The organism is Nocardia sp. NPDC059236 (genome assembly GCF_042754085.1).
Taxonomy (GTDB): Bacteria; Actinomycetota; Actinomycetes; order Mycobacteriales; family Mycobacteriaceae; genus Nocardia.
In genome coordinates, this window is record NZ_JBHZAF010000001.1 from 449,139 (window position 1) to 563,745 (window position 114,607).

Here is a 114,607-nt window from a genome sequence, read left to right on the forward strand (position 1 = left end):
TCCTGCACCATGCCACCGACGCGCAGGGCCGGCCGCTCGAGATCGAAACCCTCGAAGCGCCTTCGGAATTGCGCTACCGGGGCGCGGGCGACGACTTCGCCGCGGGGTACATCAACTTCTATGTCTGCAACGGCGGCGTCATCGCCCCCGAATTCGGTGACCCCGAGGCCGATTCGGCGGCGCAGTCCACCCTGCAGCGCCTGTTCCCGGATCGGACCGTGGTGCAGATCAATATCGACGCCATCGCCGCCGGTGGTGGTGGCATCCACTGCACCACTCAGCAGGAACCCGTCGACTGAAGCATCCGAGCTCCCGGTGCAGCCTGTAATTCGCCGGGGCGCGGCCGGTTCGGGGACGCCGCCCATTCCGGACCGGCCGCGCAATCGTTCTAGAGTGAGGAATCGTGTCGGACCGTCAGAGCCAGATCCTGGAAGCCGCCGTTCGAGTCATCGCGCAGGACGGAGTCCGCGGACTGCGGGTCGAGAAACTGGCCGCCGCCGCGGGCGTGTCCACCGCGCTGATCTACTACCACTTCAAGGACCGCGCCGGCATCCTGCGCGCCGCCCTCGAGCACATCAATCACCGGGCGGAGTCCTACACCGACCAGGCCTTCGCCGACCTCGTGGACCCGCGCGCGCAGGTCGAGCGCATGCTGCTGCTGGAACTGCAGGACACCGACGAGGTCCGCGAGAACAGCGTCGCCTGGGGTGAACTGCGCGCCAGCGCGGCCTTCGATCCCACACTGCGCGAACCGCTGCGGGCCAGCACCGAATCCTGGAACTCCGATGTGGAGACGCTCATCCTGCACGGTCAGGAAACCGGTTCCATCCCACTGGATCTCGACACCGCGGCCGTCGCGGAACGCCTCACCGCCCTGGTCGAGGGTCTGAGCGAGCGCTGGCACAGCGGCTCGCTCACCCTCGACCGGGCCCGCACCCTGCTGGCCGGCGCGATTGCCGCCGAGCTCGGTGCGCCCTAGCGCTGTCCGGTTCCTTCTCCCGGGGGCGGGGCCGGAATCTGCTGGGGCTCAGGCGTGCCCGTCGGTGAGGAAGTCGATGATGGTGCGGTTGACCTCCTCGGGGCGTTCCAGATACCCGTAGTGGCCGCACTTCTCGATCTCGACGAAGCGCGCGCCCGGAATCGCCGCGGCCACCTCCCGGCCGAAAGCCGGTGGCAGCATGCGATCGTCGGCGAATCCGACGACCAGGCTGGGGATGGTGATCCGGGCGTATTCGGAGAGCCGATTGCCCGAGCGGTCCATGCGCATCTGGGCCAGCACCCCCGGCGCGGGCTCCGTCGCGCTCGCCGAGTACTCGAAGATGTCGAGCCACTGCTGGGCCTGGTCGTCGGCCTCGAGCGTGTGCGGGGAGAGGTTCAGCATCGCCTTGATGGCCGCCGCGTATTCCGGCGGCAGTTTCACGCCCTGCTCGTGCAGGGCCTGCTCGCCGCGGCTCAACGTGCTCGTCAGCGGATGCGGCCGCCCGGCGGTGGCCAGCATGACCGCCTTGCGCACCAGCTCCGGCCGCGCCAGCGCGAGCTCCTGCGTCACGCGCGCACCCAGGGACGTGCCCACCACATGTGCTGGGCCGCCGAGGTGTTCGATGAGGGCCGCGGTGTCGGCGACCAGATCCTCGATGCGCATGCCGTGCGCGCTCTCCTCCGAGGGCGCGATGCCGCGATTGTCGAAGGTGGCGACCCGGAAGCCCGACTTCACCAGTGCCGGAACCTGATACGTGCGCCACACCCGGCCCGGGCTGCCGGTGCCCATGACCAGCACGACCAGCGGCCCGCTGCCGGTGACGTCGTAGTTGAGTCGGATGCCGTTCAGGGTGGCGAGGGGCACGGTTGGTCTTTCTGGTAGGCGGTCCGGCGAACGACCGAACGTACCATGCACGCGGAATCTCATCCCTTGGCAAAACGGTTCATCCCTGGCTGACACGCGCGGCTGCCGCACGCCCGTGCCACGCCGGGGCGCATGGGCCTTGATTGGCCTGGTTGCTAAACTCTGCAATTGCCGGGTGGGTCGTGTGCAGGGATGATCCGCCGCCAGTGGAAGGAGTGGCTCGCAGGTGCCAGGAATGCAACGGCCGCTCTATCAGATGAAGGCGGACTTCTTCAAAACGCTGGGCCATCCCGTGCGCATCCGAGTGCTCGAACTGCTCAGTCAGCGGGAGCACGCGGTCTCGGAGATGCTCACCGAAATCGGGGTGGAGGCCGCGAATCTGTCCCAGCAGCTGTCCATTCTGCGGCGGGCCGGTCTGGTCACCGCCCGCCGGGAGGGACTCTCGGTCACCTACGCGCTGACCTCGCCGCAGGTCGCCGAACTGCTCGCGGTGGCCCGCGCGATTCTCACCGGCGTGGTCTCCGGACAGGCCGAGGCGCTCGAACAGCCCGCGTAGCGGGTGTCCCGGCACCCGTCCGGCGGCCCCGCCCGCCTTTCTGCTTGCGTGTTTTCTAAACTAAATACCTAGTTGTTTCCTTCAGAGAGGCTCGCCGTGCTTGAACGTCCCCTCGCCGCCGTCGCCACCACGCCGACCGACCATCCCGGCATCCTGGCCTGGGTCGCGGAGATCGCCGAGTTGACCACGCCCGAGCGCATCGTCTACTGCGACGGCTCTCGCGACGAATGGGATCGGCTCACCGCCGAGCTGGTGGCCAAGGGGACCTTCGTCCCGCTGTCGGCCAAACCCAACTCGTTCTGGTGCGTCTCGGACCCCGGCGACGTGGCACGGGTGGAGGACCGGACCTTCATCTGCTCGGAGCGCGAGAGCGACGCCGGGCCGACCAACAACTGGGTGGATCCGGTCGACATGCGCACCGTCATGACCGAGCACTACCGCGGGGCGATGGCCGGGCGCACCATGTACGTGATCGCCTTCTGCATGGGCCCGCTGGATGCCGCCGAGCCGAAATACGGTGTGGAGATCACCGATTCGGCCTACGTCGCGGTGTCGATGCAGATCATGACCCGCTCCGGCGCACCGGTCTGGGAAAAGCTCACCGGCGATACGGAATACGTGCAGTGCCTGCACTCGGTGGGCGCGCCGCTCGGCCCGGGACAGCCCGATGTGCCGTGGCCGTGCGACAAGACCAAGTACATCGCGCACTTCCCCGAGACCCGCACCATCTGGAGCTACGGCTCCGGCTACGGCGGCAACGCGCTGCTGGGCAAGAAGTGCTTCGCGCTGCGCATCGCCTCGGTCCTCGGCCGCGACGAGGGCTGGCTGGCCGAGCACATGCTCATCCTGAAACTGACCTCGCCGCAAGGGAAGACGCACTACATCGCCGCGGCCTTCCCGTCCTCGTGCGGCAAGACCAACCTCGCCATGCTCGAGCCCACCCTGCCCGGGTGGCAGGCCGAGACCGTCGGCGACGACATCGCCTGGATGCGGTTCGGGGCCGACGGGCGGCTCTACGCGGTGAACCCGGAGGCCGGATTCTTCGGCGTCGCACCGGGAACCAGCATGCGGACCAATCCGAACGCCATCGCCACCATCGACGCGGGCAATTCCATCTTCACCAATACCGCCCGCACCGACAACGGTGACGTGTGGTGGGAGGGCCTGACCGAGCAGGCCCCGGCCCACCTGCTCGACTGGCACGGCGAGGACTGGACACCCGGCTCGGAAACCCCGGCCGCGCACCCGAATTCGCGCTACTGCACCCCGATCGAGCAGTGCCCGTCGGTGGCCCCCGAATGGAACGACCCGCGCGGCGTGCCGATCTCGGCGATCTTCTTCGGTGGCCGGCGCGCCACCACCATCCCGCTCATCGCCGAGTCCTTCGACTGGGCACACGGGGTGTTCACCGCCTCGGTGCTGTCGTCGGAGACCACGGCCGCCGCGGCCGGCAAGGTCGGCGTGGTGCGCCGCGATCCGATGGCCATGCTGCCGTTCCTGGGCTACCACGTGGGCGACTACTTCGCGCACTGGCTGGCGATGGGGGAGCGCGTGGGCGCGCAGCTGCCGAAGATCTTCCAGGTCAACTGGTTCCGGCGCAGCGCCGACGGGAAGTTCCTGTGGCCCGGCTTCGGCGACAATGTGCGCGTGCTGAAGTGGGCGCTCGAACGGCTGGACGGCACCGCTCCGGCCGAGCGCACCCCGATCGGCTTCGTGCCCACCGCCGCCGCGCTCGATCTCGACGGACTCGGCGACGGCTACCGCGGCCTGATCGACGCCGCGCTCACCGTCGATCGCGGCGAATGGGTGCGCGAGCTCGAATCGATCGACGAGTGGTACGCCGGCATCGGCGGCAACCGCCTGCCCGATGCCCTGCGCGCCGAACTCGCCGCCCTGAAACTCCGCCTGGCCGAGGAAGTCTGACCGTGCGCGACCAGACCAGCCCGAATCCGCTGCAGCGCCTGCGCTACATCTGCGGCGGGACGCTGCCGCCGGCCATGTCGCAGTGGGTGATCGACGATCTGACCGGGCCGGGGGCGGCGCGGCGCTACATGCTGCGCATCCTCGTCCCGATCATCCCGCCGCTGTGCCTGTTCCTGCTCATTCCCGGCCCGCTGTGGATCGGGCTGGCCATGATGGCGTTGCTGTACCTGCCGCTGATCTACTTCACGGCCGCGCTGATGTACGTGTTCCGCCGTGCCCGCCTCACCAAGCACGGCCTGGATCCGGCCCTGGCCGACCAGCGCGAACGCGATCGCGCCGCCGCCGCGCGGGCCGCCTACGAGCGGGCGCACGGCCGCGGCTGAACCAGGGGCGGATCAGCTCAGGTAGCGCTGGGTGAATTCGGTCAGGATGCCGGTGCCGTTGCCCTTCACCTGATCCCAGGAGAAGGGCAGCTGCTTGACCTCGTCGTAGGAGCGGGTGCCGGGTGCGACCGGGACGTCGGTGCGGGCGGGAATCATCTTGTGCGCGGCGGTGATCTGCTGGGCCTCGGGGGTGAACATGTAGTCCACCAGGGCTTTCGCGGCCGCCGGGTTGCGGGTGGTGTTCAGGATGAAGACCGGGCGCGGGGTGATGACGGTGCCGGAGGACGGTGAGATGACCCGCAGCGGAACGCCTTTGGCGGCCGCGTCGTAGGCCGCGTAGTCGACGCCGCCGAGGACGACGGCGTAGGCGCCGGCGGTCACCTGGTCGAGGGCGGGGCCGTTGCCGCCGCGCACCACCATGCCATTGTCGAAGAGGGCGTCGAACATGGCCCAGGTGCGGTCCCTGCCCCACGCGCTGACCATGGCGGCCAGCAGGTCCCGGGCGGTGCCGGATTCGCGCGGGTCCGGCATGATCACCCGGCCGCGGAATTCGGGCGCGGCCAGATCGGCCCAGTCGTTGGGCAGGCGCGGGCTCACCTTGCTGTTGACCACCATGGTGAGCGCCGACCCGTCCCGGCCGATGAAGCCGTGATCCTTGCCGATCCAGCCTTCGTGCACCCGGTCCGCGCCGCGCGGGGTGTAGGGCAGGGTGCGGCCCTGCAGGTCGTACTCCGCCGCGGGCGTCCAGGACGCCAGGTACACCACATCGGCCCGCGGCTGCGGGCCCTCCTTGTCGAGTATGGCGGTGATCTTGCCGGTTTCGCCGTTGACGACGTTCACCTTCACCCCGGACGCCCGGGTGAACCCGGCCAGCAGGTCGTCGGTGAGGTCCTGCGGATTCGCCGAGTACAGGGTGAGCTGCCCGGACAGCCCGGGCGGCGGGGTCCACGAACTGGTCACGGCGGGAACGGATGCCGGTTCGGCGTGCGTGCCGCAACCGGTGGTCGTGAGCGCGGCGGCGGCGACGGCCGCGATGACAGCGCGGCGGGGGAGCGACATTTTGCGGAACCCTTTCCGAAGGACCCCGTCTCACTTCGGGTTCCACAGCAATCTGGCGCGAGAGATTAGGCAGCGTCTCTGACTCGGCAGGGTGCGGCGGGTGAACATCCGGTGACATCTCGGCCCGCGGCAGTCCTTGTGCGCGGTGTAGTGAGCTGTGTCACAGTTTGATAGCGGTTCGCCTCAACTGTCGCAAACGTTTTTCATTTCCTTTGCACTGTCTTTACGATTACCCGCGATCTGCCAAGCGTCGTGGTTCTCCAGCCTCGCCCGCCGCTGCCTCTCGATTCGATGCCAGTACATGTTGACCGAAGAACCGGGCGGGCTGCCGTGCCGGCGAAGGAGAGATATGTCCACCGACACCGATCAGCCTCCACGGACGTCGCTTCCCGGCTTCGCCGCCCTGGTGCGCCACGATCTACCCGCCTCGTTCGTCGTCTTCCTGGTCTCCCTGCCGCTGTCCATCGGCATCGCCGTCGCCGTGGGCGCGCCGGTCGCCGCCGGACTCATCGCCGCGGTGGTGGGCGGCGTGGTCGCCGGGCTCTTCGGCGGATCGACCCTCCAGGTGAGCGGGCCCACCGCCTCGCTGACCGTGGTGGTCGCCGAATCCATCACCCAATTCGGCTGGGCCGCCACCTGTTTCATCACCATCCTGGCCGGTGGCCTGCAGATTCTGTTCGGGCTCAGCCGGATCGCACGCGGGGGGCTGGCCATCGCGCCGGTGGTGGTGCACGCCATGCTCGCCGGAATCGGCATCGTCATCGCGCTCGAACAGGTGCACGTGCTCATGGGCGGCGATTCGCTGACCTCGTCCTGGGACGCCATCGTCGCGCTGCCGCACCAGCTGGCCTCGGTTCACCCCGGTGACCTGTGCATCGGACTGGTCGTCATCGCCATCCTGCTCGGCTGGCGGCGGCTGCCCGAACCGGCCCGCCGGGTGCCGGCGCCACTGGTGGCGGTGGTGGTCGCAACCCTGCTGGCGCGGGTGCTGCCGGTGCGGGTCGAGCGCATCACGCTCAGTGGCTCACTGCCGGCGGAACTGCACCTGCCCCAGGTGCCGCACGGCAGCTGGGCCACGGTGGCGCTGATGGCGGTGACCATCGCGCTCATCGCCAGCGTGGAGACCCTCCTATCGGCCGTGGCGGTGGACCGGATGCGCCAGAACTCCAGGCGCCGAACGGATCTGGACCGCGAGCTGCTCGGCCAGGGCGCGGCCAACATGGTCTCCGGACTGATCGGCGGCCTGCCGGTGGCAGCGGTCATCGTGCGCAGCATCACCAATGTCACAGCGGGAGCGCGCACCAAGGCCTCGACCATGCTGCACGGGCTGTGGATCCTGCTCTTCTCGGTGGCGCTGGTCGACGTGGTGCGCTCGATTCCCAAGGCGGCGCTGGCCGGACTGCTCATCGTGGTCGGCATCCAGCTGATCAAACTCGCCCACATCCGGCGTGCCCAGCGCACCGGCGACCTGGTGGTGTACGCCGCCACCGCCTTCGTGGTGGTGTTCTGGAATCTGTTGCTGGGCATGCTGGTCGGGCTCGCGCTGGCCTTCGGCCTGCTGCTGTGGCGGGTGGTGCGGGTGTCGGTGGCGGCCGAGGAGGTGGACGCGCGGCGCTGGCGGGTCACCGTCGACGGCAGCTTCACCTTCCTGGCGCTGCCCAAGCTCACCGCCGAACTCGCCAAGGTGCCCGGCAGCACCGAGGTGGTGGTCGAGATGACCGTCGACTTCATCGACCACGCCGCCTACGACGCGGTGCAGGACTGGGTGGACCAGCACCGGAGTGCAGGCGGCACAGTCGAATTCGTGGAGGTCGGCGCGGTGCGCATGGCCGATGTCGCCGACGGGCCGCCCGCCCGCGGGCACTCCCGGCACCTGCTGAACGAGGTCCTCGGACCCTGGCGGCGCACCGCCACCGACGTGGACCCGATCGTCGCCGGTGTGGCCGCCTATCACCGCAGCCACGCGCACGTCGTGCGGCCGCACCTCGGGGTGCTGCGCGACGGCCAGGAACCGGACTCGCTTTTCGTCACGTGTGCCGACTCCCGCATCGTGCCGAACGTGATCACCAACAGCGGTCCGGGCGACCTGTTCACGGTGCGCAATGTGGGCAACCTGATTCCGCGTGACGCTCAGGACTCGTCGATGGAGGCCGCGCTCATCTACGCCCTCGACAAGCTGGATGTCCGCTCGGTGGTGGTGTGCGGGCACTCCGGGTGCGGCGCCATGGGCGCGCTGCACAGCGAACTGGTCACCGGGTCCCAGCTCGACGACTGGCTCGCGCACGCCCGGCCCAGCCTCGAGCGCTTCCGGCTCGGGCATCCGGTCGCGGTGGCCGCGGCGGCGGCCGGTTTCGGGCCGGTCGATCAGCTCGGCATGGTGAATGTGGCGGTGCAGCTGGAAACGCTGTACGCGCATCCGGTGGTTCGCCGCGGCGTGCAGGAGCGCGGCGTGGTGCTCTCGGGCCTGTTCTTCGATATCGCCACCGCGCGCGTGGTGGAGGTCACCGTGGACGGGATCGCCGAGATCGATGACGTCGGGCGGGTGGCCCAACCCGCGTGACGGCCGGGGAAGAAGGGGTGTGGACCCGAGAGGGTTCACACCTCTTTCGTATTGGTGACCACCTTTCTCAGACTTTGGTAAGTCTTTACCTTTAATCTGGGCTCTGCTCGTCCGGTGAGTCTGCGGCCAGAGCCGTCCGCAGCCCTTATTCGATGCCCCCTGTACATGCTCGCTGAGGAGCGAAATGTCTCGCGACACCGATTCACCGCCAGGCAGAACCGACGGCCGGCTCGACAGCCTGCTGCGTCATGATCTTCCTGCATCCCTTGTCGTCTTTCTCGTCGCACTGCCGCTCTCGCTCGGCATTGCGGTCGCCTCCGGCGCGCCCATCGCCGCCGGACTCATCGCCGCCGTGGTCGGCGGCCTCGTGGTCGGCCTGCTCGGCGGTTCGCCGCTGCAGGTCAGCGGGCCCGCGGCCGGCCTGACCGTGGTGGTCGCCGCCACCATCAACGAATTCGGCTGGAAGACAGCCTGTTTCATCACCGTGCTGGCCGGTGTGCTGCAGATCCTGTTCGGGCTCAGCCGCATTGCCCGCGCCGCGCTGGCCATCGCGCCGGTCGTGGTGCACGCCATGCTCGCCGGTATCGGTGTCACCATCGCGCTGCAGCAGTTCCATGTGCTGCTCGGCGGCACCTCGCAGAGCTCCGCGTGGGAGAACCTGAAGGAACTGCCGAACCAGCTGCTCAACCTGCACGGCGACGACTTCGTCGTCGGCCTGGTGGTCATCGCCATCATGCTCAGCTGGAAGTACGTGCCGGGCAAACTGAAGGTGCTGCCCGGCCCCCTGATCGCCGTGGTCGCGGGTACCGTGCTGTCACTGGTGCTGCCCGGTGATCCGGAGCGAATCGTGTTGAGCGGCTCGCTGTTCGACGCCATCGGCCTGCCCGACCTGCCCTCCGGCGAGTGGGGTGAGGTGGTGCTCGCGGCACTGACCATCGCCCTGATCGCCAGCGTGGAGAGCCTGTTGTCGGCGGTCGCCGTGGACAAGATGCACACCGGCGCGCGCACCAACTTCGACCGCGAACTGGTCGGGCAGGGCGCGGCCAATGTGATCTCCGGCGGCCTCGGTGGCCTGCCCGTCACCGGCGTCATCGTGCGCAGTGCCACCAATGTGCAGGCCGGCGCCCGCTCGCGCGCCTCGGCATTCCTGCACGGCCTCTGGATCCTGGTGTTCTCGGTGGCGCTGGTCGGCCTGGTGCAGCAGATTCCCAAATCGGCCCTGGCCGGTCTGCTCATCGTGGTCGGCATGCAGCTGGTCAAGCTCGCCCACATCAAGCTGGCCCGGCGCACCGGCGACCTGCTGGTGTACCTGGTGACCGTGCTCGGCGTGGTGTTCTTGAACCTGCTCGAGGGCGTCATCATCGGCCTGGCGCTGGCCTTCGGCCTGCTGCTGTGGCGGGTCGTGCGCGTCTCGGTGACTGCCGGCGAGGTGGCCGGCACCGATCGCTGGCTGGTCAGCATCGACGGCACCTGCACGTTCCTGGCACTGCCGAGACTGTCCTCGGAACTGGCCAAGGTGCCCGGCGGGACCGACGTGCTGGTCGAGATGAGCGTCGACTTCCTCGACCACGCCGCCTACGAGGCCATCCACGACTGGGCCGGCCAGCACGAGAGCACCGGCGGCACAGTCGAATTCGTGGAACTCGGCACCGCCCGCATGGCGCACGCCCTGACCGGCCCGCCGGTGCGCGGGCGCGCCCGCACCCTGCTCGACGATGTGCTGCGCCCCTGGCGCGAGGACGACGGCAACCCGATCACCCAGGGCGTGGCCGCCTTCCATCAGCGCAACGCCCACCTGGTGCGCCCGCACCTGGACGAGCTACGCGACGGGCAGAACCCGCACTCGCTATTCCTGACCTGCGCGGATTCCCGGATCGTGCCCAACATGATCACCAACAGCGGGCCCGGTGACATGTTCACCATCCGCAATGTCGGCAACCTGGTGGTCCCCGGCGGCCGCGACAGTTCCATCGAGGCGGCGCTCGCCTTCGCCGTCGACGATCTGGTCGTGGACAACGTCGTGGTCTGCGGTCACTCCGCGTGCGGGGCGATGAAGGCACTGGTCGCGGGCGGGCCCACCGGGCCCGGCCTGGGCAACTGGCTGGTCCACGGCCGGGCCAGCCTGGACCGCTTCCGCTCCGGCGACCCGATTGCCGCCGCGGCGGCGCGTGCCGGATTCGGGGTGGCCGACCAGCTGTCCATCGTGAATGTGGCCGTCCAGCTGGACACGCTGCGCGCCCACCCGGTGGTCCGGCGGGCGATCCTGGACCGCGGCCTCGAGGTCTCCGGCCTGTTCTTCGACATCGGGACCGCCCGAGTCCTGGAGGTCACCGCAACGGGCATCCGGGAAATCGACGCACCCGAGCTATCGGCGTTGGCCCACACCCACTGATAGTGCCCACCCTGCGCTGGTGCGGGCTTCCCGTTCGGGAATGCCCGCACCATCGTGTTTTCCGGGGTGGCGATCCGGCCGGTGCTCGCCGCCGGGCGCGTCGGCGCGGTGGGGGAGCCCGCGCGGCATACGCTGAGCGCGCCTCGCGGCATCGCGAGTCGAACGGGTGCGCCGGGGGTCGCGGGGGAGCGGCCCACATCGGCGCGAAAACGTGACATCGTGGGTAGTAATCACCGTGGATCGGCCGGATCGGAGTCGAATGGAAATGGTTGCGCAGCCCCCCGTTTCACAGGCGCTGGTGCCGGGCACCGACCTACTGCGACCACAGTGGCTGGCCGAGCGGATCGCCGACATGGGGATCTCGTGGGGGACTGCCAACACGCGAGTGTCGGGGACGCTGTGGTGGTGCATGGCGGCCTCGTCGCTGGTGGATCCGATCGTCGCGGCCATCGCGAGCGGGCGGCCCGCCTTCGATCCCGCGCTCGAGCACATCGCCCTGGAGATGCGGCCCGACGGTGGCGTGGAGCGGGTGCTGCCGGAACCGCGCGGCTACCTCGTCGGTGCGGGTCCGCTGCCCATCGAATCCTGGTCTCCGATCGCGCCATCGCCGCGATCCGGGGAGGCCGCCGGCCCGGCGAGTGCCGGACCGGTGGCGCCCGCCGAGGACCCGGACGCCGAGTCCGGAGGCTGCTGTGCGACGGCGTCCGTCGGACATGCGTTGCGGCACACGCTGTCTCGCGTGATTCCGGTGGTGGCCGAGGTGTCCGGCGCGGGCGCGGCCTCGCTGTGGGCGATCGTGGCCGACGCCATCGGCAACCGCGCCCTGGACATCGGGGCCGAGGAGGCCGGTGCCCGCCTGGCCCGCGATGTCGCGGGCCGGCTGCCGGTGCCACGGTTCCAGGACGTCGGCGGCCGCACCTTCGTCCGCCGCATCTCCTGCTGCCTGGTCTTCGAGGTGCCGGGCTGCGAGATGTGCACCAGCTGCCCCAAACGCCCCGCCCCCGAACGCGAAGCCCTGCTCGCCGAGGTGGCTGCGCGGGGCTGATGGCCCGGTCGAGCGTGCCGGCGACTGTGCACGCCTCGAGCCGCCACCCCGGCTGCCCGAAACCTCCTGCGGCGCAGGACAAGCGCATACGTCCGAGGTCGCCGCACGCGGGTGGCGGCCTCGGCCCCGCGGTGAATTCGCTTGCCGTGGCGGTGCGGTCGCTCGGAGAATCATGCGGTCGACCTGCTCGGGAGCGCTGGACTCCACGGTTCGGGCCGATCTTGTTCCACAGGTGCCGCCGGATCCTCGATTCTTCGTGCTGATCGGGTGTTTCACCTGGTCACCGGGGCGGGGTCGGCCCGGGCCGGGACCTGCGCGGTGGCGGGCGACGCGGCGGGGCCGGTCCATCGGCGCGCGGTGACAACCGTGCCGATAGAGTGGTGCCGCCGGGGCTCTGCCCTTCACGAAGGGGGTGCCCGGTCATCCAGTCCAACCTGTACGGCGGATCGACCACCCGCCGTGAACCGCCAAGGAGTGTCCAGCCGTGACCACCTCACCCCAGCAGACCCCAGTCGCCCGCGTCCGGGTTACGGCTGGGACTACGGCCGGGGCCGCGGTGCGCGAGGCGGACCTGCCGAGCAAGGGCCCGGCCGCGGTCATCGTGGTGCGTGACGCCGAGGGCGCGCTCAAGGACCTGTCCTGGGTGCCCGAACTCGACACCGAGGTCGAGGTTGTCACCGCCGATTCCCCGGACGGCCGCAATGTGATCCGGCACTCGGCCGCGCACGTGCTGGCCCAGGCGGTGCAGCAGGAGTTCCCCGAGGCGAAGCTGGGCATCGGCCCGTTCATCAAGGACGGCTTCTACTACGACTTCCAGGTCGACCGCCCCTTCACCCCCGAGGATCTGGCCAAGCTGGAGTCCCGGATGAAGAAGATCATCAAAGGCGCGCAGCGGTTTTCGCGCCGGGTGGTCGAGGTCGACGAGGCCCGAGTCGAGCTGGCCAAGGAGCCGTTCAAGCTCGAGCTCATCTCCGACAAGTCGGGCATCGACGATCCGGAGGTCATGGAGGTCGGCGGCAAAGAGCTGACCATCTACGACAACCTGGACCCGCGCACCGGCGAGAAGCTGTGGGGCGATCTGTGCCGCGGCCCGCACCTCCCGACCACCAAGTACATTCCGGCCTTCAAGCTGACCCGCTCCTCGGCCGCCTACTGGCGTGGTGACCAGTCCCGCGAGGACCTGCAGCGCATCTACGGCACCGCCTGGGAATCCAGTGAGGCGCTGGACGAGCATCTGCGCTTGCTCGAGGAGGCCGAGAAGCGCGACCACCGCAAGCTCGGCCTGGAACTGGACCTGTTCTCCTTCCCCGACGAGCTCGGTTCCGGCCTGCCGGTGTTCCACCCCAAGGGCGGCATCATCCGCAAGGAGCTCGAGGACTACTCGCGCCGCCGCCACATCGCCGCCGGCTACGAGTTCGTCAACACCCCGCACATCACCAAGGGTCATCTCTTCGAGGTCTCCGGCCACCTGGACTGGTACCGCGACGGCATGTTCCCGGCCATGCACCTCGACGCCGAACTCAACGAGGACGGCTCGGTGCGCAAGCCGGGCCAGGACTACTACGTCAAGCCGATGAACTGCCCGATGCACAACCTGATCTTCCGGTCGCGCGGGCGCTCCTACCGCGAACTGCCGTTGCGCATGTTCGAATTCGGCTCGGTCTACCGCTACGAGAAGTCCGGCGTCGTGCACGGCCTCACCCGGGTGCGCGGCATGACCCAGGACGACGCGCACATCTACTGCACCAAGGAGCAGATGCACGCGGAGCTGACCAACACCCTGCAGTTCGTGCTCTCGCTGCTGCGCGACTACGGCCTCGACGACTTCTACCTGGAGCTGTCCACCAAGGACCCGGAGAAGTTCGTGGGCTCCGACGAGCTGTGGGAGGAGGCCACCGAGACCCTGCGCAAGGTGGCCACCGACTCCGGTCTGGACCTGGTGCCGGATCCGGGCGGGGCCGCCTTCTACGGCCCGAAGATCTCGGTCCAGGCCAAGGACGCGCTCGGCCGCACCTGGCAGATGTCCACCATCCAGCTGGACTTCAACCTGCCCGAGCGTTTCGAGCTGGAGTACACCGGCTCCGACGGCGGCAAGCACCGCCCGGTCATGATCCACCGCGCGCTCTTCGGCTCCATCGAACGCTTCTTCGGCGTGCTCACCGAGCACTACGCGGGCGCGTTCCCGGCCTGGCTGGCACCGGTGCAGGTGGTCGGCATCCCGGTCGCCGAGACTTTCGTCGAGCACCTGGACGGCGTGATCGAACGCCTGCGGGACAACGGCATTCGCGCCGAGGTCGACCGCAGCGACGACCGCATGCAGAAGAAGATCTTCAACCAGACCGCGCAGAAGGTGCCGTTCATGCTGCTGGCCGGCGCGCGCGATGTGGAGAGCGGCGCGGTCAGCTTCCGCTTCCGCGACGGCACCCAGGTCAACGGCGTGCCCGTGGCCGACGCGGTGGCCACCATCGTGGACTGGATCGGGCGCCGCGAGAACGAGTCGCCGACCGCGGAGGGCTTCGAGATCCGCAAGGCGGATCGATGAGTGAATGGATTGCCCCCGTGTCCGAGCAGATCGTGGATACCGGTGCCGGGGATCCGGACCGCCTGCAGCGGTTGTGGACCCCGTACCGGATGTCCTACATCACCGGCGAGGCCGAGGATCGGAAGATCGACGCGGCCAAGAAGACCGGGCACCCCTTCACCGACATTCCGGAGATGTCGGACGAGGACGGCCTGATCGTCGCGCGTGGTCAATGGGTATACGCGGTGCTGAACCTGTATCCGTACAACCCGGGCCACATGATGGTGGTGCCCTACCGCCGGGTCGCCAACCTGGAGGACCTGACCACCGAGGAGAGCGCCGAGCTGATGGCGTTCACCCAGCAGGCGATCCGGGTGATGAAGCAGGTGTCGCGGCCCGAGGGCTTCAATGTCGGCCTGAATCTCGGTGGCGTTGCCGGTGGTTCACTCGCCGATCACCTGCATCAACATATCGTGCCGCGCTGGAGTGGGGACGCGAACTTCATTACCGTCGTCGGCGGAGTGAAGGTGATGCCGCAGCTGCTCCGGGAAACCCGGGCGCTGCTGGCACAGGCGTGGAAGGAAGCCGACGCATGGAAGGACGCGGGATAGCGTGCTGAGCTTCTTCGGTCGCGAGACGTTCGCCAAAGCGACTGCGCCCCTGGGCAAAGCGCTGGTGAGCACGGGGCTCACGCCCGATGCGATGACGCTCATCGGCACCACCGCCTCGATCGTCGCGGCGGTGACCCTGTTCCCGACCGATCACCTGTTCTGGGGAACGATGGTGATCTGGCTGTTCGTCATGTTCGACATGCTGGACGGGGCCATGGCCCGCGCCCGGGGCGGCGGCACGAAATACGGTGCGGTGCTCGACGCCACGTGTGACCGTGTGGCCGACGGCGCCATCTTCGCGGGGCTGGCCTGGTGGTCGGTGTACCACGCGAACTCCAAGCATCTGTTCGTGGCGACCCTGGTGGTGCTGGTGACCTCGCAGGTAATCTCGTACGCGAAGGCGCGGGCGGAGGCCAGCGGGCTGTCGGCCGACGGCGGCCTGATCGAGCGGCCCGACCGGCTGGTCATCGTGCTGGTCGGCGCCGGATTAACCGGTATCGGCGGCTATTTCGGCATCACCTGGCTGTCGTACGCGGTGTACGCGGCCATGTACGCGCTGGCCGTGCTCAGCATCATCACCGTCTTCCAGCGGGTGCTGGCGGTGCGCAATTCCCCCGGCGCCCGCGACATCATCGCCCCGGCGGCGAAGGCTCCGGAGGAACCGCAGCGGTGACAACCGATTTCACGTCCGCGATGACCGACAAGGCGTACGCGGCCGGGTGGCGGCTTGTCCGCAGCCTGCCGGCGGGCATGGCGCGCAAGGGCTTCGACGCGGGCGCGAACGCCGCGGCCCGGCGATCGAACCGGAAGGCGCACCGCGGGCACCCGAACCAGCTGCGCCGCAACCTCGCCCGCGTGCTGGGCACGACTCCGGAGGCGGTTCCGGACAGCCTGATCGCGGCGAGTATGCGATCCTATGCCCGCTACTGGCGCGAGGCGTTCCGGCTGCCGTCGATGGACCACACCGCGCTCGGACAGCTGCACGTGGACGGTGCCGAACACCTGGACGCGGCGCTGGCCCGGGGCAAGGGCGTGCTGCTGGTGCTGCCGCACTCGGGCAACTGGGATATGGCCGGTGTCTGGCTGGTACAGAACTACGGCCGGCTCTCCACGGTCGCAGAGCGTTTGAAGCCGGAGTCGCTGTTCGAGCGGTTCATCGAGTACCGGGAGAGCCTGGGCTTCGAGGTGTTCCCGCTGACCGGCGGCGAGCAGCCGCCGTTCCCGCAGCTGGCCGATCGCCTGCGGGACAACAAGGTGGTCTGCCTGTTGGGGGAGCGCGACCTCACCGGCAAGGGGGTGCCGGTCACCATGTTCGGTGAACGCACCTGGCTGCCCGCCGGCGCGGCCAAACTGGCCGCCGACACCGGTGCGGCGCTGCTGCCCGTGCACTGCTGGTTCACCACCGAGGCCGACGGCCGCGAGGGCTGGGGCATGGAGGTCTTCGAGGCGCTGGATCTGTCCGGGGGCATCGCGCCCGCCACCCAGGCGCTGGCCGACGTGTTCGCCGCGAATATCGCCGCCCATCCGGCGGACTGGCACATGCTGCAACCCCTGTGGGAAAGCGACCTGTCGCAGGCCAGACTGGAACGTATCGCCGCTGCGCAACAGGCGCTGGGCTATGACGCGCAGGGGTCGCAGGGAACAGGGGCGCTATGAGAATCGGCATGGTCTGCCCGTATTCGTTCGATGTGCCGGGCGGGGTGCAAGCCCATGTCGTGGAGCTGGCGCAGGTGCTCATCGAGCGCGGCCACAAGGTGAGCGTGCTCGCGCCCGCCGCCGACGACACGCCGCTGCCCGATTTCGTGGTGTCCGCGGGCAAGGCCGTGGCCATCCCCTACAACGGCTCGGTGGCGCGACTGTCCTTCGGGCCCACCGCCTATACCCGGATCCGCCGCTGGATCGCCGAGAACGACTTCGACGTCCTGCACATCCACGAACCCAATGCACCCAGCCTGTCCATGCTGGCGCTGAAGATCGCGGAGGGGCCGATCGTGGCCACCTTCCACACCTCGACCACGAAGTCGCTGGTGCTGAGCACTTTTCAGGGTGTGCTGCGGCCGTACCACGAGAAGATCAGCGGCCGGATCGCGGTGAGCGAGCTGGCGCGGCGCTGGCAGGTGGAGGCGCTGGGCGGGGACGCGGTCGAGATCCCCAACGGCGTCGACGTACCCGCGTTCGCACACGCGCCGCTGCTGGCCGGGTATCCGCGCGCGGGGAAATCGGTGCTGTTCCTGGGCCGGTTCGACGAGCCGCGCAAGGGCATGGAGGTACTGCTCGGCGCGCTGCCCGAACTGGTGCGCCGGCATCCGGAGCTCGAGCTGCTGATCGTCGGCCGCGGTGACGAGGACCGGCTGCGCCGCGAGGCGGGGGAGAACGCGGGACACCTGCGCTTCCTCGGCCAGGTGTCGGATGCCGAGAAGGCCTCGGCCATGCGCAGTGCCGATGTCTATGTCGCGCCCAATCTCGGCGGTGAGAGCTTCGGCATCGTGCTGGTCGAGGCCATGGCCGCCGGGACCGCCGTGGTGGCCAGCGATCTGGACGCCTTCCGCCGGGTGCTGCGCGACGGCACCGCGGGCCAGCTGGTGCCGGTCGGGGACTCGGCGCGGCTGGGTGAGGCGATCAGCGGCATGCTCACCGACGACGCCCGGCGCGAGGAGTTCATCCGCACCGCCAATCAGGTTGTCGGCGAATACGATTGGCCGGTCGTCGCCGAGCAGATCCTGCGGGTGTACGAGACCGTGACCGTCGGCGATGTGCGTGTCAGGACCGCCGGATGATCACCTTCTCCGCAACGACCATCCTGGTCCTCGCCCTCGTCGCGGCCCTCATCGTCACCGCCGCGGTCTGGGCCTACACCACCGCCAACCGCCTCGACCGCCTGCACGTGCGCACCGACCAGGCCCGCCACGCGCTGGACGCGGCCCTGGCCCGGCGCGCGGTGGTGGGGCGCTCGGTGGCCACCACCCTCGCCGGGCTCTACGACCCGTCCCTGGTCGAGCAGGCCCGCCGGCTGACCGCCCTGGCCGACCGCGCCGAACGCTCCAACTGGCGCGACCGCGAAACCGTCGAGAACCAGCTCGCCGCCGCCCTGTCCGCGGTCGACATCGCGCTGCTGCCACCCCAGCTGGTGGCCGAACTCGCCGATGCCGAGGCCCGGGTCCTCATCGCCCGCCGCTTCCACAACGACGCGGTCCGCGACACCCTCGCCCTGCGCACCCGCCGCCTGGTCCGCTGGCTGCACCTCGGCGGCACCGCACCGCTGCCGACCTACTTCGAGATCGCCGAACGGGTCACCCCCGCCGCCTCCACCGGCCTCGACGTCGACACCGTCCGCACCTCGGCCCGCGTGGTCCTGGTCGACGAGAACGACCGCGTCCTGCTGCTGCAGGGCGTCGACCCCAAGGTCCCCGACGTCCCGTTCTGGTTCACCATCGGCGGCGGCGTCAACCCCGGGGAAACCCTGCGCGAGGCCGCGATCCGCGAGCTCTACGAGGAAACCGGCCACGCCGCCGACTCCTCGGCTCTGCGCGGCCCCCTCTGGCGCCGGGTGGCGGTGTTCCCCTTCAACGGCGAACTCATCCGCTCCGAGGAACTGTTCTTCGCTCTGCGCGCCAAGGCGTTCGACCCGGTCCCCACCAACCTCGACTACATCGAACGCCGCTCCATCACCGGCAGCAAATGGTGTACCCCCACCGACATCGCCCAGATCGACCACTCCGGCGAGACCGTCTACCCCTACCACCTCGACCAACTCCTCGCGGATGCCATCGCGGCCGCCGACTCCGACATCGACCCCGAAGTCCGCTCCATCCGCTGAGAACCGCCGGCCTCGGTCCGGTGGGTGGGATCGGCGGCTGAAAGCTCGCATTCCGGGCGGCGGGCGGGGCTACGGTGGGGCGATCAATGGTGATCTGTGGCAAGGACTTACGGCATGAAGTTGATGTATGTGTTGTGGGGCGCGGGGCTGGGGGAGCGGCTGCGGGGCGAGGAGCTGCGCAAAGAGCTGGCCGGGGTGGGGGTGACGGCCTATCAGGTGAATGTGCGGGATGCCGATGTCGAGGCCGCGCAGGTGAAGCACACCACCTATGACGCGCCGATCGACGCCATCGTGAGCGTGTGGACCGAGGGCGAGCACGCGGCGGTCACCGATGTGCTGTGGACGGTCGCGGACGACGTGAACGGGTGGGTCGTGGACGAGCGCCGGCCCATCGAGCCGCCGGTGGTCGAGGACGGGGTCCGGACCGACGCGCTGGCGAATATCGCGATTCTGCGGATTCCCGAGGACCTGACGCGCGAGGAGTGGCTGCATCGGTGGCACGTCCTGCACACGCCAGTGGCTATCGAGACCCAGGACACGTTCGGCTACGTCCAGAACACCGTCACCGAGGCGATCACCGACGGCAAGCGGGTCGACGCCCTCGTCGAGGAACTGTTCCCGATGGCGGCCATGACCAGCGCACATGCCTTCTACGGCAGCGGCGGCGATGATGCGGAACTGCAGCGGCGCGTGACGGCCATGATGGAGAGCGTCGTCCGCTTCGGCGCCCACCTGAATCTGGATCTGGTGCCCACGAGCCGCTACGTCTACACCCTGGGCTGACCGGCGGTCTCCCGGACCTTTCGTGATCTGTGACGCAATCTCCGCTAGGGTCCCTGGGAAGGTTTGCCGTGCAACGGAATCGGCGGACCGTGTGTGGAAGGTGGAAAATTCTTCGTGTCTTACCTGCTCTATGACTTCCTGGAGCCGTTGATGGGTCCGGCCGCGGCCGAGTACTGGGCGACGATTTTCGTCGTCGGACCGCTGTAGTAGCGACGCGGTAACCCTGGCGCTGTGACGCCCGTCATCCTTGCGGGGCGGGCAGTCCAGTCGTGTCGGACTGGCTATGAAGTGGCCTGAAAGCGCCGCCTAGAATCGACCTGTTCGATTCCGAGCGATCCGACCGATTGGCCCACATGACCCAGGAGTTTGCCGTGACCACGCCCGACACCACCCCCACCATCGGTACCGCCCGCGTCAAGCGCGGCATGGCCGAGATGCTGAAGGGCGGTGTGATCATGGACGTCGTCACGCCGGAGCAAGCCAAGATCGCCGAGGATGCCGGTGCCGTCGCGGTCATGGCGCTGGAGCGGGTCCCCGCCGACATTCGCGCCCAGGGTGGCGTGTCCCGGATGTCGGATCCGGACATGATCGACGGCATCATCAACGCCGTCTCCATCCCCGTCATGGCGAAGGCCCGCATCGGTCACTTCGTCGAGGCGCAGATCCTGCAGTCGCTGGGTGTCGACTACATCGACGAGTCCGAGGTGCTGACCCCGGCCGACTACGCCAACCACATCGACAAGTTCGCCTTCACCGTCCCGTTCGTGTGTGGCGCGACCAACCTGGGCGAGGCGCTGCGCCGAATCACCGAGGGCGCGGCCATGATCCGCTCCAAGGGTGAGGCCGGCACCGGCGACGTCTCCAACGCCACCACCCACATGCGCAAGATCCGCGACGAGATCCGCCGCCTGACCTCCCTGCCCAAGGACGAGCTCTACGTCGCCGCCAAGGAACTGCAGGCCCCCTACGAGCTGGTCGCCGAGGTCGCCGAGACCGGCAAGCTCCCCGTCGTGCTGTTCACCGCCGGCGGCATCGCCACCCCCGCCGACGCCGCCATGATGATGCAGCTCGGCGCCGAGGGCGTGTTCGTCGGCTCGGGCATCTTCAAGTCCGGTAACCCGGCCGAGCGCGCTGCCGCCATCGTCAAGGCCACCACCTTCCACGACGACCCCGATGTCCTGGCCAAGGTCTCGCGCGGCCTGGGTGAGGCCATGGTCGGCATCAATGTCGAGGAGATCCCCCAGCCCCACCGCCTCGCCGAGCGCGGCTGGTAATCGGCTCCGGCCGGTAAACGGCTCCGCGACAATCTGATTCGACATCGCCGGGTGGTCTTCGAACCACCCGGCGATTGTCGTTCACTTGCTTCCGGTGATATTGCTCAGATCCGTGGTGCAGGTGGCCGGGAGGGATAGGTCGTCGAATCGGTCGGGGAATCCGTTGGTATCGGGCGGAATTGGAGATTCTTGACGAAGTCGGCAGACCGAGCATCTCGGGTGATTTCGCGGTGGCATTGTGCACTGTTCCGCAATTGCATTGTGCACGAGTGACCTTCGGCCCTTGTCGGGTTGCCGAAAGGGTGCTAGGTGTCAAGGACCGCATACTTGGGACGCGCGGTGCTCCGGACTCGCCCATACCGGCGGCTACCTGCGTGCATACCGCCCAGCAAACCCCAGCTAATTATTTCGGACTGTGCTGCGGCAAATTACGACCTGGTACTTCCTCGCTAGTCTTCGGCTCAGTCACCGGTGAACCGTCATGAACGGCCATTCCGGCAAGGTGCCCGCATGCTGGTAATCGACCATTTCACCTATGGGTGGCTCACCCCTGTCCTGGCCTATGTCATGTCCGTCACCGGGTCGTTGCTGGCGCTGCGATGCATGGTGCGGGCACGCAATCAGAACACCGGTCGAGGACGAATACCCCACCGAAACCTTCGACGCTCGCCATCGCCGGTGGTGAGCTGATCGGGTTCGGCGAAGCCGGGCGCGGACACGCCGCCCGGGTGGTGGCCCGGCCGCCCGCTTGCTGGTGTCATGAACCAGCATCGCTGCCGAACACCCTCGAGGCGAAAGGACCGCCATGCCCGCCGCGTCCCGTACGGTGACCATCGCCCGCCCCATCGACGAAGTGTTCGCCTTCTTCGCCGACTCGGCCAACAGCGCCCGCTGGCGCACCGGCGTCAAGCAGATCACCGCCGAAGGCCCGCCCGCCGTGGGCACCATCTACCGTCAGACGGTCTCGGGTCCCGGCGGCCGCGGCATCCCCGCCGACGTCCAGATCACCGAGTACATCCCGAACGAGAAGGTCGTCCTGAACGGCATCGCGGGACCGCTGCGTCCCACGGTCACCTACGCCTTCGCGCCGGTGGCGGAGGGCACCGCGGTGACCTTCTCGCTGGCCGCGGAACTGTCGGGCCTCAAGAAGCTGCTCATGAACGGCCCGGTCCAGAAGACCATGACCGCAGAGGTTTCCGGCCTGGATCGCGCCAAGGCCCTGCTCGAGTCCGGCACGGCCTGACCGCGCCGGGACCGTCCGGTCACGCCCGGCGCGCGGTCCGGAACTGGGCCCGATAGGCGGACGGGGTGATGCCGAAGCGCCGGAAGAAGATGCGGCGCAAGGATTCCTCGCTGCCCAGACCGGATCGGTGGGCGGCGACGGTGACGGAGGCCCCGGCCTCCAGCATCGCCTGTGCGGCCTCGACGCGCGCCGATTCCACGAATACCGCCGGGGTGGTGTCGAGTTCGTCGCGGAACAGGCGCGTGAGCTGCCGGGTGCTCACGGCGGCGCGGGCCGCCATGGCGATGAGCGAATGGTCGGCGGCCGGGTCGGCGAACACCTCGTCGACGACGGCGCGCACATCGTCCCGGCGTGGCACCGCGGTGCGGGACGCCACCGAGAACTGCGATTGCCCGCCCGGCCGTCGCAGGAAGACGACCAGTTCCCGCGCCACCTCGCGGGCGAGGTCGGCGCCCTCGTCCTCCTCGACCAGCGCCAGGGTCAGGTCGAGGCCCGCGCTGACTCCGGCCGAGGTGAGGTATTTGCCGTCGCGGATGTAGATGGCATCCGGTTCGACCGTGATCGACGGGTAGGCGCGGGCCAGCCGGGCGGCATGCCGCCAATGCGTGGTCGCGCGGCGGCCGTCGAGAAAACCGGCCTGCGCCAGGACGAAAGCGCCCGTGCACACCGAAGCCGTGCGGCGCGTGGACGGCGACAGGGTGCGAACGGCGTCCAGAATCCCGCTGTCGACGGGGGAGTACGGAAACCGGTCGTCGCCCGGCACGATCAGCGTGTGCACGCGGCCCACCTCGGCCGCGGCCGCGTCGACGAGCAGGCGCGTACCCGCGGCTGTGGTGACCGGTGCGCCGTCCGGTGAGCACAGCGTCACGTCATAGCGCGCACCCGACCCGGCGGCGGTGCTCAGCACCTCCAGTACGGCGGTGACATCGAGCAGCCGGACGCCGTCGAAGGCCAGCACCGCCATTCGCTTCCTGCCCACCCACCCGAACCTAGCACTCCGGCATGTCCGGATCTGTGGGGTTCCTGTCCGGAAAGACACGGTGCCGGACCCGCCGGTTCGGCGAGTGTGGTTGCCATGGAACACATTGCCGATATCGCCATCCCCGACAGCGCTCTGGCCCGCGAGGCCACCGAACTGGTCCGCGACACCGCGGGCGAACTGCTCTTCGATCACTCCCGCCGGGTCTACCTGTTCGGTGCGCTGCAGGGTGCGCGCCGCGGCCTCGGCTACGACCCCGAACTGCTCTACGTGGCGGCCATGTTCCACGACCTGGGTCTGACACCCCGGCACCAGGATTCCCGGCAGCGGTTCGAGATCGACGGCGCGGACGACGCCCGGGCCTTCCTGCGCGCGCACGGCATCCCCGCCGAGCGGGCCGATATCGCCTGGACCGCAATCGCTCTGCACACCACCCCGGAGATCCCGGCCCACATGGCACCCGAGATCGCCCTGGTCACCGCCGGTGTCGAGCTCGATGTGCTCGGCATCGGCTACGACGATGTCACCGAGGAGCAGCGTGCCGCCGTGATCCGTGCCCACCCGCGCCCGGATTTCAAGCGCCGCATCCTGGCCGCCTTCACCGACGGGATCGCCCGTCGCCCGGACACCACCTTCGGGAATGTGAAAGCCGATGTCCTCGAGCACTTCTCGCCAGGATTCCGGCGCGGCGACTTCGTCGAGGTCATTCTCGATTCGCCCTGGGCGGCCTGATCTCGCCCCGGTGGTGACTGGCAGCCGAATACCCGCGGATCAGTGGCAGGTACACGGTGTCGACGATGTCCACCAGCACGTCGTCGGGCACCGTCGGCACGCCGCGCGTCACGAACTCGTTGCGCAGCAGGTCGATCGGCGTGGTGGCGACCCGGGCCACGCACGCCGCGGGCGGGGCCTCGCCGCGGTCGACCGCCCGCTCGAGGATGGTGAGCCACGGCCGGGTCCCCGCGTCCCCGGACTGCTCCCGCAATTGCGCGAGCAGTTCGGGCTCGTTCGCGAGCTGGGAGAGCAGGCTGCGCAGGATCTCGCCGAGCGGCGAGGACAGATGGGAGTTGGCGCGGCGCAACAACTCCAGCGCGTCCGTGCGCAGGGCGCCGGTGTCCGGCAGTTCGAGCGCGGCCGAGGTCAGTTGCCGATACGCCGCGACGCCCAGTGCGGCGCGGTTGGGCCAGCGCCGGTAGATGGCGTTCTTGTTGGTGCCCGCCCGGGCGGCGACGGCATCCATGGTCATCCCGGGGTATCCGGATTCGAGCAGTTCGTCCACGGCCGCACGCAGGATCGCCTGTTCCAGTGCCGGGCCGCGGCGGCGGGTCGGGCGCTCTGTCGATTCGCTCATAACGGTACTGAGCGTACCTTGCGAGACCGGTCCGAAGCGGGCTATGGTCGCAGCTAGGGTACGAACAGTACCGTAAATGGAGGAGGTAGCCGATGAGAGCGATCGGCGTTTGCTACGACACCGGCTTCGTGAACCTGGGCAGCAGCACCCACGAGCCGTTCGACATCGCACGGGTCCGCGAGGACATGCGGGTCATCCGCGCGGACCTGCACTGCGACGCGGTCCGCATCACCGGCGGGTACCCGGAACGGCTGAATCTGGCGGCCTCCGAGGCCGCGGCCGCCGGATTGGAAGTCTGGGTGTGCCCGTTCCTGAACGACGTCACCGAGGACGAGGTTCTCGCCGTCGTCGCCGACTGCGCCGAACACGCGGAACGCCTGCGTGCGAGCGGCGCGGAGATCGTGCTGGCGGTCGGGTCCGAGCTCGCCATGTTCGTGCTCGGCTATCTGCCCGGCGAAACCCTGGCCGAGCGGGCCGCCGCCCTGCGCACCCCGGCGGGCCAGGCCGCGCTCGCCGGAATCCCCGCTCGCGTCAACGATCTCCTGGCCCGCGCCGCCGCGATCGCCCGGGATCGGTTCCTCGGCAGGCTGACCTACTGCAGCCTGCCGTTCGAGCAGGTCGACTGGGAGCTCTTCGACATCCTCGCCACCGACGCCGGATACCGCGGCGCGGAGCTGGCGCCCGGCTATCGGGACACCATGCGCGCCTATGTCGCTCAGGGTGAGCAGCTCGGAAAGCCGGTGGCCATCACCGAATTCGGCTGCCCGTCCTTCCGCGGCGCGCCCGATGCGGGCCCGCACGGCTTCGACATCATCGAATGGGATCCGGACACCGCGAGGCCGCTGCGCCTCGATGGCCGCTACGAGCGCGACGAGCCCGCCCAGGCCGACCACCTCACCGACCTGCTCGGCATCCTCGATACCGCGGGCGTGGACGCCGCCTTCTATTACTGCTTCGCCCGCTACGATCTGCCACGCCACGACGACCCCGCGCTCGACCTGGACCTGGCGAGCCTGGGACTGGTGAAAGTCCTTCAGCCCGAAAGCGGTTCGCTGACCTGGGAGCCCAAGGCGGCGTTCGGGGCCCTGGCGAAGCGGACGGAATCGCGCTGAGTTCCGTGCCGCGGCTCGGCCGAGCAGGATTGTCGAGCGGGTTCAGCCGACCCGGATCGCCGGCCGGTCCGGATGGTCCCAGGCGACCTGGATATCGGGTTCTTCGGCGTGCTCGCGCTGGAACTCGAGCAGTCCGTCCACGGTGAACAGGCTCGCGGCGTCCGTCCGGCGGCGCAGCGCCCCCGCCGACATGCGCAGGCCGACAGTCAGATCGAAGTCCAGTCCGCGCCCGAGCAGCATGGGTCCGGCGATGAACAGCACCGTGGTGTCGTCGGCGGTGCGGATGCGAGCGCGGGCGGAGCGATCGGCGCGTTCGTCCCAGAGCGCCGGCAGGTAGCGCCCGGTGTCCCGGAGCGGTTTGAGGACTTCACGATTCAGCGCCGCGTAGTCGAACCACCCCGTGCGGTAGGTGAATTCGCTGTCGCGATCGTATTCCAGGCGCACGGAGGCGGGCCGGACGAAATCGTGCAGCGACACCACCGCGGCGGGACGGCCCCGGGTGCGCAGGAGTTCGGCGACCCCGTTCGCGACGGTGAGCGGATCTGCGGCATCCGCGCCGTCGACCGCGATCACCGCATACCCCGCCAGCGTCATGGCCCGCTCGGCGATAAGTGCGTACAGGGCGTCGGGGCTGATGGCGGTGAAATCGGGCACGAGACCATCTTGGCCGAGGTCTCGTGCCCGGTCACCTCCGGTCAGCGGTACTCGGCCAGGCGCGGGCGGACACCGAGCAGCACCAGCACCGCGACGACCACGGCCGCGCCGTACGGGAGCCAGGTGCTCCAGCCCGACAAATCGTTCTCGCCGTGGGTGATCGCGGTGTCGAAGGCGTGCTGGTTGATGTCGATGGTCGACACCAGGGCCTTGTCGTAGGCGGCGAAGTGGTCGTTGGAGGCGCCGGTGTCGAGGGCGATGGCCGCCCGCAGGTCCGAGCCCGCCAGTCCGCGCAGCGCGTGATCGTCGTGCTGGTAGGCCTGATAGGTGAGCAGGCTCTGCTCGGCGGCCTGGCGCTCGCCGGAGAAGGTGATGTTGCGCAGTTCCTCGCCGAGGAAGGAGTCGGCGCTGATGGCCTGCGCGAGATCGCCGCTGTGTGCGCCGATCGCCTGGTCGAGCGCGCCCGCGTAGTCGTCGACGCCGCGCGCCTGGACCCCGGCCAGTCGCTGCGCTTTCTCGAAGTAGCTCTGCTGGTATGTCGCCGCGTGTGCGGGGTCGAGCAGGTACCGGCTCTCGTCGGCATTGGCGTCGTAGCTCAGCGCCCGCGCCTGCCGCAGCGCCAGCAGCGAGTCGAAGGCGTCCTGCTTGGCGACGGTGAGCTGGTGTGCCGCCGAGGCATTCGCGAGGTAGCCGCCGGTCAGCACCCCCAGCATCAGCACGGTGGTCGCGGCCAGCGCCGGGTTGACCCGCCGGTGCAGCATCACCCGCAGCACGACCTGCAGTCCCGCCAGCACGCCGAGCAGCAGCAGGCCCAGCACAGCGATGCGTACGCGGGCCGCGACCGTGGTGTGCTCGCTGTCCTGGTACGCCTGACTCAGCACACCGCTGTTGGTGTCGGCCAGCTTCTGGGCGCGCGACAGCAGATCCGGCACCATCCCCGTCGCCGCCCGGTAGGCCTCCAGGGTGCGCGCCGAGGGCTGTCCCGCGGCACCACGGTCGAGATCGCCGAGCTGGAAGGTGTCCGCGGCCAGTGCCTCGTACTGCCCGAACTTGTCGAGCAGCTCCCGGATCTGGCGGGACGCATCATCATTGGTGGCGATGGTCATGGCCTGCTGCAGGTCGGCGTCGGCCTGCACCCGGCGTTGCTCGTAGCCGGTCAACGCGTTCTTGCGCACGCTCGCCAGCGTCGAATCGTTTCCGGCGAGCAGCACATTCGCCAGCTGCGCGTCCATGTCCGCCAGCGCGAAGTACAGATCCTCTGTGGCGGTCACCGTCGGTGCCGTGTGGTTGCCGATGACGTCGATACCGTGCCGGGTCGTTCGTGCGTCGACGGCCATCACCACCGCGGTCATCGCGGTGAGCACGACCGCGGCGATGGCCAGCAGCCGGATCCAGCCCGGGGTGTCCGACCGCCCGGGCAGCAGTCCGCGCAGCTGCGCGAGCGCGCCCGTGGCCGGATCGGCCTCGGCGCGTGGAGTCTGGGGACGGGTGAGCATCGTCGTCATGACGGGGTGTCCTGCTTCAGGGTGAGAGTGGTCCACGCGCCCAGGTGGATACGGTCACCGGATCGCACCGGCACCGCCTGCCCACGCGGAATGGGATCGGCGGCCGCATTCACGCGGGTGCCGTTGGTGGAGCCGAGATCGATGACGGCCCAGCCGTTTCCGGGCTGGGCGACGAACAGCACGTGCAGGTGCGAGACGCCCGGATCCTGCGGGGGACCGGTGAGATCGATCTCGGGATCGATGCCCTTGGAGGCGCTGTAGCGGCCCACCCGGACCTGCGCGCCCTGCAGCGCGAAGACGCGTTCGGGGCAGTACGCGGGGAATTCGACGTCGTCGTCCTCGCTGCGCATGGTGTCGAAGTACTCGCGGTCAGCGAAAACCGTTGCCGTCCAGGCGGTTATGAAAGTCTCGGAGTCGGGCGGCGGCGTGACCATCGCCGATGTGGGCGCGACCACGGTCGGTGCGGGCACGACCACCGTGGCGGCGGGCGCGGCCCTCGTCACCCCGGGCCCGCCCGCCACGAAGTCGTAACTGCACCCCTCGCAGAACCGTCCCGTCTGCGGCTCGCCGCACACCGGGCACGGCACACCCGTGGGTTCCGGTGCGGGCGTGGGTTTCTCGCCCGCCTCCATGAGCAGCCCGCACACATCGCAGTAGTCGCTGGCCGCCGATTCGTGTCCGGCCGGACAGGTCAGCATGGTCGTCCCCTTCACCGCTTGTGCACGCGGGAGGTCTTGGTCGACCGCGTGTCCAAGGTCATCTCGTCGGCCTTGCGCACCGCGGACTTCAGCCGTACGGTCCCGGTCCGCGCGTCGAGCACGTCGACCACGCCCTCCAGGAGTTTGGCGGTGTCCGCATTGCCGGATTCCGCGGCGATCTGCACCGCGCGCCCGAGCTTCCTGGTGGCCGTGTCGAGGTCGCCGTCGCGGCGTGCGGCGAGGCCCTCCTGGATGACCCCGGCCAGTTCGGCCTGCCCGGTGTAGTGGGCCACCTCCGAGCTGATCTTGCTGGACTGGGCGACGTCGTCGGTCCACACGGCCTTGATCAGTCCCTGCCCCAGCACCTCGGCCTGATCCCCGCTGCCGCGCACCAGCGCGACCCGCCCGGCGAGCATGACATCGCCGAGTCCGCCGGGCGCGACCTCGACCCAGATGTGGTAGTCGCGGCTCTCCGCGCCACCCCAGGACCCGGTCGGGTATTCGCCGGTCTGCGTGCCGGTTTCGGTGCGCCGCCCGGTCAGGTCGAGTAGCTCCGGCGCGACCTGCTTGACGAATTTCACGGTGGCCCCGCGCGGGGTCCACAGCCGCAGCGCGACATCGGCGACCGACTTGCCCATGGCGGCGGTGGTCATGGCCTGGAAGTCGGCCACCAGATCCCGGGGGTCGGCGACGATGTCGACGGTGCCGAGGAGCGCGCTCGAGAGCTTGCGCAGTTCCGCGATCTCCCAATCGGTGCCGACGCCGCGGCAGTCGCATACGTACACCCCGGTGCTGGCCTGGATTTCGGCGTCGAGCTGCTGCGGCGTCTCGTGCTCGTCACGGCCGTCGGTGAGCAGGATGGCGTGGCGCAGCCCGCCGCGCTCCCCGAACAGCTGCCGCGCCAGCCGCAGCCAGGTACCGATCGCGGTGCCGCCCCCGGCGCGCAGGTTCTGCACGGCCGCAATGGCATCGGCCTTGTTGCCGGGTGAGGCGGCGATCAGCGACGGCGTGACCGGGTACACCATGCGCGCCTGGTCCGTGCCCGCCACCACGGCGAAGTCCACGCCGTCGCGCACCGCCGAGATGGCGGCGGCGGTGGCGTTCTTGGCGGCGGCCAGTTTGCCGTAGGCGTGGTCCATGCTGCCCGAGCAGTCGACGATGATCACCTCGGCCGCCCCGCCGCCGGCCGGTATCGCGCCGCCGCCGGTCGCGGTCACGGTGACGATCGCGTCGACCCGCGTCGCACCGGCGGGCAGGTACTCGTTCTGGAAGGTGTCGATGCGGAAACCCAAGGGGTCGTTCATGATCGGTCATTCCTCGAGAGGGCGGGAAATGGTGCGACGGCGACGGTGATGTTGTCGCCGCCACCGGCGGCCAGCGCCAGATCGGCCAGCTGGTGGGCCGCGGCGCGGGGGTCGGTCAGGGCGGACGGCAGGGCGAGCGCGGTGAGCGCGGCGGCGTCGGGGTAGTAGTTCCACAGTCCGTCACTGCACAGCAGCACCGCGCCCGGCCCGTCCGGGACGAAGGTGCGCAGATGGGGTTCGACGGCGTCCGCGTCGGCCCCGAGCCAGGCGGTGAGGGTGTGCGCGTCGGGCATGGACATGGCGGTCACCTCGTCCACGCCCAGATCCACCAGCCCGGCCGCCACCGAATCGTCGATGCTCAACCGGCGCGGCGGGGTGGCCGCGGGGTCGGCGGTGAGCCAGTAGGCGCGGCTGTCGCCGATGGACCCGACGGTGACCGCGGTGGCCGTGACCGCCGCGGTCACGATGGTGCAGGACGGTGTCAGCTCGCCCCGATCACCCAGGGCCGCAACGGCTTCCGCCGCCGCGCCGATGGCCAGTAGGGTGGCCGCCTCCGCGCCGAGACCCGCGCCGAGCTCGGCCGCCAGCCGGTCCGCGGCGGTGGCGGCGGCCCGCTGGGCGGCGTCGGCGGCGTGCTCGGAGCTGGACACCCCGTCGCACACCACCAGGATCCGGGTGCCGTCGAGGATGCGCAGCGCCATCGCATCCTCGTTGTGCGCGTGCCGTTTCCCGCGATCGGTGACCGCGGCGAGCGTGCCGAGGTCGAGCTGCCACCGGTCGGGCACGGCCGCCGGCGTGATCTCACCGGTCAGCGATGCGCCGCAGTCCTCGCAGAATCGGTCGCCGTCGGCGCATCGCGCTCCACACGCCGGGCACACGTCGGTCGTCTCCTCGAGTGTCGTCGTCATGGCTCACACCCAGCTGACGGGGCGAATGGCATTGGCGCGGTTGACCAGATCCCGCCGCGCCAGCTTGTCGGGGGCCAGTCGCGCCAGCGTCCGGAACTGGGATTCCAGCGCGGTCCGCAGCTCGCGATCGGCGAATCGGCAGCCCAGCACGGTCGCGCCCGGTTCGACCGGCTGCGCGGCCGCCAGGGTCCGCGCGGCGTCGAGGACGGCGACGCTCCGCCACGCCTTGTGCTCCGGATCCAGCGGCAGGCCGCTGAGGCGATCGCCGGCGGCGACGAGATACCCGTGCCGGCCCGACCCGCCCGCGAGTTGCGCGGCGAAGGCGGCGAGCTGGGCGGCGGTGTGATGGCTGGAGCCGGCGGGCACCGATTCCGCGGCGGCGATGGCGCCGTCGATATCGCGCTCCTGCAGCCGGGTGCGGGCCAGACCGAAGGCGGCACTGGGGTATCCGTGGTCGGTCCGCCACACCTGCAGGTACAGCCGGGACGCGGCGTCGAACTCACCCGCGCACTCCCGGGCCGCCGCGAGCGCCAGCTTGGCCGCCGCCTCACCGGGCAGCATGCCGTAGACGGTGTCGAAGTGCTCGCGCGCGGCGGTGCAGTCGCGGCGGGCCAGGGCGGTCGTTCCGCGATACCAGGTGATCCGCCAGTCGGCGTCCTCCGACTCCTCGAGTGCGGCGAGTTCGGCTGTGGCCGTGTCGAAGTCGCCGCTCTCGATGCGGCCGCGGACCAGTGCGAGGGCCACCTCCGGCGAGGACACCGGTGCGGCCTCCAGCGCGGTCACCAGCTGCCGGGGATCACCGATCGAGGTGGTGGCCAGGAAGCCCGCCGCGGGATCGGACGGATCGACCATGGGCACCGGCAGTGCCGCCACGATGGCGAGCGGGTCCGGTGTTGCGGGCCACTGCTGCGGGTCGGCGCCGAAAGCCGCACGCTCGCCGCTGAACACGGTCGACAGCGCCGGCCGCGGCTGCCCGTCCTCGGCGGCCACCACCTCGCGCAGCACGCCCGTGACCTGCTCGGCCATCTCCGAGGCGGACCCGAACCGCTCGTTCGGGTCGGCGGCGGTGGCGCGCTCGAGCAGCCGCCGGAACGACGGGAACTGCGCCAGCAGCGGCACCTCCGTCGCGGGTGGCAGGGTGTACCGGTAGGCGTGCTGATAGTCAAAGTTGAAGGTCAGCACGGCCAGTGTCCGCGCCACGGTGAACAGATCCGACTCCACCGACGCGCCTTCGGTTTCCAGCTCCGGCGCACAGTAGCCGTCGGTCTTGAACCCCGCGCTGTCCTCGTCGTCCATGTGCCGGACCGCGCCGAGGTCGATGAGCTTGAGCTGCTCCTCGGTCTGAATCATATTGTCGGGCTTGAAATCGCAGTACAGCAGATTCATGCCGTGCAGGTAGCCGAGCGCGGGCAGGATCTCGAGAATGTAGGCCAGGCCCCGGGCCAGCGGCAACGGCTGCAGCCGTCCGGCCGGATCGTGCTGGGAGCGCAGCTCTTTCAGCGATGCCCCGCCGATGTACTCCATGACGATGTAGCCGACCGGCTCCCGCGTGCGAGGGTCGGGATGCCGCACGAAGTTGAAGATCTTGACGATGTTCGGGTGCTCGACCGACGCCAGGAACTGCCGCTCGGCCACCGCCGCCGCCAGGGCGTCGGCGTCACCGGTGTCGAGCAGGCCCTTGAGCACCACCCAGCGGTCGCTGACATTGCGGTCGCGGGCCAGATAGATCCAGCCCAGGCCGCCGTGGGCCAGGCAGCCCAGCACCTCGTATTGCCCGGCCACCAGATCTCCGGCCGTCAGCTTCGGAGTGAAGGAGTAGGCGGTGCCGCACTGGCGGCAGAACCCCTCGGTGCGGCCCGGCACCCCCTCGCGGCCGCGGCCCACCCGCTGATTGCAGTTGCTGCAGAAGCGTTCGTGCTCGGGCACCTGCGGATCGGCCATGACCGCCGTGGACGGATCCCGGTAGGGCACCTGCGGAATCGACACCAGGCCCGCGCCCAGGCGGCCCCGGCTGGACCGCGCGGTACGGGTCGAGCGGGAGGAGGAGCGGCTGGAGCCGCGGCGGCTGTGCCGGCCCGAGCGGGACGAACCCACCCCGGTCCGGGAAGCCGGATGCCCGTTGGGCGTCGGCGCGGCCCCGGTGAAGGTGGCCGCGAGGACCGGTGTCGAAACGTGCTGCGCCGGTGCGGCGGGCGCCAGCCCACATTCGTCGCAGAAGCCGTCCTGAATGGTGCCGCCGCAATCCGGCCGCAGGCAGTTGGTCATGGTCATGCCGTCTTCTCGGTGATAGCCCCTGATACTCGGCCATCGCGCTGCTGGCGGCGGCGAGATCGCAAGGGGCGGAATGGAGTAGCTCGTAGGCGCGGCGGTAGCGGGAGGGCATTGTCGCGGGCGGTCTCGAGTTCGCGGGTCAGCGCCATCGGATCGCCGCCGGCGGGCCGCCGCTCGGCCAGGCTCAGCGGATCCGACATGGCCAGTGCCCGTTCGGTATTCAAGCGGTCCTCGATGCCGTCGAGCCGCTTCAGCAGCGGATGGCCGATGGCGGTCACACCCGTCAGCGGCACCCTGTCCAGAAACCGGACGCCTGGATCGGCTTCCAGCTCCGCGAGATTCGCCGCGATTTCACCATGGTCGGCATCGAGCCGGGCCAAGGCCTGATCGACCTCGGCTATTGCCAACACTGGCACCCCCCGTTTCAGCGATGTCCCTCATCGAGCGTGAGCCCGTCAGCACATGCTGCCACCGCTGAGCGTAAGCAAACCGTAAGGATTTTCAGGGTTCCGGGTCACTGTCACGGCCGGGCCGGGGGATGATGTGCTGTCGGTCTAATCCCGGGCGCCGGTGGGGGCGGTGATCTCGGCGACCGCCTCCGCGTACCAGCGGAACAGCCGAATCGGCGGCAGGGGAGCGGCATTCAGCTCCGCCCAGCACTCCGCGACCGCGGCGCGCGCGGTCACCCCGATCCAGTGCTCGGGAAGCAGTTCCGGCGGCAGCAGCGGATCGGACACGACGGCACGATCGAACTCGCTCGCCAAAGTGATTGCCAGCGAGAGCTGTCGGGTCGGATCCGCGGTGCGCAGCGCCGGCAGGGTGCACTCGGCGGCCGCGAGCAGCCGCTCGTGCCCGGCGGCGAGCCGGTCCAACGGCCACAGTCGCGCCGCGAGCTCGACACCCCCGGTGATCCCCCCGACCGACAGCTCACCGGTCGACAGCGTGGTGAGCTGCCCGTCGATGCCGAGTTTACTTGCCAGGGAACGGATTCGATCCTCCCACGCGTGCGGCGACACGTACAGCCCGCCCTGGATCGGCGCGCCGCCGCGGTACACGATGTCCTCGCGCATGGCGTCACGCGCCTGCCGATTCGCCTCCGGCACCGCGAACGCCACCAGATGCCAGACGCCGTCCCACTGCACCTCCCCACGATCCTGGGCATAGGCGAAGCGCAAATACTCCAGATCGGGTTCGATGGTCCCGCGGGTGTCCTCGGTGGCGCGCAGCACCGCCTTGCGCCCGCGCCCCTCGTGCGTGAATCGCCCCTCGGCCACCAGCCGTTTGATGCACAGGCGCACCTGTTGATCGCTCATGCCGAGCACGGCCGCGACATCGTAGAGCTCACCGCCGTCGATCGTGGCGTCCTCCCGGATCATGCTCTCCACGAGCGTCCGGGTCGGAATCTCGGTGGCCGGAATCAGATCGTCCACGACGTACTCCTCACTCCACGATGCACGGCGCTACCCGACCGGTTCCCGCTCGATGACGACCGGTGAGCCGCCACCGAGTTCGCGGCCCAGATCCGCGAAGAACCGCGGCGCGTCGATGACCGCCTCCGGCGGATGCACCCCCGGCCGGCGGGCGCAGCCGTCGATGACCTGGGACATGCCCAGTGCCAAGGGAATCCCGGTCGCCCGCGCCATATCGCCTAACAGCTTATCGATGCCACCCGCCACCGACGGGTCCAGGTGTGCCAGCACCCGATATTCGCGCCCGGCTCGCCGGCCCGACAGAGCGGCGAAGAACGGCGGCAGATTCCCCGGCCCCCGGGTCCGCAGGGCCGTCGGCACCGAGCGGGCGATCCGCGCCAGCGTCGGCCGCGCCAGCTCCTCCGCGGCCGCCTCATTGGTGAGCCGGCCCGCGTCGATATCGCGGCGCAGCATCTCCAGATAGGCCAGCGTCGACGGCGTCACCACCATCAGGTTGGCCGCGTCGCCGACCGGTTTCAGGCTGCGCTGCAAGGTGATCGGCTCGGGGTGGCCGATGGTGTAGGCGGTGCCGCGCCGCCCGCCGGGCAGGGTGAGCTCGACCGGGCGCAGGGGACGTTGCGCGACCACCCGGCCCGCCGTCACCGCCGAGATACTGCCGCTGCTCTGCTGCATCCAGTGGACGGCCGCCGCGGTCGGCTGCTCGTCGCCGAGCAGCGACTCCGCGCCGCCGCCCGCGCCCGGAACATCCACCGGCCACGCGGTATACGCGTCCAGAACGGTGTCGAGCTCGGCCGCCGCCAGCGCCGCCAGCAGATTGCTGATCCCGGGACTGGCGCCCATTCCCACGATCGCGCACACCCCGGCAGCCCGCGCCCGGTCATCGAGCCCGAGTATGTCGACCGTCGGCTCCCAGTCGTCGCAGATATCGAGATAGTGCGTGCCGGTGTCGATCGCGGCGCTCAGCACGGTGCGGCCGAATCGGTAGTAGGGGCCGACGGTATTGAGCACCAGATCGACCTGCGTGAGCGCGTCGCGCAGCGCGGGGGCGTCGGTGACATCCAGCGGGCATGCGGACACCGGTACCCGGGCGCCGGCGAAGCGCCGGGCCACCGCCGCGGCGGCCTGCCCGTCCCGATCGGCGATCACGATCTGCTCGACGCCCAGCAGCCGGGCGGCGGTGTCGACGGCGGCGGCGCCCATCGCGCCCGCCGCGCCGAGGGCAAGGACCTTCATGGCGGTACTCCTGTGCAGCATCAGTGGTTCGGTGGCTGGGCGGCGTACTCGCGCAACGCGTCGAGATAGCCCGGGGCATAGAGGGATCGGGGCGCGAACAGCGCGACCAGGAACGACCGCAGGCCGTCGGGCTTGTCGAGATCGAACTTCACGATGTTGTGCGAGGCGTCCGGGAAGGTCCGGACGGTGAGCAGGTCCGCGGGCATCGATTCCCGGTACACCCGCGCCGTTTCGGCGACATCGACATTGAGATCGCGCTCACCGAGCAGCAGCAGCGTCGGAACCCGCAGTTGCGCAAGGGTTTCGGTGACATCGGAGCGGAAGTTCTTGCCCACGAACCGCCAGCGGTCCGCCGACATGGGCGGGGAATCCGCGGTGGCCGCGAGGTAACGGTCATAGCTCGCGCCCTCGCGCAGCAGTGACAGATCGTTCTCGCGCCGCCGCAGCTCGGCGGCGATCTCGTCGTCGGAGGCGTGCCGCTCGCGCAGTTCGGCGCGCAGGTTGTACTCGCCCTGCCGGATCCAGTTGACGGCCGTGCCGACCGCTATCATGAACCGCAGCTCCGGGTGCCGGACCGCCACCTCGGGCAGGACCCACCCGGCCTGGCTGATGCCCCACAGGCCGATGCGGCCCGCGTCGATGTCCGGACGCCCACGCGCCCACGCGATCGCGGCCTCGGTCTCGGCGGCCCGATCCTGCATGCTCTGGTCCAGCCATTTGCCCGGCGCGCCGTCGACACCCGGCTTGTCCCACGCCAGTGACGCGTACCCGGCCTGCGCGAAGGTCTCCCAGATCGGCCGGTAGAACTCGTCGCGATCGGCGGTGGCCGCGCCGTCGCCGTGCACGAAAACAACCAGCCCGAACGGTCCGTCCCCGTGTTTCGGCAAGGCCAGCGTGCCCTGCAGCGGCTGAGCGCCCCCGGTGATGGTGACCCGCTCTGCGCGAATGTCGAAGTCGTGCTGGACGATCACCCATCCGCTCGTCGACAGCGCCAGTGCGGCAACGCAACTCACGGCGATGAGGATCCGGCGCTTCCAGCTCATGAAACTATCGTAACAGAAACGATCGTGATGAAAGCGATAGATTTGTGCGGTTGTTAGCCTGAGCGCGACAAACGCGAAGGGACGGGTGCATGGCGACGATCGAAGAGGCGCTCGAAATAGAGCAACTCGAACGCGACATCTTCCGTGGCGCGTCCACCAAGACGCAGCTGCCACGCACATTCGGCGGGCAGGTGGCGGGGCAGGCGCTGGTGGCGGCGGTACGCACGGTGGATCCGCACTATCAGGTGCATTCACTGCACGGGTATTTCCTGCGGCCGGGCAATCCGGAGCGACCCACCGTCTACCTGGTGGACCGCGTCCGCGAAGGCCGCTCCTTCTGCACGCGCCGAGTCACCGGTGTGCAGAACGGCGAGGCCATCTTCACCATGTCGGCCTCCTTCCACGTCGGCGACGCGGGACCCGAGCATCAGGACCGGATGCCCTCGGTGCCGCCGCCGGCCGAGCTGCCCGACGCCAAGGAGTCGATGAGCCCGGAACGGCTGTGGGCCATGCGCGAATGGGAGCACTGGGACATTCGCAACATCCCGCAGGAGGAGGTGGACCGCCGCGACGGTCTCGTCGCCCAGCAGCAGGTGTGGTTCCGCTACCGGCACGCGCTGCCCGACGATCCACTGTTCCACGTCTGCACCCTGGCGTACATGAGCGATATGACCCTGCTCGGCTCGTCCAAGGTCATCCACCCCGACGAGCCCACCCAGAACGCCTCGCTCGACCACGCCATGTGGTTCCTGCGCCCGTTCCGCGCCGACGACTGGCTGCTCTACGACCAGCAGTCGCCCTCGGCGGGCGCGGGCCGCGCGCTGACCGGCGGGCGGATCTGGAACCAGGCCGGGGAACTGGTCGCGGTGGTCATGCAGGAGGGGCTGACCCGTACCTTCCGTGACGAGCAGGCCGAGTCGTACCCGGCCGGAACGGCCTGAGCCGCACCCGAAACCATCCGAGCCGCAAACAAATCGAGCGCGCCGCCGGTGAATTCCGGCGGCGCGCTCGGGTTTTCGGAGATCAGGCGGTCTGCACCCGCAGGTGACACACCACCGTGTCGTTCATCTTGCGCAGCACCCGCTCCAGCTCGTCACTGCGATGGCTGGGCAGCACGTGGTTCCACCCGGCGGGCGGCTCGATCTCGGCGATCACCACCACCTTGCGGCGGCCGGTGAAGTTATCGGCGACATAGCGCGCCACCGGGCCGCCGACGGTCGAATCACCGTCCTCGAGCAGCACCAGACGGACGTCCGGATGCCAGGCCTCCCACTCCTTGGTGAAGACGGTGATGTTCTCGCCCGGCAGGCACACATGCACCGCGGTGACGTCCCGGCCCAGCGACATGGCCGCCGAGAGCGCCTCCCGGCTCAGCTCCGACACCTCCGACACCGGCACCACGATCGCGGTCTCGGTGGCCTTCGGCTCGGCGGGCACGCAGCCCGCGCCGCGGCAGCCGTCGATGCGGGTGTAGATCGTGCGGATCCGCTCCATGGCCACCACCAGTAGCGGCAGCACCAGCACGATCAGCCACGCGCCCTCGGTGAATTTCATTGCGGTGGTGACGATCAGCGCTACGCAGGTGAGCACCGCGCCGAAGCCGTTCAGCGCCGCCCGCCACTGCCAGCCCCGCGTACGCACGTCCAGCCAGTGCCGGACCATGCCCACCTGGGCGATGGTGAAGCCCACGAACACGCCGATCGCGAACAGCGGCACCAGCGCGTTCATATCGCCCCGGGATGCGGCCAGCAGCACCGCCGAGGACACGCCCAGCGCCAGCACGCCGAAGCGGTACACCTGCCGTTGCGAGCTCACCGCGAACCGGTGCGGCAGCGAATTGTCGTCGGCGAGAATCTTGGTCAGCGTGGGCAGGCCGCCGTAGGAGGTGTTGGCTGCCAGCGCCAGCAGGATCACGGTCGCGAATTGCACGATGTAGTAGGCGATTCCGTGGCCCAGTGCCGACTCGGTCAGCTGCGACAGGATCGTGGTGCCCTCGATCGGGTGGATCGAGAACTTGCCGATCAGCGTGGCCAGCCCGAGGAGCATCACGCCCAGCAGCACACCCAGCGCCACCTCGGCCCGCTGTGCGCGCTTGACCTTGGGCTGCGCGAAGCTGGGCACCGCGTTGGCGATGGCCTCCACCCCGGTCAAGGCCGCGCAGCCACTGGAGAAGGCCTTGAGCAGCAACAGGATTCCGATGGTGCGCGCGTTCTCGGCGACGGCCGCGCCGGTGGCGACGGTGGCCGGTTCCGAACGCAGCAGGCCCGCTACTATCACCGTGAAGATGCCGAGCACGAACACCACAGTCGGGGCCATGAAAGCGCGGGCGCTCTCGCGGATGCCGTACAGATTGAGCACGGTGATCCCGGCCAGCACGGCCAGGCAGATCCACACCGTGTAAGGGAACAGCTGCGGGAACGCGGAGGTCAGTGCCGCCACGCCCGCGGCGATCGACACCGCGACATTCAGCACGTAGTCCACGATCAGCGAGGCCGCGGCCACCAGACTGGTCCGCCGGCCCAGCCGGGCCTTGGCCACCGCGTACGCGCCGCCGCCGTTCGGGAAGGCGGCGATGACCTGCCGGTAGGACGCGATGAGCACGGCCAGCAGCACCACGATCGCCAGGGTCACCGGCAGCGTGAAGCCGAGCCCGGCCGTCCCGGCGGCCGCCAGCACCAGCACGATCGCCTCCGGCCCGTAGGCCACCGAGGCCATGGCGTCCAGCGAGAGCCCGGCCAGCCCGGTCGCGACGGTCAGCCCGTGCCGGGGCGGCGGTGCGTCGACTCCGCCACGCGGCCCGGGCGAGGTTTGCGGTAGCAAATCAGTCACATGCCGCAGTGTTCACCCGAAACGCCTGTTGGACACCCGCCCTAACGGAACCCTGACACCGTAGGTGAGCAGGGCCACACACCCCCGCAAACGTATGCTCGACGGCGTGAAACCGACGATTGGTGTGCTGGCGCTGCAGGGCGATGTGCGTGAACACCTGCATGCTCTCGAGGCGTGCGGGGCGGATGTGGTGCCCGTGCGCCGCGAATCCGAGCTGGCCGCCGTCGATGGTCTGGTGCTGCCCGGTGGCGAATCCACCACCATCAGCAAGCTGCTCGAGGTCTTCGACCTGCTCGAACCGGTCAGGCAGCGACTCCGCGACGGCCTGCCCGCCTACGGTTCCTGCGCCGGCATGATCCTGCTCGCCTCCGAGGTCCTCGACACCCGCCCGGACATGCAGCCCCTGCACGGCATCGATATGACGGTGCGCCGCAATGCCTTCGGACGTCAGGTCGACTCTTTCGAGGCGGACCTGGACTTCGTCGGCCTCGACGACGGCCCGGTCCGCGCGGTGTTCATCCGCGCCCCCTGGGTCGAGCGGGCCGGGGACGGCGTCGAGGTGCTGGCCCGGGTGCCCGCGGGCCCGGCGGCCGGGCGCATCGTCGCGGTGCGGCAGGGCAATGTCATGGCCACCTCCTTCCATCCGGAGGTGACCGGCGATCTGCGGGTGCACAAGCTGTTCGTCGACACCGTGGTGCGTCCGCGCGCCGGAGTCTGAAAGTGCACTCGAGTAGACTGGTGCAGTTGTCCGTCCTCCGGGGCGGGTAGTTTGCCACTTGAACGACAGCGCCCCCTGAAACGAGGAAGTAGGGAATGAGCGGCCACTCAAAATGGGCCACCACCAAGCACAAGAAGGCCGGGATCGACGCGAAGCGCGGCAAGCTCTTCGCGAAGTTGATCAAGAACATCGAGGTGGCGGCCCGCACCGGTGGTAGTGACCCGGACGGCAACCCGACTCTGTACGACGCCATCCAGAAGGCGAAGAAGTCGTCGGTCCCCAACGACAACATCGAGCGCGCCCGCAAGCGCGGCGGTGGTGAAGAAGCCGGTGGCGCGGACTGGCAGACCATCATGTACGAGGGCTACGGCCCCAATGGTGTCGCCGTGCTGATCGAGTGCCTCACCGACAACCGCAACCGCGCCGCCGGTGAGGTGCGTGTGGCGATGACCCGCAATGGCGGCAATATGGCCGACCCGGGTTCGGTGTCGTACCTGTTCCACCGCAAGGGCCTCATCACCCTGGAGAAGAACGGTCTCTCCGAGGACGACGTGCTCATGGCGGTGCTCGACGCGGGTGCCGAAGAGGTCAACGACCTGGGCGACGCCTTCGAGATCATCTCCGAGCCGGGTGACCTGATCGCCGTGCGCACCGCCCTGCAGCAGGCCGGAATCGACTACGACTCCGCCGAGTCGAGCTTCCAGCCGTCGATGTCGGTGGCCGTCGACGCGGAGGCCGCGCGCAAGGTGTTCAAGCTGATCGACGCGCTCGAAGACAGCGACGACGTGCAGAACGTCTTCACCAACATCGACGTCTCCGACGAGGTGCTGGCCGAGCTCGACGCCTGATCGAGCTCCGAACGACGCGGGCCGCTTCCCGAACCGGGAGGCGGCCCGCGTCGTATTTCCCGGGCTCCACGGGTGCCGGGTGCGAGAATCGCGGCGTGCCCGAATTGCGCGCCGTGCGAGGCGATATCACCGAACAGCAGGTCGATGTCATTGTGAACGCGGCGAATTCCTCGCTGCTCGGCGGCGGGGGAGTGGACGGGGCGATCCACCGCAAGGGCGGACCGGAGATCCTCGCCGCCTGCCGCGCACTGCGGGCCTCCCGGTACGGCGGCGGCCTGAAGACCGGGCAGGCGGTCGCGACCACCGCCGGAAACCTCCCCGCCCGCTGGGTGATTCACACCGTCGGCCCCGTGTGGTCGGCGACCGAGGACCGCTCCGCGCTGTTGGCCTCCTGCTACCGCGAATCCCTGCGCGTGGCAGACGAACTCGGAGCGGACACCGTGGCCTTCCCCGCCATCTCCACCGGCGTGTACGGCTGGCCCATGGACGACGGCGCCCGCATCGCCGTCGAGACCGTGCGCGGCACCGAGACCCGGGTGCGGGAGGTGCGGTTCGTCCTCTTCGGCGACGAGGCGTTCCGGCTCTTCGCTGCGGCACTCGCCGCGAATCAGGGTGCCTGAGCGACCGAATTCCGGGTTTACCCCGATATGCGTGAAACCTCCTGTGCGGCAAGCTGAATCGCGGGTCGGGTCATAGTCGATAGGAGTTGATTCACACATGGCTCAACGGTTGCTGGTCGGTCTGGGCGCCGCGGCCCTGATCACCGCCGCGGCTGGCGCCCTGGCCCCGGCGGCGTTCGCGACGGATCTGGCCGAGGGAGTTTCGTGCAGCGATCGCAGCTGCCGCAACGACACCGACGACATCTACCGCATCCAGGTGCGGGTGCACTGCTCGGGATTCGGTGACGGGTACGAGACGTCGGTCTGGGTGAACAGCCACACCACCGAACAGACGCAGGTCGGGTGCACCGGCCACTGGGTGTCCGGCGGATTCCGCCCCGGCACGCCCTCGATGAACTCCGACGGCACCTGGAACTCGCCTCCGATGGAGAAGGAGCCCGACACGTTCGAGCCCAGTTACCTGACGGGCATCGACTACCTGAGTGCCGTGGTCGACAACAGCGGCCGCCGTCGCCCCGGCGCCCCCGCGCCCAGCGGCTCCTGATTCCGGCCGGATCACCCGAGCCCGCACCGCGACCGGCCGTGTCGATGGACAATGTCGCCGCGAGGGTCCGTTAGACTCTCGAACAGTTGTTCGTTCATGGTGAGAGGGGTTTCGGTGCGGGTGATGGGCGTCGACCCCGGGCTCACCCGGTGCGGCATCAGCATGATCGTCGGCAGCATGGGCCGGCAGGTCTCCATGCTCGCCGTCGACGTGGTGCGCACCCCGCCGGAAATGGAGCTGGCGCAACGGCTTCTGCTCGTCGCCGACGCCGCCGAGGCCTGGATGGACACCCATGAGCCCGAGGCCGTGGCCATCGAACGCGTCTTCTCCCAGCACAATGTGCGCACCGCCATGGCCACCGCGCAGGCGGGCGGCGTCATCGCGCTCGCGGCCGCCCGGCGGCAGATCCCGGTGCATTTCCACACGCCGTCTCAGGTGAAGGCGGCCGTCACCGGCAATGGTTCGGCGGGCAAGGCGCAAGTGACCGCCATGGTGACCCGTATCCTCGGGCTGGCCGTCGCGCCCAAGCCCGCCGACGCCGCCGACGCGCTCGCCCTGGCGATCTGCCACTGCTGGCGCGCACCCATGCTGGAACGCATGGCCAAGGCGGAGGCGATGGCCGAGCGGCAACGGCGCATGTACGAGGAAAGGCTTGCCCAGCAACGGAAGGCGGTAACGCGGTGATCGCGTCGGTACGCGGCGAGGTACTCGAGATCGGGCTCGACCATGTGGTCATCGAGGCGGCGGGGGTCGGCTACCGGCTCAATGCCACCCCGGCCACCCTGGCCGGGCTCACCCGCGGCGAGGACGCCCGGCTCTACACGACCATGATCGTGCGTGAGGACTCCATGACGCTGTTCGGCTTCGCCGACACCGAGGCGCGGGAGTTGTTCGTGCTGTTGCAGACCGTGTCGGGGGTGGGCCCGAAGCTGGCCATGGCCGTGCTCGCGGTGCTCGAACCCGAGGCGCTGCGCAAGGCGCTCGCGGAATCGAATGTGGCGGCGCTGACGCGGGTCCCGGGTGTCGGCAAGCGCGGCGCCGAACGCATGGTGGTCGAGCTGCGGGACAAGGTGGATCTGGTTCCGGTGCAGTCCGGCCCGCCCGGATCCGGGCCCGCGCCCATGGCCACCCCGGTGCGCGAGCAGGTGGTGGACGCGCTCATCGGGCTGGGCTTCCCGGCCCGGCAGGCGGAGGGTGCGGTGGACGCCGTGCTGGCCGACGACCCCGGCATCGGCACCTCGCAGGCGCTGCGCACGGCGCTCGGGCTGCTGGGCAAGAATCGATAGGCCGTCATGAGCGACGAGTTCGACGATATCGACGACACCGAATCCGCCGTCAGCGCAAGCTATCTGCAATCCGACGGCGAGGTCGAGGCCAGCCTGCGCCCGAAGTCCCTCGACGACTTCATCGGCCAGCCGCGCGTGCGCGAACAGCTGGCGCTGGTGCTGCGCGGGGCGAAACTGCGCGGCGGCACCCCCGACCACGTGCTGCTGTCCGGCCCGCCGGGGCTGGGCAAGACGAGTATGGCCATGATCATCGCCGGCGAACTGGGCACCGCGCTGCGGCTCACCTCCGGCCCGGCGCTGGAACGCGCGGGCGACCTGGCCGCCATGCTCAGCAATCTGGTCGAGGGCGATGTGCTGTTCATCGACGAGATCCACCGCATGGCGCGGCCGGCCGAGGAAATGCTGTACCTGGCCATGGAGGACTTCCGTGTCGACGTGGTGGTCGGCAAAGGCCCTGGCGCGACGTCGATTCCACTCGATATCGCGCCTTTCACACTGGTCGGCGCGACCACTCGATCAGGTGCCCTGACCGGCCCGCTGCGCGACCGCTTCGGCTTCACCGGCCACATGGACTTCTACGAACCCGAAGAGCTGCAGAAGATTCTGGAACGCTCGGCCCGAATCCTGGGCGTGCGCTTGGAGTCCGACGCGGCGGCCGAGATCGCGGGCCGCTCCCGTGGCACGCCCCGCATTGCGAACCGGCTGCTCCGGCGCGTCCGTGATTATGCCGAGGTCAAGGCCGACGGACTTGTCACGCGTGAAATCGCCTGTGCCGCACTGGCGGTGTACGACGTGGACGCACTGGGGCTGGACCGCCTCGACCGCGCGGTGCTGAGCGCGCTGATCCGCAGCTTCAACGGCGGCCCGGTCGGGGTCTCCACCCTCGCCGTCGCGGTCGGCGAGGAAGCGGCCACGGTCGAGGAGGTGTGTGAACCCTTCCTGGTACGGGCCGGATTGGTGGCCCGCACGCCCCGCGGCCGCATCGCGACAGCGGCGGCGTGGGAGCACCTCGGCCTGGTCCCGCCGCCGGACCTGGTTTTCGGATCGATCGAAGTGCGGCGTCACGAGCCGCAGCTGGATCTGTTCGAGCCGTAAACCGTTCACGGGTCGGAACTTCCGTGAACAGAACCGCGCCGCTTGCCGTTCTCCGGCGCGCGGCGCGGTTCCATTGCTACCTCACTCGACGGTGAGGACCAGTTTTCCGACGGTACGGCCGGTCTCGCCGAGAGCATGGGCCTTGGCGGCGTCGGCGAGCGGGAACGACCCCGCGATGGTGGGGCGCAGCGCGCCGGACTCGGCGAGCTCGCGCAGCGCCTCCATTCCGGTGTGATCGGCCTCGACGAGCAGGATTTCGGCACGCACGCCGAGCTGTTCGGCATCGGCCTTGTAGTGGTCACCGCCATTGGCGCGCAGGGAAACCAGAATGCCGCCGGGCCGCAGGGTGCGCAGGGACCGCTGGGCGTGGTCGGCATCGATGGGGTCGAGGACCATATCGATTTCGCGGACCGTGTCCGCGAAATCGGTGGTGCGGTAGTCGATCACCTCGTCGACGCCGATGCCGCGCAGGAAATCGTGGTTGGCGGCGCTGGCGGTGCCGATCACGTACGCGCCGCGCGCCTTGGCGATCTGCACCGCGAAGTGCCCCACACCGCCGGCGGCGGCGTGGATCAGAACCCGCTGCCCGGCCTGCACATTCGCGGTGTCGACCAGCGCCTGGTAGGCGGTCAGGGCGGCCAGCGGGATGGCGGCGGACCGCGCGTGGTCGAGATTGGCGGGCTTGCGGGCGAAGGCCCGGGCCGGTCCGGTGACGTATTCGGCGGCCGCGCCGTGCCCGTGCGGGTAGGGGAGCATGCCGAACACCTCGTCGCCGGGCTTGAACAGGGTGACGCCGATCCCGGTCGCCACCACCTCGCCGGAGACGTCCCAGCCCAGCACGAACGGGGGCGGGGGCAGGAACAGGCCTGCGCGGCGGCGGTGACCCCAGTCGGTCGGGTTCAGGGCCGTGGCGCGCACCCGCACCAGGATCTCGCTCGGACCGGGCTGCGGCACCGGCAGTTCCACCTCGTGCAGGACCTCGGGACCGCCGAGCACGTCCTGGCCGATGGCCTTCATGGTGGTGGGGATGGTGATCTCCTTTTCGCTCATGCCTCCAGCTTGCCGCCGGGGGCGTGGGGAGGAAATGGCACGATTGCCAATATTCGATAGGATCGTGCCATGCAGTCGGAGAAGCTTCAGCCGCACCGGGTCGTCGTCCTGGCGCTCGACGGGGTCTACCCGTTCGAGCTCGGCATCCCGAACCGGGTGTTCGGCACGGCGGACGGACTGTACGAGGTGATCACCTGCTCGCTGGACGGGCGCCCGGTGCGCAGCAGTTCCGACTTCGACATCGCGGTCGCGCACGACGCGAGCCTGCTGGAAACCGCCGACACCGTGGTGATTCCGCCGTGCGATGTCGTGCCGATCCTGGAAAATGGCCTGCCGCAGGAAGTTTCGTACGCACTGGCCTCCATCCGCCCTGGCGTGCGGCTGGTCTCCATCTGCACGGGAGCGATCGTGGTCGCCGCCGCGGGCCTGCTCGACGATCGGCCCGCCACCACCCATTGGAACTTCGCCGACCGGTTCCGGCGGACCTTCCCGAAGGTCCACGTCGACCCGAACGTCCTCTACGTCGACGACGGCGACATCCTCACCTCCGCCGGCGCCACCGCCGGAGTCGACCTGTGCCTGCACCTGATTCGCGCCGACCACGGCAGCGAGGTCGCCAATATGGTGGCCCGCCGCTGTGTCGTCCCGCCCTGGCGCGAAGGCGGCCAGGCCCAGTTCATCGAGCAGCCGGTGCCCCCGCCCACCGCCGCGGGCACGGCCACCGCTCGTCAGTGGGCGCTCGAGAATCTGGACCGGCCGCTGACCATGGCCGACCTCGCGGATCGAGCGCGCATGAGCGGCCGCACCTTCGCCCGCCGGTTCCGCGACGAGGTCGGAATGAGCCCGGGACGGTGGCTGATTCAGCAGCGGGTGTTCCGCGCCCGCGAATTGCTGGAGACCACAGAGCTTTCCGTGGATCGGATCGCCGGGGAGGTCGGCTTCGCCACCGGAGCCTCCCTGCGCCAGCACCTGCACGAGGCGATCGGTGTGTCGCCACTGGCCTATCGGCGCACCTTCAAGACCGAGGTGGCGGTCGGCGCGATGCGCGCCTGAGCGCTCAGCGCGGTGCGATGCTGAGTTCGCGTACCTCGCGCAGGTGCCGTTCCATGGCGGCGGCCGCGGCCGTGCTGCCGTGGGCCGCCACGGCCTCGTAGATCCGGTGATGGCCCTCGAGCGACAGGCGGCGGGCGTGCCGTGAGCGATGGGAGAGCGTGCGGGTGCTCCTGGTCCACTCGGTGGTCATGGTGCACAGCGTCACCAGGAGCGGATTCTGCGCGGCGTGCGCCAGCAGCGTGTGGAATTCGATGTCGAGCCTGAGGGATTCGGCGGGGGAGAGGGTGTCGCTGGAACGGGTCAGGACGTCGTCGAGGGACAGCAGGTTCGAGTCCAGCGCACGCAGGGCGGCCAGCTCCGCGATGCGCGGTTCCACCAGATCACGCAATTCGATGGCGTGGCCGAGCTCGATGTCCAGCGCCCGCAGGCCCTCCGTCAGCGCGTCCGCGTGCCGCGGGGTTTCGGTGACGGTGCTGCCGCGGCCCTGACGGCGTTCGATGAGTTGCTTGGATTCCAGCTCGAACATGGCCTGGCGCAAGGATGATCGCGACACGTTCATGTTCGCGGCCAGCTCGCGTTCCGACGGCAGCCGATCCCCGGCCCGCAGCTCGCCATTGGTGATCAGCGCCTCCAGATGCGCGGCGACCTCCGCGCTGACGCTGCGCGCGCGCCGCCGCAGCGGGGGAATCGATGCTGTCATCGCCCGAGTTTAAATCCGTTCCCGGCCAGGCCATTTCGGTCAGGTAAAACGCCAGTTACGTTCGGTTTCGAGCCCCGTCACCGCCCGTTCGCCCGGCTTATGGTCGGCACATCGGATGGTCCGACCAATTCGGTCGGGTAGGAGAGGTAGTGAGCGTGACGTCGATCGTGCGGGAGTTCATCCCGGCGTTTCCGGTCCTGCAACCGGGTGAGGGGATCGGCTCGGACACCGGTTATCTGCCGGTCGATCCGTCGGTGGTGCTGTGGGGGCGACTGCCGTGTGGGCGGGACCGGCCGATCGCGGCCGTCGAGCCGGGACACAGCATCGTGATCGACACCGTCAGCCACGAAGGGATTCTCGACGACCAGGGCTCCGATCCCGTCGGGTATTTCGGGCGGAACGGTGTCGAACGCGACCAGGTGCTGGCCGACGCCGTCGAGGTCGCCGCGACCCGGAACCGTGACTCGCTGGCCGGGCCACACATCGTCACCGGGCCGATCGCGGTGACCGGGGCGCAGCCGGGCGACCTGCTCGCCATCTGCATCGACGAACTGACCATGCGCGCACCCTACGGCGTCGTCTCCACGAGGCACGCGCGCGGCGTCCTGGCCCATCGGCGCGGATTCGACGGGAACTACGGGCAGTTCTGCGCGGTGGAATCGCGGGAGGGGAGGTGGTTCGGCACCATGCCCGTGCATCCGGATCAGCCGCAGCGGGCCAGTTTTCCGCTGCATCCGTTCCTGGGGATCATGGGCGTCGCGACCGACACCGAGAGCCGGGTGTCGTCGGTGCCGCCGGGGCTGCACGGCGGCAATATCGACATCCGCCGCCTGACGGCCGGCGCGACACTGTTTCTGCCCGTTCAGGTTCCGGACGCGCTGTTCTATATCGGCGACCCGCATTTCGCCCAGGGGAACGGCGAAGTGGCACTGACCGCGCTGGAAGCGCCACTGCGGGCGCGATTGACGGTCGACGTGATTCCGGGCGCGCAGGTCGCGGCCGGACTGGGCCGGACGATCGGGCCGTTCGTCGCCGCACACGGGCTGGTCATTCCGACCGGCTTGGACGAGGACCTGAACCGGGCGCTCGAGGTCTGTGTCCGCAACGCGGTGGAACTGGTGGTCTCGCTGTTCGGCGCCGATCCGCAGCAGGCGTATCTGTATCTCAGCGCCGCAGCGGATTTCACCATCTCGCAGGCGGTGGACCAGGTGCGTGGGGTGCACGGCGAAGTACGGGTCGCCGACTTCGCCCACCACGCCGCGACCGAGCTGGCCCGGCGCGTCCTCGAGCGGGCCTGATGACAATCGTGAAGCAGATCCCCGATCGGGCAACGGATTTCGATCGGCGGGTATGGCGTGAACTGGGTGCACCGCTGGTCCGCGCCACCGGTGACGGCGTTCTCAGCGGGCACACCGTGGCAGTGAAGGATCTCTACTCCGTTGCCGGGTTTCCGCTCGGTGGAGGAGTTCCGGACTATCTCGGCGCACCCGCGCCGTCCCACGCGCCCGTGGTGGCCCGCCTGCTCGCGGCCGGTGGCGACATCACCGGTATCGCGCAGACCGACGAATTCGCCTACAGCATCACCGGAGGCAACGGGCGCTATGGGATGCCGGTGAATCCCGCTGCTCCGCACCGGGTTCCGGGCGGATCGTCGAGCAGCTCCGCGGTCGCCGTGGCGAGCGGCGCGGTCACCATCGGGCTCGGCACGGATACGGCCGGGTCGATCCGGGTTCCGGCGGCCTATCAGCGGCTGTGGGGAATCCGTACCTCGCACGGCGCGATACCCACCACGGGAGTGCTGCCGCTCGCGCAATCATTCGACACGGTGGGATGGATGACGCGTGACGCGCTCACCTTGGCGGCCGTTGCGGAATGCCTGCTGCCCGAACAGGAATCGGGCGACGCACAGTTGATCGTGGATCCGAGGTTGTGCGCTGTCGCCGATGACGAGCCGGCTACCGCGAGTCTTGCCGCCGCGAAGCGGATGGGTGCCGTCGAGACAGATCTGAACGCCGACACAGAATCGTGGTTCACGGCGTTCCGGACCGTCCAGGCCTTCGAAGCCTGGTCCAACCATGGAGCCTGGATCCAGGCACATCCGGGGGCACTCGAATCCGAAGTGGCGCAGCGTTTCCGGTTCGCATCGACGATCACGCCTTCGCAAGCGATGGAGGCCGGTAGCGTGCTACGCATCGCCGCCGAACATCTCCGTGCCGCACTGCGCGATCGGATTCTGGTATTGCCCACCACCGCCACACCGCCGCCGCCTCGGATGGCCGCCGCTGGAGCACTGGAATCGGGCCGGACACGCACCCTGCATTTGACATGTTTGGCCGCTATCGCAGGTGCGCCTGCCATCACCTTTCCGCTGGCGGATATTGATGGAATTCCAAATGGTCTGTGTTTGATTGGGGCGCCCGGTATGGATCGAACCCTTATTCGACATTCAATCGAAAAGACAAGGGATACTGGACAATTCGAGTTCTCTCAATGAACGCGCGGCGGTAGAATTAGCACATGGATTCGAAAGGGGATACACTCGACACGTGCGGCATCGCCGACCTGGCGGCCGCCGTCGAAACCCTGTCGAATTCCATCCTCCACGGAAACCTGAATCCGTTCTCCGACGGTGACGTCGTGGAGTTGATGCAGCGCCTGGAGGCCTGCAAACGTCAACTGTCGGCGCTGGATTCACGCCTGATCATCGAAGCCTGCAATCGTTCGCTGCCCGCAACGAGTGGGGCGAAGGATGTGGTGCCGTTCCTGCGGCAAACCCTGGGGTTGTCGAAGTACGACGCCTCGGTGCGAGTGAAGATCACCCGCCGGTGCGGGGAATTCTTCGAGCCGACCGGACACCTGCGCCCCGCCTCCCTCGTCAAGACCGCCGAAGCCTTTGAGGCAGGCGACATCTCGCGTGATCATGTCCGCAACATCATCGACGTGATGAACCACCTGCCCGCCGACATCCCCGCCGAGACGCGCGCCGAGGCCGAGGACATCCTGGTCGGCCACTCCCGTGTCGGTTGGCCCGACGATCTGCCCAAGATCGGCCGCGACGTCCTCGCCCGTGTCGACCCGGACGGCAAGGTCGTCTCCGACGCGACCGCCGTCGCCGCCGGGGCCTGATCCTGGGTCGTCCCGGGGTGGATGGCATGTCGTGGATCGAGGGCTGGATCACCCCCGAACTGCGGGCCCTGTTCGATGCGGTGTTCGCGAAGCTGGCGCGTCCGGGTATGTGCAACATCGACGACACCGACAGCGTCGCCGCCACGGTCAAAGTCGTCGATTCCAAGGTGCTGGAAGCGGCCGCCCGCCGCGACCGTCGCGATGCCGGTCAGCGCTCCCACGACGCGTTGTTCGCGTTGTTGCAGCCCGGTGTCGACGCGGCCAAGCTGGGTTCGCATCGTGGTTTGCCGGTGCAGGCCATCCTGACCATGTCCGTCGCCGATCTCGAGCGTGGGGCCGGTGTCGCGACCACCGCTTCGGGCGGCCACGTGAGCATCAACGAGGCGTTGAAGATGGCCGAGGGTACCCGCCCGGTGCTGGCGGTCCTCGATGCCGACGGGCTGCCGCTGTACCTGGGTCGCTGCGAGCGCTTGGCCACTCCGGCCCAGCGTCTGGCCCTTATCGCTCGCGACAAGGGTTGCACCCGACCGGGATGCGATGCGCCAGGGTCGATGTGCGCGGTGCACCACATCACCGACTGGGCCAAAGGCGGCCCCACCGACCTGAACAACCTGACCTTGGTGTGCGATCACTGCCACGCGCTGGTCAATGACAGTGCCGACGGTTGGAAAACCGTTGTCATGGGCAAAGATTCCCCGTATCGGGGGCGTACCGGGTGGATTGCACCGAAGAGGCTTGACCCGACCGGCATTCCTCGGGTGAACGACAGGCATCACGTGGGGCAGTGGGTCGCCGCTGCCATCGATTCCAGTTGCCAGAGGTGGGGTTCACGGGCCGCATGAATCCCGGCTGCTCGTGTCGGGCTGGCGTGCGCAGGGACCGGGGAGTGTGGACGCTCCGATAGATGTCAAGCGGCTGTTGGGAGTTCGTCGGCGGTGTTGGTGGGTGGGCTTGTGAGGACGTGGTAGATCTCTCGGGCGATGAATCGTTTGAGGCAGCGGATGATGTTTTTTTTCGATAGTCCTAGCTGGGTGCGGCGGTCGACGTAGGTGCGGGTGCGGGGGCGAACCGCATGCGGACCAGGGCGATGGTGTGCAGGGCGCGGTTGGCGGCGCGGTCGCCACCGCGGTTGAGGCGGTGGGTTCGTCCGGAGGAGGCGGATATGGGGGCGACGCCGGTCAGGTGGGCGAAGGCGGCTTCGCTGCGTAGCCGGTGGGGGTTGTCGCCGGCGGTGGTCAGCAGGACACCGGCGGTGTCGGTGCCGACGCCGAACCCCACCCATCGCCATCGCACCGCCGCCCTCCGGAAGGTCGATCCCCGGCGTCCCTGCTCATCCGCACTATCCCGAACAGTCGCAAGCCATCATGTGGCGACCCCAACTCCGTGATCTGAAGGAATACCTCCTGCAATAACCCCACATGCGGCTTCAAAGGTGAGGGGGCTGGTAGGTGTAGGCGCGGACGTGAGCCCGGCCCCTCCCTTCTCCAGGTATCTTTGTCTTTTAATCTTTTGGTTCTTTGTCTTTTGGTCTTTTAGGTTTTGTCTCTTGGTTTTTCGTCATTCCGGATTACCTCCTGCACGCGGGTGGTGCGGGCGGTCATGCGTCCAGACTTGAAGACATAGTTCCGATCGGGCCGATCGAGCAGGGCCCCTTCGACTGTCCGCGTGGACAGCACCACCAGATCGGCGGCCGCCCCGACGCGTAGCCCGTACCGCTCCGAGATACCAATGGTGCGAGCCGCCTCGGTGGTCGCCATTGCCAGCACCCGGGTCAGGTCCTCGGGGCCGGAGAGATGCGCGGTTTGTGCCAGGAAGAGCCCGATATCGAGCATGTCGGCGTTGCCGTACGGGGTGAAGGCATTGCGGATGTTGTTGGATGAGTAAGCCGTTGTGATTCCTGCCTGCCAGAGCTCGCGGATCGGAGCTATACCGCGGCGCACGTTGGTGACATCCGATCGGCCACCGAGATGCATGTCGGTGGCGGGCAAAGGGACGACGGAGATTCCGGCCGCCGCCAATTGCTCGAGGGTGCGGGCGCGGTCGGCGCGGGGACGACCGGCCAGGGAGGTCATGTGACCGAGGGCGACCCGCCCGTGCCGGCCGGTGCGCTCGGTGACCTCGGCGATGTAGTCGGCCATGGCATAGCGGGGGTCGGTGGCGTCGTCTGCGAAGTCCGCGTGAATGTCGAGCGGGACATCGAATTCGGCGGCCAGGTCGAAGATGAGGTCGATGTGGCGGCGGCAGTCTTCGACGGTGCGTTCGTTGTAGGCGCAGCCGCCGAGGACATCCACGCCCGCGTACAAACTCTCGCGGAGGAGGTCGAGGGTGCCGGGAGCTTGGAGAATACCCTCCTGCGGGAATGCGACTATTTGAATCTCCAGGCGGTCGCGATACTCCTCGCGCAGATCAAGCAGCGCGGTCACCCCACGCAGGCCCACGATCGGGTCGACATCGGGGTGTGCGCGAATGGCGGTGGTGCCATTGCCGATCGCCATGTCGAGGACACGTCGGGCGCGGTCGCGGATGGCGGCGACGGTGAAGCCGCGCTTGAGTTCGGCGGTCACGCTGATGGCCCCGGCCAGGGTGCTGTCCGGATTGGACTTCTCGGCGTCGAGGAGCGCCTTGTCCAGGTGCACATGGGATTCGATCAGGCCGGGAATGACGACTCGTCCGGCGCAGTCGATTTCCTCGGCGCCCCGGTCGATGAGCGCGGGCCCGATCGCGGTGATGACGCCGCCGTCGATCGCGATGTCGACCAGCTCCGCGTCGTCGGCGATACGCGCGGCGCGCAACATCAGATCCACGGTGTGCGGCAACGGATCCGCCATGGTGACCTCCCCGGACGAAGTGACTCCGTTTTGTATACGAGAGTCGTGTTTCGTCCCGGGGTGGCAATTGCTGCGCCGATGTTACGAAGTGTGCGACCTCGAAGCACGCTGTCGCGCAGTGTTTTCGGTGCGCGGCAACGCGGTGTCTACGGTGTGTTTCCGGAACCGGTAGGCGTTCGCTGCGTGCGCGATGTGGGCGCTCACCACATCGGCCGCGCGGTCGGGGTCACCGGCCTCCAGTGCGGCACAGATCTCTTCGTGCTCGCTCCACGAATCACTGGCGCGGCGCGGCAGTTCGACCGAGTACACCCAGGCGATCTTCCAGCTCAGCTGCATGATCAGCTGCGCGAGCAGGGTACTGCCCGACGCTTCGGCGAGCACCTCGTGGAAGCGGCTGTTGAGCCGGGCCAACTCGTCCAGGCGGCCCGCCCGCACCGCGTCCTGGCCCAGTGCGGTGAGTTCCTTGAGGCGGCCGAGTTGTTCGGGCGTGCGCCGCACCGCCGCCCGTGATGCGCACAGCGGTTCCAGGCGGGCCCGGATCTCCAGCAGGTCGGCGGCCTCGTCCTCGGTGAGTTCCGCCACGAACACCCCGGCGTAGGGCCGTGACGAGGCGAAACCCTCGGCTTCCAGGGTGCGCAGCGCTTCCCGGACGGGCACGCGGGAGACGCCGTAGCTCTCGGCGAGCGCCTCCTCGGTGAGTCGTTGGCCGGGGGCGTACGCGCCACGAATGATGTCGTCACGGATGGCGCGGCACAGCTGCTGCGGTGTCATGCGCCCGGCGGTGCTGGTCACTACGGCCTCATCTGACGATCGATGGAATGGGGATTTGCATACGATCCATCGTGGCCTCGCCCGACGGGATCCCGCAAATCTACTGCACCGGTCAGATATTCGCGGGTCCAGCTGTGTCGCAGGGGTTTCGGGTCGCTGAGCAGGCAGTATTTGTATACGATGCGGCTCATTCCGTCCGGAAGGATTCCCGAATTGCCGTTCTCTCTTCGATACAGGTGGTGCACTCCATGAACGATCTCCTGCTGCGCGGCGGCCGCCCCTGGACTCCCGGAGTCCCGCTCGCCGGCGCCGACATTCTCGTCCGGGACGGCCGGATCGCGGCGATCGCGCCCGATCTGAGTGCCGAGGGCGTCGACACCGTGGATCTGGCCGGGGCGCTGGTGCTTCCGGGCCTGGTCGAGTCGCACTGTCACCTCGACAAGACCATGTTCGGCGGTCCCTGGGTGCCCAATACCGGCGGGCCGACCCTGGCCGGGCGTATCGCCAACGGCGAGGGCCGCCGTGACGAGCTCGGGCTGCCCAGCGCCGACTACGCGTCGAACCTGCTGGGGGCCATGGTGTCCGGCGGGACCGCGCACGTCCGCAGTCATATCGACATCGACCCGGAGGTGGGGCTGCGGGGCGTGGAGGCGGTCCGGGCGGCCGCGGCGCGGCACGCGGACCGGGTCGACGTGCAATTGGTCGCCTTTCCGCAGGGCGGTCTGCTGACCCGGCAGGGCACCGGCGAGCTGCTGGAAGCCGCGCTGGCCGAGGGCGTCGAGGTGATCGGCGGGCTGGATCCGGCCGGCTACGACGGGAATCCGACCGGCCAACTCGATCTGATCTTCGGTCTCGCCGAGAAATACGGCGCGCGCATCGATATTCACCTGCACGACCGGGGCGCGCTGGGCGCCTGGCAGTTCGACCTGATCGCGGCCCGGACCAGGGCCACGGGGCTGGCGGGACGGGTCACCATCAGCCACGCCTACGCGATGGGGGAGCTCGCCCCGGGCGAGCAGCGGCGGATCGCCGAAAACCTCGCCGACGCCGGGGTTTCCATGATCACCTGCGCGGTGGGTGACGCGCCGGTGGTGCCGGTGCGGGTGATGCACGAGGCGGGAGCCGGGCTGGCGCTGGGCAATGACGGCGTCCGGGACCTGTGGACGCCCTACGGCGACGGCGACATGCTGCGCCGGATCATGCAGGTGGCCTTCCGGGATCGGCTGGTGTCCGATGCCGATATCGAACTCGCACTGGCGGCCGGAACCTATGGCGGCGCCGCGGTTCTCGGGATCGAGGATTACGGGTTGCGGGTGGGCGCGCCCGCCGACCTGTTCACCGTCGACGCCGAAACACCCGCTGCGGCTGTGGTTTCCGTTCCGACCCGAAAGTTGGTGGTCAAGCGCGGTCGGGTGGTCGCGCGGGACGGCCGGCTCAGCGCGGGCTGATCGTATACGAAACAGAGGTGTAATCGCGTGGACCGCATTTGGCAATGATCCGCCGATAGAACTGTGGACATGCGCACTACCGCCTCAACCATCGTCAAAGGCCAAGGCCCGGACGGGAATACGGAGGCCGCTGAGGGCGGCAATGTATACACCGATCCGGCCTTGGCCTTTCAGCATGTCGGCCTGACCTTCGAGAACGGCACGCACGCGCTCGACGGCATCGATATCGCCATCCGGCCGGGAGAGTTCGTCTCCCTGGTCGGCCCGTCCGGCTGTGGCAAGTCCACCCTGCTGCGCCTCGCTGCCGGATTCGAGCACCCCACCGCCGGAACGGTTTCCGTCGCCGCCGGCAAACTCGGCTACGTCTTCCAGGAGGCGACGCTGCTGCCGTGGCGCTCGGTGCTGCGCAATGTCGAGCTGCCCGCGGAGCTCGCCGGCGTGGACACGGCCACCCGGCGGGCGGCCGCGCGCGAAGCGCTGGAGCTGGTCGGGCTGTCCGGCTTCGAGAACCACAAGCCCGCACAGCTTTCCGGCGGCATGCGCATGCGGGCGTCGATCGCGCGGGCCCTGACAGGTGCGCCCGAACTGTTCCTGTTCGACGAGCCGTTCGGGGCGCTCGACGAGATCACCCGGCAGCGCTTGAACGAGGAGGTGAGCGGGCTGTACCGGCGATCGGGCTTCACCGGGGTGTTCGTGACGCACTCGGTGGCCGAGGCGGTGTTCATGTCGAGCCGGGTCGTCGTGCTGACCGGCCGCCCGGGTCGCGTGGCAGCGGATATCCCGGTGCCGCTGGATTTCCCGCGATCACCGGAGTCGCGATACACGCCCGAGTTCGGTGCCATCGCGGCGGAGGTGTCGGCGGCGTTGCACGACGCGGAGCGGGGAACTGCGCGGATCGGGGGGAGGGCCGCATGACCGCCGCCACCGCCGACAGCGGAATCGTCGTGCCCGAGACGACCAAGGCAACCAAGCCAACCAAGACGACCGAGGCGACGGCGCGGTCGCCGCGCACGCCCCGGAAACTTCGCTGGCCCTTCGCCGTCGCCCCGGTGCGCGTGCTCGCGCCCGCGCTGGTGTTCGCACTGGTCATGGCCGCCTGGACGATCGCGAGCCACTTCCTGATCCCGCAGGAATCCCGATTCCTGCTGCCGCCACCGGAATCGGTGGTGTCCAAGGGCCTGCTCAATGCCGCCACCCGCGCCGAGATTCTCACCGCCCTCGCCTCGACCGTGCAGATCGCGCTGGTCGGTCTGGTGATCGCCATCGTGCTCGGGGTGGCGTTCGCGGTGATCATGAGCCAGGCGCGCTGGGCCGAGTATTCGCTCTACCCGTATGCCGTGATCCTGCAGACGATTCCGGTGCTGGCCGTGGTGCCGCTGTTCGGCTTCTGGTTCGGCTACGAGTTCGGCAGCCGGGTCATCGTGTGCGTGATGGTGTCGCTGTTCCCGGTCATCACCAATACCCTGTTCGGCTTGAAGTCGGTGCAGGCGTCCGAGCACGACCTGTTCACGCTGCACGGCGCCAACCGGTGGCAGCGGCTGCTGAAACTGCAGCTCCCGGCGGCGCTGCCCGCCATGATCTCGGGATTCAAGATCTCGGCGGGCATGGCCGTGATCGGCTCCATCGTCGCCGACTTCTTCTTCCGCCAGGGCAATCCGGGCATCGGCCGGATGATCGACGTCTATCGGCAGCGGCTGGCCACCGAGGAACTGCTGACCGCGCTGCTGCTGTCCTCTCTGGTGGGCCTGGTCCTCTTCTGGATCTTCGATTTCCTGGCCGGGCGTGTGGACCGCGCCCACGGCAAGCGCGCCGGCGAATAGCCGAACCAATTCTCTCGCAATCGGTTTCAACCCTCTAGGAATGCTCGTGAAGAAACGTGTCCTCGCCGCTGCCGCGATCACCGGCAGCGTCCTGCTCACCGCCGCCTGCGGTGGCGGCGCCTCCACCCCGAAACCCTCCGGGCAGGGCGTGCTGGCCGGAGTCTGTCCGTCCACCATCGTGATCCAGACGGACTGGTACGCCACACCCGAACGCGCGGCGGCCTATCAGCTGGTCGGCCCGAACGGCACCGTCGACCCCAAGAAGGGCGCGTACACCGGCCCGCTGGGCGACACCGGCGTGAATGTCGAAGTGCGGCTGGGCGGTCCGTTCCTCGGCGGCCAACCGGTACCCGCGCAGATGTACCAGGACGACTCCATCACCCTCGGGCTGGTCCCGACCGACGAGCAGGTGCGAGCCAAGGCGAAATTCCCGCTGACCGGCGTTTTCGCCTCGCTCGCGAAGAACCCGCAGATCATCATGTGGGATCCCGCCACCTACACCGTCAACTCGTGGAAGGACGTGGCCGCGACCAACGCCCCGATCCTGTACTCCGAGGGCAAGATCTACATGGACTACCTGATCGCCAACGGGTACGTGAAGAAGGAACAGGCCGACGCCTCCTACGACGGCACCCCCAGCCGCTTCGTCGCCGAGCACGGCCGGGTCATGCAGCAGGCCTACGTCTCCAACGAGCCGTACCGCTGGGAGCACGACGTCAAGGGCTGGCAGAAGCCCACCGGTCACCTGCTGGTCGCCGACGCCGGATACGAGAGCTACCCGCACGCCTGGTCGGTCCGCAGCGGCGAACTCGACAAACTGCGCCCCTGCCTGCAGCAGCTCGTCCCCATGCTGCAGCAGGCCCAGATCGACTACGTCACCAACCCCGACCCCACCAACCAGGCCCTGCTCCGCATCGCACAGACGATCCCGGACGGCCCGCCCATCTCCGCTGCCGGCAACACCGACTCCGTCCGGGTCCAGCTGGAGAACAAGATCGTCGCCAACGGCCCCGGCAATACCCTCGGCAATTTCGACACCGACCGCGTCACCCGCGCCATCGCCCAGGTCACTCCGCTGCTGCGCGCCAAGGGCCAGCAGGTCCCCGACAACCTCACCGCCGCGGACCTGGTCACCAACGAATTCATCGACCCTGCAAAGGGTCTCAAGCAGCAGGGATAGGCGTGTCCGAACCATGTCGAGTCACGAATAGGAGCAGGAACCGGTCCCCGTCACCGAGCGCCGGAGCCTGCTCTCGGTGGCGGCGGTCTGGGCCGGATTCCCGATGTGCCTGGGCAACGCGGTCTTCGGCGGCTTGATCGTCTACAGCCAGGGCATGGGCCGCGGGCTGCTGGCGATCCTGCTGGGCAATCTGCTGTTGTTCGGCTACATCGGCACGCTGAGCTGGATCGGCGGGCAGACCGGCCGCAATTTCTCGCTGCAGGCGCGACGCGCCTTCGGTGACCGCGGGCGCGCCGTGGTGGTCGGCTTCCTGGCCACGGTCGTGATCGGCTGGTTCTCCTATCAGGTCGGGCTCACCGGCACCACGCTTCAAGGCATGTACGAGTGGAATCCGTTCTGGGGCGGGGTGATCGGCGGGACGTTCTTCGTGCTGCTCACCCTCGCCGGAATCCGGGCACTGTCGCTCATCGGCCTGATCGGCACGCCCCTGTTCCTCATCATGGCGGGCCTGGCCCTGTATTACGGTCTCGGGCACGGGCATTCGCTCGCGGGGGTGCTCGGGTACGCCGCCGGCGGCGGGCCGCTGGGATTCTGGGCGTGCGTGAGCATCGTGGTCGGCGGCTTCGCCGATTCGGGCACCATGACCGCCGACTTCACCCGCTGGGCCCGAGACGGCCGAGCGGGGGTGCTGGCCGCGGCCGCGGCCTTCCCGTTCGCCAATTCGATCGCGTTCCTCGTCGGTGCCGTGGTGGTCGCGATCGGCGGCGCGGTACTCGACCGGATGGCGGAGCTCGACCCACTGCTGCACGCCTTCTGCACCCCACGCCGGACCTGGCGCGGCGACAGGCGCGGCAGGTGGCCGATGGACTGGCGCGCGGCATCGATCCGGGACCGCTGGCGGGAGTGCCGCTCGGGATCAAGGACCTGCTGTCCACCAAGGGAATTCGCACGACCTCCGGGTCGTGGGTCTATCGCGATCACATCCCGGACGAGGACGACATCGTGGTCGAACGCGCCCTCGGGGCGGGCGCGATCTGCCTGGGCAAGACCAATACCTCCGAATTCGGTTACAGCGCAACAGGGCTCAATCGCAGTTCCCGGCCACCCGCAATCCGTGGGACCTCACGATGAGCCGCGGCGGATCCAGCGCGGGGTCGGCGGCGGCGGTCGCGGCCGGGCTCGGACCGGCGGCCCTGGGCAGTGACGGCGGATGCTCGGTCCGCGCGCCCGCGGCGCTGTGCGGGCTGGTCGGAGTCAAGCCGTCGATGGGGCGGGTGCCGGTGTATCCGGGCTGCCGCGACGAGCGGCTGCCCGGCGTATCCGGCTGGGAGAGCATCGAACACATCGGCCCGATCACCCGGACCGTCGGTGACGCGGCGCTGCTGCTGTCGGTGCTCGCCGGTCCCGATCCGCGCGATCGGCACTCCATCCCGTGCCAGGACGCGGACTGGATCGGCGCGGCCCGGGGCGGGGCCGAGTATCCGGAGTCGGTGGCCGGGCTGCGGGTCGGATTCAGTCCCGATCTCGGGTATCTGGCGGTGGATCCCCAGGTTCGGGCGGTGGTGGAACGCGCGGTGCGGGAGGTCGTGGGCGGCCGCCTCGGATGCCGCGTCGAGGACGTGACGCCCGGGTGGGCGGACCCCGCCGCCGCCTTCTCCGCGCTGATCATCGCCGAGACCGATCTGACCGGCATGCGAGCCATGATCGACGCGCACGGCGAGCGGATGTCGCCGTACCTGATCGACTGGATCCGGCAACCATGGACCGTACAGCACTTCACCGACGCGAACATCGCGCGCAAGGCGCTGGTGAACGCCATGGCCCGGCTCATGCGCCACCACGATGTCCTCATCACTCCGACCACGGCCGTCCCGGCCTTTCCGGTGGAGCTGACCGGTCCCGAAATCATCGACGGCACAGCGGTTTCCGATTCCGCCTGGATCGGATTCAACTATCCCGCCAATCTCACCGGCCAGCCCGCCGCCAGCATTCCGGCGGGCTGGACCGACACCGGCCTCCCCATCGGACTCCAGATCATCGGCCGCCACCTCGACGACGCCACCGTGATCCGGCTGGCCGCGGCCATCGAGCGCGTCGCTCCCTGGACACACCGCAGGCCGGCGGCGGCACCGGTCATCTCGGCGCCACGGCCGGCTGCGACGGTGCCGGGATGACGGTGGTGTCGGCGGCAGGGGCCGCCGGTTCCGAGGCGGCCGATTCCGGTGTACCCCGGAAGAAGTCGGCGTAGACCCGGAATGCCATGGCCAGGTAGGCGAGGGTCTTGGGAATCATGAGCAGACCGAGCTGGGGGATGCGGCGAGCCCACAGGATGACGGGCAGATAGCAGGCGAACGACGCGGCCATGGCGTCGCAGAGGAAGCGGAAGGTGCGGTCGCCGGTGCGGGTGGCTTCGCGGCGCATGAGGTACATCTCGCCGGCGCCCACGGCCAGCAGCGGGAGATTGCGGTCCACGCCGTACCCGGCGGGCGTCTCGTCCCTGTCCCAGTTGTTGAACGGTGTCGCCAGCAGGATCAATCGCACGAACGACAGCCCCAGCAGCGATCTGGTGAAACCGTCCCAGGAGCGCCGGAACCGCAGCCGCCAGGCATCCAGTGACAGCACATAGAACAGGGTGATCGTGATCGAGGTGGCCATCTCTCCCAGCCCGATCAGACTCGCCCGCCGTCCCCGCAGGCTCAGATACCCGCGGTCCTCGCCGCGTGCCATGGACACCGCGCGCAATGCCAGGTGTGCGGTGTCGCCGGTCGCCAGCAGGGTGAACGCCTCCTCGAATCGCGCCGCGGTTTCCCGCTGCTCCCGGGGAACCTGGTCGCGATTGCGCCGCATGGCGATCACCAGCCCCCAGATGATCGCCAGATAGGACATGTTGAAAGCCAACTCGAATCGTCTACGCATGACGATCAGTCTGTTGCGCAGGCTCCTCCGGAGGCAGGGGCCAAGGTCCCTACGCGTGGGACGTCCGATGGAGATTCTCCTCCGCCTTCGGGTGTCAGTGCCGGGATGCCTCGGACTTCTCGAGCTGGTGGACCACCAGGTCGAGAAAGGCGTCGACCTCCTCGTAGTGATAGGCGGGCGCGCCGTCGGGGGCTAGGTGGAAAGTGATGTCCCGGACCTCCTTCGGAGTGAGGCCGTTGGGGCCGTGATGGGCGAGCGTCGCCGCCAGACGGTCGAGGAACGCGCCCACTTCGTCGGCCAGATAGCCGGGGAAACCGTAGGGGGGTGCGGAGAATTGGATGCGCAGGACGTCGTCGTGGGTGAGGGTGTCGGGGGTGCGGCCGGCGGGGAGGCGTCCGCGGCCGCGGCGTAGGTATTCCAGTTCCGTGCAGACGTGGTCGAGGAAGTCGTCGACCTCGTCGATGTCGTAGCCGCGATGTCCGGGTGGGGGACCGTCGAATTCGATGTGCCGGATGTCGGCGATGCTCAGATGGTCGCGGCCGAGCATGGTGTCGGCGATGCGTGCGCAGAAGGCGTCCACCTGGGCGGGGTGGTAACCGTGGGGCCCGGACGGCGCGTGGCCGAACCGGGTGCGGCGGACGTCGTCTGGGGTCACTCGGGTCATTGTGCCAATGGTTGCATGTCCGAATTACCTCCGCCCCAGCCGAATCCGGCCGCACCGGACAAACGGGTCCGTTTGTGCAAGGTGGTTCAGTGCTTGCGGACGCCGTCGATGAGCAGGTGCCGGATGGCGTGGCTGAGATCGTCGACCGCCTGCACCTCGGGCGTCCGGATGCCGTGCAGAATGGTGGCCAGCAGCATGCCGGTCACCGCCCGCGCGGTGTTCACGGTGTCGAGATCCGCACGCAGATAACCGCGTTCGACCCCGTGCTCGAGGTACCCGGCGGTCAGCATGTCGGCGGTGTCGAGCAAACCGTAGAGCCGCGCGGTCAATTCGGCGTCGATGCCGGTGGCCTGGAACAGCAGCAGCTGCGCCACCCGCCGGTCCTCGAGGAAGATGTGGTTCAGCGCGTCGCCGATGCGATCCACCTGTGCGCGGTACTCCTCGAGGCTGTCGGCGGCGTCGGGGGCATTGTCGGTCCCCAGCGACTCGATGATCCGCGCGGACAGGTCGTCGATGACGTGGTCGATGATGTCGCGCTTGTTCTCGAAGTACCGGTAGAACGTCCCGTGCCCGATACCCAGCTCGCCGGCGATGTCGGCGATGCCGGTGGCGTGGTAGCCCCGCTCGGCGAAACACGCGAACGCGGTGTCGATGATCTCCTGCCGGAGTTCGGCCTTGCGCCGTTCGATTCTCGAGGATGGCTTCGTCACGAGCCCGATGATACGGTGATCACAAACGGAATGAGATGTCATTCCGTGACATGTGCATCATTTCTTTGTTCGAACACAGTTCTTGCAGGAGGTTCGGCGTGGCACCTCAGTACGACGCCATCGTGGTCGGCGCGGGATTCGGCGGTATGGGCGCGGGCATCGAGCTGGATCGGCTCGGCCTGAGCAATTTCGTCATCCTCGAGCGGGAGAACGACCTGGGCGGTACCTGGCACGTCAACCGCTACCCGGGCCTGGCCGTGGACATCGCCTCGGTCACCTACTCGTACTCCTTCGAGCCCAACCCGTACTGGTCGCGGCTGTTCGCCCCGGGGTCGGAGCTGAAGAACTACGCCGAACACGTTGCCGACAAGTACGACCTGCGCCGGCGTATGCGGTTCGACACCGTCGTCGGGGGTGCACGCTGGGACGAGCAGCAGCAGTACTGGGTGGTCTCCGTCGAGAACGGTGAACCGCTCACCGGGCGCTACCTGATGGCCGCCACCGGATTCCTGTCCCAGCCCTGCACCCCGCCGTTTCCGGGCATCGACACCTTCGCCGGCAAGATCATCCACACCACCGCGTGGGACGACGAGGTCGATCTCACCGGGACCAGGTCCGCCATCATCGGCACCGGCGCGACCGCCGTGCAGCTGATCCCGGAGGTCGCCAAGCAGGCGCAGGCGCTGACCGTCTTCCAGCGCACCCCGATCTGGGTCGTCCCGAAGGTCGACGCCCCGATTCCACCCGCGGTGCAGCATCTGTTCGCGCGAGTTCCGTTGACGCAGAAGGCCGCTCGCCTGGTCAACACCTCCATGCTGGAGGCGCTCATGGTGGTCGGCGTGCTGCACTTCAAGGAGGCCAAGCCGCTCAACAGGGCCGCCGGCATCCTGGCCAAGGCGCATCTGCGAACCCAGGTGCGCGACAAGGAGACTCGCAAGAAGCTGACGCCGGACTACGACTTCGGCTGCAAGCGCCCCACCTTCTCCAACCTCTACTTCAAGACCTTCAACGAGCCGCACGTGCGCCTGGAGACCAACTCCATCGACCACATCGAGCCCGACGGCATCGTCACCGCCGACGGTCACAAGACCGAGATCGACACCCTCATCCTGGCCACCGGCTTCAACCTGTGGGACGTCAACTTCCCGGCCATCGAGATCATCGGCCGCGACGGCCGCAATCTCGGAAAGTTCTGGCGCGACAACCGCTTCCAGGCCTACGAGGGCATCACGGTGCCGAAGTTCCCCAACTTCGTCAGCCTCAACAGTCCCTACTCCTACAGCGGCCTGTCCTACTTCACCACCATCGAGGCGCAGATGAAGCACATGGCGCGCCTGTTCGGGGAGATGTTCCGCCGCGGCGAACGGGTCTTCGAGGTCACCGAGCGCGCCAATGCCGAATTCCTGGATCGCGTCACCGAGAAACTGGATTCGTCGGTCTTCTACGGCGGCCAGTGCGCCACGGCGCGCAGCTACTATTTCAACCAGCATGGTGAGGCGGCGCTGCTGCGCCCGACAAGCACTCTGAACGCCCACCGCGAGGCGACCACCTTCCCGCTCGACGACTACACCTACGGGCAGCAGCCGGCCTGAGTGGGACTGCGCGGTCGGCAGAGTCGGCGGTCGACCGCGCAGCTGGGGGAAACGGGATGAATCAGCCCTGCGCGAACGAGCGTGGACTCTAGAACAGGTCGCCGCGCATTCTCTCAGGGATTACTGGCAGACTGTGTGGGAAACGCACCCAACCGACCACTTACCAGGGGCTGACTTCGACGATGGAACTTCTGCTGCCGCTACTGCTGGTTGCCCTGCTCATCCCGATGTTCCTCGGCGTCCGCCGTCAGAAACGGGAGATGGCGAAGGTCACCGAGATGCAGGACAGCCTGAAGGTCGGCGACCGGGTCGTCACCACGTCGGGGCTCTTCGGCACCGTGGTCGACCTCGATGACACCACCGTCGATCTCGAGATCGCCGAGGAAGTCGTCACCACCTGGCTGCGGCAATCGATCCGCGAGGTGCGCAGCGACGACGACGCCACCGAGGACACCACCGCCGAGACCACCGAAGCCGCGTCTTCGAACGGCGTTGCCGACGATCACGTCGCCGCCCCCGAAGCCGCCGACGACGCGCCGCGGCTGAGCAAGGACTGACATACTCCGCGCCATCGGCCGCACCGGATTCCCGGCGGCCGGTGGCGCTGCGGTGTGTGCCCCGCTCGTTCCACCTTCGAATCCGCCTAGGAGATAAGTACTGTGCCACCTTCTCAGGGAACGGCGCACCCGTTGCGTCTGCTCGGCATCTACGCCGCGCTGGTGGCTCTGATGTTCGGCCTGATCTTCTTCACCGGGGACAAGCACCACACCCCGAAGCTCGGCATCGACCTGCAGGGCGGTACCCGCGTCACCCTGACGCCTCGCACCCCGGATGGCGGTAAGCCGAGCCAGGACAGCCTCAAGCAGGCGCAGAACATTATCGAGCAGCGCGTGAACGGTCTGGGCGTGGCGGGCTCCGAGGTCGTCATCGAGGGCGACAATCTGGTTATCACCGTCCCCGGTGCCGATGGCGCACAGGCGAAATCACTGGCGACCACCGCCAAGATGTACTTCCGTCCGGTGGTGCAGAGCGCCCCCGCGCAGGCGGGCAAGCAGGCCCAGCAGCCGCAGCAGACCCAGCCGCAGCAGCCGCCGAGCACGAGCGCGACGCCGACCGAGACCACCCCGGCCACGGCCGAGGCTCCGGCCCCCACGACGACCGGCGAGGCCCCGCAGAACCGGGTGTTCCCGGCACAGGCCCCGACCACCCCGTCCGCGCCGCCGTCGACGCCCGCGCCGGCGGGCGGCCAGCAGCAGACCGCGCAGGAGATCGCGGCCGCCAAGGCGGCCCGCCAGAGCACCGACCAGAACGCCCAGCTGCAGGCCATGGCCACGCTGGACTGCTCCAAGCCGGATCCGTTGCAGGGCAACGACGATCCGAACCTGCCCCTGGTGACCTGCAGCACCGACGGCACCACCGTCTACCTGCTCGACAAGTCCGTGATGGACGGTACCGAGATCAAGGACGCCTCCGGCGTGCTGCAGCAGGCCCAGTGGGTGGTCAGCCTGCAGTTCAAGTCCAGCGGCACCGACCAGTGGGGCAACCTCACCAACAAGTACGTGGGCAAGCAGATCGCCTTCACCCTGGACTCCCGCGTGGTCTCCGCGCCGGTGATCAAGGAGGGCGGCCAGTTCAGCGGTAGCACCGCGATCTCGGGTCCGGGCATCAATGCCAAGACCTCCAAGGAGCTGGCGAACACCCTGAAGTACGGTTCGCTGCCGCTGTCGTTCGGCACCTCCGAGGCCGAGACGGTCTCGGCGACCCTGGGCATCTCGTCGCTGCACGCCGGTCTGATCGCCGGTGCCATCGGCCTGCTGGCGGTGCTGCTGTACTGCCTGCTCTACTACCGCATGCTCGGCTTCCTGGCCGGTTTCTCGCTGCTCGCGGCGGGTGTGGCGGTGTACGCGCTGATCGTGTTGCTGGGCCGCTGGATCGGCTTCACCCTCGACCTGGCCGGTATCGCGGGTCTGATCATCGGTATCGGTTTGACGGCCGACTCGTTCGTCGTCTTCTTCGAACGCATCAAGGACCAGATGCGGGAGGGCCGCAGCTTCCGGTCCGCGGTCCCGCGTGGCTGGCAGCGCGCGCAGCGCACCAACCTGTCGGGTAAGACGGTCTCGCTCATCGCCTCCGCCGTGCTGTACGTGCTGGCCGCGGGCCAGGTGAAGGGCTTCGCCTTCACCCTCGGTGTCACCACCGTGCTCGACGTCATCGTCCTGTACCTGGTGACCTCGCCGCTGATGATGCTGGTCTCGCGCTCGCCGTTCTGGGCGAAGCCGTCGGTGAACGGCCTGGGCGCTATTGCAGAGCTTGCACAGGAACGCAAGGCCACCGCCGGCGTCCTGGTGAAGGAGGCGTGATCATGGCCAAGTCCTCTCCCGTCGTCGTGGATTCCGACTCCGAACTCGACTACGAGGCCGTGCCGACAGGCAAGCAGCACAGCCTGTTCGAGCGGCTCTACACCGGTACCGGTGGTTTCGAGATCGTCGGCAAGCGCAAGGTGTACTACGGCATCGCGGCGGCGCTGATCGCCATCGCGGTGGCCAGCATGGCGTTCAAGGGCTTCACCCTGGGCATCGACTTCGCGGGCGGCTCCCGGATCCAGCTGCCCGCCTCCGACAGCGTCACCACCTCGAAGGTGGAGGACGTCTACCGGTCCACGCTCGGCCACGACCCGGTCACCGTGCAGAAGGCGGGCTCGGGGTCCTCGGCGACCATCCAGATCCGTTCCGACACACTGAGTGTCGAGCAGGCCGACAAGCTGCAGACCGCGCTGTTCGACACCTTCCATCCGAAGGACTCCAACGGCCAGGCCAGCCGCAATGCCATCAGCGTCGCCGAGATCAGCGGGACCTGGGGTGGCCAGGTCACCAAGAAGGCGCTGCTGGCGCTGGTGGTGTTCGTCGGATTGACCACGCTGTACATCGCGATTCGCTTCGAACGCGACATGGCGTTCGCGGCGATCGGCTCGCTGTTCTTCAACCTGATCGTCACCGCGGGCATCTACTCGCTGGTCGGTTTCGAGGTGACACCGGCGGCGGTCATCGGTCTGCTCACCATCCTGGGCTATGTGCTCTACGACAACGTGGTCGTCTTCGACAAGGTCGAGGAGAACACCCGCGGTGTCCTGCACCTGACCAAGCACACGTACGCGGAGAAGGCGAACCTGGCGGCCAACCAGACGCTGATGCGCTCGATCAACACCACCGTCATCGGCATCCTGCCGATCATCGGCATGCTGGTGGTCGCGGTGTGGCTGCTCGGCGTCGGCACCCTCAAGGACCTGGCCCTGGTGCAGCTGGTCGGCATGATCGTGGGTGGCTACTCGTCCATCTTCTTCGCGGTGCCGGTGCTGGTGACGCTCAAGGAGACCTGGGGTCCGGTGGCCGCGCACACCAAGAAGGTGCTCAACCGCCGCTCCGGTGGCGCGAAGGCGCGGGTGGGCGCGGCAGCCGCCGAGCGGGCCGGCGCCGCGGGCCGCGGCGCCGAAGCCAATGGTTTCGGACGCGACCACGCGCCGCGCAGTCAGAGCGCCGGGGCGCCGCGTCCCGGGGCCCGGCCGACTGGGAAACGACAGCAGCGACGGCACTGAGCGCAGGGGGTGCGACCGTGAAGCAAGACCACAGGGTTGTGCGCCGGACCGCCGTCGCGCTGGTGGCGGGTGCCCTCGCCGCCGGCGCGCTGGCCGGGTGCTCCAGCAAGAATCAGGTGCCCTCGATCGGGTACGGCGTGGACGCGGTCGTCGCCAGCTACAACGGCGGCAGCACGCTGGGCGCGAACAGCGGTGCGGCCGCGGTGTTCTCGCGGGTGCTGACCGGGTTCTTCTATACCGGCCCGGACGGGCAGCCGGTGGCCGACACCGACACCGGCACCGCCAAGGAGGTCCCGGGCGACGCGCAGACCATCCAGTACCGCCTCGCCCCGGAGGGCGTCTACTCCGATGGCGTGGCGACCTCCTGCGATGACCTGGTGCTGACCTGGGCCGCGCGCAGCGGACGATTCACCAAGGCCGGTCCGGGCGGGCCGGCGCCGCTGTTCGACGCCGCGAGCACCGACGGCTACCGCGATATCGAGCGGGTGGACTGCCAGCCCGGATCCAAGGACGCCACCGTGGTGTTCCGGCCGGGCAAGCACTATTCGGCGTGGAAGACGCTGTTCAATGCCACCGAGCTGATGCCCGCGCACGTGATCGCCGCGCAGGTGAAGATCCCGAGTGTGGTGACGCCGGTGCAGACCGGGGATCAACCCACCCTCGAGCGCATCGCCGACTTCTGGAACAACGGCTGGAAGCTCGCCCCGGGCAAGGTGGACCTGACGCTGCTGCCGTCCTCGGGGCCGTACCGGATCGACTCGTTCGGTGACAAGGACGGTCTGGTGCTGGTCAAGAACGAGAAGTGGTGGGGCAATCAGCCCCGGACGCCGCGGATCGTGGTGTGGGACCGGCACTCCGACCTGAAGTCGAAGGTGTCGGACAAGTCGATCGGCGTGCTCGATGTGGGCGCCGGGTCGCTGGGCGATGTGAACCTGGGCGGATTCCACAAGCAGAATCTGCCGGGCCGCGGGGTCGAGCAGCTGGTGCTGAGCACCGGCGGGATGTTCGGATCGGCGGATGCGCGCCGGGCGTTCGCGCTGTGCGTGCCGCGGCAGGCGCTGTTCGACAAGTTCGGGCACCCGGGCTACGACGTCAAGCTGGGGCTGGGCGCGGGCCTGCAGAATTCCCGGACGGTGCAACAGGATTCGGTGTACTACTCGGCGATCTCGGGTGCGGGTGAGAAGTACAGGGGCGGTGACGCCACCGCCACCCAGGCCGCGGCGACCTCGGGTGTCCAGAACCAGACCGTGCGTATCGGCTACGTCAAGCCGGACGAGCGGCGCGCGGCCACGGTGACCGCCATCGCCGACGCCTGCAAGGCCGCGGGCATCACCGTGGTCGATGCGGGCGCACCGGATTTCACCGCGTCGCAGCTCACCGACGGCAAGGTGGACGCCATCCTGGGCGGCACCGCCGGCATGCCGGGCCCGTCGGGTTCGCTGACCGGCACCGACGCCACCGCGTCGCTGCGCACCGGCGCGGGGCTGAATTTCGGCCGGTTCGGCAACGGCCGCTACGATGCCATCGCGGATCAGCTTGCGGCCGAGGACAACTCGGGCACCGTGCTGAACCTGCTGACCGAGCAGGAGAACCTGCTCTGGAGCGAGATGCCGTCGGTTCCACTGTTCGCCGCCCCCCGCACCATCGGGTTCGGTGACGGTATGGAGAACGGCATCGCCAGTCCCACCGAGGCGGGAGCGGGCTGGAACATGGATCGCTGGGTGCTGAAACGGTGAGAGCCGTGGTGGCGTGGTGAATGAGGAGTGGGTGCGGATGAGCAAACACGAGATGCTGGAGACGGCCGAGGTGGCAGGGGAGCGGGCGGCCCGCGCGGAGGCCGCGGTGCGGCAGTTGACCCGCTGGCGTGACGACTTCCCGACGCCGGGAGTGCGTTTCGCGGATCTGTCCCCGGTGTTCGCCGATTCCGAGGGCTTCCGCGCGGTGCTGGACTGCTTGGCGGCCTGCGCCCCCGACGCCGACCTGGTGGCGGGTGTCGACGCGCGCGGCTTCCTGCTGGGCGCGGGCGTGGCCGCCACGCTGGGCACCGGCGTGATCGCGGTCCGCAAGGCGGGCAAGCTGCCGCCGCCGGTCATCTCGCGCGAGTACACCCTCGAATACGGTTCGGCGGCACTGGAGATCCCGGCCGACGGCATCGATCTGAAGGGCCGCAAGGTCCTGCTGCTCGACGACGTGCTCGCCACCGGCGGCACTCTCGCCGCTGCGGCCGAGCTGTTCGCCGCCGCCGGGGCCGAGGTGGTAGCGGCGGCAGTCGTGCTGGAGCTCGGCTTCCTCAAAGGCCGTGAACGCCAGGGTGATTACCCGCTGACCTCCATCGTCGAGCTATGACCGGTCACCTCCCCGCCCCGATGGCCTGACCGATCACGGCTTGTACGGCGGTGGGGAGGATCTCCCCGAGGGTCTGCCAGAACCGGGGTTCGGCCATGACGAGAACCGGATCGGTGATGGTGCAGCCCTCGGGGGCCGGAACGCCGTCGAGACGATCGCGCAGCCAGCGGAACGCGCCGGGCAGCTGGCCGGCGACACCCCCACAGCGCCGTCGGTGTCTCGGCGCCGGACAGCTGCGCGGGGTCGAAGCTCTCGGCGGCGCGGATACCGTCCAGCAAAACCGTCCCAGACAAATGGTCGCGGTCTCTGTGCACGGGCTCAGGGTTGATCGGCCGGATTTGGTGGAATGACAGGCCGGTCCGGCGGTGGCGGCTATTCGCCCTGCTGGATTCATTTGCCCCGCGAAGGGATTCGGTCGCGGCAACAATGTACCGGTGAGTAACCCACCCGAGGATCAGGCCGCGTTCGCGGAATTCCTGGCGACCCACCTGTCCGAGGCCGCGCGGGAGATCCTGGCGGCGGTGGTGCGCAGCGTCCCGGACTACGAGCAGTTGCCACGGGATCTGCTGGAGCGGGACGTGATCCATCGTGCCGAGGACAATCTGCGGCTGTTCGCGCGACTGCTGGGGGAGGGGCGCGAACCCCAGGCGGACGATCTGGACGACATGATCGCGGTCGCCGTGCGGCGGGCGCGCGAAGGCATCCCCCTGGACGCGGTGCTGGCGGTGTATCACCAAGGGGCGCTGGCGGCCTGGAACTTCCTCACCGCGCAGGCGGGGACGGAACATGAGCGGGAGGAATTACTGCGGGCCGTGCCGCAGTTGCTGCGGTACCTGGGCGTCGTCATTCCGGGCGTCGCCGGGTCCTATCTGCGTGAGCGACAGGACCTGCACTGGGAGCAGCGGGAAGCCAAACGCGCTCTGGCACAGGCATTGTTGCAGGGCAGACCGGCCGAACTGCTGGCCGATCGATTCGGGATCGCACTCGGCGGCTATCACGTGCTGGCGCTGCGCACCGCCGGCACGGCCGCCCCGGTGGGCGATGCGCGGCCCGCTGCAGGGGACGGCGCGCGGCCCGCCATGCGCGTGATCCACGGGGAGGTCGACGCGCTGTCACCGCTGGCGCTGACCGTGCTGGATCGGGCCGGGGGCTGGGTGCTGGTGCCGGCGAGCGAACCGGCCGCCCGCGTCGATGCCGCGGTCGCCCGGATCGCCGCCGCCGCGGGTGGCCGGGTGATAGCCGGGACAGCCACCGCGGCAACGGTTTCCGAGATTCCCGGGCGCGCCGAGGAGGCCGCGGAGATCGCCCGGCTCGCCCTCGGACTGGGACGGCCGACCGGTGTATACCGGATGGCCGACCTCGCCCTGCAGTACCAGTTCGCCCGTCCCGGCCCCGCCCGCGCCTGGTTGCTCGGCCTGCTCGCGCCCCTGGCCGAGCATCAGCACCTGATGGCGGCCCTGCGTGCGTATCTGGCCTGCGACCACAATCGCGTCGCGGCCGCCGGGTCGCTGGTCGTGCACCGGAACACCCTGAACTACCGCCTGAACCGCATCGCCGCCCTTACCGGATACGATCCCGGCCGCTCCGAGCACACACCTCTGTTCGCCGCGGCTCTCACCGCGTTCGATCTGTCGGCCGCCGGCCTCTAGCGGGCAATGACCCGGGCGACGAAACCGGTGACCACCAGCCAGAAGACCGCGGCCAGGCCGTAATTCAGGATGGTGTCGACGTTCGGGCTGCCGGTGTGGAACAGCCCCGGGAAGAACAATGCGAGAGGTTCGGCGAGCCCCTTGATGAAGACGAAGAACTTGTTGGCCTGATCCGCGTTGAGGATCAGCATCAGGATGTAGACGCCCTCGACGAGGGCGAACAACGCGCCGACGCCGCTGATGATGCGAGCGGCGTGGACTTCATTGCGGGCGACGTACGGCATATCAGGGGGATGCCCGCTGTATGCCTGTTGAAACAGACACGCAGCTCCGTTCGAAACAGACCCGCAGCTCCGTGAAACCGCGTGTCCGCCATGGCATGATGTCCGGGTGATCACCGCGGCGGCCGGGAGCGTTCGGGCGTGAAGCCCAAAGTCCTCGTAGGTGGGGCGGTCGCCCTGGTGCTGGGTCTGCTGACCCTCGTCCTCGTCATCATCCTGCCCGCCAGCGAGACCAGTTGCGGCCCGGGCACACCCAGCGTTCCGGCCGTCACCTCGGCCCGCACCGAACCCAACTGCCCCACCACCGGTTCCCCCGTCGAGGCCGGTCTGCAGGAGGGTGCGCTGCGCGTGCTGCGCTGTACGGTGGCCCACTTCGGCATGATGGACATGCGCGGCATCGTGAACGACGACTCCGTTCCGGACCTGAAGGCCGGGCGTTCGGTGGAATTCATCGTCGGCGCGGACTCGGGCAAGGGTGACGCCATCGTCTCGTTCCTGCAGCAGAACGCCGCCGCCTTCCGGGTCGACTACCTGATCTGGAAGCAGCGCAGCTGGACTCCGGGCGCGGCCGCCGGCACCGAGTGGAGCCCGCTCGGCGACCGCGGCGACGTCGCCCGCAATCACCTGGACCGGGTCCAGGTCACCATCAAGGCCGCCGACCCCAGCTCCACCGAGCTCGCGCCGGCCAATGCCTCCATGGCGGCGGCGCCCGGCACGGTGAACGAGGCGGGCAGCCTCACCGGGGCCGGACGGCACCAATATCCGCTCGCCGCAGGCACATTCACCGTCAGCGACGTGTTCGGCGCGCGCGGCGGCACCCATATGGGCGTCGACCTGGCGGCCCCCGCGGGCACGCCGATCTACGCCGCCGCCGACGGGCTGGTGGTGGCCGCGGGCGCGGCGTCCGGCTTCGGCGACTGGGTGGTCATCGACTCCCTCGACGGCAGCGGCCGCCGGTACTCCACCGTGTACGGGCACATGTACCAGAACGGCATCTTCGTGCACATCGGCGACGTCGTGCAGATGGGTCAGCACATCGCCGACGTCGGCAACAATGGCGAATCCTCCGGCCCGCACCTGCATTTCGAGCTGGTGCCGGGCGGGCGGCTGACCGGCGGGCACCAGGTCGACCCCATGCCGTGGCTGGCCGGCGGCACCATTCCCGCACCCAGTACGCCCTACTGCGAGAACGGATTCGGCACGCCGGGCGGCAATCTCGCCTCCGGGAAGGTGCCGCCCGAACTCGAGATCTGGTACCGCCGCGCGGGCTCGCTGTGCCCGGAGATCGGCGCCTCGCTGCTGGCCGCCCAGGGCCAGGCCGAATCCGGGTTCCGCACCGACGCGGTGTCCCCGGACGGCGCGCAGGGCATCGCCCAGTTCATGCCCGGCACCGCCAAGGCCCTCGCACCCGACGGACAGCCGTACGTCATCGACGCCGACGGCAAAGGCTATGCCAGCGTGCTGGATCCGGCCGACGCCATCATCGGGCAGGGGCGCTACATGTGCGCCATCGCCAAGACCATCGAGGGCTGGATGTCGGAGGGCAAGGTCTCCGGCGACCTGACCGCGCTCACCATCGCCGCCTACAACGCCGGTGAGGGCGCGGTGCTCGCCTCCGGCGGCATGCCCAACCAGATCTCCCGGCACTACACCGAGACCCGGCCCTACGTGGCGCGGATCCTGGCCGCCGAGCCCGGATTCCGCAGCCTCGGCAGCGAGGGCCGGTTCCAAGCGGACCCGAACGCCGATCTGGGAGCGCAGATCGTGGCGGCGGGACAGCAATGGGTCGGCACCCCTTACGTTTTCGGCGGCGGCGGCCCGGGCGGGCCCAGCGACGGCGGGTTCGACCAGGCGGGCTTCACCGCGGCCGCGGTGTTCGCCGCCAGCGGCAGCACCATCAGCCTGCCGCGCACGGCCGAACAGCAGTGGGAACAGGGCGTGGAGGTCCAGCTGCTCAATGCCAAGCCCGGCGATCTGGTGTTCGGGTCCTTCGGCCCGCGCGGGCCCACGGATGTCGGCGTCTACACCGGCAGCGGCCGCATGCTACACGCCGAATCCGGCGGCAAGGTGACCGAGGTGCCGCTCTCGAACGGCATGAAGGCCCGCCGCATCAGCCGCTGAATCGGGGTTGGCCCGGGGATCCGGGACATGTATTATCCCTATTCATGATGATGGGTGAAGGCGTCGAATGGGGACTGCACTGCTGCACCGTGCTGGCCTGGCTCGACGATCACGCGCCGATCGCCACCGCCCGCCTGGCCGAGATCTTCGAGTTGCCGCCCGAATACCTGAAGAAGCGGCTGCAGCCGCTGGTGCGCGAGGGAATCCTCGACTCCACGCCCGGCGCGCGCGGGGGCTACCGGCTGGCGCGCACTCCCGAGCGCATCACGCTCATGGACGTGGTATCCGCGGTCGAGGGACGCACGGAAGCCTTCCGCTGCACCGAGATTCGCCGCCGCGGGGCCGGAGCCACCCGGGCGGGTTCGGAATTCGCCAAACCGTGCGGCATCGCCCGGGCCATGGGGCGCGCCGAGCTGGCCTGGCGGCGCGAGCTGGCCGCGCAGACCGTGGCCGACCTGATGGCCGCCGCCCCGGCCAATGCCTCGGCCCACACACGCAGCTTCTATGAACATGTGACCGCCTGAGCGGTCGCGCCGCTCGCCAGAAACCGACCCGGCCCCGCGCCGGGTTTTTTCGGAAGGAGATTCGGGATGGCTAATATCCCGGTTACTGCCCGGCTGTCGACGGCCGAGGCCACCGCCGCGCCGAACGAGTTGCGGCGCACCCTGATCCTGGCGCTGGGCACCTTCGCCGTCGGCACCGACTCGTTCATCCTGGCCGGGTTCCTGCCGGACCTGGCCGGATCGCTGGGGGTGTCCACGGCGGCCGCGGGCGCGGCGGTGACGGTGTTCGCGGCGGCCTATGCGCTGGGATCGCCGGTGCTGGCCACGATGACCGCGCGGCTGCCGCGCCGGGCGCTGCTGGTGTCGGCGCTGCTGGTGCTCGCGCTGGCGAATCTGGGATCGGCTCTCGCGCCCACGTTCACGATCCTGCTGGCCAGCCGGATCCTGGCCGCGCTGGGAGCGGCGGCCTTCACGCCCAATGCGGGCGCGGTGGCCGCGGCGCTGGTGCCGCCGCAGGCGCGCGGGCGGGCGCTGGCGGTGGTGGTCGGCGGGCTGACCATCGCGACCGCGCTGGGTGTGCCGCTGGGTGATCTGCTGGGGCACTGGCTGGGCTGGCGGTCGGCGCTGACCGGGGTCGCGATCGGGTGCCTGCTGGCGGCGGCCGGTGTCGCGGCGTGGGTGCCCGCGCTGCCCGGCAATCCCGCGGTCCCGCTGGCGAAACGGCTGGCGGTGCTGCGCAATCGGTCGGTCGCGGCCGTGCTGCCGCTGACGGTGCTGGGCATGGGGGCGGCGTATGTCGTGTACGCGTATGCCGTTTCGGCATTGGGGGCCTTGGGAATCGGGGCCGCCACGACCGCGTGGATGCTGATGCTGTACGGCGTCGGCGCGGTGGCGGGCAACCTGTCGTCCGGTTACGCCACCGACCGCTTCGGCGCCACCCGGGTGCTGACCGCCGGATACACGGTGATGGCGGCGACCCTGGCGATCATGGGTGTGCTGGCGGCGACCGACACCCGTGTTCCCGCGCTGGTCGGGCTGCTGGCCCTGGGCTGGGGTGCGGCCAGCTGGTGCCAGACGCCGGCGCAGCAGCACCGGCTCATCGCGGCCGCGCCGCAGGAGTCCGGGCTGGTGGTGGCGTTGAACGCCTCCTGCATCTACATCGGCATCGGCGCGGGGACCGCGCTCGGCGGCATCACCCTGGGGCACGGCGCGACGGTCATGTACGGCCTGGCCGCCCTGCTGGCCGTGATCGCGCTCGGCTACCTGCGGTGCACCGCGCGAGCCGCGCGCTGACCGGCGGTGAGACTCGGCTCACGAAATACGTTCTTGCCCGGGCTCGTTGATCTCGGTTACCGTAGTCGAGTTCTTTTCCCGTCCGATCGGAGACATGCCGTTGCTCTTCTGAGGTGATCGCCGAGTGGCCCGCAATCGCGCGCCGCATTCGCTCACTCTCGGGGAGGCCCGCATGTCAATGCCCGTTATTTCCATTTCCGATCTCACCTTCGCGTGGCCGGACGGTACCGGAGTCTTCGACGGTCTCGATGCCCAGCTCGGACCCGGTCACCTCGGCCTGGTCGGCAGCAATGGCGCGGGGAAGTCCACCCTCTTCCGCCTGATCACCGGCGAACTGCGCCCCGCGCGCGGTTCGGTGAGCATTCCGGGGCGGTTCGGGTACCTGCGTCAGGACCTCGGATTGGCCGCGGGGCAGCGGGTCGACGCGGTGCTCGGGCTGGCCGGGATCCGGAAAGCCCTGCACCGCATCGAATCCGGATCCGGCACCGACGCCGACTTCGAAACCGTGGGCACCGCCTGGGATATCGAGGAACGCGCCGTGGCACTGCTCGGACGGCTCGGATTGCATTACGTCGCAGGCGATGTCGCGCAGCTGGACCGGCGGCTCGACACCCTCTCCGGCGGTGAGACCGTACTGCTGGGCCTGGTCGCCGAGCTGCTGCGCGAACCCGACGTCCTGCTGCTGGACGAACCGACCAACAACCTCGATCAGGTGGCGCGGCAACGCCTCTACGAGGTCGTCGGCCAGTTCCCCGGCACCGTGCTCACCGTCAGCCACGACCGCGAACTGCTCGACCGCGTGGACGCCGTCGCCGAGCTGCGGCAGGGCGAGATCCGGCTCTTCGGCGGCAATTTCAGCGAGTACGAGCGGATCATCGAGCTCGAGCAGGACGCCGCCCGCGCGGCGATCCGGGAGGCCCGCAGCGATGTCCGCAAGCAGGCGCGCGAACTCGTCGAGGCCCGCATCAAACTCGACCGGCGGCAACGCTACGGGCAGAAGATGTGGGACCAGAAGCGCGAACCCAAGATCGTCATGGGGGAGCGCAAACGCCAGGCCCAGGTCTCGGCGGGCAAGCTGCGCAACAACCACATCGGCAAGGTCGAGGAGGCCAAGGATCATCTGACCGACATGCAGGACCGGCTGCGCGACGACCGCGAGATCCGCGTCGACCTGCCCGGCACCCGGCTCTACCCGGGCCAGGACGTGCTCGAGCTGACCGAGGTGCGGCTCCCGTGCGGGCCGACAGTGACGCTGAAAGTCAGTGGCCCCGAACGCATCGCGCTCACCGGTCGCAACGGCATCGGCAAAACCACGCTGCTGCACCGCATCCGGGAGGAGTCGCCCAGGGTGCCCTGGCGCATGCTACCGCAGCGCCTGGACGTCTTCGACGAATCCAGGTCGGTGTTCGAGAACGTGGCGGCCACCGCGCCGCACGCCTCGGCCGAACAGATCCGGGCCCAGCTGGCCCGGTTCCTGTTCCGCGGCACCGACGCCGATGTCGCGGCCGGCGCGCTCTCGGGCGGTGAGCGGTTGCGCGCGGCCCTGGCCATGCTGCTGCTGGCCGAACCCGCGCCCAAACTGCTGCTGCTCGACGAGCCGACCAACAACCTGGACCTGCCCAGCCTCGCCCACCTCACCGAGGCGCTGGCGAGCTTCCAAGGCGCACTGTTCGTGGTCAGTCACGACCCGCGGTTCCTCACCGAGATCGGGGTGACGCGGCGGCTGGAACTGACCCCGGAGGGCCTGGTCGAGAGCACGGGCGAACAATGAGCAGGGAGGCCCGGCCGACACCGGAACAATCCGGGTCCCATGCGGGCGCGAAACCGAGCCCCGACCGGGTATCGTTCATCGCTCCGGAGCTGTTCGGACCGGCGGCGACCGCTGTCCGGTCGGGATCCGATTCCAGGACTAAAGTGGATGATCTGGGTGGTTGAACGGTCCGATATGGTTTTCCGATCGAGGCCGCGAGCGGAGGTGGCATGACACAGCATCTGGAGCAGGCGAACTCGGGGCAATCGCCCGAGGGTGAGTCCGCCACCCCAGCGGCCAACGGGCAGTCCGCCGCTCGCAACACCACCGCCGTTCCCACCTCCGCATCACGCCGCGTCCGCGCGCGCCTGGCGCGCCGGATGACCGGGCAGCGCGGCATCGCCGCCGTCAAGCCGGTGCTCGAGCCCCTCGCCAGCGTGCACCGGGAGCTGTACCCGAAGGCGAATCTCGCTCTGCTGCAACGGGCTTTCGATGTCGCCGACGAGAAGCACGCCCACCAGTTCCGCAAGTCCGGCGACCCGTACATCACGCACCCGCTGGCCGTGGCCAACATCCTGGCCGAGCTGGGCATGGACACCACCACGCTGGTGGCCGCGCTGTTGCACGACACCGTCGAGGACACCGGGTACTCGCTCGACGAGCTGACCGCCGAATTCGGCACCGAGGTCGCCCATCTGGTCGACGGTGTCACCAAGCTGGACAAGGTCAACCTGGGCGCGGCCGCCGAGGCCGAGACCATCCGCAAGATGATCATCGCCATGGCCCGCGACCCCCGCGTGCTGGTGATCAAGGTCGCCGACCGGCTGCACAACATGCGCACCATGCGCTTCCTGCCGCCGGAGAAGCAGGCCAAGAAGGCCCGCGAGACCCTCGAGGTGATAGCGCCGCTGGCGCACCGCCTCGGTATGGCCACCGTCAAGTGGGAGCTGGAGGACCTCGCCTTCGCGATCCTGCACCCCAAGAAGTACGACGAGATCGTGCGGCTGGTCGCCGACCGCGCGCCATCACGTGACACCTACCTGGCCAAGGTGCGCGCCGAGATCGTGAACACCCTGGCGTCGAGCCGGATCAATGCCGTGGTCGAGGGCCGTCCGAAGCACTACTGGTCGATCTATCAGAAGATGATCGTCAAGGGTAAGGACTTCGACGACATCCACGACCTGGTCGGCATCCGCATCCTCTGCGACGAGGTGCGCGACTGCTACGCCGCGGTCGGCGTCGTGCACTCGCTGTGGCAGCCCATGGCCGGGCGGTTCAAGGACTACATCGCCCAGCCGCGCTACGGCGTCTACCAGTCGCTGCACACCACCGTGGTCGGCCCCGACGGCAAGCCCCTGGAGGTGCAGATCCGCACCCAGGACATGCACCGGACCGCCGAGTTCGGAATCGCCGCGCACTGGCGGTACAAGGAGACCAAGGGCAAGCACTCCAACGACTCCACCGAAGTCGACGACATGGCGTGGATGCGTCAGCTGCTCGACTGGCAGCGGGAGGCGGCCGACCCGGCCGAGTTCCTGGAGTCGCTGCGCTTCGACCTCAAATCGCCCGAGATCTTCGTGTTCACGCCCAAGGGTGACGTGATCACCCTGCCGCAGAAGTCCACCCCGGTGGACTTCGCCTATGCCGTGCACACCGAGGTCGGCCACCGCTGCATCGGCGCGCGCGTCAACGGGCGGCTGGTCGCGCTGGAACGGCAGCTGGAGAACGGTGAGGTCGTCGAGATCTTCACCTCCAAGGCCCAGAACGCCGGGCCCTCCCGGGACTGGCAGAACTTCGTGGTGTCCCCGCGCGCCAAGGCCAAGATCCGGCAGTGGTTCGCCAAGGAACGCCGCGAGGAGGCCCTCGAGGCGGGCAAGGACGCCATCAGCAAGGAGGTCCGGCGCTCGGGCCTGCCGCTGCAGCGCCTGATGAGCGTCGACGCCATGAGCGCGCTCGCCCACGAGCTGCACTACACCGACATCTCGGCGCTGTACGCGGCCGTCGGCGAGAACCAGGTGTCCGCGCACCACGTGGTGCAGCGGCTCATGGCCCAGCTCGGCGGCGTCAGCGATGTCGAGAACGAACTGGCCGAGCGGTCCACCCCGTCCACCGTGCCGGCGCGTCAGCGCACCACAGGCGATGCGGGCGTGGAGATTCCGGGCGCGCCCGGGACGGTCTCCAAGCTGGCCAAGTGCTGCACCCCGGTGCCCGGCGACGAGATCATGGGCTTCGTGACCCGCGGCGGCGCGGTCAGCGTGCACCGCACCGACTGCACCAACGCCGATTCGCTGCGCTCGGAACCGGAACGGATCATCGAGGTCAAGTGGGCGCCGTCGCCGTCGTCGGTGTTCCTGGTGGCCATCCAGATCGAGGCCCTGGACCGCACCCGCCTGCTGTCGGACGTGACCAAGGTGCTGGCCGACGAGAAGGTCAACATCCTCTCGGCCGCGGTCACCACCTCCGGTGACCGGGTCGCCATCTCCAAGTTCACCTTCGAGATGGGCGACCCCAAGCACCTCGGCCACCTGCTCAACGTGGTCCGCAATGTGGAAGGCGTCTACGACGTCTACCGCGTGACCTCGGCCGCCTGATCCCGTCCCGTCCCGGCGAAAGCCGGTGGGGGACAGGTCAGTCCGCGCGCAGCACCGGCTGGGTGGAGCAGCGGAACGCGCCGCCGAACAGCCGCGACACCGCGAAGTCGATGTACTCGACGGTGATGCCGCGGCCCTCGAGCTCCTTGCCGACCCGCTCGAATTCCGGGTCGGTGAGGTAGGTTCCGGCGTCGATGGGCAGGCCGTTGGTGGCCATGGCCGCGGCCTCGTCCTCGCTCACCTCGATGCGCTCCCAGTCGCGCAGCCGCTCGGGCAGGCCCTCGGGGAGGCGGTCGGGGCAGGCGATGAGCAGTCCCTCGCGCACCAGGCCGATCGCGCAATCCAGGTGCAGCACATGCTCGGGCAGGCGGACGGGCGTGACGGTGAAGCCGTGTGGCCGCAGGTATTTCGCGAGCCAGCGGTAGCCGAGCTCATTGCTGGCCATGCCGGACAGACCGACGAAGACGTCGGTACCAAGCACCAGGACGTCACCGCCCTCGAGGAACGGGCCGGGTCCCGGGTGGCCGACCGCGGCCTTACCGGGCTGGAGCAGCGAAACGTATTGCGCCGCAGACGGCATCACCCGGTCCAGCAGCAGGTCGCGGCTGGGCAGCACCTCCATGCGCCGGTGCGGGAACTGGAGCACGCCCTCGATCACGTGCTCGCCGATGGTGAACCACGGGTCGCGGACGAAGAAGTTGGCGTATCCCATCGGGCCGGCCGTGGCCTTCTCGTCCGCGGTGAACAGCCGGGGCCGCAGTACTTCGACGCCGTGGCGGGTGAGCACGGCGGCGAGCTCGTCCCGCTCGGCCTCCCACCGGCGCTGCTTGTCCGGATACACCGCGCCGAAGTCCCGACCCCACACCGCGTCCAGGATGCCCACCGCGCCTGGTTCCACCGGCATCGAGTGCCCGAGTATCTCGGCATTTGCTGGAGCCCGGAATTCGCTCTGCGAAACCACCACTGTCCGCAGCCGTGCGAATTCGCTGTCCACACGAACGTTCTGAGTTTCAGCAAGCATGGGATGACACGATAGCGCCTGAATGCCCGCTCGGATTCGTCGGATTCAGCTCGCACGACTTGTGGAATTATCAGTGTGACCGGCTGGTCTTCTAGTGGCGGTTGTCAACTTCCGGAGTTGCGGCAATCGGATGGAGACCCAAGTTGGAGCGGATCGTTACCTCCACGGTGGCTACTGACCGAGCTGGTGGCGACCGAGCTCTACCATGGTTTGCGATTCGATTGCTGGTTCTCGGTCGGGTAGGAGATTCATATGTCGACGGGCAAGCGCGTCAAACTCGCCCTGGGTAGTGGCGGCGCACGCGGATACGCGCACATCGGTGTGATCGCCGAACTCCAGGAGCGCGGCTACGAGATCGTCGGCGTGGCCGGATCGTCGATGGGGGCACTCGTCGGCGGGCTGTTCGCCGCCGGGCGGCTCGACGAATTCACCTCCTGGGCAACCACTCTCGGCCAGTTCGAGGTGGCGCGGCTGCTGGATCCGGCATTCAGCGAACCGGGCGTGATCCGCGCGAGCAAGGTCCTCGACCGGATCCGCGAGATGCTCGGCGCCCTGCGCATCGAGGACCTGCCCATCCCGTATGTCGCGGTGGCCACCGATATGACGACCGGCCGGTCCACCTGGTTCCAGGCCGGTGAACTCGATGCCGCCATCCGGGCCTCGATCGCCATTCCCGGATTCATCACCCCGGTGCTCGTCGACGGGCACGTGCTGGTGGACGGCGGCGTGCTCGATCCGCTGCCGGTGGTGGCGACCATGGCGCTGGGCCCCGCGGACATGACCATCGGCGTCGACCTCTCGGGTGCGCCGGACCCGGCCTACGACCGCGCGCAACCGCGCACGAACTGGTTCACCCAGTGGTGGCGGGCCTCGGCGCAGCGGCTCGGCGGGGCGCGCACCCCGGCCGAGGAGGTGCCGGCGCTGAGCAGCATCCGCGCCACCGATGTCGCCCAGCGGGCCATCGATCTCATGCTGGCCGCCCTCACCCGCCAGCAACTGGCCGCCCACCCACCGGACCTGGTGATCGAGGTGCCGCAGAACATCTGCGGCACCATGGATTTCCATCGCGCCAGCCCGATCATCGAGCAGGGGCGGGCGTTGACGGCTCAGGCTCTCGACGCCCTGCCCGACCCAGCCCTCGACGCCCTGCCCGACTGAACGATTGCCCGGCGGTCGCGGGTACGATCGGCGCGAACCGGACCGGCCCGCGCGGCCGGTCGTCACCCGTAGGAAGGGCCCCGTATCAGCATGAAGTTCGAGAATGTCACCGTCACCAAGCGCGCCAATGTCTACTTCGATGGCAAGTGTGTGAGCCACAACATCGAACTGGCCGACGGCACCAGCAAGTCGATCGGTGTCATCCTCCCCGCCACCCTGACCTTCAACACGGGTGCGCCGGAGATCATGGAGCTGCTCGAGGGCCAGTGCAACGTCACCCTCGCCGGTGAGTCCGAGGCTGTCACCTACAAGGGCGGCGAGTCGTTCTCCGTGCCGGGCAACTCCAGCTTCCAGATCGAGGTCATCGAGCCGGTCCACTACGTCTGCCACTTCGGCTGAGTTCCGAACCCTGGTGGCCCGGTCGCGAATGTGACCGGGCCACAGCTATTTCCGGCTCCGGCGTGGTACGCATGGGGTATGACGACCCTGGGAGTGGTGTTCCGGCCGCAGCAACCGCCCGAGCGGCTGCGGGACGTGGTGCGAGCGGCGGACGAGTCGGGACTCGACGAGCTGTGGCTGTGGGAGGACTGCTTCCTGGAGGGCGGGATCGCCACGGCCGCAGCGGCGCTCGCGTGGAGTGAACGGGTGCGGGTCGGGGTGGGGGTGCTGCCGGTGCCGCTGCGCAATGTCGCGGTCACCGCGATGGAGCTGGCGACGCTGGAGCGGATGTTCCCCGGGCGGGGGATCTGGGGTGTGGGACACGGGGTTCAGGACTGGATGGGGCAGGTGGGGGAGCGGGTCGCCTCGCCGATCACCCTGCTGCGCGAATACCTCGACGCACTGCGGGCGCTGCTGGCCGGGCAGCGAATCACGGTGCAGGGCAGGTATGTCCGGCTCGACGACGTCGCGCTGGACTGGCCGCCCGCCGCCGCACCGCCGATCCTGGCCGCCGCGACCGGGCCGCGGACGCTGAGTGTGGTGGGGGAAGCCGCCGACGGGGTGATCCTCACCAGCTCCACCCCCGCCGACGGGATTCGCACGGCCGCCGGGATCGTGCGGGCCGCGCGGCCCGAAGCGCTTGCGGCGCAGCCGTATCCGATCGTCGTGTACCTGCTGGCGGCGACCGGTCCCGATGCCGCGGAGCGGGTGGCCGCGGACCTGCGCGGGCAGGACCGCGACGGTATCCCGGATATCGGTGTCGCGGGAGATGCTCGGGCCATTGCCGACGCCGTGCTCCGCTGGGTCGAGGCCGGTGCTACCAGCGTGGTTCTGCAGCCCACCGGCGACGAACCGGACCCGGCCGGCTTCGTCCGCTTCGCCGCCGAGCAGGTCAGGCCCCTCGTTTCCTGATGCAGCCGAAGGCTTTCCGCACGGTCTAGCGCAGGTCGCGGAAGAACTCACGGATGTCGCCGACCAGCAGTTCGGGTTCCTCCATGGCCGCGAAATGCCCGCCGCGATCCACGTCGACCCAGCGGGTGATGGTGTTGGACTCCTCGCAGTAGCGGCGGATGCAGACGTCGTGCGCGAACGCGATGACACCGGTCGGCACACCGGAGTTCACGCCGGGCGCACCCCATTCCCCGGTGTTCGCGTACCCGACGTACGCGGCCGACCCGGCGGTGCCGGTGAGCCAGTAGAGCATGACGGTGGTGAGCAGGCGCTCGCGGTCGATGATCTTGTCGGGATCGACGCCGCGCGGGTGCGTCCACTCGCGGAACTTGTCCATGATCCAGGCCAGCTGGCCGACCGGCGAATCCACCAGCCCGTACGCCAGGGCCTGGGGTCGCGTGGACTGAATCGCGACGTAGCCGAACTCCTCTCGCATGAAGGCCTGGATGCGCCGCACCCGGTCCCGCTCCAGGTCGGTGAGCTCGTCGAGATCGTTCGCGGCCGAGGGCGGGGGCAGGTTGGGGCCGCCGTTGACGTGGACGCCGATCACCCGGTCCGGTGCCGTGCGGGCCACCTCGGGGCTGACCGCGCCGCCGATATCGCCGCCCTGCACGCCGTAGCGCTGATAGCCGAGCCGGTTCATGAGTTCCGCCCACACCCGGCCGATGCGGGCCCGCGTCCAGCCGGTGTCGCTGACCGGACCCGAGAACCCGAACCCGGGCAGGGACGGAATGACCAGGTGGAAGGCGTCGGCCGGGTCGCCGCCATGGGCGCGCGGATCGGTCAGCGGGCCGATGACGTCGAGGAAGTCGGCGATCGAACCGGGCCAGCCGTGGGTGAGCAGCAGCGGCACCGCATCCGGTTCGGCGGAGCGGATGTGCAGGAAGTGGATGCGCTGTCCCTCGATCTCGGTGAGGAACTGCGGGTACCGATTGAGCTCGGCTTCGGCGGCGCGCCAGTCGTATCCGGTGCGCCAGTGGTCGACCAGCGCGCGCAGCCAGTGCACCGGCACGCCGGTGTCCCAGTCGTCGCCGGGCAGCGGGGCGGGCAGGCGCGCGGCGTCCAGTCGCCGGCGCAGGTCGTCGAGCTGCTCGGCGGGGATGTCGATGCGGAAGGGCGTGATCTGTTCGCTCATGAGAACCACGGTAGAAGGCGGTTAGGACAGGTTCTGCCCTAGCAGTGCGGGAGAATCGAATTCATGTTGGAAACCTCCGCCAGACTGCTCCGACTGCTCTCGCTGCTGCAGACCCCGCGCGACTGGAGCGGCGCGGAACTGGCCGCGCAGCTCGAGGTGGATGTGCGCACCGTGCGCCGCGATATCGAAAAGCTGCGCGCCCTCGGCTATCCCGTGGACGCCACCGCCGGCGCGGCCGGATACCGGCTCGGCGCGGGCGCGACACTGCCGCCGCTGCTGCTCGACGACGAGGAGGCCGTCGCCGTCACCATGGGATTGCGCACCGCGGCGGGCGGAACCATCGCCGGGATCGAGGAGAGCTCACTGCGGGCGCTGGCCAAACTCGAGCAGGTCCTGCCCTCGCGGCTACGGCATCGGGTGACGGCCTTGCAGGCCGCGACCGTGGCCGTCCCCGATGGCGGCCCGCGCGTCGACCCGGACACCCTGACCGCCATCGCCGCGGCCATCCGTGACCAGCATTGCCTCCGATTCGACTACCGCACCCACGATGGCGAATCCTCGCGCCGGACAACCGAACCGCACCGCCTGGTGCACATCGGCCGCCGCTGGTACCTGACCGGCTGGGACGTGGACCGCGAGGACTGGCGCACCTACCGTGTCGACCGCCTCACCCCGCGCGTCCCGACCGGCCCTCGCTTCACACCACGCGAGGCCCCCGACGCCGCCGCTCAGGTCTCCCGCGGTGTCACCACCGCGCCCTACCGCTATCAGGCCCGCATCACGCTGCTGACCTCCGCCGAACGGGCCGCCGAGGTGATCGCGCCGACCGTCGGCGTGCTCGAGGCCGTCGACCCGGACACCTGCATCCTGCATACCGGCGCGGATTCACTCGACGCCATCGCCGTCCACGTGGCGGGTTTCGGTTTCGACTTCCGGATCCTCGAGCCGCCGGAACTGGCAGCGCACCTGCGTGAGCTGGCTACCCGATTGCACCGGGCGGCAGGCTGACCTGGGTTGTCGGCGGGCAACTGTTCTGTCGAGACGCCGGGTTCGGCGGATACACCGGGCGTCCGTGCCGGAGCGGGGGTTGTGTGCTGGGCGAGTTCAGCCCGCCAGGGCTGTGCGGGTGGCGGAACGGATGGCGGCCGTGACGGTTTCGGGCTGCTCCAGCATGACCAGGTGACCGCAGTCGGGGAGTTCGATGGCCTCGGACGGGCACAGGGTGGTGTTGAGGCGGGCGCCGGCGGCGGCGGACAGGATGTGGTTCTTGGCGCCCCAGACGGTGGTGATGGGCGGGAAGCCAGGGGCGGGCCGGAAGTCGTCGAGGACGGCCAGCTTCGGGAGGTCGCGGGCGATGGCGGCGGGCGGGAGCAGGCGGCGCGGTTCGCTCCAGCGGCGGCGGAGACCGGTGAAGGTCGAGGCGGCCATGCCACGGCCGCGGGGGCCGAGCTGTTCACGGACCACGAGATTCGCGGCCAGGCCCGGGAGGCGGATCGCGCCGGCGAGAGAGTCGAGCGGGAGGTGCGCGGCAGTGCGGGCGGTCCAACCGGTCGGTGTGGGACGCAGGGTGGCGGCGGTCAGCGGGCTGCACAGCACCAGGGCGCGCACATTCTGCGGATTGCGGCGCGCGTACAGCAGCGACAGCGCGCTGCCGAAGCAGTTGCCGACCATCGTGACATTGGTGAGCCCGTGGGTGTCGATGAACTCCGACACCATGCGCACGTAGTTGTCGACGGTGTACCCGTCCGCGGGTGAGTCGGAGTCGCCGTAGCCGAACAGATCCAGCGCGTACACGGTGTTGGTGGCCGCCAGCGCGCGCGTCTGGTTCACCCAGATGCGCCGGTCACCGCCGATATTGTGCAGGAACAGGATCGGATCCCCGGACCCGGCGCGATCGTAGGCGACGGATACGCCGTGATAGTCGAACTCCGGCATCGGGCGCTCTCCTCATTGAGTAGCGGTGCTGCACTGCGTCTGCGGCCTCGAGGGCCGTCAGCACCGACTCACCCTCGCGCGGTACCAGCCATGTTAGCCGGTACCGCGCGTAACACAAGTTTTTGAGGGGAGCGTCCGAGCGCTGGTCAGCGGGTGGATCCGGCGATCACCTCCCCGCTGCGGATCCAGGATTTCAGTTCGGTCATGCCGGTGTCGCGATCCATTACGGGCCGATATCCGAAATCACGGGTGGCCGCGGAGGTGTCGTAGGTGCCCGAGCGGGTCATCACCGCCACCGAGTACCGCGACAGCGGCGGCGTCCAGTGTTCGGCGAGATACGGTACCCGCCTGAGGTTTTCGATCACCGACACCACCAGCGCCACCACGCGCGGATCGAGCCTGCGGCCGGGCTGCGGATAGCCGAGGTCCGCGGCGACGTCACCGAGGAACCCCCACACGTCGGTCCGCTCCGCATCGGCGATGAAATACGGCTTGCCGCCGACATTCTCGCTGGCAGCGGCCTTGACCGCGGCCTCGGCGATATTGTCGACATGGCACAGCGAGGCGTACACCTCGCGCCCGGCCGACGGATCCGGCAGGGTCCCGGCCGCCGCCCGTTCGAGCAGCCGCACAATGGGCCCGGATCGGTCGCCCGCACCCCAGATGGCCCGCGGCCGCAGCGCGCAGGTGGTGAATCCGGGCGTATTCGCCTTCAGCACCAGGCGTTCGGCGGCGGCCTTGGTCTCGCAGTAGTGGTTGAGGTAGCGGCGGGGATACGGAACCGACTCGTCGATATCGATCTGGTCGCCGCCGTCACGGTCCATGAGCGCGCTCGGACTCGAGATGAACACGAACCGCTGCGCGCCCGCCGCCCGGGCAGCGGCCAGCAATCGCGCGGTGGCGGCGACGTTCTCGGCCCAGAAGCGGGCGCGGGTGCCGCGCTCGTCCACGCGGGCCGCGCTGTGGAACACGACATCGACCCCGGCGACGGCTCGTTCCAGCGAGTCGGGGTCGCCGAGATCGCCCACCACCCGCTCCACCCGGTCGAGCACGGGGGCCAGGTCCCGCAGATTGCTGGTGCGCCGCACCAGAATCGCCACCTCGTGGTCCCCGTCGCGCACCAGCCGGCGCGTGAGCGCGCCACCCAGGAAGCCGGAGGCCCCCGTCACCAATGCCTTCACGATGCTGCTGCTTTCACGATGCCTCCAGAAGTGTGTGGTCGCGTCGCCGGGCGCGGCCGAGGAGCGGCGTCAGCGCCGCGGTGCCCCAGCCGATCCGGCTGGCCAGTTCGTCGGCGGCCATGCTGACCGGTATGCGGGTGGCCGGATCCGCGGCGCACAGTGCCGCGTCGGCCCACCACAGCAGCCGCAGCGCCGGATTCGACGGGGCACGCCCGGCCACCGCGGCGATCAGTCCGGCCAGCAGATACAACCGGGCGGCGATCCCGGCCAAGAAGTACAACCGCGTGACCAGCGGAACCACCTGCGGCGCCGGGCTTCTCATGCTGCGGCCCTACCCGTCGAGCTGCTTGGCCGCCCAGACCGCCAGCTTCTCGCGGCCGATCTTGGCATTGTGGCGGATGTCGACCGGGAACCGCGGATGGAACAGGAACTCCGCCACCGGCTTGGTGATGTCGAATTCGTCTCGCCGCCCGCGCAATCGGTCCTCGACCGCGGCCCGGTCGGCCCCCGGCGCCAGCTCCACGCACAGCACCGGCTGCTGGTCCCCGCGCGCACCCACGCCCACCAGCGCGGTGCGGGCCACGCCCTCGACGGTGTTGAACACCTGCTCGACCTGCACGGTGAACATGGGCCCGCTCGCCGTCTCCAGCCGCTGACTCTTGCGCCCGCAGAAGCGGATTCGCCCGGCGTCGTCGATCCAGGCCAGGTCTCCGGTGCGGTGCCAGATCACCTCGCCCTCGGCGATCTTGCCGCTCCGGTTGGCCGCCTGCGGCCAGAAGTAGCGGGGGCTGACATTGGGCCCGGACACCACCAGCTCGCCGATCCCGCGCGACGCCGCCAGATCGGCCGCCCGCGCCTCCGCATCCGCCCAGTCCGGCAGCGGATCGTCGGTGATGGCGATGATGCGCGCTTGCACGTGGAGCGAGGGCGCGCCCACGCACACCCCGTGCCCGGTGTGCGCCTGCTCCACCAGATCGCCCAGCAGCTCGCGGGATTCGATGGTCGCCATGGGCAGCGCCTCGGTCGCGCCGTAGCCGGAGTACACCTTCGCCGGCTCGGGCAGCACCTGTCGCAGCGCGGCGATGCACCAGTCCGGGACGGGCGCTCCGCCGGAGTAGATGCTCTCGATGCTCGGCAGCGCCGCCCCGGTCTGCTCGATGTGCCGCAGGAGCGGGATCAGCACGGCGGGGGAGGCGAACATGGTCTTCACCTCGTACCGCTGCACCGCGTCGACCACGTGCGCCGGATCGGTGGCCCCGACCTTGGAGGGAATCAGCGGCGGTAGTACGCACCGGGATCCGAGCAGCAACTCCAGGATGCCCGCCACCGGCGCGGTGATGAGCGAGGTGCCCGGCGCGACGTGCTCGCGCGCGGCGTCCACCTGGTCGATCATGGCGCTGAGATTGCCGTGGGTGAGCACCACCGCCTTGGCGGGCCCGGTGCTGCCGGTGGTGTACGCGATGAGCAGCGGTTCGTCATCGGGCGCGGGCTCGCGTTCGGGCAGCGCGGAAGCCGGTGTGCGGCCCCAGCTTTCGAGGGTGGGCCCCTGCCACCACGAGCGCCCGACCGTGACCGCCATTCGCACCTTGCGGAAGTAGACGCGGAACACGATGCGCAGCGCCTGCGCCTCGGTGACGCCGACGAAGGCTTCGGCGTCGGCGGCCTGCAGGCAGCGCAGCATCTTGAACATGCCCATGCCCGGGTCGATCACCACCGGCACCGCGCCGATCTTGAACAGCCCGTAGAGGACGGCGTACAGCTCGGGTCCCGGCCGCACCAGCACGATGGTGCGCACGCCGCGGGTGACGCCGGCCTCGGCGAACCGCTCGGCAATGGTGTCCGACCACGCGTCGAGTTCGGCGTAGGTGAGGTGGCGGTAATCGGGCAGGCCGTCCCGATTCCTGCCGTCGGCATAGATCACCGCCTCCCGTTCGGGATGGGCGGCGACGATATCGCTGAAACGATCGAGAGCGCGCCAATAAATGGTGGGCAAGGAATGCGACACACTTCCCCCAGTGAATTGTCGAGGAATGCGAGGAATGTATCGGTGAGGCTACACGGGGTGATGTCGGACCGCTAGGCGTGGCGCTCCGTATTCGTTTGATATACAACAGTTTTAGTGTGTCCGCGGGTACCGACACCGGTTCTTCGTAACCCCCTATTCCACCCCTACGGGGTGACTCGGCGACCGATCGCCGATCGGCGTGCGCACCACTTCCTTCCAGCGATTACGCTGTGAAAATCGCTCGAGCGCACTGTGATCGGTGAGGCGCGTGGGGCACTCGTCTACCGGTGGGTACGGTAGCGTTTCACTTGGCATCGGGGCTACGGGATATCAGCGGGGCCGGCTCGGGGGACACCGAATTGCGGCCGCCGCAGCCACATTCGACCGGACGCACTCAGTCCAGAGAGCAGGGGGCCACATGCGTACACGCTTCGAATCGATCGGTGCGTACACACCCACGACCATCCGTTCCACCGAGGACGTGATCAACAGCCTTTCGGTACCCAGGGCATTGGACCTGGAACGAATTACCGGAATCAAGAACCGGCGCGTGCACAATAGCGATGCGGAGAATTACGAATCGTCGTTCGCACTGGCGCGCAACGCCATCGAGGACTGCCTCGCGCGCTCGGGCTACGAGGCCGCGGACCTGGACGTCATCATCTCGGTGTCGATCACCCGCTTCACCGCGCCCGGGCAGTACTGCTTCGCACCGTCTTTCGCTGCCCAGCTCGGTGCGGCCATCGGCGCGGGCCGGGCGCTGCACTTCGACCTGTCCAATGCCTGCGCGGGCATGATCACCGGCGTACTGGTGCTGGACCGCATGATCAAATCCGGTGTGGTGCGCCGCGGCCTGGTGGTCAGCGGCGAGCAGATCACCCCCATCGCCGAGACCGCCACCCGCGAGATCTCCCAGCCCTACGATCCGCAGTTCGCCGCCCTGACCGTGGGCGACGCGGCCGTGGCCGTGGTGGTCGACGACCAGGGCGACGACGCGGACGAGATCCACTACATCGAGCTCATGACCACCTCGGCCGGCGCCGAGCACTGCATCGGCATGCCCAGCGACAAGACCACCGGCATCGCCATGTACACCGACAACCGCGCCCTGGCCAGCGAATCCCGCTTCCTGCAGGGCATTTCGCGCATGGCCGACTTCCTGCTGGAGACCGGCCGGGCCTGGGAGAGCGAGAAGTACGACTACTGGATCCACCACCAGTTCAGCGGCCCGGCCATCGACTACATCAGCTCGCTCACCGAGCGGCACTTCGACACCCCGATGCCGCAGGCGCTCAATGTCTACGCCGAATACGGCAATACCGCGTCCACCTCGCACTTCCTGGTGCTGCGCGAACACCTGGCGCAGGGCCGGATTCCGCGCGGCTCCAAAGTGCTGCTGATCCCCGAGGCATCCGGGGTGGTCTCCGGGCACCTCGCCGCGACCATCTCCCGGCTGGAGGCCTGAATCCATGAGCACCGCAATCGTTTCCGCGGCCGTCTGCACCGACGCCGACACCGGCAGCTACTTCGAGCTGGCCGCCCGCGCCGGCGCGCAGGCGCTGGCGGCGGCGGAGGTCTCCGCCGACCGGGTCGGCCTGGTGGTCAACGCCGGGGTGTTCCGGGACAGCAATATCGCCGAGCCCGCGGTGGCCGCGCTGATCCAGAAGCGCCTCGAGGTGGGCCTGGAGTACGCGACCGGGCGGGTGCCCGCGTTCTCCTTCGACCTGCTCAACGGCGGCACCGGGGTGGTGCACGCGCTCATGGCGGCCCAGTGCTTCACCGGTCTCGGCGATGTCGAGTACGCGCTCATCGTGGCCGGCGACACCCACCCGTCCACCGAGCGTGACCGCGAGGATTTCCCGTACGCCGCCAGCGGTGCGGCCATCCTGCTGCATTCCTCCGACAGCGCGGGCGGTTTCGGCCGCATCTACACCACCGAGACCCCGGGCGCGCTCGCCCCGACCGCGTGGGCCGACCTGGATGCGGCGGGCACCGGCGGCCGCACCGCGCTGACCGTGCGCACCGAGACCGGGGACCCGCTCGCGCTGGCCGAGGCCGCGCTGCGCGAATGCCTGGCCGGTGAGGGACTGGAGCCCGGTGACTTCGCCACCGGCGGCGCGGTACTGCTGGCCCCGGCCCCCGTCCCCGGCTTCCGCGAGCGGGTGGCCTACCGGATCGGGGTGCCCTCGGCCGCGGTCGCCGGGATCGACCCGTTCGTCGGCGACCCGTATTCCGCGGGTCCGGTGCACGCGTATCTGAGCGCGGCCACACAGGGCATGCTCGACGAGGCGCGCGCGGTGGTGTTCCTGGCGGTGGACGACACGTCGGCGGCCGCCCTGGTCTATCGCCCGCACGCGCTCGTCACCACCTCCTAGGCGAATGTGAAATACACTGTTTGGCAGTACATTTCGAAACCGTTGTACCCCGGCTGATCCTGGGCGCCCACGCGCCCTCGCTGCAATGATGCCGCTCCAGCACACCGAAGCTCGCCGTGCCACGCCTGTCAGTCGGGCGCATCCCGATCGGTGAAAGGGACGTCAGATGGCACGGTCGGTCGCTCGGGACCGAGGGGATATGCCGGTGGGGGCCGGCGCCAGGACGAGCTGGGCGGTCGCCACCCAGGTGAGCGCGGCGGACGCGGAGCGACTCCGGGTCGCGCGCGCGGTGGCGGTGCTGGGGGCCGCCGCGGGGGTGGGCCGGGTGGCGGCGCTATTGGACACGGAACTCGACGAGACCCGTGCGGTGGTCACGGAATTGGCGGCGGCCGGGCTGATCGTGGGGGAGTGCCGCCCGCACCCGGAGCTGGCGGCCCCGGTGCTGCGCGACCTGCCCGACGAGGATCGGCGCGCCCTGCACACCGGGGCGGCCGAACTGCTGTTCCGGGAGGGCCTGCCCGCGGCGACGGTGGCCCGGCACCTGGTCGAGGCGGGCGACGCCCGCGGCTCGTGGGCGGCGCAGGTGCTCCTGGAGGTCGCCGACCGCGCCTTCGACGCCGATGAATTGGACAGCGCCGGAACCTATCTGGAGCTGGCCTATCGGGCCAGCAGACGCGCCGACGAGCGGGCCGCCATCGCGACCCGGCTGGTGGCGGTGGAGTGGCGGATCAACCCGTCGTGCCGCACCCGCAATTTCGGCCGGCTCAAGGCGGCCCTGCGCACCGGGCGGGTGCCGTACCCGGAGCTGCCCATGACCGTGCTGCAGATGCTGTGGCACGGTCATGTCCTGCACGCCGATCACGCGCTGGTCCAGCTGCGTCGCAGCACGGACGCGGCGGCGGCCGATCGGCTCGAATTCGTCGGGGCGTGGCTGCGCTACACGCATCCGGTGCAGGCGCAACGGCATCCGTGGCTGGTCCGCGCCCGCTCCGGCCCGGAATCGCCGTCGCCGGACCGTGATTCACCCCACCGGCAGGCCGCCGCACTGCTGGCGGGACTGTGGGAGCAGCGCTCACCCGCCGAGACCGCCGCCGCGGCCCAGCGCATCCTGGCACACCATCGGCTGACTCCCGCCACCGTCGAGGTGCTGGTGGCGGCGGTCGACTGCCTGCTGCACACCGATCGTCTCGACGCCGCCGACGCCTGGTGTACCGCCCTGCTGGCCGAGGCCACCGCGCGCCGCGCCCCGACCTGGCAGGCGCTGTTCGCCTCGGCGCGCGCGGAGACGCTGCTGCGCAAGGGAAATCCGGTCGAGGCGGCCGGACATGCCCTGGCGGCACTCAATCTGCTGCCCGCCGAGCAGCTCGGGGTGTGGCTGGGCCGGGCGGTCGCGGTGCTGGTGCGCGCGCTCACCGCACAGGGCAGGCACGCCGAGGCCGCCGCGCAGCTGGAGCGGCCCATGCCGCGCGCCATGTTCGAATCCCGTTTCGCGCTGGGCTATCTGCGCGCCTGCGGCGAGCACTGCCTGGCCACCGGCCGGCCCGAGGAGGCGCTGCGGCACTTCCGCCGGTGCGGCCGGTTGATGGACGAGTGGGACATGGACTTCGCCTGGCTGGCGCCGTGGCGCAATGACCTGGCCGCGGCCGGCCTGGTATCCGGGCAGCAGCGGCAGGTGCGGAATCTGGTGACCCGGCACCTCGACCTGATCGGCGGAGCCGAGCAGCACCACACCGGTGGGGTGTCGCTGCGCCTGCTCGCCGCGACCAGCGATCCGCTGCGGCGGGTGACGCTGCTGCGCCGGTCGGCGGCGCTGGCCCGCTCGGGTGGCGACGAACTCGAATTGGCCACAGTGCTCGCCGATCTCGGGAACGCCTACCGGGCGCTGGGGGAGTCGGACCGGGCCCGGCCCCCGCTGCGGGAGGCGGTGCGACTCGCCGAGATCTGCGGGGCCGAACCGCTCCTGGCCCGGCTGCAGGTCGACCCGGTGCCGGCCGCGCGAGAAACCCTGGTCGACACCGGTTTCGACGCCTTGAGCCCGGCCGAACGGCGGGTGGCCGAACTGGCCGCGCTCGGTCAGCGCAATCGCGATATCGCCGAGGCCCTGAACATCACCACCAGTACGGTGGAGCAGCACCTGACGCGGGTGTACCGCAAACTCGCGGTCGCCCGCCGCAGCGAACTGCGGTTCACGCTGGCGTCCCGGACCGAGACGAGCGCGCGGACCGCTACCGGATAACCGTCGGCCGAAAGGGGATTGGCATGAATCGCGTATCCGACCGGGGCGCCGCAGCCGCCGCGGGACGACCATCCGCAACCGCTGCTGTCAATGCGCCATCGACGCCGTCGCCTCGAAGTGCCTGCCGTCGTACGCGTTCCGTCGCGGTGCGCGGGCGCTGGGCGCGGTTCCGCAGTTCGAGCTGCTGCTCATCGAGCACGCCCTGACTCGCGGCTGGGTGGTCTCGGTGCCCGACCACACCGGGACCGCGGGGCGGTTCGGGGCCCCGCGCGAGCCCGGCCACCGCACCCTGGACGGCCTGCGTGCCACCCTGAATTTCCTGGCGCGGCCCAGTGATTCGCCGGTGGCGCTGTGGGGGTACTCGGGCGGCGGTCTGGCCACGATGTGGGCCGCCGAGCTCGCGGCGAGCTATGCCCCGGAGCTGAATATCCTTGCCGCGGTGCTGGGTTCGCCGGTGGGGAACCTCGAATCGGCCTTCTTCCGGCTCAACGGCTCGGCCTTCGGCGGGCTGGCCGATGCGCGCCGCACCGCCCGCGCGGACCGCCGCGCAGCCGGGCACGCCGGAGTCGGACATCGCGCCCGCACTGCCGGTCACGTGATGCGCACGCCGCCCCCGCCCGACGAGGTCAAGGTCGGGCATCGATTCCCCTGAACGCCCGCGACCAGGTGATTCGGCTCCTATCGTGGACGGATCCGGAAGGGGTCGCCATGACGGCAACCGACAAGATCCTCATCATCGGCGGACTGCTGACCCTCACCTATGGGGCCCTGCTCGGCTATCCGATGATCGCGCTGCGTATGCGCGAGGGGAACCCGCCCACGCCCCGCTATCTGACCGTCACCCATGTCGGCGCGGTCCTCCAGGGCGTCATCCTGTTCGGCCTGGTCTGGGCGGCCCGCCTGTCCGATCTGTCCAGCGGCTGGAACATCACCGCCGCCTGGCTGGTCGTCGCCAGCGGCATCTTCATCGCCGCCAAGGACACCATCAACTGGCTCACCGGCGTCGGCGACGAATTCGCCGACAAGGCCCGCACCGCGCCGCTCGGCCTGGCCGGCGCGGTGACCATGACGGCCGGCCTGATCATCTTCATCGTGGGTGATCTGGCCGCGCTCTGAGGCGCGACCGCAGCCAGGCACTACCGCAGTCAGGCACTACCGCAGCGAATCTGCCTTGCTGATCCAGCCCACCACCGCCCGGGTCACGAAGGGCGGGGACAGGCGGGTGGCGAGGGCGGTGAGTTTGGTCTGCAGGCCGACCAGGACGTGGGGGCCGGACAGCGGGCGGCGTCCGGTTGCGGTGTGCCACACCGCTTCCGCGACATCGTCGGGGGTGAGGTGGACGCCCAGCGTGGTCGCGGATTTCGAGCCGCGGCTCACCTCGGTCATCATGTCGGTCGCGACGAACAGGGGCAGCAGATCACTGACCGTGATGCCGAAGTGCCGCCATTCGAGGTCGAGGGCCTCGGTCAGGCTGCGCACCGCGGCCTTGGTCGCGCCGTAGGTCGCCAGGCCGGGCTGACCGTAGAGCGCCGAGGCCGAGGCCACGTTGATGACCCGGCTGCCGAAGGTGCGGCGCAGATAGGGGAGGGCGGCGTGACAGCCGTTGAGGACGCCCTTGATGTTCACGTCCACGAGGCGATGCTGGCGTTCCACCGGGATCTCGCCGAAGGGCCCGGAGACCAGAATGCCCGCATTGTTGACCAGCAGGTCCAGCCGGCCGGTCGCGTCGTCGAAGTCCTTCAGCGCCCGATCCCAGCCGGCCGGGTCGGTGACGTCGAAGGCCCCCGTCACGGTCCGCCCGCCGATCTCGGCGGCGGTGCGGGCGACCGCGTCGGCGTCGATGTCGTACAGGCCGACGGTCCAGCCCTCCCGGGCGAACCGCGCGGCGATGGCGCGGCCGATACCGGCGGCCGCCCCGGTGACGAGGATCGCGGGCTGAGAAGCATTGGCGGGCTGTGACATCGGAGCCTCTCGGATCGGAGGGTCGGGACCGCCGGTGCGGATCAGGCGGCGCTGCGGCCGAGACGACCTGGATCGATCATCGCACGGTGGAAATCGGCCGCGTCACGGGCGGCGTCCCGGCCGTCCGCGAGCAGGTCCGCACCCAGGTGGATGAGGGTGTGCGGGGCGCTCGGCCGCACCTGCAGGCGCAGCGGGACACCCGCCGCCTCGGCGCGTTTCGCCACCGCCAGCGCGTCGGCGAGCAGCATCTCGCGGGAGCCGACCTGCAGCAGAATCGGTGGCAGACCGCTGAAATCGTGGTTCACCACCGACCAGCTCGGATCCAGCTCGCCGTCCACGGCGATACCGCGGCGCACCACCATGTCGGGGCCGACCGCGGGCAGTACCGCGTCGTAGCGGGCATTGGGATGCGCGAGGCGGGCGGCGGAGTCGAAATCCGCCCACGGCGAGGTCACCGACAGTGCCACGGGCAGCGGCAGACCCAGCTCGCGCAGTGTCAGCGCCAGCCGGAGCGCCAGTCCGCCGCCCGCGGAATCGCCCGCGACGACGATCTTCTCGGGCGGGAACCCCTCGGCCAGCAGGTGCCGGTAGGCGGTGAGCGCGTCGTCGAGGCTCTCGTTGGGGTGGGCGTCGGGCAGCTGCCGATAGTCGACGGTCAGCACCGGCAGCTCGCTCAGCGCGGCCAGGCGGGCGGTGTGGCGGCGGTAGCTGTTGAGCCCGCCCGCGATGAACGCGCCGCCGTGCAGGTACAGGATCGCGGCGTCGCGGTCCACCCGCGGATCGGGAACCGGTGCGCTCCACAGCCATTCGGCATCGCAGTGCTCGAACCGCACCGGTTCGCGGCGGGTACCGCGCGGGGTGCCGAGCACCCGGGCGGGCTGCTCGGACAGCCGCGTCATCCGGAACACCAGGTGCGCGGGGCGCGGGCCCAGGTCGGCGACCCAGGCTCCGGCGCGCAGGAACTGCTGCACGGTGGTGCGCAGCACCGGATGGGCGAGCCTGGTCCCGATGCGCGCCGGCCGGATCGTCTCCACGATCACCGATGAGACGGGGTCCGAGGTCTGCGGCGTCGCCACGGGCGCTCCTGTCCGCGCCGCGAAACACCGGGCGCTGCTGAGACAACGATGTCAGTTCTGGCCGAGGGCCGTTGAACATCTTGACGGTGAATGCGCGGATTGTCATGTCCGAGAACGAAATTCCCACGTAAGAGGGGGTGCTGGGCCGCCCGTCCGGCTGGGCGCGGCGGTGGGGCGTTGACTTATGCAGGTAAATGCCTGCATAATTTTCCCGTGCAACCCGAACCCGAGATGGACGCGGTCTTCAAGGCCCTGGCCGACTCCACCCGCCGCCTGCTGCTGGACCGGCTGCGGGAGAACAATGGCCAGACCCTGCGCGAACTGTGCGAACGGGTCGAGATGGCCCGCCAGTCGGTGACCCAGCACCTCGACATCCTGGAGCGGGCCGGCCTCGTCACCGTGCTGCGGCGCGGTCGCGAACGGGTGCACTACATCAATCCGACCCCGATTCACGACATCGAACAGCGCTGGATCTCCGTCTTCGATCGCCCCCGGCTGGATGTCCTGCGCGCCGTCAAAAACCAGGCAGAGGAGTACGCCATGACCGCCACCGTGCCGAACTACGTCTACGTCACCTACATCCACGCCAGCGCCGAGCAGGTGTGGAAGGCCCTCACCGACGCCGACCTGACCGCGCAGTACTGGGGACACGCGAATGTGTCCGACTGGCAGCCCGGTTCGGAATGGGAGCACCGCCGCGTCGACGGCTCGGACAAGATCGATGTCGTCGGCAAGATCCTCGAGGTCGACGAGCCCCGCCGCCTCGTCCTCACCTTCGAGGATTCGATCGGAGCGGACCGCGCCCCGTCGGTGGTGACCTTCCTCATCGAGTCCCACCAGGACATCGTCCGGCTCACCGTCACCCACGAGAACCTGCCGAATCAGGAAATGCTACAGGGCATTTCGAGTGGCTGGCCCGCCGTGCTGGCCAACCTCAAGTCGCTGCTGGAGACCGGCGCCGTACTGCCGCAGGCGCCCTGGGAAATGTCGCAGGCCCACGCCTGATGTTCGACGCCACCGCGCTGCGCGAGGTCTACGACACCCTGCTGGAAGCCGCTGCCGCCGTGGCGGATTCGGGCCCGCCGCTGCCGCCTCCACCAGGGGAGTGGAACGCCGAGCGGATCCTGGCCCACGTCTCCCTCGTCACTGCCGCCACCATGGCCGCCGCGTCGGCGGTGGCGGCGGGGGAGCACGCCACCTACGACAATCGCCTCGCCCTCGACACCTGGACCATCGACCGCGTCGTCGATCTCGCGGGCGGTTTCCCCGGCCTGCGCGAACGCGTGCGCCGCCAGGCCGAGATGCTGTGCGGTTTCGGCGGGCCCGCGCTCAGCGACGCGGAACTGGACAGCCCGGTGCCCACCCGCCTGCTCTCCGCGGGCGCACTGCTGCTGGATCAGGCCATGCCCCTGCGGAATCTGTTCATCGGCCTGATCGATGTCGAAATCCCCGGCCACACCCGGCAACTGCTCGCGCTGCGCGGAAACAGCGACGGCACCGGGCGGGCGAGTGCCCGCGCCGGTGCCGTCACCAGGTGATCGCCGCCGGTGATCACCGTGTGGCCCTGCTGATCACCGCATGGCCCTGCTGATTACCGCGGGGCCATGCTGATTACCGCGGGGCCATGCTGATTACCGCGGGGCCATGCGGATCGCGCCGTCGAGGCGGATGACCTCACCGTTGAGCATCGGGTTCTCCACGATGTGGCGGACCAGCGCCGCGTACTCGGCCGGGTCGCCCAGGCGCGACGGGTGCGGCACCTGCGCGCCGAGGGCGTCGATGGCCTGCTGCGGCAGGGTCGCGAACAGCGGGGTGTGGAACAGACCTGGCGCGATGGTCATCACGCGGATCTTGTACGAGGCCAGGTCACGGGCGACCGGCAGGGTCAGGCCCACGATGCCGCCCTTGGAGGCGGAGTACGCGGCCTGGCCGATCTGGCCGTCGTAGGCGGCGACCGACGCGGTGTTGACGATGACGCCGCGCTCGCCGTCGGCCTCCTCGACCGCCGAGATGCGCTCGGCGGCCAGGCGGATGACGTTGAACGTTCCGATCAGGTTAACGTTGATGATCTTGGAGAAGGACTCCAGCGGGAACGCGCCCTGCTTGCCGACCGTCTTGATGGCATTGCCGATTCCCGCGCAGTTCACCGCGATTCGCAGCGTGCCGAGCTCCTGGGCGGCGTCCAGCGCGGCGGTCACATCCGCTTCGCTGGTCACGTCACCGGGCGAGAACACCACGCGCTCACCGAGTTCCTCGGCGATGGCCTTGCCGTCGGACGAGGGAAGATCGAGGATAACGACCTTCGCGCCGGCCGCGTGCAGTTCCCGCACGGTGGCCAGTCCGAGTCCCGACGCGCCACCGGTCACAACCGCGGCAATGTCTGCTGTCTTCACAAAACCTCCAAAATTCTTGGTCTTGTTAATGTAGATTCTGCTTCGTCCACAGGGAAGACCGCCCCGTCGGCGTGGCGTTCACACGATGTCGCGAACCCTGCTACTCGCACGCGCGCGCGGATTGAACGGAGTGTCGTCCGGCGCGTCGAGTCGTTGGAATCCTGTTCATGCGAGAGAATTTCCGATCGGGACCGTTTCGTGCGCGCCGCCCGTGGCGACGCGACGACGGCGGGCTGCACAGTACCGACGATCACCGACGACAACACACCGTCAGCCACGACCGACCGCCGAGAGGGTCAGACGATGCCGAGCGACGTGCCCGCAGCGGGAATGTTGAAGTCGTACAAAAAAGTGTCGCGCTGGTACCCCGCCCTGGAACTCGACATACAGGCCCCGGCCCCCGAACGGCCCGTCGCCGACTCGGCGTTCGCCGACGAGCAGGGCCCGGCCCGCTACCCGCACTACATCCACGACGAACCCGAGCTCGAGATTCCGCCGGTGCCCGAATCGGTGCTGCGGCGCAACCACTTCGACGGGGCTTGGTCGGACTGGATGGGCGACTCCGGCGAGAGCGCCTCCTACGCACCGCCGCTGCGCTACCGCGGCAGCACGGTCGTCGAATTCCCCACGGGGAGTGGCGAAGCCGGTGCGGCATCGACCGGCGAGCGCGCTCCGAGAGCGCTCGACAGGGCCTCGCAACTGCTCGACGCGGTCGCCGACCGCGCGGCCGTGCCGGCCGAGCGCATCACGGGGCGGCGGTTTTTCGCCGTCGCGTTCCTGATCGTTGCCATTGTTTTGCTAGCCATTGCCGGTGGAGTTGCTCTTTATGTGCTGAATTCCCACGGCGGCACTGCGCAATCCATCGGCACACTCGAGGCGGGACCCCGTTCCGGCCCGATCGCCGTCACGGCGGCGTACAACGAAATGACGGCCCCCGCGAGCATCGGCGACCATGGACCCGCCGCGGGCATTCCGGCCGGATAAGAGGAGAGCGGAGACAATGGATCAGGACTGGAGCCGCTGGCTCGACGAGAAACCCGAAGAGGGCGAATCGACGGGCCGTGCCGCGCGTTCCAAGGCTCCGGTGATGCGCTTGCGCAAGCGCCGCGGCGACTCCGGCGAGGCCGGTCCCGCGCCGCGCCCGATTCTGGTGGTGGGTGGTTGCGGCGGCGCGGGCACCACCACGACAACGCTCGGCATCGCGGGGGAGATGAGCGCCGCCGGCACCCAAACCGTCGCTGTGGACGGCACTTTCGCGGGCAGTGATCTCGCGTTGCGCGGCGCTGACGAGCACCTGAGTCCGATCAGTCTGCAGGCCTGGCTCTACGGCCGCGGCGACGACGAGGCCGCGCCGCTCAAGGAATGTCTCTCCCGCGCCACCTCCGGCATCGGCCTGCTGTGGCGAGATCCCGCCCCGCTGCGCCGGCGCGCCACCTACCTGACCGTCGCCCGCGCGCTCGGCGAGACCGGGTACACCCCGGTTTACGACGGCGGCAATCCGATCGCGAGCCGGCATCTGCGCCCGCTGCTCGAGGACGCCGATATCGCGCTGGTGCTGTCGATTCCGGCGCGGGTGGACGCGGCCAACCGGCTGCGCGTGACGCTGGAGTGGCTCGACGATCAGTTCGGGGGGCAGGGCGAGGGTCAGGGCGACGGCATTGTCGGCGACACCACCCTCGTCGTGTCACATCAGTTGCCGGGCAGTGATTCTCGGGTCGCTGAGCATTTGCGGGAGCATCTGGACGGCTGGGTCCGTGAGATCGTCGAGATACCCTATGACGCACACCTCGCACGCGGAGAGTTGGTGCGGCACAGCAACCTGGCCGCAGAGACACGCCGCGCGTATCGCCGCCTGCTTGCTGGAGTGGCATCATGACCGCAGCCATGAAGGAACGCCGATCCGCCTCCGAGGCCGCTCTGGCGGCCGGTGTGGTGCCGCCGCCGGAATCCCGCCGCGCACCGATCTGGGACCGACCCGTACCCGGCGACGGCCGAGCGCCCCTGGTGTGGCTGCTCGGCGTGCACGGGGGCACGGGCGCGACGACGCTCTCGCATGTGCTTGCGCCGGCGGCGGATTCGTATCGGCGCTGGCCGGGCGTGTTCGACCGGGAGTCCCCGTTCGTGGTGCTGGTGGCGCGCGAGACCATCGCCGGGCTCACCCGCGCCCACGATCTGCTGCGCCAGCATCACGCCGGGCTGGCCGGTCCGTGTGAGGTGCTGGGCCTGATCACCGTGGCCGCGCGGCCGGGCCGGCTGCCCGCCGAGATCCGCCGCTACCGCGACGTGGTCGGTTCGCTGGCGGGTCAGGTGTGGCAGTTGCCGTGGCACGAGGAATGGACCCTGGTCGAGGCCGATGAGCTGCCGGTGTGGTCGCCCGGCGACCCGGTGCCGCAGCAGCGCAAGCGCAAATCCGATCCGCTGGAAGAGATTACGTCCGACGTGCGGGAGCTCGGCGCCGGCATCGTGGCCGCCGTGCAGGACGCGCTCGACGCCCCCCGCCCCCAGTTCCCGGACCGGGAGGAGTGATCATGGACGCCGACGGATTGTGTTGTGCGGGAATGAGTTCCCGGTTGCGGGGACCTGCCCGGTCCTCAGGGAAGGTGGCAGGGCAGTCAGTAGAAGGAGTTGTCGTCGCCGGTTGGACGGCCGGGCCGTGCATCGGCGAGATTGTTACTAGCAGTTCGCTTTTGGATAAGGACAGACAATGAGCATGCTCCTCGCCGTACACGACGCGTACGGCCAGATCCTCGCCCAGGTCGGGAATCCGACCCCCGAGGCACCGCCCGCGTCGGACAAATTGCTGAAACTGGTTCGGTATTTCACCTGGTTCGTTCTGTTGTCGGGAATCCTGGGCATCACCTACGCCGGTGGCCGGTTCGCCTGGGAGAAATGGACAGGAGGCGGTTTGGAGTCGCCGAAGATGGTGGCGGGGGCCATGATCGGAGGAATCGTCGCCACGAGCGCGGGCACGATCATGAATGCAGTGATCACCTAATGTCCGCCGCGCTGGTTGCGCCAGCGATGGACGCCGTGCTGGCCTACAAGCAGATGCCGCCGGATGTGATCCGGCCGATCATGCAGCTCATCGACTGGCTGCTGTGGTGTGTGCTGCTGTTCTGCCTGGCCTGGATGATCCTGGCCGCGGGCCGGCTCTGGTACGCCTTCCGCGACGATCTGGCCGCCAACGACGCGACGCACGGGGTGGTGATGAGCCTGCTGGGTGCGATCATGGCGACCTCGGCCAGCGGGATCGCGCTGGCCCTGCTGCCGACCTGACGGGCACGGGCAGCTGAATTGTCCACTGGCACACACACTTCGGAGGCCATGCGATGAGCGAGAAGGAGTCGCCCGAGCGCGACCGCGTCTCGTTCGGCGTCATTGCCTCGGCCGCCCTGGTCGGGGTCATCCTGATCGCCGGCCTGGTGGTCTACTTCGGGCATGGCGACAGCAAGCCGAGCGCCAAGCCTGACGGGACCGTCCCGGCGACCGCCGACTCCGGCGCCACCGGATTCGCCTCGCCCGACGTGGATCTGTTCGGCCGGCGCGTCGACATCCCCAACAACACGGCCGGCCAGCCGCTGCCGCAGGATCCGTCCAAGCAGCGCAAGGCCACCGACGCCGACTGGCTCACCGCCGCCCCGCTGGGGACCACCGATCCCCACGGCTGGCAGCGGGTCTACGGCGCGTCCGTGCCCTTCTCCACCTCCGACGGTCCGGCACGCCTGGAAAACGGCCTGGCCGTCGGCTATTCGCACACCCCGCAGGGCGCGGCGCTGGCCGCGGCCCAGATCACCTACCGGCTCAATGCCCGCCCGGCCGACCGGGAGCTCTATGTCCGGCAGGTGCGGGTGCCCGCCGAACAGCTCACCGCTTACGACCAGGCGCTGGCCGATCAACGGCTGCCGAAACAGCAGCCCGAGAAGGTGACTCACTATCTGGTGGCCCCCGACGGTTTCCAGATCGAGAACTACGCCGACGACATGGCCATCGTGCGGCTGGCCGTGCGCGGGCCGGTGGTCGACAACCGGCAGCTGTGGGCGGCGGTGCGCCTGATCATGGTCTGGGACGCCGGCGACTGGCGGCTCAAACCTTCGACTTCCAAGACCGCGCAAACCGAATACGTCGATTCGCTTGCGGGGTGGACCCGATGGTGACAACAACAGATATGGCATCGCGACCCATCGAGAGGTGGACCACATGCTGAGGCGGCTAGTCACGATCCTTGCGGTCGTCTTCACCGTCATGATCGCAACCCCGACGGTGGCCTACGGCCAGACGTACGGTTTCGACCAGGCCTGCAACGAATTACACGACTCCCTCGACGGGCTGGGCGTGCCCGGCATCTCGCTCGGCGACGCGGCCTCGGCCGCGTGCAAGGCGGGCAATGTCGCGACCCACCCGAACGACGTCGCCGCCACCGTGCGCGACAAGGCGTGGGACTCCACCTTCGGCAAGGTGGTGGACTCGCTGATGAACGGTCTGGGCGAGGCGTTGATCCTGGCGTTGACGTTCTGGATGAAGATCCCGAACGAACGCGTCAGTGACGCGGGCGCGCTCTTCACGAAGATCAACGACTACACCTATCAGGTCCAGATCCTGTTACTGATGGCGTCGGTGATCCTCTCCGGCCTGAAACTGGCGCAGGCCAGACGCGGAGCCGCGGTCAGCGAGGCCACGGAATCGTTCTGGATGTTCGCCCGCGTGGTGTTCAGTTCCTGGATGCTGGGCGCGGTGATCGTGGCCGCCACCCAGGCCTCGGACAAGTTCTCCGAGTGGATCATCAACGACTCCACCGGCGGCAATGCCAAGAACATCGCCGAGCTGATGGTGAAAACCTCTAAGCTGCAGGCGTTCTCGCCGGGTCTGGTGCTGATCATCGCGATCGTCGGCCTGCTCGGGGCGCTGGCCCAGATTGTGCTCGCCATCGTCCGCCAGGGTCTGCTGGTGGTGGCCGCGGGCGTGCTGCCACTGGCTGCGGCCGCGTCGGGCACCCAGATCGGGCGCACCTCGTACTCGAAGCTGCTGGGCTGGATCATCGCGTTCATGCTCTACAAGCCGGTGGCGGCGATCGTGTACATGATCGCGTTCACCACCGCGGGCAATACCGACGACCTGACCGGCACCGCGAACCTGCCCGACGCCGACGAGGCCCAGCGCATGCTGGTCGCCATCGTGCTGCTGTGCACGGTCGCGTTCGTGCTGCCGGCGCTCATGCGCCTGGTGACCCCGGCGGTGGCCATCGTCGGTTCCGGCGGTTCGGGTCTGGCCGCCACCACCGGCACACTGGTCGGCATCGCCGCGCTCGGTGCGGTCGGTTCGCGCGCGGTGGCCCCGCGCGGTGCCGCCGGACCCGGCGCCGCCGGATTCGTCGGACCCGGTCGCGGCGGGCGTCCCCGTCCCGGTCCCGGGGGCGGTGGTCCCGGCGGCGGTGCGCCGCGCCCGACACCCTCGCCACGCCCGGCGGGTGGTGGCGGCGGTGCGCCCGCCGCGAGTCCTGCCGCCCAAGGCGGTGGCGGCGCAGTACCGTCAGGCGCGTCCCGCGTCGCCAACCGGGTCGCGCAGGCGCGCGCGGCGACCGCCTCGCTGAGCAAGGCCGAGTCCACCGCGGGCGACCTGGCCGGTGACCGCTGGGCCAACCGTTCACCCGACCTCGGCAGGAGCACCATCCCGCGATGACGATGACCGAGACCTACGAGCGCCGCTCGTACGGACTGTGGCAAAAGCCCCGCAGCGCCGGCCTTTTCGGCCTGCGCTGGGGTGAGACCGTGGTCGGTTTCGCCGTCGTGATCACCGCGCTGCTGACGGCGCTGGCGGCCGGGCCGAAACCGGCCGCCGTGGTGGCGGGCATCGGCACGGTCGTGATGGTTCCACTGGTGTGGCGGACGGCGGGCCGCTCCGGCTACGAGAACGGATTGATGATGTTCCATTGGTTGCGCGGCCGGTCCAAGGGCGAGCACGTGTACCGGGGCGGGCGGTTCTCCCGGATCCCGGGCGGCGTCACCCGCCTGCCCGGGCTGATGGCCCCGTCGCGGCTCTACGAGGGCATCGACGCCGGCGGCTACAGCTTCGGCATGATCCACCTACCGCAATTCGCCCAGTACACAGTCGTTCTGCGCGCTTGGCCGCAGGGCCACGAGGCCGTCGACCAGCCGGTCATCGACCGCTGGGTGGGCGCCTGGGGCACGTTCCTGGCCTCGCTGGGGCAGACCTCCGACATCGTGGCCGTGGTGCCGGTCATCGACACCGTGCCCGAGACCGGAAACCGTTTGCTCACCGAGGTTTCCACCATCACCCGGCCCGAGGCCCCCGATCTCGCGCAGCAGGTCATGTACGAGCTGGCCACCGAACTGCCGCAGGAGCGGGTGCAGCTGCTGCCACGGGTCGCCATCACCTTCAAGGCGACCACCGCGGAGCGCCGCAAGAATCCGGCCGAGGAGGCGGTCGAGATCGGCCGCCGCCTGCCCGGCATCTGTGCGGCCCTGGCGGAGGCCGGAGTTCGCGCCCAGCCCATGGCCGCCGACGAGATCATCTCGTTCATCCGCCGCAGCTACGACCCGGCCGCCCAGGCCGATCTCGAGGTGGCTGCGGGCGAACCCGGTGGGCACGGCCTGGATTGGGCCGACGCGGGCCCGGTCTCGCACGAGGAGCGCTGGGACCACTTCATTCACGACGGTGGCCGCTCGGTCACCTGGGAGATGGACACCGCCCCCGAGGGCGCGGTCGACGAGCGGGTGCTGCAGCGGCTGCTCGCGCCGAATCCGGAGGTGCCGCGCAAGCGCATCACCATCGTCTACCGCCCGCACTCGGCCGGCGACGCCGCCCAGATCGTGGACGACGACTACAAGAACGCCCTGGTGGCACAGCAATCCGAGCGCGGCGTCGTGTCCGCCGCCGCCACCCTGCGCGTCGGCGCCACCCAGCAGGCCCGCGAGGAGCAGGCCCGCGGGCACGGCGTCACTCGCTTCGGCGCCCTGGTCACCATTACCGAACCCCTGCGCGGCGACCTGCCGCGCATCGAGGCCATCACCCGCGACCTTTCCACCCAGGCCCGCCTCAAGATCCGCCGCTGCTACCGCTACCAGGCGGCGGCGTTCGCGGCGTCGCTCGGCTGCGGGGTGATCCTCCCCGAACACGCCACCATTCCGAAAGCGCTTGCGGGGTAACCCATGCCACGTGACTTCGACCCCTCGGTCCGCGAACGCGACGCCGCGCCGCCCACCCGGCGCGGCTCCCGCCGCGACCCGGCTCCCGTCGACCCCCACGACGAGCCGGACCCGTACCCGCCCCCGTCCTCCCGCGTCATGCGCGACGAGCACCGGCCCCGGCGCGGCACCCTCCCGGACCGCCGCATGCTCCGCCGCGACCCCATCGAGCCGCCCGACCAGGATCGGCGGGCCGAGGTTATGGGCGAGCACGAGGGCGAAGCGGTGCGCGCCGAGCCGGAGATCGTCACGGATCCCGCTGCGCCCCAGCATGATCCGGAGGCGATGGCGCAGCCGGAACCGCCCGTCGGCGAGCGGCCGGTGGAGGAGCGCGGCGCCTCGGTGCCGATGCCCGCGGCCGAGCCAGAGCGGGCCGAGACGCCCGCGGAGATCACGAGCCGGGAGCCGGTCGAGGTCGGCACGGCGCTGCAGCTCAGCGAGACGGTGGCCGAGCCGATCGGAGTTCCCGAAGCGGACAGCGACGCGGAGCCGGTGACGAAGGCGGCCCGGCGACGGCTTCCGGCGGTGCCCGCCCTCGAACCCACCGGTGGCACAGGCGAATCGGGCACGGTCCAGGGTGTCGCCGCAGCCGAGGTCGCGGAGGTCCCGGCGACCGGGCGAGAGCTGGCGGTACGGGCGGAGGCCGATTCGGGGGATGCACTGCGGGCCGCGGCCGATGTGCTGGGGGAGCCCACGGCGGGATCGGCCGGGCGTCCCGGCGGCACCGAGCGGTCGGAGCGCGTGCTGGACAAGGGATCCGGCCGGAGTGGCGCGGTGGCGCGGTCCGGCGGTGTGCGCGAGGGCGAGGCTCGGTCACGGGCGCGCGGGCCGGAACGGACCGAGGGGGATCGCATGGAGCGCAAGCGGAGTCGCGAGACCACACCCGAGGCGGGTGCGGCGCGCCGCGGGGAGCCCGGTGACCGGCGGCGCGAGCGACCGCGCGCAGACGGCGAACCCGGACGTGAGCGGCGCAGTGACGGTGAATCCGGGCGCGAGCGGCGTGCGGCCGAAGGCGGGCGTGAGCGCCGTGCCGACCCGCAGCGGGATGCCCGGCGCGGCAATGGCTCCGAGGGTCGCGGGCGGTCCACGGACGCGGATCGGGTGCACCTGGGCGGACGGGCCGGCGTGCCCGGTCGGACCCGCCCGGCGCGGCCGGAGGGCGAGGCGGGGGAGCGGCCGGTGCGCAACCGGCCCGCGCGCGACGGGCGGCCCGAGCGGACCGGAACCGAGGAGCGTGGCCGCGGCGCCCGTAAGGACAAGCGGGACAAGGTCGCCGACCAGGCCGAGCGCGACGCGGCGGCCAAGCGCGCGGCGGCGCGCAAGGCCGCGGCCAAGAAGAAGCAGTCCGGTCCCAAGCTGCTCGACGACACCATGCGGGCCAAGCTCGAGGTCACCGCGCGCGAGGGCAATGGCATCAGGGCGGCCTGGGCCACCTTCCGCCTGCACACCGACGATCTGCGCCGGCGCAACTTCGCGGCGCGCGCCGAGCGCATGGAGTACGGCAGCTTCGACGAATTCGACCGCACCACAGCACAACTCACCGATCGCGGCTACATCGGCGCGGGCGGCGGGCGGATGAACGTGGTCGGCCGCCCGGTCGAGTACCGCGCCACCACCGCGCAGGTCGCGGGCCTGTGGCCGTGGTCGGTCGGCGCGGGTGCGCCGCTCATCGGCACGCCGCTGGGCTCGCACCTGCACACCGGCGCACCGGTCTGCTTCGACCCGATGAACTGGTTCATGCGCGGCAGCTTCATCACCGCGCCCAGCCTGTTCGTGCTGGGCCTCAATGGTTTCGGCAAGTCTTCGCTGGTGCGACGCATCGTGCTGGGCGGCGTGGCGCAGGGCATCACCCCGCTGATCCTGGCCGACGTCAAGCCCGACTACCGCAAGCTGGTGGAACTGGTCGGCGGCCAGGTGATCGACCTGGGTTACGGGCACGGCAAGCTCAATCCGCTCGCCGCCGGTGTGCTGGGTTCGATCGTGCCGATGCTGGGCGAGTTCCCCGAACTGCAGACCCAGGTCATACAGGAGATGCGGGCCCGCCAGGTCACTCTGGTGGCCGGGCTGGTGGAACTGGTGCGCGGTGCGCGCGTGCGCGACTTCGAGGAGACCCTCATCTCCACCGCGCTGCGCATCCTCTATCGCGAGGGCAGCGCGTTCACACCGGACCACCCGCCGATCATCGAGGACCTGCTCGATGTGGTCGTGGCGGGTGGCGACGAACTGCAACTCGATGCGGGCGCGGACAATCCGGACGAATACCAGGAGGCCATCAAGGGCCTGCGCCGCTCCCTGCGCGCCCTCACCCAGGGCCCGTTCGGCGCGGTCTTCAACGGCCACACCACCACTCCGATCGACACCACCGCCACCGCCGTCTGCATCGACGTCTCCCATATCCCCAACGGCGACAAGAAACTCAAGGCCGCCGTCATGCTGGCCTGCTGGGCAGACGGTTTCGCCTCCGTCGAGGCCGCGCACGTGCTGGCCGACGCGGATCTGGGCCCGCAGCGCTACTTCCAGGTGGTGATGGACGAGCTGTGGCAGGTGCTGGGCCTGGGCGACTTCATGGTCGACCGCGTCGACGAGCTCACGCGTCTGCAGCGTGGCATCGCCACCTCGCTCATCATGATCAGCCATACCATCAAGGACCTGCAGTCCCTGGGCTCCGAGGCGGCCATCGCCAAGGCCCTGGGCTTCCTGGAACGCGCCCGCGCCAAGATCTTCGGCGCGCTCCCGGCCGAGGAGATCGCGCGTCTGGATTCCACCGTGCCGTTCACCGCCGCCGAGGAGGAGATGGTGACCAGCTGGTCCGCGCCGCAGGCGCTCACCGGTGAGGCGCTCAAACCGGGCCAGCAGCGCCCGCCCGCGCCCGGCACCGGTAAATTCCTGCTCAAGATCGGCGAGGACCGCCGGCCCGGCATCCCGTTCCACATGGAGTTCACGCTCTCGGAACGGGAGAGCGGAATCCACGACACCAACCAGCGTTTCAGCGAATTCACCGAGACCACCGCGAGCCGCGGCTCGGACGAGGGGAGCGCCGCATGATGCCGCACCGGTCGTATCGAAGAGTGTCGCCGGAGGTCCGGCAGGCCGCCGTCGAACAGGTCATCGCCCTCACCGGCAAACTGCGCTCGGAATCCGAGGCCTGCCGGGTGGTCGCCGAACAGATCGGCGTGCACACCAATTCGGTGCGCAACTGGGTGCGTGCCGCCGAGAGCCCCGGCCTGGAACGCATGGATGCGATCGCGTTGCGCCGCAAGGTGGCTCTGCTGCAGCAGCAGCTCGCGGCCGCCGCCGAAATGAACCGCACGCTGGTGGAAACCCTCCACGACGCCAAGCGCGGCACATGAGCCGCTGCCGCGAGAACGAACACGCCGACTCGGGAAACCCGCTGGTATGGCCCGGATATACCGCTCAGCGACTAGCCTGGAAGGGTGGTCCGGTGCTGCGCCGCCGGCGCGGGCCGGTGAGCGCGAGCACGGGTGTGCACGGTGCGAGCGCAGGCATGCGTCCCGCGATTGGGGTGGTGATGCTGGTAGTGAGCATCGCAGTGCTGGCCACCGCATGCGGCGGCGGCAGCTCGACCGGCGGCGGCTCGAATCCGTCTGCCGGGCAACCGCCCACGTCCACCACCCGGTTGCTGGAGGATGCCCCCGCCCCCGACCCGACCACGCCCGACGGTGTCGCGGTGACCGCGCTGGAGCAGATCTACACCTGGTACCCGGCGACCGAGTCCGAGGGCGATGCGCTGCGCCGGGCGCGGAAATGGCTGGGACCCAGCCTGATCCGTACACTGGACAACCCGTCCACCAGCGTGGAAACCCCGAGACCGTCACTGCGCTGGGCCGACTGGGCCAAGGCGGGGGCTCACGTCGAGGCGTTCGCGTTCGCCTCCGGTGAGAAGGCCCCCGCCGGCGCCGACCCGAACCGGCAGCAGTACAAGATCGGCATCGAGCAGACGGTCGTCTATCCGGACGGCAGGCGGGAATCGCTACCCTCGGCCACGGTCGTCGCCACCGTCGTGCGTGGACCTGCCGGTGGCTGGTTGCTGGACGAATTCCGTTGAGCGGTAACGACTCACAGGTCATCCCAGGAGGTTAGAGATGGCGAAGAAACCGATTGCGGACCCGGCCGACCCGGGTCCCGATCGTGTCCTGCACCTCGTCTACGCGGGTTTCTACATCTTCGGAACCGTGTGGCTGGCAGTGCAATTGGGCAACCTGCTGAGCTCGCCGCGCCAGCACGTGCCGATCAACCCGATCGCCATCGTGGTCAACCTGCTCAAGGGCGAGCTGCGCTGGCCGGCCGCCGCCACCGTGATCATCGTGCTCGTCTTCGGGGGGACGCTGGGCTGGGTGCTGTACCGGCGCCGCCGCGAGCTGAGCGCCAAGAAGGGCCGACTGGCGATCGACGACAAGGCCGATCACATGGGCACCGGCGGGGCCATCAAGGCGCTCACGCTGTCCGGTGTCCGCGAGAAGGCCGGCCAGATCGGTGTGCCGCTGCACAAGCACCTCACCGGGGACATGCTCATTCCCGGTTCGCTGATGCGGCCCGGGGACATGCTGGTTCCGGGCATCCCGATCGGCATGTCGGTCGCCGACGGCGAAATGATGTACGGCTCCTACGAGGATCTGCAGGTCGACATCTGGGGACCGCGGCAGGGCAAGACCACCTCCCGGGTGATCCCGGCCGTGCTCGCCGCCATCGGCCCGGTCGTCGTCACCTCCAACAAGCGTGACGTCGTCGACGCCACCCGGGATGTGCGCGCGGGCAAGGGCAGTCAGATCTTCGTCTTCGATCCGCAAGGCGTGGCCCCGGATTCGCACGACCTGCAGGCACAGCAGGAACCCGGGTGGTACTGGGATCCGCTGGCGTGGGTCGACGTGCACCGGCCCGGCTGCGAAGTGCGGGCGGTCAGCCTGGCGGGTCATTTCTCCGATGCGGAGGGCAGTCCCTCGGCCGGCCAGGGCGCGGACTCGTACTTCGACCCCGAGGCCGAGGATCTGCTCGCGGCGCTGTTCCTGGCCGCGGGTTTCGAGGGCAGCAACATCCTGCGCGCCTGGGAATGGGTGAACAACCCGATGGACACCACCCCCATCGAGATCCTGCGCGCGCATTCCAAGCACTACATGGCCGAGGGTCTCGCCGGCCAGTACAACCTCGACATCCGCACGCGCGACGGCATCTTCGGTGGCGCGAAGGCGATGATCAGGTGCCTGAAGTTCCCGCACATCCAGCCGTGGATCATCCCCAACGGCGGCCGGTCGGCCTTCGACGAACTGGAATTCCTCGAGCGCAACGGCACCCTCTACTGCCTGTCGCTGGAGGGCCGGGGTTCGGCGGCGCCGCTGGTGAGCGCCCTGACCGCGGCGGTCATCGACGTGGCCTCCCGCGAGGCGTCGCGGTCGCCGGGCGGGCGACTGCCGGTGCCGCTGCTGGCCGCACTCGACGAGGCCGCCAATGTCGTGCGCTGGAAGGATCTGCCGAAGCAGTACAGCCACTTCGGTTCTCGCGGCATCGTGGTGATGACGGTGCTGCAGTCCTGGGCGCAGGGCGCGCGCTGCTGGGGACCCGATGGCATGGAGGCGCTCTGGGGCGCCGCGAACATCAAGGTCATCGGCAGCGGCATCGACGACATGACCTTCCTGCAACAGCGCTCCGAGGCCATCGGCGACTACGACAGCATCTCGCAGTCGGTGTCGGAATCGAAGGGCGGCAAGAGCTATTCGCGCTCGCTGAGCTCGTCGCGGACCTTCAACGCCCATGCCCTGGCGACCCTGCCGCGCGGCCGCGCCATCCTGTTCGCCGCGGGCACACCGGCCGTGCTGCTGCGCACGGTGCCGTGGTGGGAGGGCCCCGACTCCGCCGCGGTCGAGCGGTCGATCGAAGCCCACGACCCGTCACCGACGCGCAAGACCGAGATTTCCGATCTGATCAGCCCCGCCCTGATCAAAGAGACACTGCCGGATGTTTCGGCGCCCAAGGAGGTTCGACCGCTGTGAGCGAAGAGTCAACACCCATGGTCTACGCGAGCGTGGTCGAGTTCGTGGAGAACTACCTCAGCCTCGTGTACCGCCGGCAGGTGACCGATATCAGCGACACCGTGTGGTGCCCCGAATGGTGGAAGCACGCCGAGGCGGTCGCGCGACTGGATGCCATGTGGCGGGCGTGGGAGCACTTCCGCCACGACGGCAAGACCGGGCTGAGCATCTGGTTCCTCGACCACGCCGACCCGCACATGGCGAAACTGTTCGATCCCAAGGGCCCGTTCAAGTACTGCAGTGTGCGCAACGGCCACAAGGACATGCTCACGCCGCTGCCGTTGAAGTCCCCCCAGCAGGGCTTGTTCAGCAATCCCACGATGGGGGAGTTCCCGCTCTGAGATGAACCGTGGGCGCCGGTATGGTGCCGGCGCCGAAACGGAAAGTGGCGGATCGGGTTGCGATCCGCCACGGTTGGAAATTATTGCTGCTCAGACTCGTTCACGCGAGCGAGCGCGTTCGCGGTCCCGCTCGTGCGCTTCCTGCTCCCGCACCCGCCGCTGCGCTGCCTCCTGCTCCCGGAGCCGCACGGCGTCCTGTGCCGACTGGGCCTGTCCGACCTCCATCAGCAGCCGTACCGATTGCAGTTCGGGCGAGATGCCCATGCGCGAAAGGTGTTGCGCCAGAGCGGTTCGCCGCTCCACCGAGTCGTATCGCACGGAGCCGCGGTTGGCTTGCTGCGCGGCCATTCGAGATGCCTCCGCCTGCGCGGAGAATCGATCCTTTTCGAGAGATACGCCCCGTTCACGCGTCGGGCGCTCCAAGATTCGCGAGAGTTCGCGGTTACGCGGATCACGTGCCTTGGCATCCGCTGCCTCACGCAGCCGACGCTCGCGGCCCTCCTTCTGGCGGGCCTCGGTGACCCTGACGCGTGCTTCCGCTTCCTTCTGGCCACGTTCCCGGGTGCGCAGCGCGACAAGTGTCGCGAGCTGCAACATTTGCCTCATCATCGCCGCTGTTTCGCGGCCGATGTCGTCGAGTTCCTCGGCCATTGCCTGCTCCCCGATGCTGCAGTTAGATCACTATGGATGATTGTGGTGCTTCGTCACGGACATCGCCACACGAACGGTGGT

At 69.3% G+C, this 114,607-nt stretch carries 103 protein-coding genes and 5 pseudogenes (1 of these 108 running past the window's edge); 74 read left to right on the top strand and 34 right to left on the bottom strand.

Annotated elements, in window-relative coordinates:
• A protein-coding gene (locus ACFXIV_RS02290) for an agmatine/peptidylarginine deiminase (RefSeq protein ID WP_379395194.1) crosses the window boundary here: on the top strand, positions 1–299 show its 3' portion. Its footprint begins 832 nt before the window's first position; 299 of the gene's 1,131 nt are visible here — the last part of the coding sequence; its start codon lies off the left edge, out of view; the stop codon is at positions 297–299.
• 104 nt (positions 300–403) lie between these two features.
• On the top strand, positions 404–979 hold the full coding sequence (locus ACFXIV_RS02295) for a TetR/AcrR family transcriptional regulator (RefSeq protein WP_379395192.1): 576 nt from the start codon (positions 404–406) through the stop codon (positions 977–979).
• A gap of 48 nt (positions 980–1,027) precedes the next feature.
• On the opposite strand, the gene ACFXIV_RS02300 is transcribed toward ACFXIV_RS02295, so the two are convergent.
• A complete protein-coding gene (locus ACFXIV_RS02300) occupies positions 1,028–1,843 on the bottom strand; it encodes an alpha/beta fold hydrolase (RefSeq protein WP_379395190.1) in 816 nt (271 codons plus the stop codon).
• A 235-nt stretch (positions 1,844–2,078) separates the two neighbouring features.
• On the opposite strand from ACFXIV_RS02300, the gene ACFXIV_RS02305 reads away from it, so the two are divergent.
• From ACFXIV_RS02305 to ACFXIV_RS02315, 3 genes are all read left to right on the top strand, one after another.
• Positions 2,079–2,399, top strand: coding sequence for a metalloregulator ArsR/SmtB family transcription factor (locus ACFXIV_RS02305; protein WP_364624478.1), 321 nt, complete (start codon positions 2,079–2,081; stop codon positions 2,397–2,399).
• A 96-nt stretch (positions 2,400–2,495) separates the two neighbouring features.
• Positions 2,496–4,322: a phosphoenolpyruvate carboxykinase (GTP) gene (locus tag ACFXIV_RS02310; RefSeq protein ID WP_379395188.1), complete on the top strand. Its 1,827-nt coding sequence runs from the start codon at positions 2,496–2,498 to the stop codon at positions 4,320–4,322.
• A 2-nt stretch (positions 4,323–4,324) separates the two neighbouring features.
• The gene (locus ACFXIV_RS02315; RefSeq protein ID WP_379395186.1) at positions 4,325–4,705 is read left to right on the top strand and encodes a DUF5313 family protein; all 381 of its coding nucleotides are present in this window, start codon (positions 4,325–4,327) and stop codon (positions 4,703–4,705) included.
• A 12-nt stretch (positions 4,706–4,717) separates the two neighbouring features.
• Here ACFXIV_RS02315 and ACFXIV_RS02320 read toward each other — a convergent pair whose 3' ends face one another.
• Positions 4,718–5,764, bottom strand: a complete 1,047-nt coding sequence (locus tag ACFXIV_RS02320; RefSeq protein ID WP_379395184.1) for an extracellular solute-binding protein — start codon at positions 5,762–5,764, stop codon at positions 4,718–4,720.
• A 349-nt stretch (positions 5,765–6,113) separates the two neighbouring features.
• Between ACFXIV_RS02320 and ACFXIV_RS02325 the strand changes: the two genes are divergently transcribed.
• The 12 genes from ACFXIV_RS02325 (at position 6,114) to ACFXIV_RS02380 (ending at position 22,010) form a co-directional block, all read left to right on the top strand.
• A complete protein-coding gene (locus tag ACFXIV_RS02325) occupies positions 6,114–8,324 on the top strand; it encodes a SulP family inorganic anion transporter (RefSeq protein ID WP_379395182.1) in 2,211 nt (736 codons plus the stop codon).
• A 184-nt stretch (positions 8,325–8,508) separates the two neighbouring features.
• Positions 8,509–10,716: a SulP family inorganic anion transporter gene (locus ACFXIV_RS02330; RefSeq protein ID WP_379395180.1), complete on the top strand. Its 2,208-nt coding sequence runs from the start codon at positions 8,509–8,511 to the stop codon at positions 10,714–10,716.
• A gap of 265 nt (positions 10,717–10,981) precedes the next feature.
• On the top strand, positions 10,982–11,761 hold the full coding sequence (locus ACFXIV_RS02335; protein WP_379395178.1) for a (2Fe-2S)-binding protein: 780 nt from the start codon (positions 10,982–10,984) through the stop codon (positions 11,759–11,761).
• Between the two features lie 484 nt (positions 11,762–12,245).
• Complete coding sequence (gene thrS, locus ACFXIV_RS02340) at positions 12,246–14,303, top strand: threonine--tRNA ligase (RefSeq protein ID WP_379395176.1); 2,058 nt, start codon at positions 12,246–12,248, stop codon at positions 14,301–14,303.
• Entirely contained in the window at positions 14,300–14,893 is a 594-nt protein-coding gene (locus tag ACFXIV_RS02345) for an HIT family protein (RefSeq protein WP_379395174.1), read from the top strand. Before thrS ends, ACFXIV_RS02345 begins: the two co-directional genes overlap by 4 nt.
• A gap of 1 nt (position 14,894) precedes the next feature.
• Positions 14,895–15,566 carry a phosphatidylinositol phosphate synthase gene (gene pgsA, locus ACFXIV_RS02350; protein ID WP_379395172.1) on the top strand — a complete coding sequence of 224 codons (672 nt, stop codon included), beginning with the start codon at positions 14,895–14,897 and terminating at the stop codon, positions 15,564–15,566.
• 20 nt (positions 15,567–15,586) lie between these two features.
• The gene (locus ACFXIV_RS02355; protein ID WP_379395708.1) at positions 15,587–16,549 is read left to right on the top strand and encodes a phosphatidylinositol mannoside acyltransferase; all 963 of its coding nucleotides are present in this window, start codon (positions 15,587–15,589) and stop codon (positions 16,547–16,549) included.
• Positions 16,546–17,670: a glycosyltransferase family 4 protein gene (locus tag ACFXIV_RS02360; RefSeq protein WP_379395170.1), complete on the top strand. Its 1,125-nt coding sequence runs from the start codon at positions 16,546–16,548 to the stop codon at positions 17,668–17,670. The genes ACFXIV_RS02355 and ACFXIV_RS02360 overlap by 4 nt, the downstream gene beginning before the upstream one ends.
• Positions 17,670–18,710: an NUDIX domain-containing protein gene (locus tag ACFXIV_RS02365; protein WP_379395706.1), complete on the top strand. Its 1,041-nt coding sequence runs from the start codon at positions 17,670–17,672 to the stop codon at positions 18,708–18,710. The genes ACFXIV_RS02360 and ACFXIV_RS02365 overlap by 1 nt, the downstream gene beginning before the upstream one ends.
• 114 nt (positions 18,711–18,824) lie before the next feature.
• Positions 18,825–19,493: a hypothetical protein gene (locus tag ACFXIV_RS02370; RefSeq protein ID WP_379395168.1), complete on the top strand. Its 669-nt coding sequence runs from the start codon at positions 18,825–18,827 to the stop codon at positions 19,491–19,493.
• A 353-nt stretch (positions 19,494–19,846) separates the two neighbouring features.
• The gene (pdxS, locus tag ACFXIV_RS02375) at positions 19,847–20,767 is read left to right on the top strand and encodes a pyridoxal 5'-phosphate synthase lyase subunit PdxS (protein WP_354837128.1); all 921 of its coding nucleotides are present in this window, start codon (positions 19,847–19,849) and stop codon (positions 20,765–20,767) included.
• A gap of 805 nt (positions 20,768–21,572) precedes the next feature.
• Entirely contained in the window at positions 21,573–22,010 is a 438-nt protein-coding gene (locus tag ACFXIV_RS02380; RefSeq protein ID WP_379395166.1) for an SRPBCC family protein, read from the top strand.
• Positions 22,011–22,029: 19 nt separating this feature from the next.
• Here the strand turns inward: ACFXIV_RS02380 and ACFXIV_RS02385 are convergent, their stop codons facing one another.
• A complete protein-coding gene (locus ACFXIV_RS02385) occupies positions 22,030–22,974 on the bottom strand; it encodes a GlxA family transcriptional regulator (protein WP_379395704.1) in 945 nt (314 codons plus the stop codon).
• Positions 22,975–23,085: 111 nt separating this feature from the next.
• Between ACFXIV_RS02385 and ACFXIV_RS02390 the strand changes: the two genes are divergently transcribed.
• The gene (locus tag ACFXIV_RS02390) at positions 23,086–23,721 is read left to right on the top strand and encodes an HD domain-containing protein (protein ID WP_379395164.1); all 636 of its coding nucleotides are present in this window, start codon (positions 23,086–23,088) and stop codon (positions 23,719–23,721) included.
• Here the strand turns inward: ACFXIV_RS02390 and ACFXIV_RS02395 are convergent.
• Positions 23,693–24,340: a TetR/AcrR family transcriptional regulator gene (locus tag ACFXIV_RS02395; protein WP_379395162.1), complete on the bottom strand. Its 648-nt coding sequence runs from the start codon at positions 24,338–24,340 to the stop codon at positions 23,693–23,695. The two genes, ACFXIV_RS02390 and ACFXIV_RS02395, sit on opposite strands and share 29 nt — an antisense overlap.
• A gap of 92 nt (positions 24,341–24,432) precedes the next feature.
• On the opposite strand from ACFXIV_RS02395, the gene ACFXIV_RS02400 reads away from it, so the two are divergent.
• Positions 24,433–25,452, top strand: coding sequence for a hypothetical protein (locus ACFXIV_RS02400; RefSeq protein ID WP_379395160.1), 1,020 nt, complete (start codon positions 24,433–24,435; stop codon positions 25,450–25,452).
• A gap of 42 nt (positions 25,453–25,494) precedes the next feature.
• Here the strand turns inward: ACFXIV_RS02400 and ACFXIV_RS02405 are convergent, their stop codons facing one another.
• The 10 genes from ACFXIV_RS02405 to ACFXIV_RS02450 all read right to left on the bottom strand — a co-directional run bounded on the left by ACFXIV_RS02405 (position 25,495) and on the right by ACFXIV_RS02450 (position 36,480).
• Entirely contained in the window at positions 25,495–26,106 is a 612-nt protein-coding gene (locus ACFXIV_RS02405) for a hypothetical protein (protein WP_379395158.1), read from the bottom strand.
• Positions 26,107–26,147: 41 nt separating this feature from the next.
• Positions 26,148–27,611, bottom strand: a complete 1,464-nt coding sequence (locus tag ACFXIV_RS02410; RefSeq protein WP_379395156.1) for a hypothetical protein — start codon at positions 27,609–27,611, stop codon at positions 26,148–26,150.
• Complete coding sequence (locus tag ACFXIV_RS02415) at positions 27,608–28,309, bottom strand: FHA domain-containing protein (RefSeq protein WP_379395154.1); 702 nt, start codon at positions 28,307–28,309, stop codon at positions 27,608–27,610. The genes ACFXIV_RS02410 and ACFXIV_RS02415 overlap by 4 nt, the downstream gene beginning before the upstream one ends.
• Before the next feature lie 11 nt (positions 28,310–28,320).
• Positions 28,321–29,613, bottom strand: a complete 1,293-nt coding sequence (locus ACFXIV_RS02420) for a VWA domain-containing protein (RefSeq protein WP_379395152.1) — start codon at positions 29,611–29,613, stop codon at positions 28,321–28,323.
• Positions 29,610–30,521, bottom strand: a complete 912-nt coding sequence (locus ACFXIV_RS02425) for a protein phosphatase 2C domain-containing protein (protein WP_379395150.1) — start codon at positions 30,519–30,521, stop codon at positions 29,610–29,612. Before ACFXIV_RS02425 ends, ACFXIV_RS02420 begins: the two co-directional genes overlap by 4 nt.
• Positions 30,522–30,524: 3 nt before the next feature.
• Positions 30,525–32,792: a tetratricopeptide repeat protein gene (locus ACFXIV_RS02430; RefSeq protein ID WP_379395148.1), complete on the bottom strand. Its 2,268-nt coding sequence runs from the start codon at positions 32,790–32,792 to the stop codon at positions 30,525–30,527.
• Positions 32,789–33,199 carry a hypothetical protein gene (locus tag ACFXIV_RS02435; protein ID WP_379395146.1) on the bottom strand — a complete coding sequence of 137 codons (411 nt, stop codon included), beginning with the start codon at positions 33,197–33,199 and terminating at the stop codon, positions 32,789–32,791. The genes ACFXIV_RS02430 and ACFXIV_RS02435 overlap by 4 nt, the downstream gene beginning before the upstream one ends.
• Before the next feature lie 147 nt (positions 33,200–33,346).
• Positions 33,347–34,168: a PaaX family transcriptional regulator C-terminal domain-containing protein gene (locus ACFXIV_RS02440; RefSeq protein WP_379395702.1), complete on the bottom strand. Its 822-nt coding sequence runs from the start codon at positions 34,166–34,168 to the stop codon at positions 33,347–33,349.
• An 84-nt stretch (positions 34,169–34,252) separates the two neighbouring features.
• On the bottom strand, positions 34,253–35,455 hold the full coding sequence (locus ACFXIV_RS02445) for a saccharopine dehydrogenase family protein (RefSeq protein ID WP_379395144.1): 1,203 nt from the start codon (positions 35,453–35,455) through the stop codon (positions 34,253–34,255).
• 20 nt (positions 35,456–35,475) lie between these two features.
• A complete protein-coding gene (locus tag ACFXIV_RS02450) occupies positions 35,476–36,480 on the bottom strand; it encodes an alpha/beta hydrolase family protein (protein WP_379395700.1) in 1,005 nt (334 codons plus the stop codon).
• Positions 36,481–36,587: 107 nt separating this feature from the next.
• On the opposite strand from ACFXIV_RS02450, the gene ACFXIV_RS02455 reads away from it, so the two are divergent.
• The gene (locus ACFXIV_RS02455; RefSeq protein WP_379395142.1) at positions 36,588–37,439 is read left to right on the top strand and encodes an acyl-CoA thioesterase; all 852 of its coding nucleotides are present in this window, start codon (positions 36,588–36,590) and stop codon (positions 37,437–37,439) included.
• A gap of 82 nt (positions 37,440–37,521) precedes the next feature.
• On the opposite strand, the gene ACFXIV_RS02460 is transcribed toward ACFXIV_RS02455, so the two are convergent.
• Complete coding sequence (locus ACFXIV_RS02460) at positions 37,522–39,213, bottom strand: APC family permease (protein ID WP_379395698.1); 1,692 nt, start codon at positions 39,211–39,213, stop codon at positions 37,522–37,524.
• A 208-nt stretch (positions 39,214–39,421) separates the two neighbouring features.
• Here ACFXIV_RS02460 and pdxT point away from each other — a divergent pair, with 208 nt between their 5' ends.
• The 7 genes from pdxT to ruvB all read left to right on the top strand — a co-directional run bounded on the left by pdxT (position 39,422) and on the right by ruvB (position 44,438).
• Entirely contained in the window at positions 39,422–40,045 is a 624-nt protein-coding gene (gene pdxT / locus ACFXIV_RS02465) for a pyridoxal 5'-phosphate synthase glutaminase subunit PdxT (RefSeq protein WP_379395696.1), read from the top strand.
• Positions 40,046–40,140: 95 nt separating this feature from the next.
• Entirely contained in the window at positions 40,141–40,893 is a 753-nt protein-coding gene (locus tag ACFXIV_RS02470; RefSeq protein ID WP_379395140.1) for a YebC/PmpR family DNA-binding transcriptional regulator, read from the top strand.
• 95 nt (positions 40,894–40,988) lie between these two features.
• Positions 40,989–41,513, top strand: a complete 525-nt coding sequence (locus ACFXIV_RS02475) for an O-acetyl-ADP-ribose deacetylase (RefSeq protein ID WP_379395138.1) — start codon at positions 40,989–40,991, stop codon at positions 41,511–41,513.
• 97 nt (positions 41,514–41,610) lie between these two features.
• Positions 41,611–42,057 (top strand): hypothetical protein, encoded by a 447-nt coding sequence (locus tag ACFXIV_RS02480; protein ID WP_379395136.1) that lies wholly within the window; start codon positions 41,611–41,613, stop codon positions 42,055–42,057.
• Between the two features lie 114 nt (positions 42,058–42,171).
• A complete protein-coding gene (ruvC, locus tag ACFXIV_RS02485; RefSeq protein ID WP_379395694.1) occupies positions 42,172–42,741 on the top strand; it encodes a crossover junction endodeoxyribonuclease RuvC in 570 nt (189 codons plus the stop codon).
• Positions 42,738–43,343 carry a Holliday junction branch migration protein RuvA gene (gene ruvA / locus ACFXIV_RS02490; RefSeq protein ID WP_379395134.1) on the top strand — a complete coding sequence of 202 codons (606 nt, stop codon included), beginning with the start codon at positions 42,738–42,740 and terminating at the stop codon, positions 43,341–43,343. Before ruvC ends, ruvA begins: the two co-directional genes overlap by 4 nt.
• A 6-nt stretch (positions 43,344–43,349) precedes the next feature.
• Positions 43,350–44,438, top strand: coding sequence for a Holliday junction branch migration DNA helicase RuvB (ruvB, locus tag ACFXIV_RS02495; RefSeq protein ID WP_379395132.1), 1,089 nt, complete (start codon positions 43,350–43,352; stop codon positions 44,436–44,438).
• Between the two features lie 81 nt (positions 44,439–44,519).
• Here the strand turns inward: ruvB and ACFXIV_RS02500 are convergent, their stop codons facing one another.
• Complete coding sequence (locus ACFXIV_RS02500) at positions 44,520–45,488, bottom strand: NADP-dependent oxidoreductase (protein ID WP_379395131.1); 969 nt, start codon at positions 45,486–45,488, stop codon at positions 44,520–44,522.
• A 69-nt stretch (positions 45,489–45,557) separates the two neighbouring features.
• Here ACFXIV_RS02500 and ACFXIV_RS02505 point away from each other — a divergent pair, with 69 nt between their 5' ends.
• Positions 45,558–46,541 (top strand): GlxA family transcriptional regulator, encoded by a 984-nt coding sequence (locus ACFXIV_RS02505; protein ID WP_379395130.1) that lies wholly within the window; start codon positions 45,558–45,560, stop codon positions 46,539–46,541.
• A 4-nt stretch (positions 46,542–46,545) separates the two neighbouring features.
• On the opposite strand, the gene ACFXIV_RS02510 is transcribed toward ACFXIV_RS02505, so the two are convergent.
• Positions 46,546–47,241, bottom strand: a complete 696-nt coding sequence (locus tag ACFXIV_RS02510) for a FadR/GntR family transcriptional regulator (RefSeq protein ID WP_379395129.1) — start codon at positions 47,239–47,241, stop codon at positions 46,546–46,548.
• A 149-nt stretch (positions 47,242–47,390) separates the two neighbouring features.
• Here ACFXIV_RS02510 and ACFXIV_RS02515 point away from each other — a divergent pair, with 149 nt between their 5' ends.
• From ACFXIV_RS02515 to ACFXIV_RS02530, 4 genes and pseudogenes are all read left to right on the top strand, one after another.
• Positions 47,391–48,539 (top strand): acetamidase/formamidase family protein, encoded by a 1,149-nt coding sequence (locus ACFXIV_RS02515; protein ID WP_379395127.1) that lies wholly within the window; start codon positions 47,391–47,393, stop codon positions 48,537–48,539.
• A pseudogene (locus ACFXIV_RS02520) lies at positions 48,539–49,240 on the top strand (amidase family protein); the annotation flags it as partial. The gene ACFXIV_RS02515 and the pseudogene ACFXIV_RS02520, both read left to right, overlap by 1 nt.
• A gap of 518 nt (positions 49,241–49,758) precedes the next feature.
• Positions 49,759–50,367, top strand: coding sequence for a DUF222 domain-containing protein (locus ACFXIV_RS02525; protein WP_379395125.1), 609 nt, complete (start codon positions 49,759–49,761; stop codon positions 50,365–50,367).
• A 17-nt stretch (positions 50,368–50,384) separates the two neighbouring features.
• Positions 50,385–51,209, top strand: coding sequence for a DUF222 domain-containing protein (locus ACFXIV_RS02530; protein WP_379421202.1), 825 nt, complete (start codon positions 50,385–50,387; stop codon positions 51,207–51,209).
• Between the two features lie 65 nt (positions 51,210–51,274).
• Here ACFXIV_RS02530 and ACFXIV_RS02535 read toward each other — a convergent pair.
• The 3 genes and pseudogenes from ACFXIV_RS02535 to ACFXIV_RS02545 all read right to left on the bottom strand — a co-directional run.
• Positions 51,275–51,633: pseudogene (locus ACFXIV_RS02535) on the bottom strand (transposase); the annotation flags it as partial.
• A 266-nt stretch (positions 51,634–51,899) separates the two neighbouring features.
• Positions 51,900–53,195 carry an amidohydrolase family protein gene (locus tag ACFXIV_RS02540; RefSeq protein WP_379395121.1) on the bottom strand — a complete coding sequence of 432 codons (1,296 nt, stop codon included), beginning with the start codon at positions 53,193–53,195 and terminating at the stop codon, positions 51,900–51,902.
• A gap of 81 nt (positions 53,196–53,276) precedes the next feature.
• Positions 53,277–53,987 carry a GntR family transcriptional regulator gene (locus ACFXIV_RS02545; protein WP_379395119.1) on the bottom strand — a complete coding sequence of 237 codons (711 nt, stop codon included), beginning with the start codon at positions 53,985–53,987 and terminating at the stop codon, positions 53,277–53,279.
• A 227-nt stretch (positions 53,988–54,214) separates the two neighbouring features.
• On the opposite strand from ACFXIV_RS02545, the gene ACFXIV_RS02550 reads away from it, so the two are divergent.
• The 6 genes and pseudogenes from ACFXIV_RS02550 (at position 54,215) to ACFXIV_RS02575 (ending at position 60,588) form a co-directional block, all read left to right on the top strand.
• The gene (locus ACFXIV_RS02550; protein WP_379395117.1) at positions 54,215–55,414 is read left to right on the top strand and encodes an amidohydrolase; all 1,200 of its coding nucleotides are present in this window, start codon (positions 54,215–54,217) and stop codon (positions 55,412–55,414) included.
• Positions 55,415–55,483: 69 nt separating this feature from the next.
• Positions 55,484–56,329: an ABC transporter ATP-binding protein gene (locus tag ACFXIV_RS02555; RefSeq protein WP_379395115.1), complete on the top strand. Its 846-nt coding sequence runs from the start codon at positions 55,484–55,486 to the stop codon at positions 56,327–56,329.
• Entirely contained in the window at positions 56,326–57,234 is a 909-nt protein-coding gene (locus ACFXIV_RS02560) for an ABC transporter permease (RefSeq protein ID WP_379395113.1), read from the top strand. Before ACFXIV_RS02555 ends, ACFXIV_RS02560 begins: the two co-directional genes overlap by 4 nt.
• 46 nt (positions 57,235–57,280) lie before the next feature.
• Positions 57,281–58,414, top strand: coding sequence for an ABC transporter substrate-binding protein (locus ACFXIV_RS02565; protein ID WP_379395111.1), 1,134 nt, complete (start codon positions 57,281–57,283; stop codon positions 58,412–58,414).
• Positions 58,415–58,466: 52 nt separating this feature from the next.
• Positions 58,467–59,183 (top strand): annotated as a pseudogene (locus ACFXIV_RS02570) (cytosine permease); the annotation flags it as partial.
• An 86-nt stretch (positions 59,184–59,269) separates the two neighbouring features.
• Positions 59,270–60,588: pseudogene (locus ACFXIV_RS02575) on the top strand (amidase).
• On the opposite strand, the gene ACFXIV_RS02580 reads toward ACFXIV_RS02575, so the two are convergent.
• From ACFXIV_RS02580 to ACFXIV_RS02590, 3 genes are all read right to left on the bottom strand, one after another.
• The gene (locus ACFXIV_RS02580) at positions 60,548–61,330 is read right to left on the bottom strand and encodes a hypothetical protein (RefSeq protein WP_379395109.1); all 783 of its coding nucleotides are present in this window, start codon (positions 61,328–61,330) and stop codon (positions 60,548–60,550) included. The pseudogene ACFXIV_RS02575 and the gene ACFXIV_RS02580 overlap by 41 nt on opposite strands.
• Positions 61,331–61,424: 94 nt before the next feature.
• Positions 61,425–61,994 (bottom strand): DivIVA domain-containing protein, encoded by a 570-nt coding sequence (locus ACFXIV_RS02585; RefSeq protein ID WP_379421203.1) that lies wholly within the window; start codon positions 61,992–61,994, stop codon positions 61,425–61,427.
• Positions 61,995–62,080: 86 nt separating this feature from the next.
• Positions 62,081–62,746, bottom strand: coding sequence for a TetR/AcrR family transcriptional regulator (locus ACFXIV_RS02590; protein WP_379395105.1), 666 nt, complete (start codon positions 62,744–62,746; stop codon positions 62,081–62,083).
• A 56-nt stretch (positions 62,747–62,802) separates the two neighbouring features.
• On the opposite strand from ACFXIV_RS02590, the gene ACFXIV_RS02595 reads away from it, so the two are divergent.
• The 7 genes from ACFXIV_RS02595 (at position 62,803) to ACFXIV_RS02625 (ending at position 71,883) form a co-directional block, all read left to right on the top strand.
• The gene (locus tag ACFXIV_RS02595; RefSeq protein ID WP_379395103.1) at positions 62,803–64,296 is read left to right on the top strand and encodes a flavin-containing monooxygenase; all 1,494 of its coding nucleotides are present in this window, start codon (positions 62,803–62,805) and stop codon (positions 64,294–64,296) included.
• Between the two features lie 182 nt (positions 64,297–64,478).
• On the top strand, positions 64,479–64,853 hold the full coding sequence (gene yajC / locus ACFXIV_RS02600) for a preprotein translocase subunit YajC (protein WP_379395101.1): 375 nt from the start codon (positions 64,479–64,481) through the stop codon (positions 64,851–64,853).
• Positions 64,854–64,955: 102 nt separating this feature from the next.
• Positions 64,956–66,656 (top strand): protein translocase subunit SecD, encoded by a 1,701-nt coding sequence (gene secD, locus ACFXIV_RS02605; protein WP_379395099.1) that lies wholly within the window; start codon positions 64,956–64,958, stop codon positions 66,654–66,656.
• A 2-nt stretch (positions 66,657–66,658) separates the two neighbouring features.
• Positions 66,659–67,888 (top strand): protein translocase subunit SecF, encoded by a 1,230-nt coding sequence (secF, locus tag ACFXIV_RS02610; protein ID WP_379395097.1) that lies wholly within the window; start codon positions 66,659–66,661, stop codon positions 67,886–67,888.
• A gap of 17 nt (positions 67,889–67,905) precedes the next feature.
• Entirely contained in the window at positions 67,906–69,624 is a 1,719-nt protein-coding gene (locus ACFXIV_RS02615) for an ABC transporter substrate-binding protein (protein ID WP_379395095.1), read from the top strand.
• Positions 69,625–69,661: 37 nt separating this feature from the next.
• Positions 69,662–70,234, top strand: coding sequence for an adenine phosphoribosyltransferase (locus ACFXIV_RS02620; protein ID WP_379395093.1), 573 nt, complete (start codon positions 69,662–69,664; stop codon positions 70,232–70,234).
• Positions 70,235–70,668: 434 nt separating this feature from the next.
• Positions 70,669–71,883: a PucR family transcriptional regulator gene (locus ACFXIV_RS02625; RefSeq protein ID WP_379395091.1), complete on the top strand. Its 1,215-nt coding sequence runs from the start codon at positions 70,669–70,671 to the stop codon at positions 71,881–71,883.
• Here the strand turns inward: ACFXIV_RS02625 and ACFXIV_RS02630 are convergent.
• Positions 71,880–72,167: a hypothetical protein gene (locus ACFXIV_RS02630; protein WP_379395089.1), complete on the bottom strand. Its 288-nt coding sequence runs from the start codon at positions 72,165–72,167 to the stop codon at positions 71,880–71,882. The two genes, ACFXIV_RS02625 and ACFXIV_RS02630, sit on opposite strands and share 4 nt — an antisense overlap.
• 138 nt (positions 72,168–72,305) lie before the next feature.
• On the opposite strand from ACFXIV_RS02630, the gene ACFXIV_RS02635 reads away from it, so the two are divergent.
• The 5 genes from ACFXIV_RS02635 (at position 72,306) to ACFXIV_RS02655 (ending at position 80,422) form a co-directional block, all read left to right on the top strand.
• Positions 72,306–74,285, top strand: coding sequence for a peptidoglycan DD-metalloendopeptidase family protein (locus ACFXIV_RS02635; protein WP_379395087.1), 1,980 nt, complete (start codon positions 72,306–72,308; stop codon positions 74,283–74,285).
• A 44-nt stretch (positions 74,286–74,329) separates the two neighbouring features.
• Entirely contained in the window at positions 74,330–74,809 is a 480-nt protein-coding gene (locus ACFXIV_RS02640) for an RrF2 family transcriptional regulator (RefSeq protein WP_379395085.1), read from the top strand.
• 66 nt (positions 74,810–74,875) lie between these two features.
• Positions 74,876–76,081: an MFS transporter gene (locus tag ACFXIV_RS02645; protein WP_379395083.1), complete on the top strand. Its 1,206-nt coding sequence runs from the start codon at positions 74,876–74,878 to the stop codon at positions 76,079–76,081.
• A 172-nt stretch (positions 76,082–76,253) separates the two neighbouring features.
• Positions 76,254–77,852 carry an ABC-F family ATP-binding cassette domain-containing protein gene (locus tag ACFXIV_RS02650; RefSeq protein ID WP_379395081.1) on the top strand — a complete coding sequence of 533 codons (1,599 nt, stop codon included), beginning with the start codon at positions 76,254–76,256 and terminating at the stop codon, positions 77,850–77,852.
• Positions 77,853–78,061: 209 nt separating this feature from the next.
• A complete protein-coding gene (locus ACFXIV_RS02655; protein ID WP_379395079.1) occupies positions 78,062–80,422 on the top strand; it encodes a RelA/SpoT family protein in 2,361 nt (786 codons plus the stop codon).
• A gap of 37 nt (positions 80,423–80,459) precedes the next feature.
• On the opposite strand, the gene ACFXIV_RS02660 is transcribed toward ACFXIV_RS02655, so the two are convergent.
• The gene (locus tag ACFXIV_RS02660) at positions 80,460–81,326 is read right to left on the bottom strand and encodes a dimethylarginine dimethylaminohydrolase family protein (protein ID WP_379395077.1); all 867 of its coding nucleotides are present in this window, start codon (positions 81,324–81,326) and stop codon (positions 80,460–80,462) included.
• Between the two features lie 369 nt (positions 81,327–81,695).
• Between ACFXIV_RS02660 and ACFXIV_RS02665 the strand changes: the two genes are divergently transcribed.
• From ACFXIV_RS02665 to ACFXIV_RS02675, 3 genes are all read left to right on the top strand, one after another.
• Complete coding sequence (locus ACFXIV_RS02665; protein ID WP_379395075.1) at positions 81,696–82,601, top strand: patatin-like phospholipase family protein; 906 nt, start codon at positions 81,696–81,698, stop codon at positions 82,599–82,601.
• A gap of 90 nt (positions 82,602–82,691) precedes the next feature.
• The gene (locus ACFXIV_RS02670) at positions 82,692–83,000 is read left to right on the top strand and encodes a pyrimidine/purine nucleoside phosphorylase (RefSeq protein WP_379386956.1); all 309 of its coding nucleotides are present in this window, start codon (positions 82,692–82,694) and stop codon (positions 82,998–83,000) included.
• A gap of 78 nt (positions 83,001–83,078) precedes the next feature.
• On the top strand, positions 83,079–83,951 hold the full coding sequence (locus ACFXIV_RS02675; RefSeq protein WP_379395073.1) for an LLM class flavin-dependent oxidoreductase: 873 nt from the start codon (positions 83,079–83,081) through the stop codon (positions 83,949–83,951).
• 25 nt (positions 83,952–83,976) lie between these two features.
• Here the strand turns inward: ACFXIV_RS02675 and ACFXIV_RS02680 are convergent, their stop codons facing one another.
• Complete coding sequence (locus tag ACFXIV_RS02680) at positions 83,977–85,125, bottom strand: epoxide hydrolase family protein (RefSeq protein WP_379395071.1); 1,149 nt, start codon at positions 85,123–85,125, stop codon at positions 83,977–83,979.
• Between the two features lie 63 nt (positions 85,126–85,188).
• Between ACFXIV_RS02680 and ACFXIV_RS02685 the strand changes: the two genes are divergently transcribed.
• A complete protein-coding gene (locus ACFXIV_RS02685) occupies positions 85,189–86,133 on the top strand; it encodes a helix-turn-helix transcriptional regulator (RefSeq protein WP_379395069.1) in 945 nt (314 codons plus the stop codon).
• Positions 86,134–86,229: 96 nt separating this feature from the next.
• Here the strand turns inward: ACFXIV_RS02685 and ACFXIV_RS02690 are convergent, their stop codons facing one another.
• From ACFXIV_RS02690 to ACFXIV_RS02705, 4 genes are all read right to left on the bottom strand, one after another.
• A complete protein-coding gene (locus tag ACFXIV_RS02690; RefSeq protein ID WP_379395067.1) occupies positions 86,230–87,060 on the bottom strand; it encodes an alpha/beta fold hydrolase in 831 nt (276 codons plus the stop codon).
• A 146-nt stretch (positions 87,061–87,206) separates the two neighbouring features.
• Positions 87,207–88,241, bottom strand: a complete 1,035-nt coding sequence (locus tag ACFXIV_RS02695; protein ID WP_379395065.1) for an NAD-dependent epimerase/dehydratase family protein — start codon at positions 88,239–88,241, stop codon at positions 87,207–87,209.
• Between the two features lie 13 nt (positions 88,242–88,254).
• Positions 88,255–88,563: a hypothetical protein gene (locus ACFXIV_RS02700; protein WP_379395063.1), complete on the bottom strand. Its 309-nt coding sequence runs from the start codon at positions 88,561–88,563 to the stop codon at positions 88,255–88,257.
• Positions 88,564–88,572: 9 nt separating this feature from the next.
• Positions 88,573–90,234 (bottom strand): fatty acid CoA ligase family protein, encoded by a 1,662-nt coding sequence (locus ACFXIV_RS02705; RefSeq protein ID WP_379395061.1) that lies wholly within the window; start codon positions 90,232–90,234, stop codon positions 88,573–88,575.
• 430 nt (positions 90,235–90,664) lie between these two features.
• Here ACFXIV_RS02705 and ACFXIV_RS02710 point away from each other — a divergent pair, with 430 nt between their 5' ends.
• The 5 genes and pseudogenes from ACFXIV_RS02710 (at position 90,665) to ACFXIV_RS02730 (ending at position 95,973) form a co-directional block, all read left to right on the top strand.
• Entirely contained in the window at positions 90,665–91,711 is a 1,047-nt protein-coding gene (locus tag ACFXIV_RS02710) for a 3-oxoacyl-ACP synthase III family protein (RefSeq protein WP_379395059.1), read from the top strand.
• A 4-nt stretch (positions 91,712–91,715) separates the two neighbouring features.
• Positions 91,716–92,621, top strand: coding sequence for a hypothetical protein (locus tag ACFXIV_RS02715; RefSeq protein ID WP_379395057.1), 906 nt, complete (start codon positions 91,716–91,718; stop codon positions 92,619–92,621).
• Between the two features lie 199 nt (positions 92,622–92,820).
• Positions 92,821–94,857: a LuxR C-terminal-related transcriptional regulator gene (locus ACFXIV_RS02720; protein ID WP_379395055.1), complete on the top strand. Its 2,037-nt coding sequence runs from the start codon at positions 92,821–92,823 to the stop codon at positions 94,855–94,857.
• 88 nt (positions 94,858–94,945) lie between these two features.
• A pseudogene (locus tag ACFXIV_RS02725) lies at positions 94,946–95,368 on the top strand (lipase family protein); the annotation flags it as partial.
• Positions 95,369–95,565: 197 nt separating this feature from the next.
• Positions 95,566–95,973 carry a hypothetical protein gene (locus ACFXIV_RS02730; protein ID WP_379395053.1) on the top strand — a complete coding sequence of 136 codons (408 nt, stop codon included), beginning with the start codon at positions 95,566–95,568 and terminating at the stop codon, positions 95,971–95,973.
• Positions 95,974–96,009: 36 nt separating this feature from the next.
• Here the strand turns inward: ACFXIV_RS02730 and ACFXIV_RS02735 are convergent, their stop codons facing one another.
• Together ACFXIV_RS02735 and ACFXIV_RS02740 are read right to left on the bottom strand one after the other, a co-directional pair.
• The gene (locus tag ACFXIV_RS02735; RefSeq protein ID WP_379395051.1) at positions 96,010–96,819 is read right to left on the bottom strand and encodes an SDR family oxidoreductase; all 810 of its coding nucleotides are present in this window, start codon (positions 96,817–96,819) and stop codon (positions 96,010–96,012) included.
• A 41-nt stretch (positions 96,820–96,860) separates the two neighbouring features.
• Positions 96,861–97,895: an alpha/beta hydrolase gene (locus tag ACFXIV_RS02740; protein ID WP_379395049.1), complete on the bottom strand. Its 1,035-nt coding sequence runs from the start codon at positions 97,893–97,895 to the stop codon at positions 96,861–96,863.
• Between the two features lie 231 nt (positions 97,896–98,126).
• On the opposite strand from ACFXIV_RS02740, the gene ACFXIV_RS02745 reads away from it, so the two are divergent.
• On the top strand, positions 98,127–98,900 hold the full coding sequence (locus ACFXIV_RS02745; RefSeq protein ID WP_379395692.1) for an ArsR/SmtB family transcription factor: 774 nt from the start codon (positions 98,127–98,129) through the stop codon (positions 98,898–98,900).
• Complete coding sequence (locus ACFXIV_RS02750; RefSeq protein WP_379395047.1) at positions 98,900–99,433, top strand: hypothetical protein; 534 nt, start codon at positions 98,900–98,902, stop codon at positions 99,431–99,433. Before ACFXIV_RS02745 ends, ACFXIV_RS02750 begins: the two co-directional genes overlap by 1 nt.
• Before the next feature lie 93 nt (positions 99,434–99,526).
• Here ACFXIV_RS02750 and ACFXIV_RS02755 read toward each other — a convergent pair whose 3' ends face one another.
• Positions 99,527–100,288, bottom strand: coding sequence for a 3-hydroxyacyl-CoA dehydrogenase (locus ACFXIV_RS02755; RefSeq protein ID WP_354837256.1), 762 nt, complete (start codon positions 100,286–100,288; stop codon positions 99,527–99,529).
• Positions 100,289–100,591: 303 nt separating this feature from the next.
• On the opposite strand from ACFXIV_RS02755, the gene ACFXIV_RS02760 reads away from it, so the two are divergent.
• From ACFXIV_RS02760 to ACFXIV_RS02820, 13 genes are all read left to right on the top strand, one after another.
• The gene (locus tag ACFXIV_RS02760) at positions 100,592–101,272 is read left to right on the top strand and encodes a hypothetical protein (protein ID WP_379395045.1); all 681 of its coding nucleotides are present in this window, start codon (positions 100,592–100,594) and stop codon (positions 101,270–101,272) included.
• Between the two features lie 16 nt (positions 101,273–101,288).
• Positions 101,289–102,164 carry a MinD/ParA family protein gene (locus tag ACFXIV_RS02765; protein WP_379395043.1) on the top strand — a complete coding sequence of 292 codons (876 nt, stop codon included), beginning with the start codon at positions 101,289–101,291 and terminating at the stop codon, positions 102,162–102,164.
• Positions 102,161–102,814 carry a hypothetical protein gene (locus ACFXIV_RS02770; protein ID WP_379395041.1) on the top strand — a complete coding sequence of 218 codons (654 nt, stop codon included), beginning with the start codon at positions 102,161–102,163 and terminating at the stop codon, positions 102,812–102,814. The genes ACFXIV_RS02765 and ACFXIV_RS02770 overlap by 4 nt, the downstream gene beginning before the upstream one ends.
• A gap of 178 nt (positions 102,815–102,992) precedes the next feature.
• A complete protein-coding gene (locus tag ACFXIV_RS02775; protein ID WP_213556317.1) occupies positions 102,993–103,283 on the top strand; it encodes a hypothetical protein in 291 nt (96 codons plus the stop codon).
• Positions 103,283–103,564, top strand: a complete 282-nt coding sequence (locus tag ACFXIV_RS02780) for a hypothetical protein (RefSeq protein ID WP_354837264.1) — start codon at positions 103,283–103,285, stop codon at positions 103,562–103,564. Before ACFXIV_RS02775 ends, ACFXIV_RS02780 begins: the two co-directional genes overlap by 1 nt.
• 53 nt (positions 103,565–103,617) lie before the next feature.
• The gene (locus tag ACFXIV_RS02785; RefSeq protein WP_379395039.1) at positions 103,618–104,442 is read left to right on the top strand and encodes a hypothetical protein; all 825 of its coding nucleotides are present in this window, start codon (positions 103,618–103,620) and stop codon (positions 104,440–104,442) included.
• 43 nt (positions 104,443–104,485) lie between these two features.
• Complete coding sequence (locus ACFXIV_RS02790; protein WP_379395037.1) at positions 104,486–105,964, top strand: hypothetical protein; 1,479 nt, start codon at positions 104,486–104,488, stop codon at positions 105,962–105,964.
• The gene (locus tag ACFXIV_RS02795) at positions 105,961–107,451 is read left to right on the top strand and encodes an SCO6880 family protein (protein ID WP_379395035.1); all 1,491 of its coding nucleotides are present in this window, start codon (positions 105,961–105,963) and stop codon (positions 107,449–107,451) included. Before ACFXIV_RS02790 ends, ACFXIV_RS02795 begins: the two co-directional genes overlap by 4 nt.
• Before the next feature lie 3 nt (positions 107,452–107,454).
• Positions 107,455–110,535 (top strand): hypothetical protein, encoded by a 3,081-nt coding sequence (locus ACFXIV_RS02800; protein ID WP_379395033.1) that lies wholly within the window; start codon positions 107,455–107,457, stop codon positions 110,533–110,535.
• Positions 110,532–110,840 carry a transposase gene (locus tag ACFXIV_RS02805; protein WP_379395031.1) on the top strand — a complete coding sequence of 103 codons (309 nt, stop codon included), beginning with the start codon at positions 110,532–110,534 and terminating at the stop codon, positions 110,838–110,840. Before ACFXIV_RS02800 ends, ACFXIV_RS02805 begins: the two co-directional genes overlap by 4 nt.
• Positions 110,841–110,995: 155 nt before the next feature.
• Positions 110,996–111,556, top strand: a complete 561-nt coding sequence (locus tag ACFXIV_RS02810) for a hypothetical protein (RefSeq protein WP_379395029.1) — start codon at positions 110,996–110,998, stop codon at positions 111,554–111,556.
• Positions 111,557–111,593: 37 nt separating this feature from the next.
• Positions 111,594–113,495, top strand: coding sequence for a TraM recognition domain-containing protein (locus tag ACFXIV_RS02815; RefSeq protein ID WP_379395027.1), 1,902 nt, complete (start codon positions 111,594–111,596; stop codon positions 113,493–113,495).
• On the top strand, positions 113,492–113,875 hold the full coding sequence (locus ACFXIV_RS02820; RefSeq protein WP_354837280.1) for a DUF4913 domain-containing protein: 384 nt from the start codon (positions 113,492–113,494) through the stop codon (positions 113,873–113,875). The genes ACFXIV_RS02815 and ACFXIV_RS02820 overlap by 4 nt, the downstream gene beginning before the upstream one ends.
• A gap of 90 nt (positions 113,876–113,965) precedes the next feature.
• Here ACFXIV_RS02820 and ACFXIV_RS02825 read toward each other — a convergent pair whose 3' ends face one another.
• Positions 113,966–114,526: a hypothetical protein gene (locus tag ACFXIV_RS02825; protein WP_379395025.1), complete on the bottom strand. Its 561-nt coding sequence runs from the start codon at positions 114,524–114,526 to the stop codon at positions 113,966–113,968.
• Positions 114,527–114,607: the final 81 nt, after the last annotated feature.

Bases quoted from the DNA above. Each gene is read 5' to 3' on its own strand.
- ACFXIV_RS02455 (WP_379395142.1), top strand. From the start codon at position 36,588: ATGGCGACGATCGAAGAGGCGCTCGAAATAGAGCAACTCGAACGCGAC.
- ACFXIV_RS02730 (WP_379395053.1), top strand. From the start codon at position 95,566: ATGACGGCAACCGACAAGATCCTCATCATCGGCGGACTGCTGACCCTC.
- ACFXIV_RS02800 (WP_379395033.1), top strand. From the start codon at position 107,455: ATGCCACGTGACTTCGACCCCTCGGTCCGCGAACGCGACGCCGCGCCG.
- pdxS (WP_354837128.1), top strand. From the start codon at position 19,847: ATGACCCAGGAGTTTGCCGTGACCACGCCCGACACCACCCCCACCATC.
- ACFXIV_RS02500 (WP_379395131.1), bottom strand. From the start codon at position 45,488: ATGAGCGAAAAGGAGATCACCATCCCCACCACCATGAAGGCCATCGGC.
- ACFXIV_RS02360 (WP_379395170.1), top strand. From the start codon at position 16,546: ATGAGAATCGGCATGGTCTGCCCGTATTCGTTCGATGTGCCGGGCGGG.
- ACFXIV_RS02650 (WP_379395081.1), top strand. From the start codon at position 76,254: ATGTCAATGCCCGTTATTTCCATTTCCGATCTCACCTTCGCGTGGCCG.
- ACFXIV_RS02685 (WP_379395069.1), top strand. From the start codon at position 85,189: ATGTTGGAAACCTCCGCCAGACTGCTCCGACTGCTCTCGCTGCTGCAG.
- ACFXIV_RS02620 (WP_379395093.1), top strand. From the start codon at position 69,662: ATGAGCAAACACGAGATGCTGGAGACGGCCGAGGTGGCAGGGGAGCGG.
- ACFXIV_RS02420 (WP_379395152.1), bottom strand. From the start codon at position 29,613: ATGAACGACCCCTTGGGTTTCCGCATCGACACCTTCCAGAACGAGTAC.
- ACFXIV_RS02630 (WP_379395089.1), bottom strand. From the start codon at position 72,167: ATGCCGTACGTCGCCCGCAATGAAGTCCACGCCGCTCGCATCATCAGC.
- ruvB (WP_379395132.1), top strand. From the start codon at position 43,350: ATGAGCGACGAGTTCGACGATATCGACGACACCGAATCCGCCGTCAGC.
- ACFXIV_RS02750 (WP_379395047.1), top strand. From the start codon at position 98,900: ATGTTCGACGCCACCGCGCTGCGCGAGGTCTACGACACCCTGCTGGAA.
- ACFXIV_RS02325 (WP_379395182.1), top strand. From the start codon at position 6,114: ATGTCCACCGACACCGATCAGCCTCCACGGACGTCGCTTCCCGGCTTC.
- ACFXIV_RS02815 (WP_379395027.1), top strand. From the start codon at position 111,594: ATGGCGAAGAAACCGATTGCGGACCCGGCCGACCCGGGTCCCGATCGT.
- pdxT (WP_379395696.1), top strand. From the start codon at position 39,422: ATGCTCGACGGCGTGAAACCGACGATTGGTGTGCTGGCGCTGCAGGGC.
- ACFXIV_RS02390 (WP_379395164.1), top strand. From the start codon at position 23,086: ATGGAACACATTGCCGATATCGCCATCCCCGACAGCGCTCTGGCCCGC.
- ACFXIV_RS02670 (WP_379386956.1), top strand. From the start codon at position 82,692: ATGAAGTTCGAGAATGTCACCGTCACCAAGCGCGCCAATGTCTACTTC.
- ACFXIV_RS02765 (WP_379395043.1), top strand. From the start codon at position 101,289: ATGGATCAGGACTGGAGCCGCTGGCTCGACGAGAAACCCGAAGAGGGC.
- ACFXIV_RS02795 (WP_379395035.1), top strand. From the start codon at position 105,961: ATGACGATGACCGAGACCTACGAGCGCCGCTCGTACGGACTGTGGCAA.
- ACFXIV_RS02745 (WP_379395692.1), top strand. From the start codon at position 98,127: ATGGACGCGGTCTTCAAGGCCCTGGCCGACTCCACCCGCCGCCTGCTG.
- ACFXIV_RS02415 (WP_379395154.1), bottom strand. From the start codon at position 28,309: ATGCTGACCTGTCCGGCCGGACACGAATCGGCGGCCAGCGACTACTGC.
- ACFXIV_RS02790 (WP_379395037.1), top strand. From the start codon at position 104,486: ATGCTGAGGCGGCTAGTCACGATCCTTGCGGTCGTCTTCACCGTCATG.
- ACFXIV_RS02640 (WP_379395085.1), top strand. From the start codon at position 74,330: ATGATGATGGGTGAAGGCGTCGAATGGGGACTGCACTGCTGCACCGTG.
- ACFXIV_RS02645 (WP_379395083.1), top strand. From the start codon at position 74,876: ATGGCTAATATCCCGGTTACTGCCCGGCTGTCGACGGCCGAGGCCACC.
- ACFXIV_RS02330 (WP_379395180.1), top strand. From the start codon at position 8,509: ATGTCTCGCGACACCGATTCACCGCCAGGCAGAACCGACGGCCGGCTC.
- ACFXIV_RS02355 (WP_379395708.1), top strand. From the start codon at position 15,587: ATGACCGACAAGGCGTACGCGGCCGGGTGGCGGCTTGTCCGCAGCCTG.
- ACFXIV_RS02345 (WP_379395174.1), top strand. From the start codon at position 14,300: ATGAGTGAATGGATTGCCCCCGTGTCCGAGCAGATCGTGGATACCGGT.
- ACFXIV_RS02380 (WP_379395166.1), top strand. From the start codon at position 21,573: ATGCCCGCCGCGTCCCGTACGGTGACCATCGCCCGCCCCATCGACGAA.
- ACFXIV_RS02550 (WP_379395117.1), top strand. From the start codon at position 54,215: ATGAACGATCTCCTGCTGCGCGGCGGCCGCCCCTGGACTCCCGGAGTC.
- ACFXIV_RS02760 (WP_379395045.1), top strand. From the start codon at position 100,592: ATGCCGAGCGACGTGCCCGCAGCGGGAATGTTGAAGTCGTACAAAAAA.
- ACFXIV_RS02590 (WP_379395105.1), bottom strand. From the start codon at position 62,746: ATGACATCTCATTCCGTTTGTGATCACCGTATCATCGGGCTCGTGACG.
- ACFXIV_RS02540 (WP_379395121.1), bottom strand. From the start codon at position 53,195: ATGGCGGATCCGTTGCCGCACACCGTGGATCTGATGTTGCGCGCCGCG.
- ACFXIV_RS02700 (WP_379395063.1), bottom strand. From the start codon at position 88,563: ATGAGAAGCCCGGCGCCGCAGGTGGTTCCGCTGGTCACGCGGTTGTAC.
- secF (WP_379395097.1), top strand. From the start codon at position 66,659: ATGGCCAAGTCCTCTCCCGTCGTCGTGGATTCCGACTCCGAACTCGAC.
- ACFXIV_RS02510 (WP_379395129.1), bottom strand. From the start codon at position 47,241: ATGACAGCATCGATTCCCCCGCTGCGGCGGCGCGCGCGCAGCGTCAGC.
- ACFXIV_RS02780 (WP_354837264.1), top strand. From the start codon at position 103,283: ATGTCCGCCGCGCTGGTTGCGCCAGCGATGGACGCCGTGCTGGCCTAC.
- ACFXIV_RS02305 (WP_364624478.1), top strand. From the start codon at position 2,079: ATGCAACGGCCGCTCTATCAGATGAAGGCGGACTTCTTCAAAACGCTG.
- ACFXIV_RS02320 (WP_379395184.1), bottom strand. From the start codon at position 5,764: ATGTCGCTCCCCCGCCGCGCTGTCATCGCGGCCGTCGCCGCCGCCGCG.
- ACFXIV_RS02735 (WP_379395051.1), bottom strand. From the start codon at position 96,819: ATGTCACAGCCCGCCAATGCTTCTCAGCCCGCGATCCTCGTCACCGGG.
- ACFXIV_RS02410 (WP_379395156.1), bottom strand. From the start codon at position 27,611: ATGACGACGATGCTCACCCGTCCCCAGACTCCACGCGCCGAGGCCGAT.
- ACFXIV_RS02480 (WP_379395136.1), top strand. From the start codon at position 41,611: ATGGCTCAACGGTTGCTGGTCGGTCTGGGCGCCGCGGCCCTGATCACC.
- ACFXIV_RS02720 (WP_379395055.1), top strand. From the start codon at position 92,821: ATGCCGGTGGGGGCCGGCGCCAGGACGAGCTGGGCGGTCGCCACCCAG.
- ACFXIV_RS02710 (WP_379395059.1), top strand. From the start codon at position 90,665: ATGCGTACACGCTTCGAATCGATCGGTGCGTACACACCCACGACCATC.
- ACFXIV_RS02525 (WP_379395125.1), top strand. From the start codon at position 49,759: ATGGATTCGAAAGGGGATACACTCGACACGTGCGGCATCGCCGACCTG.
- ACFXIV_RS02585 (WP_379421203.1), bottom strand. From the start codon at position 61,994: ATGACCCGAGTGACCCCAGACGACGTCCGCCGCACCCGGTTCGGCCAC.
- ACFXIV_RS02385 (WP_379395704.1), bottom strand. From the start codon at position 22,974: ATGGCGGTGCTGGCCTTCGACGGCGTCCGGCTGCTCGATGTCACCGCC.
- ACFXIV_RS02825 (WP_379395025.1), bottom strand. From the start codon at position 114,526: ATGGCCGAGGAACTCGACGACATCGGCCGCGAAACAGCGGCGATGATG.
- ACFXIV_RS02470 (WP_379395140.1), top strand. From the start codon at position 40,141: ATGAGCGGCCACTCAAAATGGGCCACCACCAAGCACAAGAAGGCCGGG.
- ACFXIV_RS02680 (WP_379395071.1), bottom strand. From the start codon at position 85,125: ATGAGCGAACAGATCACGCCCTTCCGCATCGACATCCCCGCCGAGCAG.
- ACFXIV_RS02660 (WP_379395077.1), bottom strand. From the start codon at position 81,326: ATGCCGGTGGAACCAGGCGCGGTGGGCATCCTGGACGCGGTGTGGGGT.
- ACFXIV_RS02460 (WP_379395698.1), bottom strand. From the start codon at position 39,213: ATGGCCTCGGTGGCCTACGGGCCGGAGGCGATCGTGCTGGTGCTGGCG.
- ACFXIV_RS02580 (WP_379395109.1), bottom strand. From the start codon at position 61,330: ATGCGTAGACGATTCGAGTTGGCTTTCAACATGTCCTATCTGGCGATC.
- ACFXIV_RS02810 (WP_379395029.1), top strand. From the start codon at position 110,996: ATGCGTCCCGCGATTGGGGTGGTGATGCTGGTAGTGAGCATCGCAGTG.
- ACFXIV_RS02440 (WP_379395702.1), bottom strand. From the start codon at position 34,168: ATGATCCGGGAGGACGCCACGATCGACGGCGGTGAGCTCTACGATGTC.
- ACFXIV_RS02665 (WP_379395075.1), top strand. From the start codon at position 81,696: ATGTCGACGGGCAAGCGCGTCAAACTCGCCCTGGGTAGTGGCGGCGCA.
- ACFXIV_RS02370 (WP_379395168.1), top strand. From the start codon at position 18,825: ATGAAGTTGATGTATGTGTTGTGGGGCGCGGGGCTGGGGGAGCGGCTG.
- ACFXIV_RS02555 (WP_379395115.1), top strand. From the start codon at position 55,484: ATGCGCACTACCGCCTCAACCATCGTCAAAGGCCAAGGCCCGGACGGG.
- ACFXIV_RS02505 (WP_379395130.1), top strand. From the start codon at position 45,558: ATGCAGTCGGAGAAGCTTCAGCCGCACCGGGTCGTCGTCCTGGCGCTC.
- ACFXIV_RS02770 (WP_379395041.1), top strand. From the start codon at position 102,161: ATGACCGCAGCCATGAAGGAACGCCGATCCGCCTCCGAGGCCGCTCTG.
- ACFXIV_RS02425 (WP_379395150.1), bottom strand. From the start codon at position 30,521: ATGACGACGACACTCGAGGAGACGACCGACGTGTGCCCGGCGTGTGGA.
- ACFXIV_RS02445 (WP_379395144.1), bottom strand. From the start codon at position 35,455: ATGAAGGTCCTTGCCCTCGGCGCGGCGGGCGCGATGGGCGCCGCCGCC.
- ACFXIV_RS02775 (WP_213556317.1), top strand. From the start codon at position 102,993: ATGAGCATGCTCCTCGCCGTACACGACGCGTACGGCCAGATCCTCGCC.
- ACFXIV_RS02400 (WP_379395160.1), top strand. From the start codon at position 24,433: ATGAGAGCGATCGGCGTTTGCTACGACACCGGCTTCGTGAACCTGGGC.
- ACFXIV_RS02785 (WP_379395039.1), top strand. From the start codon at position 103,618: ATGAGCGAGAAGGAGTCGCCCGAGCGCGACCGCGTCTCGTTCGGCGTC.
- ACFXIV_RS02430 (WP_379395148.1), bottom strand. From the start codon at position 32,792: ATGACCATGACCAACTGCCTGCGGCCGGATTGCGGCGGCACCATTCAG.
- ACFXIV_RS02690 (WP_379395067.1), bottom strand. From the start codon at position 87,060: ATGCCGGAGTTCGACTATCACGGCGTATCCGTCGCCTACGATCGCGCC.
- ACFXIV_RS02655 (WP_379395079.1), top strand. From the start codon at position 78,062: ATGACACAGCATCTGGAGCAGGCGAACTCGGGGCAATCGCCCGAGGGT.
- ACFXIV_RS02395 (WP_379395162.1), bottom strand. From the start codon at position 24,340: ATGAGCGAATCGACAGAGCGCCCGACCCGCCGCCGCGGCCCGGCACTG.
- ACFXIV_RS02715 (WP_379395057.1), top strand. From the start codon at position 91,716: ATGAGCACCGCAATCGTTTCCGCGGCCGTCTGCACCGACGCCGACACC.
- ACFXIV_RS02675 (WP_379395073.1), top strand. From the start codon at position 83,079: ATGACGACCCTGGGAGTGGTGTTCCGGCCGCAGCAACCGCCCGAGCGG.
- ACFXIV_RS02805 (WP_379395031.1), top strand. From the start codon at position 110,532: ATGATGCCGCACCGGTCGTATCGAAGAGTGTCGCCGGAGGTCCGGCAG.
- yajC (WP_379395101.1), top strand. From the start codon at position 64,479: ATGGAACTTCTGCTGCCGCTACTGCTGGTTGCCCTGCTCATCCCGATG.
- ACFXIV_RS02560 (WP_379395113.1), top strand. From the start codon at position 56,326: ATGACCGCCGCCACCGCCGACAGCGGAATCGTCGTGCCCGAGACGACC.
- ACFXIV_RS02335 (WP_379395178.1), top strand. From the start codon at position 10,982: ATGGTTGCGCAGCCCCCCGTTTCACAGGCGCTGGTGCCGGGCACCGAC.